This window comes from Nostoc sp. UIC 10630, assembly GCF_010747425.1.
Lineage (GTDB): Bacteria > Cyanobacteriota > Cyanobacteriia > Cyanobacteriales > Nostocaceae > Nostoc.
The window spans coordinates 1-89846 of the sequence record NZ_JAAGOG010000008.1 but is presented as its reverse complement, the minus strand read 5'-3'; the positions used below and the strand labels follow the sequence as shown (position 1 = coordinate 89846).

Annotated in this window: 64 protein-coding genes and 2 pseudogenes; 25 read left to right on the top strand and 41 right to left on the bottom strand. The window is 42.0% G+C overall.

What is annotated here, in order from left to right; all coding sequences use genetic code 11:
* Nucleotides 1–81: 81 nt before the first annotated feature.
* On the bottom strand, nt 82–1251 hold the full coding sequence (locus G1O98_RS04330; RefSeq protein ID WP_163927444.1) for an FAD-dependent oxidoreductase: 1170 nt from the start codon (nt 1249–1251) through the stop codon (nt 82–84).
* Nucleotides 1252–1254: 3 nt separating this feature from the next.
* Here G1O98_RS04330 and G1O98_RS04325 point away from each other — a divergent pair, with 3 nt between their 5' ends.
* Together G1O98_RS04325 and G1O98_RS04320 are read left to right on the top strand one after the other, a co-directional pair.
* On the top strand, nt 1255–1998 hold the full coding sequence (locus G1O98_RS04325; protein WP_163927443.1) for a pentapeptide repeat-containing protein: 744 nt from the start codon (nt 1255–1257) through the stop codon (nt 1996–1998).
* A gap of 225 nt (nt 1999–2223) precedes the next feature.
* A complete protein-coding gene (locus G1O98_RS04320; protein ID WP_163927442.1) occupies nt 2224–3699 on the top strand; it encodes a pentapeptide repeat-containing protein in 1476 nt (491 codons plus the stop codon).
* A 54-nt stretch (nt 3700–3753) separates the two neighbouring features.
* Here the strand turns inward: G1O98_RS04320 and G1O98_RS04315 are convergent, their stop codons facing one another.
* From G1O98_RS04315 to G1O98_RS04300, 4 genes and pseudogenes are all read right to left on the bottom strand, one after another.
* Nucleotides 3754–4140, bottom strand: coding sequence for a response regulator (locus G1O98_RS04315; RefSeq protein ID WP_163927449.1), 387 nt, complete (start codon nt 4138–4140; stop codon nt 3754–3756).
* Nucleotides 4141–4181: 41 nt separating this feature from the next.
* Complete coding sequence (locus tag G1O98_RS04310) at nt 4182–4436, bottom strand: hypothetical protein (RefSeq protein ID WP_163927441.1); 255 nt, start codon at nt 4434–4436, stop codon at nt 4182–4184.
* A gap of 152 nt (nt 4437–4588) precedes the next feature.
* A pseudogene (locus G1O98_RS04305) lies at nt 4589–5752 on the bottom strand (ATP-binding protein); the annotation flags it as partial.
* Between the two features lie 59 nt (nt 5753–5811).
* Nucleotides 5812–11391, bottom strand: coding sequence for an ATP-binding sensor histidine kinase (locus G1O98_RS04300; RefSeq protein WP_163927440.1), 5580 nt, complete (start codon nt 11389–11391; stop codon nt 5812–5814).
* A gap of 273 nt (nt 11392–11664) precedes the next feature.
* Here G1O98_RS04300 and G1O98_RS04295 point away from each other — a divergent pair, with 273 nt between their 5' ends.
* Nucleotides 11665–12714 (top strand): molybdopterin-dependent oxidoreductase, encoded by a 1050-nt coding sequence (locus G1O98_RS04295; RefSeq protein WP_163927439.1) that lies wholly within the window; start codon nt 11665–11667, stop codon nt 12712–12714.
* Between the two features lie 20 nt (nt 12715–12734).
* On the opposite strand, the gene G1O98_RS04290 is transcribed toward G1O98_RS04295, so the two are convergent.
* The 5 genes and pseudogenes from G1O98_RS04290 to G1O98_RS39700 all read right to left on the bottom strand — a co-directional run.
* A complete protein-coding gene (locus tag G1O98_RS04290; protein WP_228058539.1) occupies nt 12735–13484 on the bottom strand; it encodes a hypothetical protein in 750 nt (249 codons plus the stop codon).
* 1075 nt (nt 13485–14559) lie between these two features.
* Entirely contained in the window at nt 14560–17277 is a 2718-nt protein-coding gene (locus G1O98_RS04285; RefSeq protein WP_163927438.1) for a CHAT domain-containing protein, read from the bottom strand.
* A gap of 379 nt (nt 17278–17656) precedes the next feature.
* Complete coding sequence (locus G1O98_RS04280) at nt 17657–18370, bottom strand: hypothetical protein (protein ID WP_175586530.1); 714 nt, start codon at nt 18368–18370, stop codon at nt 17657–17659.
* The gene (locus G1O98_RS04275) at nt 18360–18647 is read right to left on the bottom strand and encodes a hypothetical protein (protein WP_163927437.1); all 288 of its coding nucleotides are present in this window, start codon (nt 18645–18647) and stop codon (nt 18360–18362) included. The genes G1O98_RS04280 and G1O98_RS04275 overlap by 11 nt, the downstream gene beginning before the upstream one ends.
* Nucleotides 18648–19439: 792 nt before the next feature.
* Nucleotides 19440–19661, bottom strand: a pseudogene (locus G1O98_RS39700) (hypothetical protein); the annotation flags it as partial.
* Nucleotides 19662–19759: 98 nt separating this feature from the next.
* Between G1O98_RS39700 and G1O98_RS04265 the strand changes: the two are divergent.
* Nucleotides 19760–20386, top strand: a complete 627-nt coding sequence (locus G1O98_RS04265) for a DUF1802 family protein (protein ID WP_163927436.1) — start codon at nt 19760–19762, stop codon at nt 20384–20386.
* 427 nt (nt 20387–20813) lie between these two features.
* Nucleotides 20814–21077 (top strand): hypothetical protein, encoded by a 264-nt coding sequence (locus tag G1O98_RS04260; protein WP_012409208.1) that lies wholly within the window; start codon nt 20814–20816, stop codon nt 21075–21077.
* Between the two features lie 76 nt (nt 21078–21153).
* Here G1O98_RS04260 and ggt read toward each other — a convergent pair whose 3' ends face one another.
* Nucleotides 21154–22953, bottom strand: coding sequence for a gamma-glutamyltransferase (gene ggt / locus G1O98_RS04255; protein WP_175586529.1), 1800 nt, complete (start codon nt 22951–22953; stop codon nt 21154–21156).
* Between the two features lie 867 nt (nt 22954–23820).
* On the opposite strand from ggt, the gene G1O98_RS04250 reads away from it, so the two are divergent.
* Together G1O98_RS04250 and G1O98_RS04245 are read left to right on the top strand one after the other, a co-directional pair.
* Nucleotides 23821–26781: a calcium-binding protein gene (locus tag G1O98_RS04250; protein ID WP_163927434.1), complete on the top strand. Its 2961-nt coding sequence runs from the start codon at nt 23821–23823 to the stop codon at nt 26779–26781.
* 220 nt (nt 26782–27001) lie between these two features.
* Nucleotides 27002–27631 carry a Uma2 family endonuclease gene (locus G1O98_RS04245; protein ID WP_163927433.1) on the top strand — a complete coding sequence of 210 codons (630 nt, stop codon included), beginning with the start codon at nt 27002–27004 and terminating at the stop codon, nt 27629–27631.
* A 90-nt stretch (nt 27632–27721) separates the two neighbouring features.
* On the opposite strand, the gene G1O98_RS04240 is transcribed toward G1O98_RS04245, so the two are convergent.
* The 7 genes from G1O98_RS04240 to G1O98_RS38915 form a co-directional block, all read right to left on the bottom strand.
* On the bottom strand, nt 27722–28624 hold the full coding sequence (locus G1O98_RS04240) for a glycine betaine ABC transporter substrate-binding protein (RefSeq protein WP_163927432.1): 903 nt from the start codon (nt 28622–28624) through the stop codon (nt 27722–27724).
* The gene (locus G1O98_RS04235) at nt 28624–29256 is read right to left on the bottom strand and encodes an ABC transporter permease (RefSeq protein WP_163927431.1); all 633 of its coding nucleotides are present in this window, start codon (nt 29254–29256) and stop codon (nt 28624–28626) included. Before G1O98_RS04235 ends, G1O98_RS04240 begins: the two co-directional genes overlap by 1 nt.
* Nucleotides 29253–30011: an ATP-binding cassette domain-containing protein gene (locus G1O98_RS04230; RefSeq protein ID WP_163927430.1), complete on the bottom strand. Its 759-nt coding sequence runs from the start codon at nt 30009–30011 to the stop codon at nt 29253–29255. The genes G1O98_RS04235 and G1O98_RS04230 overlap by 4 nt, the downstream gene beginning before the upstream one ends.
* 256 nt (nt 30012–30267) lie before the next feature.
* Nucleotides 30268–30663, bottom strand: a complete 396-nt coding sequence (locus tag G1O98_RS04225; protein ID WP_163927429.1) for a hypothetical protein — start codon at nt 30661–30663, stop codon at nt 30268–30270.
* 169 nt (nt 30664–30832) lie between these two features.
* The gene (locus G1O98_RS04220; protein ID WP_163927428.1) at nt 30833–31090 is read right to left on the bottom strand and encodes a hypothetical protein; all 258 of its coding nucleotides are present in this window, start codon (nt 31088–31090) and stop codon (nt 30833–30835) included.
* 136 nt (nt 31091–31226) lie between these two features.
* The gene (locus G1O98_RS38920) at nt 31227–31418 is read right to left on the bottom strand and encodes a DUF3368 domain-containing protein (RefSeq protein ID WP_175586524.1); all 192 of its coding nucleotides are present in this window, start codon (nt 31416–31418) and stop codon (nt 31227–31229) included.
* On the bottom strand, nt 31382–31570 hold the full coding sequence (locus G1O98_RS38915) for a hypothetical protein (protein WP_175586523.1): 189 nt from the start codon (nt 31568–31570) through the stop codon (nt 31382–31384). The genes G1O98_RS38920 and G1O98_RS38915 overlap by 37 nt, the downstream gene beginning before the upstream one ends.
* Before the next feature lie 329 nt (nt 31571–31899).
* On the opposite strand from G1O98_RS38915, the gene G1O98_RS04210 reads away from it, so the two are divergent.
* Nucleotides 31900–35412: a DUF4157 domain-containing protein gene (locus G1O98_RS04210; RefSeq protein ID WP_202985783.1), complete on the top strand. Its 3513-nt coding sequence runs from the start codon at nt 31900–31902 to the stop codon at nt 35410–35412.
* A gap of 306 nt (nt 35413–35718) precedes the next feature.
* Here the strand turns inward: G1O98_RS04210 and G1O98_RS04205 are convergent, their stop codons facing one another.
* The 3 genes from G1O98_RS04205 to G1O98_RS04195 all read right to left on the bottom strand — a co-directional run bounded on the left by G1O98_RS04205 (nt 35719) and on the right by G1O98_RS04195 (nt 39233).
* Nucleotides 35719–37650: an ABC-F family ATP-binding cassette domain-containing protein gene (locus tag G1O98_RS04205; RefSeq protein ID WP_163927427.1), complete on the bottom strand. Its 1932-nt coding sequence runs from the start codon at nt 37648–37650 to the stop codon at nt 35719–35721.
* Nucleotides 37651–37721: 71 nt separating this feature from the next.
* The gene (locus G1O98_RS04200; RefSeq protein WP_163927426.1) at nt 37722–38138 is read right to left on the bottom strand and encodes a DUF1824 family protein; all 417 of its coding nucleotides are present in this window, start codon (nt 38136–38138) and stop codon (nt 37722–37724) included.
* A 246-nt stretch (nt 38139–38384) separates the two neighbouring features.
* Entirely contained in the window at nt 38385–39233 is an 849-nt protein-coding gene (locus G1O98_RS04195; protein ID WP_012409195.1) for a prohibitin family protein, read from the bottom strand.
* A 338-nt stretch (nt 39234–39571) separates the two neighbouring features.
* Between G1O98_RS04195 and G1O98_RS04185 the strand changes: the two genes are divergently transcribed.
* Nucleotides 39572–41113, top strand: coding sequence for an NAD(P)/FAD-dependent oxidoreductase (locus tag G1O98_RS04185; protein WP_163927425.1), 1542 nt, complete (start codon nt 39572–39574; stop codon nt 41111–41113).
* On the opposite strand, the gene G1O98_RS04180 is transcribed toward G1O98_RS04185, so the two are convergent.
* The 4 genes from G1O98_RS04180 to G1O98_RS04165 all read right to left on the bottom strand — a co-directional run bounded on the left by G1O98_RS04180 (nt 41100) and on the right by G1O98_RS04165 (nt 45729).
* On the bottom strand, nt 41100–41774 hold the full coding sequence (locus tag G1O98_RS04180; RefSeq protein WP_163927424.1) for a hypothetical protein: 675 nt from the start codon (nt 41772–41774) through the stop codon (nt 41100–41102). The genes G1O98_RS04185 and G1O98_RS04180 overlap by 14 nt on opposite strands.
* Nucleotides 41775–42281: 507 nt before the next feature.
* Nucleotides 42282–42743, bottom strand: a complete 462-nt coding sequence (locus tag G1O98_RS04175) for a hypothetical protein (RefSeq protein ID WP_163927423.1) — start codon at nt 42741–42743, stop codon at nt 42282–42284.
* 23 nt (nt 42744–42766) lie between these two features.
* Entirely contained in the window at nt 42767–44605 is a 1839-nt protein-coding gene (locus G1O98_RS04170) for a bifunctional serine/threonine-protein kinase/formylglycine-generating enzyme family protein (protein WP_175586522.1), read from the bottom strand.
* A gap of 320 nt (nt 44606–44925) precedes the next feature.
* Nucleotides 44926–45729, bottom strand: coding sequence for an ABC transporter permease (locus tag G1O98_RS04165; RefSeq protein ID WP_163927421.1), 804 nt, complete (start codon nt 45727–45729; stop codon nt 44926–44928).
* A gap of 695 nt (nt 45730–46424) precedes the next feature.
* On the opposite strand from G1O98_RS04165, the gene G1O98_RS04160 reads away from it, so the two are divergent.
* On the top strand, nt 46425–47510 hold the full coding sequence (locus tag G1O98_RS04160) for a glycosyltransferase family 4 protein (protein WP_163927420.1): 1086 nt from the start codon (nt 46425–46427) through the stop codon (nt 47508–47510).
* Between the two features lie 153 nt (nt 47511–47663).
* Here G1O98_RS04160 and G1O98_RS04155 read toward each other — a convergent pair whose 3' ends face one another.
* Entirely contained in the window at nt 47664–49295 is a 1632-nt protein-coding gene (locus G1O98_RS04155) for a DUF655 domain-containing protein (protein ID WP_163927419.1), read from the bottom strand.
* Nucleotides 49296–49502: 207 nt separating this feature from the next.
* On the opposite strand from G1O98_RS04155, the gene G1O98_RS04150 reads away from it, so the two are divergent.
* The 4 genes from G1O98_RS04150 (at nt 49503) to G1O98_RS04135 (ending at nt 52076) form a co-directional block, all read left to right on the top strand.
* Nucleotides 49503–50672, top strand: a complete 1170-nt coding sequence (locus tag G1O98_RS04150; protein WP_163927418.1) for a cysteine desulfurase family protein — start codon at nt 49503–49505, stop codon at nt 50670–50672.
* Nucleotides 50673–50676: 4 nt separating this feature from the next.
* Complete coding sequence (locus G1O98_RS39690) at nt 50677–50868, top strand: hypothetical protein (protein ID WP_228058308.1); 192 nt, start codon at nt 50677–50679, stop codon at nt 50866–50868.
* Between the two features lie 112 nt (nt 50869–50980).
* Nucleotides 50981–51157: a hypothetical protein gene (locus G1O98_RS04140; RefSeq protein WP_163927417.1), complete on the top strand. Its 177-nt coding sequence runs from the start codon at nt 50981–50983 to the stop codon at nt 51155–51157.
* A 184-nt stretch (nt 51158–51341) separates the two neighbouring features.
* Complete coding sequence (locus G1O98_RS04135; protein ID WP_163927416.1) at nt 51342–52076, top strand: DUF1995 family protein; 735 nt, start codon at nt 51342–51344, stop codon at nt 52074–52076.
* 126 nt (nt 52077–52202) lie between these two features.
* Here G1O98_RS04135 and G1O98_RS04130 read toward each other — a convergent pair whose 3' ends face one another.
* Nucleotides 52203–55199 carry a zinc-dependent metalloprotease gene (locus G1O98_RS04130; protein ID WP_163927415.1) on the bottom strand — a complete coding sequence of 999 codons (2997 nt, stop codon included), beginning with the start codon at nt 55197–55199 and terminating at the stop codon, nt 52203–52205.
* Nucleotides 55200–55731: 532 nt separating this feature from the next.
* On the opposite strand from G1O98_RS04130, the gene G1O98_RS04125 reads away from it, so the two are divergent.
* The 4 genes from G1O98_RS04125 to G1O98_RS04110 all read left to right on the top strand — a co-directional run bounded on the left by G1O98_RS04125 (nt 55732) and on the right by G1O98_RS04110 (nt 62156).
* Nucleotides 55732–57498: a pentapeptide repeat-containing protein gene (locus G1O98_RS04125; protein ID WP_163927414.1), complete on the top strand. Its 1767-nt coding sequence runs from the start codon at nt 55732–55734 to the stop codon at nt 57496–57498.
* A 165-nt stretch (nt 57499–57663) separates the two neighbouring features.
* Nucleotides 57664–58734, top strand: a complete 1071-nt coding sequence (locus G1O98_RS04120) for an LOG family protein (RefSeq protein WP_163927413.1) — start codon at nt 57664–57666, stop codon at nt 58732–58734.
* A 566-nt stretch (nt 58735–59300) separates the two neighbouring features.
* Complete coding sequence (locus G1O98_RS04115) at nt 59301–60623, top strand: D-alanyl-D-alanine carboxypeptidase (RefSeq protein ID WP_163927412.1); 1323 nt, start codon at nt 59301–59303, stop codon at nt 60621–60623.
* A gap of 315 nt (nt 60624–60938) precedes the next feature.
* Nucleotides 60939–62156: an HhoA/HhoB/HtrA family serine endopeptidase gene (locus G1O98_RS04110; protein WP_163927411.1), complete on the top strand. Its 1218-nt coding sequence runs from the start codon at nt 60939–60941 to the stop codon at nt 62154–62156.
* 168 nt (nt 62157–62324) lie between these two features.
* Here G1O98_RS04110 and G1O98_RS04105 read toward each other — a convergent pair whose 3' ends face one another.
* From G1O98_RS04105 to G1O98_RS04080, 6 genes are all read right to left on the bottom strand, one after another.
* Complete coding sequence (locus tag G1O98_RS04105) at nt 62325–63227, bottom strand: MBL fold metallo-hydrolase (RefSeq protein ID WP_163927410.1); 903 nt, start codon at nt 63225–63227, stop codon at nt 62325–62327.
* A gap of 11 nt (nt 63228–63238) precedes the next feature.
* A complete protein-coding gene (panD, locus tag G1O98_RS04100; protein WP_012409102.1) occupies nt 63239–63622 on the bottom strand; it encodes an aspartate 1-decarboxylase in 384 nt (127 codons plus the stop codon).
* Nucleotides 63623–63758: 136 nt separating this feature from the next.
* Entirely contained in the window at nt 63759–64271 is a 513-nt protein-coding gene (locus G1O98_RS04095) for an inorganic diphosphatase (protein ID WP_114084032.1), read from the bottom strand.
* Nucleotides 64272–64625: 354 nt separating this feature from the next.
* Complete coding sequence (locus G1O98_RS04090) at nt 64626–64814, bottom strand: hypothetical protein (protein ID WP_114084033.1); 189 nt, start codon at nt 64812–64814, stop codon at nt 64626–64628.
* A gap of 922 nt (nt 64815–65736) precedes the next feature.
* Nucleotides 65737–66708: a DUF362 domain-containing protein gene (locus G1O98_RS04085; RefSeq protein ID WP_163927409.1), complete on the bottom strand. Its 972-nt coding sequence runs from the start codon at nt 66706–66708 to the stop codon at nt 65737–65739.
* Nucleotides 66709–66819: 111 nt separating this feature from the next.
* Complete coding sequence (locus tag G1O98_RS04080; RefSeq protein WP_163927408.1) at nt 66820–68241, bottom strand: aspartate ammonia-lyase; 1422 nt, start codon at nt 68239–68241, stop codon at nt 66820–66822.
* Nucleotides 68242–68385: 144 nt separating this feature from the next.
* On the opposite strand from G1O98_RS04080, the gene pgsA reads away from it, so the two are divergent.
* From pgsA to G1O98_RS04065, 3 genes are all read left to right on the top strand, one after another.
* The gene (gene pgsA / locus G1O98_RS04075; protein WP_163927407.1) at nt 68386–68913 is read left to right on the top strand and encodes a CDP-diacylglycerol--glycerol-3-phosphate 3-phosphatidyltransferase; all 528 of its coding nucleotides are present in this window, start codon (nt 68386–68388) and stop codon (nt 68911–68913) included.
* Nucleotides 68897–69133, top strand: coding sequence for a type II toxin-antitoxin system HicB family antitoxin (locus G1O98_RS04070; RefSeq protein WP_163927406.1), 237 nt, complete (start codon nt 68897–68899; stop codon nt 69131–69133). The genes pgsA and G1O98_RS04070 overlap by 17 nt, the downstream gene beginning before the upstream one ends.
* 130 nt (nt 69134–69263) lie before the next feature.
* The gene (locus G1O98_RS04065) at nt 69264–70181 is read left to right on the top strand and encodes an LD-carboxypeptidase (protein ID WP_163927405.1); all 918 of its coding nucleotides are present in this window, start codon (nt 69264–69266) and stop codon (nt 70179–70181) included.
* A gap of 45 nt (nt 70182–70226) precedes the next feature.
* Here the strand turns inward: G1O98_RS04065 and G1O98_RS04060 are convergent, their stop codons facing one another.
* The 3 genes from G1O98_RS04060 to petH form a co-directional block, all read right to left on the bottom strand.
* Complete coding sequence (locus tag G1O98_RS04060) at nt 70227–70937, bottom strand: class I SAM-dependent methyltransferase (protein ID WP_163927404.1); 711 nt, start codon at nt 70935–70937, stop codon at nt 70227–70229.
* Between the two features lie 173 nt (nt 70938–71110).
* The gene (locus G1O98_RS04055; RefSeq protein WP_163927445.1) at nt 71111–72397 is read right to left on the bottom strand and encodes a homoserine dehydrogenase; all 1287 of its coding nucleotides are present in this window, start codon (nt 72395–72397) and stop codon (nt 71111–71113) included.
* 245 nt (nt 72398–72642) lie between these two features.
* Entirely contained in the window at nt 72643–73956 is a 1314-nt protein-coding gene (gene petH / locus G1O98_RS04050) for a ferredoxin--NADP reductase (protein ID WP_163927403.1), read from the bottom strand.
* Nucleotides 73957–75173: 1217 nt separating this feature from the next.
* Between petH and G1O98_RS04045 the strand changes: the two genes are divergently transcribed.
* Together G1O98_RS04045 and metK are read left to right on the top strand one after the other, a co-directional pair.
* Complete coding sequence (locus G1O98_RS04045; protein WP_012409283.1) at nt 75174–76178, top strand: phosphoribulokinase; 1005 nt, start codon at nt 75174–75176, stop codon at nt 76176–76178.
* 348 nt (nt 76179–76526) lie between these two features.
* Nucleotides 76527–77801, top strand: coding sequence for a methionine adenosyltransferase (metK, locus tag G1O98_RS04040; RefSeq protein WP_163927402.1), 1275 nt, complete (start codon nt 76527–76529; stop codon nt 77799–77801).
* A gap of 464 nt (nt 77802–78265) precedes the next feature.
* Here the strand turns inward: metK and G1O98_RS04035 are convergent, their stop codons facing one another.
* The 4 genes from G1O98_RS04035 to G1O98_RS04020 form a co-directional block, all read right to left on the bottom strand.
* Nucleotides 78266–79672, bottom strand: a complete 1407-nt coding sequence (locus G1O98_RS04035) for a family 2B encapsulin nanocompartment shell protein (protein ID WP_163927401.1) — start codon at nt 79670–79672, stop codon at nt 78266–78268.
* Nucleotides 79673–79872: 200 nt separating this feature from the next.
* Nucleotides 79873–81279: a family 2B encapsulin nanocompartment shell protein gene (locus tag G1O98_RS04030; RefSeq protein WP_163927400.1), complete on the bottom strand. Its 1407-nt coding sequence runs from the start codon at nt 81277–81279 to the stop codon at nt 79873–79875.
* 94 nt (nt 81280–81373) lie between these two features.
* Nucleotides 81374–83605, bottom strand: a complete 2232-nt coding sequence (locus tag G1O98_RS04025) for a family 2 encapsulin nanocompartment cargo protein terpene cyclase (RefSeq protein WP_163927399.1) — start codon at nt 83603–83605, stop codon at nt 81374–81376.
* Nucleotides 83606–84717: 1112 nt separating this feature from the next.
* Entirely contained in the window at nt 84718–85599 is an 882-nt protein-coding gene (locus tag G1O98_RS04020; RefSeq protein WP_163927398.1) for a DUF4231 domain-containing protein, read from the bottom strand.
* A 590-nt stretch (nt 85600–86189) separates the two neighbouring features.
* Here G1O98_RS04020 and G1O98_RS04015 point away from each other — a divergent pair.
* Complete coding sequence (locus tag G1O98_RS04015) at nt 86190–87359, top strand: homocysteine biosynthesis protein (RefSeq protein WP_114084048.1); 1170 nt, start codon at nt 86190–86192, stop codon at nt 87357–87359.
* 100 nt (nt 87360–87459) lie between these two features.
* Here the strand turns inward: G1O98_RS04015 and G1O98_RS04010 are convergent, their stop codons facing one another.
* Complete coding sequence (locus G1O98_RS04010) at nt 87460–88491, bottom strand: hypothetical protein (protein ID WP_163927397.1); 1032 nt, start codon at nt 88489–88491, stop codon at nt 87460–87462.
* A gap of 379 nt (nt 88492–88870) precedes the next feature.
* On the opposite strand from G1O98_RS04010, the gene G1O98_RS04005 reads away from it, so the two are divergent.
* A complete protein-coding gene (locus G1O98_RS04005; RefSeq protein ID WP_163927396.1) occupies nt 88871–89764 on the top strand; it encodes a tetratricopeptide repeat protein in 894 nt (297 codons plus the stop codon).
* The last annotated feature ends 82 nt before the right edge of the window (nt 89765–89846 follow it).

The following is an 89846-nucleotide window of genomic DNA, read 5'->3' as shown; positions in this document are numbered from 1 at the left end:
GGTATTGGGTATTAGCAGTTAAAAGAATTATTTCCTAGTCGCTAGTCCCCAGTCCCCAGTCCCCAGTCCCCAGTCCCTTATTTATTCAAAACGGAAGCGTTTCATAAAGCGGCGGTCAATGCAATCTTTGTAATGCCACAAGAGTTTATGAGGTGGTAAAGTAAAGATGTCTTTTGTTGCAATTGCTCTTCCATCTCCTGTACCAATTAGACTTAAATATTGTTTCTGCGGCTTATAGGATTTGAGTGACTTACCTAATATAATTCGCTGCAAATTATTAAATAAAGGTTTACCTTGTCTAACAGCAAATACCCCAGCTTTTGGACGCGGATAATTTACCATTGTGGCGATGTCACCAGATGCAAATACCTGCGGGTGCGTTTGAGATTGTAACGTGTCTTCTACCAGAATAAAACCTTGCTCATCAGTTCCTAGTCCCGCAATTTTTAACCATTCAGGTGCTGAAGCTTGTGTTACCCAAAAAATTTTATTACACTCTACTCTCAAACCAGAATCGCACTGAATCTCAAATGTTTCTCTAGTTTCCTGGGAGTTTTTAGGTGCGATATTACACACATTTTCTCCAAGATGTAGCTTAATACCTCGCTCGGTGAGAATTTGCTGAAGTTGATGCCGTACTGATTGATGATAATTGGGCATCAGTTGTTTGTTACGCTGAAATAAATGAATTTCCAGATTTTCAATTGGTTGTTGATTTTGATGGAAAATCTGATGTAAATGAGATTGCATCGCCAACGCCAATTCTACACCGCCAGCACCTCCACCTGCGATCGCGATCCGAATTGATTCTTGAGGATTTTTACCTACAGCTGCAATTAGTTCATACCAATGTTTCAATAGCTGGGATACTGGTTTAGCTGCGATCGTATATTCTGCTGCTCCTGATACAGACACTCTGGCCGGAGTGCTGCCAATATCAATAGACAGCACATCAAAATCTACCGCCAATCCGTTAGCACAGAGAACTTTGTTGTTTTCCAAGTCTAGGGCAACTACTCTGTCAATATACAAATTTGCTTGAGCAAAGTTAGCCAATGGTTTCAAATCAATATGACATTCATCATGGGTGTAAAATCCAGCAATGTGTCCTGGTAACATTCCAGAGTAGGCTGTCTTTTGATTTGCAGTAATCAACGTCAAATGCACTCCGGGTAACGGCTTTATTCCAAACATTTTCAGGGCAATTGCATGGCTGTGACCGCCACCAATTAGCACTAAGTTTTTAACCATAGTATGTTGACAGTAATCATTAATTATTTTCACGCTGTAAAAGATATTTCATTAATCAATAACAGTCAATTAGCAAAAATATATCTGGGGATACAGGTTTTCCAAGAAAAAATTATCCAAACTCAACATAAGTCCCCAAAATATCATTTAAGAATAGCAATTGAACAACTAGAAAATAACACAACAGAAAACAGTTTAGCTGTAATTAATGATTTAGAGCAAATTGCCAAAAATCATCCACAGTACCACTGGATAATTATGAACATTCTTACTACTTTTATCCGAAAAAATACTCTTTATCTACCTCAAGAAGAAGTAACGATTAATCTGTTAGAAAAAATTCGTCTAGATATTCAAGCAGCCCTTACCGTTATCGCTAAAAGAGATATAAATAAAGACCCAGAAAATGAGCAGCTTGATTTGAGTTATATCGATATGAGAGGAGCAAACCTGAATAAGGCGAATCTACAAAAGACAAACCTTTATCAAGCTAATCTTGCTGGGGCAAACCTCACAGAAGCTAATCTTGCAGGAGCAATTCTCAGTGCGGCTAACCTCGAAGGTGCTAACTTATATTTAGCTAACCTAGAAGGGGCAATTCTTAGTGCAGCTAACCTAAAAGGAGCTAATTTAAAAGGAGCTAACCTGCATTGTGCAAGCTTATATCTAGCTGATTTACATGGGGCAATTCTCAATGATGCCATACTTGATGGAGCAAACCTTAGAGAAGCTAAATTTTCTGAGTAAAGCACCAGTCCTGCAAGGCGAAAGTTAAACTTAAAAAGTTTATAGGGTAAGATTTTCACCAATTTTCAGTAATTGTTCTATTTTCGCCCTAATCTCCTAATATATTCGATATTATTACTTAGTTAAAGAGGTCTTCTGACACCTATTATAATTTTCTGCTAAATGCTATACTATTTTTTCCAAGCATCTAAGTAATAATTCTAGGTTGTAAGGAAAATCTTTACCATGTCTTCTAAAAAGACAGACACTCTGTTGAATTGGTTGATAACTATAACAGTTATATTTGGCTGCTCATTGATTGTAATTTTCTTTGCTTTGTCCAGTATTAAAGAATTGTCAATTCAGGAAAAGATTGAGTATAGAAACCAAGCTTTAACAACTACTGCAATAGTTTTTCTGGCATCGGCGGCAATGTTTAATACCTATTACGCAGCAAAGCGGGCCCAAGCGATGCAGAAAAATGCGATCGCAGCTGAGAAAAACCTAGAAATTGGCCTTCAAAATGCCAAACTCAATCAAGATAGATTGATTTCAGAACGATTTATGGGGGCAATTGCCCAGCTTGGTCATGATAAAGTTGAAACCCGAACAGGTGCAATTTATGCCTTAGAAAGAGTTGCTCAGGATTTTCCTAAAGAACACTGGACAATCATGGAAATCCTCACTGCCTTTGTGCGAGAAAATGCACCTATCCAGCAGGTAAAGGTTGAGCAACAAAAGCCGGAATATACACCAGATGCTTATTCAGGTAGGCGTAGAGTTGGGCCGCGTCCGACACAGCAGTTAGAGCAAAACCTCCATGAAGAATTTCCAACAATCCGCACTGATATTCAAGCAGCCCTAACTGTTATCGGCAGGCGTAATTTACTCGAAGACCCAAAAGATCAGAAACTTGATTTACGTCATATCGACATCAGACGAGCAGACCTGCTAGGAGTTAACCTGCAACAAGCAGATTTACGTGGTTCTGACCTGAGTGGGTCTGACCTGCGTGGAGCAGACTTGAGTGAGGCTGACTTAAACGGCGCTAAACTCATTAGGTCTATTCTCTATGAAACCAAATTACTGAAAGCTAGCCTCTGTGGAGCTAATCTATATTGCGCTAATCTTAATCGTGCTAATCTCTCAGGGGCTAACCTGCGTTCAGCCAACCTTTCTGGAGCAAGTCTGCGTATAGCGAATCTCCAAGGAGCAAACCTCTATAAAGCCAACTTGCAACAAGCAACTTTGAAAGTCGCCAATCTATCTGGAGCAAAGCTGTTTTTAGCTAACTTGCAAGGTGCAAAACTGGGTAAAGCCAACCTAAATCTAACGGGTTTGATTGGTGCTAACCTTTCAGGGGCTAACCTGAATGGAGCCAATCTTTCAGGGGCTAACTTGAATGCAGCCAAACTCTACCAAACAGAAGTCTATTTTGCCAATCTCTCAGAAGCCAGTTTAACGGAAGCTGACCTGCATCAGGCAAACCTGATTGGAGCCAACCTGCATAGAGCAACCTTTTATCAAGCTAACCTGACTCAGGCAAACCTGATGGGAGCTAACTTCTTAGAAGCTGACCTCAGTGATGTCAAACTGGAAGGGACAATTTTAACAGGGGCTAAAAACTTAGAGTTGCATCAGATTAGAAAGGCACTTGGCGATCGCACTACTCGCCTACCTGATTATATAGAAGCACCGACAGATTGGCGGCAATCAGGTTGAGTTAACGCAGCATCAGTTAGTTATTTGGGTGCATTCTACCGTTTTCACTTCAGCTTATTTTTCCAGACTCCAACCCAGTGCTAAGGCTACTTCAGCAGCTAATTCTAGCGGATTGAATGGTTTAGCGATCGCACCAATCATTCCCATCTGATTATAACGACGGCGATCGGAAGCCTGGATTTTGGCAGTTAACAAAATTACGGGAATCTTTTTAGTTACCGGATTAGCTTGTAACTTTTCAAAGGTGGCAATCCCATCCATCTCTGGCATCATTACATCTAGTAAAATCGCATCTGGTTGGTAAGTCTCAGCTTTCATTATCCCCTCTTCACCTGAACTCGCTGTTTCAACTTTCCAGCCTGCAACTGTTTCCAAGCAAATCTTGGCAACTTCTTGAATATACTGCTCGTTATCGACCACTAGAATTTGCTTTGTTGCCATCATTACTATCCTCTTTTTGGTTGTGATTCAATACTTTTGAGTTAAGCATTTTTCACTCGGAATCGGGTTTGGCGTAAAGGATACTGGTTACAATACTTTTCAGTTAAGGGGGAAAGGGGAAAGGGAAAGGGTTTAAGTTTACCTTTACCCCAAACCCAGTAAGCTTTCCCCAGACCAAAAGAGAGATTGTTGGGTTTATCCGAAAAGTATTGATACTGGTTAAAGGTTTTTTCTTTCCCCTTTTCCCAAAATCCGATAAATATTGGGTTGTGATTAATTCGCTGAAGTAACTCCATCAATCGTTGTTCAAATTCCTAGGGACAACACGCCCTTTGGTCAAAAATTCTGCATCTTGACTTAGGCGGCTATTTATAATTTGCTCGTGACGACTATAAATTACAGGAATATTGGAAGAGTTTTGTAAATCAGTATGTGGTAAAGTCCCAAACAACGGCAGAGTGACGTAAAAAGTGCTACCTTCGCCCAATATACTTTCAGCCCAGATGCGTCCGCCGTGCTGTTGCATAATGCTTCTACAAATTGCTAAACCTAAACCAGTACCATCATGGTTACGCGAATCTGAAGAGTCAACTTGTTGAAAGCGCTCAAATATACTCTCAAGTTTGTCAGTTGGGATGCCGCGTCCGGTGTCTTTGACTGTCAAAAAAACTTCGTCACCTTCTTGTTGTGCCCCCAACCAAACCGTAGATCCGGCAGATGAAAATTTAATGGCGTTACTCAGTAGGTTAGTTAAAGTTTGAACAATGCGATCGCAATCTGCCAATACTTGACCAGATAGGGCAGAAATGGATAGTGTCACTCCGGCTTTGTCAGCCAAAGGCTGGATAACATTTACTGCTTGAGTAATCAAATCAACGATATTGCAGATTTCTGCTTCCATCTTCGCCTTACCCGACTCAATACGCTCAATGTCTAGAATGTCGTTGATTAAACGTACTAGGCGTTCGGTGCTATCAGCAGCAATTTGCAACAGACGTTTTCCCTGCTCTGAGTCTGTCGCTAGCAAACCACTGGCTAGCATTCCGAGAGAGCCGTAAATCGAAGTTAAAGGTGTGCGGAGTTCATGACTAACAACAGAGACAAACTCATCCTTCATCCGTTCGATTTGTTTGCGCTCTGTGACATCTCGTAAGATAACTGTATAAAATATTTCATCACCCATATCTATTTTAGAGATAGAAGCTTCTGCTGGAAACTCACTTCCATCCTTTCGGCGACCATAAATTTCACGCCGTTCTCCCATCCGCCGGGCAACATTGGGAGATTGCCCAAAGTCAGCTACGTGTTGACGATGTGCTTGGAAAAAGCGCTGCGGTAAGAGTAAATCAAGACCTTGGCCAATCACTTCCTGGGCAGAGTAACCAAAAATCTTCTCTGCTCCTTGATTAAACAAGGTGATATTGTGGAACCCGTTGATAGAAATAATTGCATCATCAGCAATATCTAAAATTCGAGCAAATCGGGCTTGAGAAAACCGTAATTCTTCCTGCGTTTGCTGACGTTCATCAAGTTGTGACTGCAACTTCTGATTCACACTTATTAACTCAGCCGTTCGCTCTGCTACCCTCAACTCTAATTCATTAATAGCTCGGTAAGAGGAAGATGGGAAAGATGAGGGTAAATTTACTTCCCCTGCTCCCCCTGCCCCGTTTACTTAAGCGATCGCTGCTCTACCGTATTATGTAAAGGTATAGAAAGAGAAAACTCCGCTCCTTTTCCCGGTTCGGATATTACACTTATTCGTCCGCCATGTTTTTCTACAATCGAGTGGCTAATTGATAATCCTAAACCTGTTCCTGTGCCTATAGGTTTTGTTGTGAAAAATGGGTCAAATAGGCGCTGTTTCACCTCGTCAGACATCCCAGATCCATTATCTGCAATTTGAATAGTTACTGTATCAGCATCAGTCATTTTGGTACGAATTTGGATAGTGGGAATTTTTATTTGTCTTTCTTCATTTGTGAATGCTGAATCCAAGGCATCAATAGCATTGTTCAGAATATTCATGAATACTTGATTGATCTGACTGGCGTAGCAACTAACTTCTGGCAACTGTGCATATTCCTTAATTACATCGATTCCGGGGCGGTGTGCTTTCTCTTCTAGACGGTGGTGTAAAATTAACAGGGTGCTGTCAATGCCTTCATGAAGATTGACACTTTTCATTTCAGCCTCATCCAAACGCGAGAAATTGCGGAGAGAAAGGACAATTTGACGAATGCGATCTGCCCCCACTTTCATTGATTGCAGCAATTTTTGTAAGTCTGGTTTGAGAAAGTTTAAATCTATTGCCTCTAGTTCTTCTTGAATCTCAGGAAACGGTTGAGGATAGTAGTGCTGATACCGCTCAACTAGATGCAGCAAATCTTGGCAATACTCATTGGTATAGGTAAGGTTGCCATAGATAAAGTTAATCGGGTTGTTAATTTCGTGGGCAACACCTGCTACCATTTGTCCCAATGAAGACATTTTTTCAGTTTGAATTAGTTGGCTTTGAGTGTGTTGCAGTTCCTCTAAAGTTTCCGAGAGATGCTGATTTTTATCATTCAACTCCAGAGTTCTCTGCTCTACCTTTTGCTCTAAAGTATGGTTGTAATCTTCTAATTGAGCTTTTGCTACAGCTAGATTGTTATACAACATGGCATTTTGCAGCGAGATGGCAGCTTGTGCTGTAAGCAACCGTAAAACCTCAAGACGGTTTTGGGTAAAGGCTCCAGTTGTCAAACTGTTTTCTAGGTATAGGATGCCAATTAGTTGGCCACGATTATGAATAGGCGTACATAGCAAGCTTTTAGGTTGCCATAGAATGATGTAGGGATCGTTGGCGAAGGTAGTTTCCTTGCGGGCATCATCTAACACTAGGGTTTCGGTGGTGCGCGATACATAATTCACAACTGCTTTGGGAACATCTTGACTAGCTGAAAGAGGAAGGGAGTGCAGGTTTATTCTCCCCAAGTTTTCATCGGTAGGCGTAGGGTGTGGCAGAAATTGCTGTTCTTCAAAGATCGCTTGACTAGTTTTTTGAGCCACAACAACCCAATTATCCTCTTGAAGCAGCAGAAGGACTGATTTATCAGCCCCGGCATTTTCGATTACAACCTGCATCAGGGTTGTCAACAGCTTTTCTAACTCAATTTCTCCAGCCAGTGCATGAGAGGCTTTCATCACCGTTGCTAAATCTAATGCTTCAGTCCCAGTGGAACTACTTTGGTTGAATCCGATTGTAGTGGTGAGGGTTGAAGAAGTAGTTTCATCCTGCTGAAACAGCTTAAGCAATAATTGAGAATATTGGTGTTGCAACTGGTTAACTTTGGCGATCGCTCCCCAGCTAAGGTAAGTGTAATAGGCGTTTTCTAGGTAAATTTGCGCGATCGCTTCTTTGTTCCATTCTAAATAAAATCGGGCAGCCAGTTCATTGGCGAGGGCTTCTTCCTGAATATATCTATTGGCTTTTGCCTGTGCGATCGCGCAATCGTAATGATCCACTGCTTGAGCCATCTGTCCCAACACTCGGCATTCTTCGGCTTTCACCAATTCAAATTTGTGCAAATAATTCATGGGTGCGTGGTGCGCCCATGTCTGCATTTTTTCTTGGTTTTCTGTAACCCGTTCTAGTAATGTTTTTTGGCGAGAGGCTATAGCTGTGCGATACTCTGCTAAAGCCGTCAAGGAATCATAAAAATAAAACATCGGCACAGTGGCATAGCCCGTTCCCGCAACTAGATATTCTCTAGCTTGAGCGGCTGTTTCCACTGCTTGAGAAAGGTTTTCAAACAGATAACAGAGAATCAATTTGTGGAGGAAGAAATAGTGAAGCCCTGTCAATTCATTGGCTTGAACCAGTTGATTCACAAATTCGGCTTCGTTGAGTGCTTCGCCTGTTATAATACAGGGATTCTCAGCTTTGCCAAGCAAATTCAAAACTGTTTGCCAGAAAATACGGCAATAGTTTAGAGTCGTACCTTGCTTAAAATTTTCCAAAACATGACAGTAAGCCCGGATATCTTCCTCTAACGAGTTCAATTCTCGACCGAGAAAATAGGAATATTGGCAGATATCTTTGGTATTGAAACCTACGTAGTATACATTTCCAGTTTCTAGAGCAATCTTGTAACCATCCAGCATTAACTGCAAAGATTTTTGCAGTGGAGACTTCAAATAGGTGATGAAAGCACCTACGACATAAAATACTGTGGGTTTGATGTCGCTAATATTAAATTTGTCAGTTAGTGCCAAGGCAAGATTGCCAACTCGATCGGCTGTTTCAATATCCTGAAGAATTCCGCTCAAAAGAATGCCATAACAGCCATAACAAAAGGCAGAAAATGGAGCGTTGCCATACTCAATAGATGCTTGGACTTGAGACAAAACCAGTAGTGGAAACAGATTAGGATCGGCAATGTAAACGGCTGGAGCAACGTTTGCCACAATTCGGGTGACAGCTAGCTTCTCTGCGGCTACCATCACAGGTAAGTCAACCAATTCTGCAATATCACGACCGTTAATCAGATTAGCAGTTTCTTCCAGGGCTTGCTGAATGTCTTGTGGGGTGGGTGTTTCTGGGAAAACCACGCCGAATTTACTCATTCCTTGACGTGCGATCGCGATCGCCCCCAGCACATCATTTTTAGCTGTATACGCCTGGATTTTGGTTTCGTAAATGCCGACTTGATCCAGTGGAGTTTTGGCTTGCTGGATAACTGTTTGAGTCAATTTTTCCATCTGTTCATACGCGCCACTAAGATAAGCAGCATCGGCGGCTGATTCGTGCAATGCCAGAGCTAATTCATACTGACTTTGCCAACAGTCACTTCTCAATAAACGAATCCCAGTAGTTAAATACTCAATTGCTACCTGGTAAGCTGTGGAAGATTTGGCTTTTTTTCCTGCCGATAGGTTGAGTTGTGCCAGTCGATCGCGATCGGTTTGAGATGCGATCAGTTCTATGCCAATATTCAATTGATTGACAATTTCAAAAATCAGCAATTCTTGCTCAGTTTCCGGGGTATTGCTCAACAGCAATTGACCAATCTTTAGGTGAGTTGCTGGTTTCTGATAGTCTGGAATTAGTGAATAAGCGGCTTGTTGAATGCGATCGTGGAAAAATTTGTAGGTAATAATTATTGGTGTGTTGTCATTTGTCAAATCATCCATGACAACAGACTCATCCTGAAAAAATGTATATCCTTCCCCACTGGGTAAGATCAATTCATCCTTGAGGGCTGGCCACAAATCTGCTGCGGTTTGGACTGGAGATTTTTCATAGACAACTGATAAGGTTTCTAAATCAAACTGATTGCCGATACAAGCAGCCAGTTTGAGAACATTCTGAGTCTGCTGTGGTAATTTGTGGAGTTGCACCGCCACAAACTCGACAATATCTTCTGTAAAAGACAGCGCCCGAATTTGAACTAGATTGCACTGCCAATCTCCCGTTCTGCTGGCAAAGGCGATCAACCCATCTTCATGCAGCGATTTGAGAAACTGGTTAGTGAAAAATGGATTACCTTTAGTCCTTTGATACACCAGATTGGCGATCGCAGTTGCTTGTTCTGTTGAATATTTGAGGGTATCTGCAATCAGTTGATTTAGGTCGGTTTCGGTAAGGGCAGAAAGAACAATACTACTAACTGTAATCGCCTCTTGACGCATTTCCTCAATGGTCAACATCAGGGGATGGGCTGAGGAAACCTCATTATCCCGATATGCTCCAATCACTAATAAATAAGAGTTGCTGGCTTCACTCATCAACAGATGCATCAGTTTTAAAGAAGCCGAGTCTGCCCACTGTAAATCATCAAGGAAAATAACTAGGGGATGTTCTTGGGTTGTGAATACTTGAATGAATTTCTGAAACAGCAAATTGAAGCGGCTTTGGACAGCAGTACTCGATAATTCCGGGAGTGAGGGCTGTTTTCCAATGATTCGTTCGAGTTCTGGAATCACCTCAATAATTACTTGACCACTTTCACCCAAGGTAGATAAAATTTGAGTCTTCCACTGGTCAATTTGAGCATCACTCTCTGTCAGCAGTTGTGCCATTAAGTCCCGAAACGCTTGCACCAAAGCAAAAAAGGGAATATTCCGATTAAATTGATCGAATTTGCCCTTGATAAAGTATCCGCGCTGACGGGTGATTGGTTTATGAACTTCGTTGACAATTGCTGTTTTCCCAATGCCAGAGGAACCTGCCACCAGCATCATTTCAGAGGTTCCCTGGCGCACCCGTTCAAAAGTTGCTAGCAGCATGGCCACTTCTACTTCCCGTCCATAGAGTTTTTCGGGAATCGCAAAGCGATCGCAAACGTCCCTGTACCCTAGCTGAAATGGGATAATATTTCCACTTTCTTGCAATTGCTCCAAACAAATTTGCAGATCGTGCTTTAGCCCTAATGCACTCTGATAGCGGTCTTCAGCATTCTTTGCCATCAGTTTCATGACGATATCACAGAGAATTTGGGGAATCTCTCCTCTATCATTTAAAAGTGGTGGTTGTTTTGCTATATGACAATGCACCAATTCCATCAAATCATCCGATTGAAATGGCAATTGCCCAGTTAAGAGTTCATAGAAAGTGACTCCAAGAGAATAGAAGTCAGTGCGATAATCAATCCCCCGATTCATGCGCCCGGTTTGTTCAGGGGAGAGATAGGCAAGAGTTCCTTCTAAAACAGTCGGGCTGGTTGAAAGTTGGTTAACTCTCGGCAGCAGTGAAGCAATACTAAAGTCAATGAGTTTGACCTGCTTTGTGGTAGGGTTTATCAGGATATTGGCGGGTTTGATATCCTTGTGGATGATTTCGTGATGGTAGAGATCAGCCAGAATATCGGCAAGTGCGATCGCAATCTGTAAAAACTCAGTCAAAAAATCAGGATGCAGATGTGAGGAATTTTCCTGATTTCCTGTCTCACCGAGCCCTTTCCTTCTAAAAGCAGTGTACTCCTTCAAAGAAATTCCACCAAAGTCTTCTAAAATCAAGGCGGGTCGATTTTGACAACTTTCCAGACTATAGATCCGAACAACCCCAGGAACATTTAAGATTTTCGTAATTGAGTACTGATTCCTGAATTGAGCCAACTCAATCACACTGGGATAAGAATTTTTCAGAAGTTTGATCACAACAGGGGTTTGATCGGCTTCTCGCCAACCTCGGTAAACCAGGGTGCGAGTGCTGGTGTAAATTCTTTCACCAATCCCATAACCGGGAACATCAACTCGATTTTCTACCATAAAGCTTGCGACTGGATAACCTGAGTTCAGTTTTCCCCGATTAACTCGAAGTATCACAATTCATGCTGTAATTTTCTGAAGGTAAAAAATTGAGAAACCCGGTTGATTTTGCTCAACCAGGTACAGTTAAATACTGTTCATCTAGGGGTGATACCCTGTGGGTTCGCTTTTGGCATTCTTGCAGAGTAGCCGCTTTGCGTCTACTGCGTGTATTTTTGTACAACCACTATTATAAAAAAATGTTTGAAAAATCGTTAATAGCAGGTTGCTTAAATGAATGAGTTCGATCAAACTTTAGAAGATCAGAGCATGAGCTATGTGGGAATGATTGCAAAGTTTCCACTGGGTGTTCACGACCTCAAGTCTTTTATTACTCCTGAAAACCATCTATTCGTTCTTTCTCATCTGGGAATCCCAGCCATTGACATCAAGCAATGGAAGTTGAAAATTTCGGGATTAGTAGAGCAAAGTCTTGAGTTGTCATATCAGAATTTGCTGAGTCTAGAATATCGTGAATTAACTGTTTTCCACCAATGTTCAGGCAATCCGCTTCAACCCAAGGTTCCGACAAGACTCATTAGTAATGTGACATGGGGTGGAATTTCGCTCAGAGCAATTCTTAATCAATTGCAAGTAAAACCTGAAGCTCGTTATATCTGGTTTGCCGGAACTGATCGCGGTGTTTATGAGGGAGTTTCTAGCGATTCATATATAAAAGATATTCCGATCAAAAAAGCATTGGATAATGATGTGCTGCTGGCGTACAAGCTGAACGGTGAGTTTCTGTCAGCAGAGCGGGGTTTTCCTTTGCGGCTGGTGGTTCCAGGCTACTATGGCACGAACTTTGTCAAGTGGCTCTCACATATTTATGTCACAGATCAGCGATCGCCAGGGCCCTTTACAACAACTTTCTATAACGATCGAGTTGGAGGCGATGATGCGACTTTAAAACCCGTTTGGGAAGTTGCACCGGAGTCTGTAATTGTTCATCCTTCTCAAAATGAAGTATTATACCTTCAACCTCAAACACATTGGGGTTGGGCCTGGGCATCCAAGGGTATCCAGTCGGTGGATTTTAGTACAGATGGTGGTATCACCTGGCAAGCTGCTGAAGTTGAAGCACGGTTGCAATATGCTTGGCAACGATTCACGTTTCAATGGACTCCAACAACGCCAGGACAATATAGCTTAATGAGTCGAGCCACTGATTATGATGGAGCAATTCAACCAATTCAGCAAGAGCGCAATGCTGTTTATACAGTAGCTGTCACTGTTAAAGAAACGACGATAAAAGGCTTTGACTCTTTTACCGTCGTCGAATGAATGAAAATTGAGCAGATAGTTTAGGCAGATGTTAGCGATCGCTCTGGTTCGTACACTTTAGAAAATGGTTCTTGATAAGAATGAGTCTTAATATAAACCAAAAACTCATTGATCAAGTCTGTAAAATACACAAACGCCACATCAATTAATTCAAGTGCTTGTTGACGAATTTCTTCCGACACCTCAATTTCTCTCATTATTTGCAAAGAAGAGGGAGTATGAAGAGTGTGGGTATTTTCTATATGGTTATGACGCATACCAAAGTAACGGAACTCTGTTTGAGTCATTTCTTGCAGTTGCAAGGCCGCAGACATGGTTGAACGAAAAAAAACATTCGCCGTCACCTCGGATACCTCAATGGCAACCAATCTGATGATAGGATCTGCTCCCCGAGTATACCGCTCAAAGATAGGAAACATCGAACGGGAAACCTTAGTATGATCGCTCCAAAGGAATCGCACCGCATCACTAAACCGCATAGGATAGTCAATCCCCATCTTTTCCATGTCTTCTAGTAACCATTGCCAGTGAAAATGTTCTTCGTGCGTGTGCAGATTTACCATCTCTTGAATGTAATTAGTCGTTGGCTCATCTCTAAGAACTCGTTTGCATAACTCACTGAACTCCAGTGCCAGTGGAGCAATCACAGGTGCAAATGCCAGTCTCTGGCGTGGATCAATGGACTCGTCTTTCATATACTCAAAGAACGGTAACTTGGCATATTTCTGGTTCTTCTGCTCAATCAACTCAAGAATTGATTTCATTTTCATTTTCATGTTCCTAACGATAGACAAATGGGTTTGTAACCGACTTGGTTATCCAGTCAGCCATAGCACTACTTAGGCTTTTGCCTGAGAGAGTGCTTATTGAGAAAGTCAGAAAGTTTGTTAGCTTAAGATGCTGCCACAGCGATTGTAATTGCTATCAAAACAAACAACTTACTTCATAAACTGTGGCAGAAAATGTTATGATAACTCTCCTCACATTTGTGTAAAGAGCTAACAGTAACTCAAACTAAACTATTTTTCGATGACGCAATAAAGTACATACAAATGTACTGTTACCACCTTTTGGTAAGATCGTAACTTTAAAGATTAGTCATTAAAAACCGTAAAATTACGACTTAAATAAATTATTTATTTGAATTTTATTATTCAAAACTGCTGCAATGTCAGTAGTTAATTTTAAGAGAATGTTTTTATAGCTGGACTTATTGAAGTAAAGATGAAAATTCTTACGGTAAAGTTTAAAGTATAGAACTTTACTTTAAACACCTGTAAAAAAAAGAATGTCAGTGATGCTATAATTACCAGTATAATCGTATAAAAAGTTTTATGATATAAATATATTTCTGTGGGGAATCAGGTGATTTGAAAATAATAAATGTATGCGATGGTGTATTGCAACAGATAATTATTAAAATTCCCTTATTTTTGAGCTAATGTTATAGCTACTTGCAAAAATTGTAGTATTTCCCATATCTTCATTAGCTTTTGAAAGAAGTCAGTAAATCATGTGCAATGGATGTATCAGCAGCATGTTTAATTACATCAAATGGCATTCCCAATCTTTCGGCAATATCTAGTAGAGTATACTGATACCAATTCTTTATGAAGCTGCGCCAAACTATATGAGGAACGAACCGCAAAGGACGCATACTCCTACGGAGAAGCAAGCTACGCGCAGCGTCTCGTCAGAGAAGAACACAAAGGAAGAAAGAAGAAGCAAAGGAAATTTGGCGCAGCTTCACAAAGAAATGGTATGAGCTACTGACTCAATGTATCACTGGAGCCAGCAGCCTTTAATCAGCCATTCCCATGCTCTGTATGAGCCCATGTGCCGAAATTACAACCAATTGCCAATCAACACATAGGCAGACCAAAAGCTTGGTGCTTTGTAGTTAGGGTGTTGCAACAGTTGTAGCTGGGCACGGTGGACAGCTTTGGCTTTAGTGATTTTGCCACTCTTGAGTTCTCGATAAAAGGCACTAACAAACATTGCCGTTGATTCATCATCAATCTGCCACAGTGAGGCGATGGTACTGCGTGCCCCAGCTCGGACAGCTGCTCCTGCAAGACCCAATGCTGCACGGCTGTCTCCTGTTGCTGTCTGGCAAGCACTCAAAACGAGTAGCTCTACTATAGTTTTGCCCTGACTGCGAAAAAGAGTATCAAAATCTTTGACATTGATCTGACCATCGAAATCCAAAATAAAAGTGTCTTCAAGGCGGGAACTAAACTGACCATGAGTTGCTAAATGCACTATGTTGAATGAAGCAGCATTAATTTCACCCTCTAAATTCTTTTTCTTAAAATCTCCATCTAGTAGGCTAGTTGTCGAGACTCCTGCTTTGGTAATGCCGTCAAATTCAGATTTGATCGCAAGCAACGGTGCAAACTTGGAAAAACCTGGTGGTGGCTGAGTCAGTCCTGCGGTTAGCGCTCTTAGCTGCTGTTTTACCAGTGGTTTAGGATCGAGGAGTTGCAGACCCACGCTCAGAGCAATTGCATATTTCTCTACCAAGTATTGCTTACCATCATATAGAGCTGCCATTGGTAAATTGCGTAAGGGGCCATCTAGGACAAACACTAGGGTATCTACCCCACTGTTTTGCAATTTTGACTCAATGGGTTGAAGCAGCCAGTTGTAAACTTCATGCGCCTGGGTTTGGACGGCTTTGGTAGCAGTGGGATTGACAAGACTTTTTCGCAGTTCTAGTAACAATTTCTCTACTTCTGTATGAGAAATCTGAGTAGTGTAGCTTTGCAGGGGTTGTTTAGGAATTTTGACAATTACCTGAAGTTCGTCAGGAAGAATAATTGGATAAAGAATGGCAGCCGTGGGATTATCTTTATCCACCATTTGATCGAGGGCTACTCTCTGTCCTTGTAGGCAAGCTTCTCGAAAGAAGTCGTCTAATTCTGCTAGTTGGAGTGCTTCAATGCGTTGGCGTGCTTTCTCCAATATTTTTTGATCTGGTTTTCCTTCTTGGGATTTTAGCAGTAACTCTACTGACTCTCGGTAGATGGGTTCTACGCTGTCCCGAAAGTTGAATTGTACATCCTGGTTAACTACGTCTTTATTGACTACTAAATCTCTGCGAAGGGACTGGAGAGTGTCTACAGCAGAATCATAGGCTGCGATCGCACCATTCATATCTTTTTTTGCCCGCAGTAATCTACCTAACTGCCACTCTAAGGTGTAGGTGATTTCTGGTGCATTACTGCTCTGTGCTAAAGCTAATCCTTGCCGGGTAAGCTCTTGTGCGTATGACAATTGTCCGGTTTCTTCATACAAACCGCCTAAACTCTTTAGTGAGTATGCTTCTGCCCGCTTGTCCCCTAAACTGCGAGATTGTTCAATAGCCCTAGCGAGTAATACTGCTGATTCTTTGGTGCTAAATCCTGAGTAGTAATGCTGACTAGATGCTTGCAATATACCACCCTTGACTTTTGCCAAACTTTGGGAAAAGTTAACGTGAGCGTAAATGCTAGCACGGCTGGGAGGAAGTTGAGCTAGTTCGGACTCAATCAATGGTAAGAGGGTTTGAACCTTTGCCCATTGTTGATCTTGAATCAGTAGGCTCAGGTGATTGAGTTGGGCTTGGACTTTTATTAAGGGTGAGGGAGATGCTGCAACTGTTTCTTGATAATAGGCGATCGCCAATAGGTTATTTTGTTGTTTACGGGCATTATTCCCCAGGCTGAACAGACTGGCTGCAATATCTGCGCTTGATTGCAGATTTCGAGCAATTGTCAGACTTTCTTCTAGCGCCAGACGTGACTTTTCCAAATCGCCCACTACTAAAAGAGCATCACCGAGCGATCGCAAACTCACTGTCTTTTCTATCGAATTTGGTTGAGATTTTAATGTCTGACTTACCCGATCGAGTGTTTTGACAGCGCGGGGGTAAAATCCTTGGGTTCGCCACGCTTGTGCTTGATTGATTAGCGATCGCACCACACCACTTTGATTATCTGCTCGCCTGTAAATTTCTTCTGTCTGCTGCCAAGTTGCTAAAGCTGCCTCGGCTTGTCCCATTCTCAGTTGAAGACGACCTTGAATATCCAGTGATTGGGCTAAGATTTGAAGATTTTGGTTTTCATCTTGTCCTTTGATCAAGTTTAAGCTTTCTGTAATTGCCTGCTGTGCTTGACTCCATAAACCAAGTTGCTGGTAAGCTAGCGAAAGATTACTCAGTGTCGCTGCCTGTCTGAGGCTTTCTCCTTGCTGCTTATATGCTTGGACAGTCTGTTGTAATACTTCTACTGCCTTGGCAAAGTTACCAGAATTGTATAAAAATTTTCCCTGTTCTAGTAGCGAACCTGGGTCATTAACTACAGCCAGCGATGTCAAATTGTTAATCTGTAATTGAGATGAAGAATTAATTGAGCCAGGAACTTTTGCTAGCACGGGTGAACTCAATATGCATAGCAAAGCTATTAGAAAGTACAAAGGCAAACGCAAAAATTGAGCCAGTGTTGTTTTATGCCAACGCCCTGGCTGCTTTTGTATTTTAACTTTTACAGAATTCGCGCCAAAAATCCTAGTTGTTTTAGCCATAACCATGACAGGAGGTAATTGATAACCAGGAACGCACAGGATTTACTGTAGTTTGGGCTACCACGGTAATGTTACCATTCACATCCATTACTCATGCCTGAGCTTCCACAATCTTATTTATCATGGCTTGGATAAGGTTTTACTATCTAAACTCCATTGTCACTGATTCCAGATAATTAGACATCTTGCAAAAGTAACAAATGCCAAGATGTCGGGGAAAGGTTAAAGGGTAAGGGGAAATTTCATCCCTTACCCTTTACCCTTTACCCACTTCTGCAAGAAGTCTATTAGACATCTCTATAAATTAAATATGCGTTATCGATAACCCTTGTAGAGAAGTATTACCATAGCGGGGCCCAATTCAATGCAATAAACCTAATCATTTAAGAACGGATGACTTAATTTCTTGCTCTATCTGATTACTAATAATCTCAGATCCCATGGCAGGTTTATCTAGGTTAACTCTAATAAAATTAGTTTTATCTTTTCCTGTAAATTTTTTATCATTATCTGAGTCTTTGATAATTTTTATAAAAATTGCATTTTGACTTTGAACAACAACCCAATTGATGATTTGAGTATTGTTTGGGGTAATTTGCTGGAGATTCTTACCTGATAAATCAGAAAGATAACCAACAGTAGCATCTTCGCTGTTGAGTTTTGTATCTATGTTTGTGTCTTGTTCAAGGATTTTATAAAACCAAACTCTTGTAGGCGGCTTCTCTACCGCTTTTACCTCTAATAAATCAAAGGAGGCGATAATGGCTTTTTTATTTAATAAAATATGAGCTTCACCATCTTGCTTTCGATAAAAGATGATGTTAGACAATTGGTTATTTCTTTCATAAGAACGTGAAAGGCTTAAATCAGTTTTTTTATCTTCATTCTGCTCTGGAAGAACAACGGGAATCATTATATAATCTGATTGTTCTTTAATAATTAAATCTCCATAGACAAGATTCGGATCTGGTTTCGATTTATCTGTTGCTTGTGCCTGTTCCGCTTTTGTGATAGTTGAAGACTTACAAGAAAAAGAAAGGAGCGTAATAATAATAGCTGTAGCAATTTTATTTAAAAATCTATTATATTCCATCAATTTTTTTGACACGATACATTGCCATTCTATTTTCCTCGCTGCTTGGAAATGACTTAGTTAGCTTGAGTTTATATTCTACAAAATAAGCCCATGTTAGTGGGCTTATTGATATATACAAAACAAATAAAGTAACCCAACCAAAAGGTTTAACATTTATAAGAAGGGGAAGGGGGAAAGAGGAAAGGTAAAAACCTCGCCCGCAAGTGGCGCGAAATAATCCAAATTTTATGAGGAAGGTAAAAACCTCGCCCGCAAGTGGCGCGACAATCATCATCCCTTTCCCCTTTCCCCTTTAACCTTTTCCCTTTTATTATTTATTGGGCACATTAACTGGCTTTTGTTAAAAAGACTTTAGTTTCCCAACTATCTCTTCAAGCGTCAATTCCTGCACCATCTGCCGTACCGAGAAAATCATATCACAATAAAATACCAAAAACCTGATCAGGGTTGACCAGGTTTTATCGAGTTCACAGATTTCAAATTGTTAAACTAATTAAGTAATTGGAGGTTAATAACTAGGGTGGACTAGACAACTAACAAACTCAGCATTCTTGCGTTTTTCCGCTTTGGGATTTGGCTTTGCCTTTGACATTAGGCTTTTGCCACTTTTGTAATCTTGATATGCTGAAATTTGCTTGGGTTGATGACAGGGGACACTAAGTCATTTACCCTTTTCTTTTGGTTTTATTTTGTTTGGTGTCCTACTATTTAAGTTATCACTTCAGTTTCTAAGTTGCAACTCTTAGTTTACTAAAGTTGATGTTTTGTTAGATTTTGCAATCTAGCTCCAGATATTTGATCCCTGGCTATCTTTTTAAGATATTTGAGGGGATCTTCGAGAGAACAGCATAGCTAATCAAACTGCATTGTCATCAATTGCACATAATTTGACTTTCATCCAGATAATTGCTGGAAATACGTCCAATTGCATCAATTTTTACCAATTGGGCAGGATCAACCTTAATTTGGGTGGCTAATGCGTTGTCTAGTACAACACGGCGGAAATAAACCAATCATTCCAAATCAACGAAACACTTATGCTGTATTCATTTTTAGTTTTTAGTTTTTAATTTTTAATTCCGCCTTGCGGTACTAGTGCTTGTTGGGGATAATGTGCCCTTGCAATAGCATTAATTTGAGGTTGGGCAATTAGCCACGGCAAAGCTAACTGAGCAAGGGTACAATTATAAATAAGAGCTATGGGACGTAATTTTTGTAGCGCTTATTGAGCATGTTCAAAGTTTTCGCGTTGAAACAGTTTATTTTTAGCACGATTATCTGCTGGGTTGGTAGCGATCGCTTGTTTATAACTGCTTTCTAATTCATTCCCTTGGACAGTTTCACACTTTATCGGTCTTAGCTTGAATTAAATCAGAGTTACAGTAGATGCTGATGGAATTGACTACAACTTTTCATGCTCTCAAAGAATGGGCTGTCGCCGTAAATGCCTTGGAGAGTGGCAAAACAATTATGTTGCTTCGCAAAGGGGGTATTCATGAACGAAATGGACATTTCCAAGTTGCCCACAAGCAAATTTTGCTTTACCCTACTTATGAACATCAACAAGCATTTATGCTCAAACCTGAGTATGCTAATTGTGTTTATCCAGTAACATCAGGTTGGCATCCAGAGACAGTTCGCATCGGCAGTTGGGCTGAAATTACAGATATTTTGCCAGTTAGTGACGAATTTCTTGTCAACGCCTTGCTTCCGTTCCATATTTGGAACGAGCATTTTATTAGCGATCGCCTTAAATGGAAACCACGTCAGCCCCTTTATATTCTCCTCCTGCGGACATATAAGCTAACCCAAGAGCAAGAAATTCCTTATTACCCTAAATACGGCGGTTGCAAATCATGGATTGATTTAGATCAATCAATTAACTTGCAAGAAACAACACCAGCTTTGTCTGACTTTGCATACACCCAATTAGTACAGACAATTCGCGGCATTGTCGGCGACAAAATGGCCAGAAAGATTGATATGCTCAATTACAACTCGACTTTTGGCTAAACCTCGGTTGTATTGCTGCTAAGTTTTTCAATTTACAGAGAAGCTATGGTATTTGGAAAACTCGATCAAATTGGGCTTTGATCGCAAAAAAAGCTCGCCCACCAAATATTTAGAGTTTTTCTACAGCGATCGCACGCTGCACTATCCGCTAGTCAGGAGCCAGAATTTAGAACTGAATTTTGGCTCCTGACTTCTGTTTTTTAAAAATACAGCAGATTGCAAATTCCTAACCACCCTGAAAACAGTAGTTATTGCTACACACGATCGCAAAAAACGCGCATAACATTAGAAAAATCTCACCCTAATACATAAGGTGAGGCAAATCTGTTTATCTGCATGTCCAAAAATAGCTCACAAGGGTGAGAAGTAACTTGACAAAAGTCTGATATTATGCGTTAGTTGTTAGCTAAAAGCAAAGGAGTTTGCAATGCATCGACAAATGTGCTGGTTATCTAAGTCTGGTGGCGACGGCGAGAAAATCTTGTATTTGCAGACAGAACCCAATCAGCCTTGGCGGCCCTACACGGCTTTTGGACATTTCACAGTCCCAGATTATCAAATACCAGGTGGTTCTAAAGGTTGGGCAACTTATCAAAAACTTCTCAAAGCAGGTTGGACACTAGTACCTAGCGCACGCGCCAATGAGTTTGGCAGCAGTAGCTACGTAGAGTCAACAATCCAAAATCAATAGTTATTGGTCATTAGTCATTAGTCATTTGTTATTTGTTATTCTGTGCGTCCCTGTGTCTTGCCAGTCGCTCACTCGCTCACAAACCTCTGGGGGAACCTTCACCGCGAGGATCTGCCGCGCCTTCTAGAGTTCCATCAGATGTAACCGCGATCGCGTTACCATTACCCCAAGGAGTAGTTTCCTTTATTTTATGCCCCCGACGGCGTAATTCTTGTAGAGTCAGAGCATCTAAACCCCAGGATTCTACACGCAACTCATCTGGAAGCCATTGATGATGTATGCGTGGAACAGAAACAGCCGCGCCAACATCCATGTTGTATTCCAGCACATTTAGGATGACTTGCAAAACCTGAGTGATGATAGTGCTACCACCAGGCGCACCTGCTGCCATCCGAAAATGACCATTTTCTGTGACAATTGTGGGAGTCATGCTGGATAAGGGAGTTTTGCGGGGTGCAATGCTGTTGGCATCATTACCAACTAAACCAAAGGCGTTAGGTACTCCTGGCGCAGCAGCAAAATCATCCATTTCATTGTTGAGGACAATTCCAGTTCCTGGTGTCACCACACCAGCACCAAAACTGAGGTTAATGGTGAAAGTTAGACTTACAGCGTTGCGTTCTTCATCCACAACCGTAAGATGGCTGGTTTCAGTGGATTCATACCGCGTCGCGTGCAGTTTCAGAGATTGGTGAGATAAAGGAATGGTATTTTCTCCTAAACTCCGATTATTAGCCTGACTAAAACGTTGTAGTGTCTTTCTATCTACTGGCTTGACCTTGGTCGAGGGTCTAGCCACTTGCATATTAATTTCTTGACGGCGTTGTTTGGCGTAAGCTGGACTGAGTAGTTCTTGTACAGGAACTTTGACAAAATCAGGATCGCCTAAATATTCTGAACGATCGGCGTAAGCAATTTTCATTGCCTCTACCATTAAGTGGATAGCGTCAGGATGATGCCATCCCAAAGATTTTAAATCAGTGTCACCAATAATATTTAAAATCTGCAATAGGTGAACGCCTCCCGATGATGGAGGTGGCATAGAGCAAACTTTAGCTTTGCGGAAATTGCCACAAATAGGAGTCCGCCAGATTGGTTTGTAGGCTTTCAGGTCTTCTAGAGTAATTAAACCACCATTTTTTACCATATCAGAAGCGATCGCACGAGCAATACTTCCGGTGTAAAAACTTTGGGGATTTTCGGCAACTGCTGTTAAAGTGCGTGCCAAATCATTCTGCACCAGTTTCTCCCCTGGCTTATAAAATTCACCGTTGTGAGTGAAAATTTCCCGCAGGGCTGGATTTTTGAGAAGTGCTTGCTGGCTGGATTGGTTTGTTTGCAGATAACGCCAAGTTGCGGCATCGCCAAGAATAAAGCCATCTTTAGCAAGTGCGATCGCAGGTTTCATCACCTCTTGCCAAGGAAGTTTACCATAGCGACGATGCAGTTCATAAAGTCCCGCCACCGTTCCTGGTGTCCCTACTGCCAAATAACCATTAATACTTGCATTGGGACGCACCTTTCCTTCTACGTCAAGATACATATTTCTTGTAGCTTTCAGGGGTGCGCGTTCGCGGAAATCTAACGCTTTGATGTCGCCAGTTTTCTCAGAGTGCATCAGCAAAAATCCGCCGCCACCGATTCCCGCTGAAAAAGGCTCAACTACAGAAATTGCAAAGGTTGTGGCTACAGCTGCATCCACTGCATTACCACCTTTGCGTAACATCGAAATTCCCGCTTCACTCGCTAGGGGATGGGCTGAAACTACCATTCCCTTTTTGCTCCGTAGGGGTAAAGTTAAAGCAGCCGAAGCGACTTGGCTATAAACAAAGAGTGTGAAAGAAAAGGCTGCGATGGCTACGTGGGTCGCAGGCATTGCAACTCGCTTGACTTTAGTAACAGTAAGCATTTTTATACCATTTTTCATAAAAACTTATACATATACAGTATCTGGGTGTACTTAATTTATCAGATTTTGATTACCATTATTTGCGTAGCTTGCCGCTGTAGGCATGGCTCTCCCCCTTGAAAAAGAGGCAGGCAGGGTGGTTTCATACAACCAGAGAAAAACTAAAACTGGGTTTCAAAGCCTATCGACCTTTCGGGGAAGCCTAATTTATAAAGTAAATATTAATTAGAATGTGTTACGGCGTTTAGGAATTTGAGTGTTTGAGAAAGTCTAATTTAGCAGTAATGTACTATATTTCCAGGTGTTCTACTCTCAGCGATAACGCACACTACAATTCAACATTTACTTTATAAATGGTTTCTTACAAATATAAAGAGTATGCAAAGATTTTTGGAAAAGATAGACATCTAAGTAAATATTCGATATTTAGTTATTGTTGGGTTATTTTGATGTTTTCTATTTTACAGATAGAAATTCAAGAGCGATGCCTACGGCGGCAAGCTACGCCGACAACAAATGCATAAAAATTCCCTGTTTTAGCCATCTCAAGTTTTCCCTATTTTTAAACTAGTAAGACTTATGCATTGACAAAGCAACTAAATTTTGTGCAGTGCTTAAGACTTAGATAGTCCTCAATACTGAGATAAGTAATGTGTGCAAGCGAATTAAAGGGGAAATCTTTAATGAACAATTGGCGAGTCTATCTATCTAAAGAGTGAATATTATATGCCGAAAGCTTGAACTTTTGGCAAATTATTTGTGCCATCAAAAAGCACTAACTCGATTATTGACAACTGAAGTTACTCCAAAAATCGATTCAATCAGGAAAAAGTTATGGCAATTATCATTGGAACCAGCGGTAACGACACCTTACGGGGCGCTTTTGATTATATCGATTACAACGACATCCTAACTGGTGGCGGTGGCAACGATATAATATTTTTTGACGGCGACTCAAACTACATTAATAAGATCACAGATTTCGGTGGAGTAGGTAAAGGAACAAACCCCACAGCAGCAGTCATTGCCGAAGTGGATACTCTAAATTTCCAGAGCTATAGCGCCTTTACTGCTCAAAACTTGCTCCTCACCCAGAATGGCACAAGTCTGGAAATCGGCTTTCAAGGGTTTGGTAGTTACAAATTCATTCTGGAAAACTTTGCCCTGGAAAACCTTGATAACCTCACCAAATCTGCTGGAGCCACTGTAGATTTGGGCAATATTCTGTTTTATGGGCAAACTACCATCATCGACAGCTTTGATGTCTTCGATGCCAACTCCACCCAAAGCACTGTCTTTAAAAAAAACACAGTCACCTTCCTAAACGACCTAGACAACAATGTTAGTGGCTTTGACAATTCAAATGATGTCATCAATGCTCAGGGAGGTGATGACATTCTTGAAGGCTTAAGTGGCAATGACATTTTGAGGGGTGGCGCGGGCAATAATACCCTCAACGGTGGTGTTGGTGACGATACTTTGTATGCTGACTCCCCCTCAAGCAATAATCTGTTTAATGGTGGCGATGGCAATGATTTTCTCTCCACCTCTGGCGGAGACTACTACAACGCCTACTCACCAAGCTACGACGATCGCTCTTTAGGCAACAATACCCTCAACGGTGGTGCTGGTGATGATACTTTAAATGCTAGCGGTTCATTAGGCGATAACCTCTTAGATGGGGGCGATGGCAATGATTCTCTCTCTATCTCTGGGATTGTAAGGGGTGAGCAGTACACAGGGTCTGACTCTGGCTCAGATGGCGATAACACCCTCAACGGTGGTAATGGTGATGATATCTTGAGTGCTAGTGGATCATCAGGCGATAACCTGCTTTTTGGAGGCGATGGCAATGATTTTCTAGACATCTCTGGCTTTTTGTCTATATATCAAGACTCCTACTTCAACTCGATCTCCTCAGGCAATAACCTCCTAGATGGAGGCGATGGCAATGATACTCTAACAGCCTCTGGTGCCACTGGTAATAACACCCTCAACGGTGGTAATGGCGATGATAGCCTCACAGGTGGTAATGGCAATGATAGCCTCACAGGCGGCGGTGGTAAGGATAAATTTGTTTACGACGGCTTATACGACAACGACAACAGCCTATACAGCGACACCATTAATAATGGCACTACTACGATCGCTGATTTTGATGGAGTAGGTAAAGGAACAAACCCCACAGCAGCAGTTATAGCCGAAGTGGACACTCTAATATTCCAGGACGATAGTAGCTTCACTGCCGACAATTTGCTTCTCACCCAGAATGGCACAAGTTTGGAAATCAGCTTTCAAGGGTATGGTGATACCAGATTCATCCTGGAAAACTTTGCTCTGGAAAACCTAGAAAACCTCACCAAATCTACTGGAGCCACTGTAGATTTGGGCAATATTCTGTTTTATGGGCAAACTGCCATTACCGATAGCTTTGATGTCTTCGATGCCAACTCCACCCAAAGCACTGTCTTTAGAAGAAACACAGTCACCTTCCTAAACAACCTAGACAACAATGTTAGTGGCTTTGACAATTCAAATGATGTCATCAATGGTCAAGGGGGTGATGACATTCTTGAAGGCTTAAGTGGCAATGACATTTTGAGGGGTGGCGATGGCAATAATATTCTCAACGGTGGCGATGGCAATGACACTCTCAATGGTGGCACTGGCAATAACACCCTCAATGGTGGCAATGGCAATGATTCCTTAAATTTCCACTCCCTATCTACGTTAGTCACTCAAACAGTAGACGGGGGAGCAGGTAACGACTTCTTGTCTTTCAGTTATAGCAGTGCTACCACGGGAATTACTTCGACTTTCAATCCTACTACTAACATCACAGTAATTTCTTCGACGGCGGACACAACAGTGTTTAGCTACAAGAATATCGAACAATTAAATATCACAGGTACAGACTATGATGATTATCTTGTGGGAAGCAATGGTAATGATACGCTCCGCCCAGGCAATGGTAACGATACAGTAGATGGTGGCGCTGGTGACGATTTCTTGAATATTAGTCTTTCAACAGGGGATCACCTCCTCAATGGAGGCAATGGCAATGATTCTTTACAGGCTTTTAGTTACATCTACGACGAATTCGGAAATTTTGTGAATGGTAGCATATCTGGCGATAACACCCTCAACGGTGGTGCTGGGAACGATACATTAAATGCTTACGGTTTAGCAGGCAATAATTTATTAGATGGGGGCGATGGTAATGATTATCTCTCTGTCATTTATTTCGCCTCTGGTGAGAACACCCTCAACGGTGGTGTTGGTAACGATACATTGTATGGTGGTAGCAGTTCAACAGGCAATACTCTATTAGATGGGGGCGATGGTAATGATTCCCTAATAGCCTCTGATGGCTCAGGTAATAACACCGTCAAAGGTGGCAATGGTGATGATACCCTCAGAGGTGGCTATAGCAATGCTATCCTCATTGGCGGCAAAGGTAATGATTGGCTCTATGGTGAAGGTGGCACTGATACCTTTGTTTTCGATAGTTTCAATGAAGGTCTTGATCTGATACGTGACTTCGCTACCATTAATGAACTAATTCAGGTGTCGGCTGCTGGTTTTGGTGGCGGTTTATCAGCAGGTGTACTTAAGACAAGCCAGTTTACACTTGGAGAATCTGCAACCACTAGCACCCAGCGATTTATTTATAACTCCACTACAGGTGCATTGTTCTTTGACCAGGATGGTAGTGCAGGCGCATTTACTCAGGTACAATTTGCAGGATTATCTCCTGGGTTGTCACTAACGAACAACAATTTTGTGGTTGTTTAATAGTTATTAGAGTTCCATCACTTGGCCATAGAGGACAAGAATAAGACTTACGCACTAAAGCCTAGATCCCCCTAGCCCCCCGATCAATTTGGGCGAACTTCTAAAGCCCCATTTTTAAGGGGATTGGGCAAGCTGAGTGCGTAAGTCCTAGAATTTATGAATCCTGCGATCGCCTATCATCCATGTAATACGAACGGCAATATCTACAATGTGAGCTAATATGGATACCGTAATTACACCACAAAGAATTGAGTTACCACCTGGCGCGGTATTGAAACTTTTAGGAAACTGGCAAGACTATCAAGTATTGAGTCAGCAACTAGGCGATCGCTCTTCGCCTCGCATTAAATATCGACCTGGGGAAATTTTGCTAATGGCACCGCTACCAGAACATGGAAGAGATGCAAGTTTGTTGGCAGATATTGCTAAGGTTTTGCTGGATCATTTAAACCGCATATACGAGTCATTTACGCCCATTACCATGAGCTTGCCAGAAATTAGTGGTATTGAACCAGACTATTCCTTTTACATTGAAAATTGTAGAGCAGTAGTCGGTAAAAAAAGAATTGATTGGGAGTCAGATCCACCACCAGATTTAGCAATTGAAATAGACGTTACAAGCTACACCGATATTAATGATTACTTACCGTATCGAGTGCCAGAAGTTTGGATATTAAAGAGTAATCGCCTATTAATTTATAGATTGCAGGCAGAAAGTTATGTGCTTACGGAAAGTAGCTACTTTCCTAACGTCAGAGAAATTGTGCAGCAATGTCTTCAAATGGGCAATGAGCAATCAACAAGTGAAGTCATTAGGTGGTTAAAGAACTTTTTGCATGAACAACAGTAGGGTGTGTTAAGGCTTCCGTAACGCACCATTTCAGGTTGTCAGTGCATGACACTAAAGCTTAATTACGAATTACAAATTACGAATTACGAATTATTTTAATCCCTTCAATTTGCGAAACTCCTGGACAACATCTTTAACATCACGTAATTCACCCTCAACTAAATAATTTAACTGTCGCATTTCATCTGCCGAAATCTTTCCGGCGAGTGAAGCGATCGCTGTTTTTAATTCGGGATATTTTTTTAATATTTCTTGCCGAACAATTGGCACAGTTTCGTAAGGTGGAAAATAATGTTTATCATCTTTTAAGACAACTAAACCCAACCGAGAAATCTGCCCATCAGTAGAATTCCCCGCCACCATATCTACTTGTTTTTGAATCAAAGCACGATATATTAAACCCAAGTCCATGATTTGGGGAGATTTGGCAAAACGTAAATCGTAAGTTTTAGCTAATCCAGGGAAACCATCTTCTCGTTCTAAAAACTCATAACCAAAACCGCCGCGCCACTGTGGTGTATATTGAGTAGCTTCTGAGAGAGTTTGAATATTGTAGCGTTTGGCATCATCACCCCGGACAATCATCGCAAAAGTATTTTCAAAACCCAAGCTTGGCATCACTTCCAAATTGAATTGCTGGGAATATGTTTGTTTTAACCTTTCATAAACTTCTTTAGGGTCATTAACTGCTTTTTGCTTTAAAATTCCCGTAAAAGCTGTACCTGTGTACTCAATATAAGCATCAATCTTGCCAGTAGTAATCGCGTTATGACAAACAAAAGAACCACCCAAACGGGGACGACGAGATACTTTTAAATTAGTTGTTGCTTCTATTTGCTGTGCTAAAAATTCACCTAAAATATCTTGTTCAGTAAAATCTTTGGAAGCAACAATAATATTGCCATTGCTGCTACTATTTACATTTGGTGTACAGCTAGTAATTAGTAATAACAAACTAAAAGTTAAAAAGCACGATGTTAAAAATCTTTTCATTAATTTTTAATTTTTAATTTATTTTCCAACCAGCCAATTGCAAAGTCAGCCAATAATGCAATTACCGCCGCCGGAACTGCACCAGCTAAAATTAACTGGTCGTTAACTACTGATATACCGCGAAAAATAAAGACTCCCAAGCCACCAGCCCCGATCGCAGCTGCAATGGTTGCAATGCCAATAGCAATTACCGTTGCGACTCGTACACCTGCTAAAATTACCCCCATTGCCAAGGGAATCTCAACTTGCAATAACAATTGTCTATCCGTCATTCCCATACCTCTCCCAGCCTCTCGAATCGCTGGATCTACACCAGTAATCCCTGTGTAAGTGTTACGAATTATCGGCAGCAAAGAATATACAGTCAGAGCAACAATTGCTGGTACAGCCCCAATTCCGCCAATTATAGGAACAGGAATAAGTAAACCAAAAAGAGCCAAACTAGGAATAGTTTGCAGGATATTCGCTATGCCGAGAATTGGTTGGCGGAGATATGTTTTACGTGTAATTAAAATACCTAATGGGATGCCTATAAGTATGGCAATTCCAATAGCGATGCCTACTAAAAACAAGTGTTCTAGAGTATGCTGAAGAATTTCTGGGGCATACTTAACAAGAAAGAAATTTTTCATAAATTGTCTTGGAAGGAACGCAGACATTTAAGAAAGGCTAGGCTTTCTGGGTGTTGCGATCGCATAAATTCATCTGTTGTCCCCAATACTACCAATTCTCCGCCATACATTAAACCAATTCTCGATGCCAAAACCAAGGCTTCTTGAATATCGTGGGTGACAAACACAACCGTCTTACCTAACTCTTGCTGCAAACGCCGAAACTCTTGTTGCAGTTCTAACCGCGTAATCGGATCGAGTGCGCCAAAGGGTTCATCCATCAACAATACAGGCGGATCTGCTGCTAAAGCCCTGGCTACACCGACTCTTTGTCTTTGTCCACCCGAAAGTTCGTGCGGGTAACGTCCTGCAAATTGTGCTGGTTCCAAACCCACTAATTGCAACAACTCATAAACCCGCGTTTTTATTTGTTTCGATTGCCAACCTTCCAAAGCCGGGACTAAACCCACATTGCGTTCAACTGTAAAATGGGGAAATAAACCAATTTCTTGAATGACGTAACCAATTTTTCGCCGCAGTTTAATTTCATCCCATTGAGTTGTGGAAATACCATCAAATAAAACTTCGCCTTGTGTAGGTGTGAATAGGCGATTAATTAACTTCATTGTGGTGGTTTTGCCGCTACCACTGCGCCCAAGTAATACTAGTGCTTCTCCTTGGCGGATGTTGAAGTTGAGATTTGACACCAAGGGGCGATGATTGCGGCTAAAGGTGACATCGCGGAATTCAACGGTGGTTTGGTTATTTTGCGGCATTAGTAGCTTTTGGTGGACGCTAGCCTGTTATTGACTATATGTATTATGTGCTGATTTTGCTAGCGTGCTAACGTCCAATTTGTCATGAAGCTGCATAGAATTCGATCCCCCCTAGCCCCCCTTAATAAGGGGGGAACCAGAAAAATATCTATCAAAGTCCCCCTTTTTAAGGGGGATTTAGGGGGATCAAGATATGTGCAACTTCACATTAAATGGGTATAACGTCCAATTTATCAGACAACAGATTTAAGCCCCTCTATGCAGTTTTAGCATTTTCATCTGATGCTTGCTCTGCAACATTTTTCAAGCGGCTCGACCTAATTTTGCGGATGCGATCGCTATAGCGAACACCACCCGCCATCTCATATTCGCGGCTGTCTTTGCCGTACTTGATTGCAACCACCATCAGCATCTTCTCAGAAAGCTGACTCAAGTTTTTTTCCATCTCTTCAATTTCAGTTTTAGAAGAGTCAACTACAGACAGAGCAGTATTATAAACATCAATTTTGTTGCGTAACTGGTCGATTGACTCAACTAATTTTTCTAGACTATAATCTTCATCAAATTTGATGCTTGGAACAATCGATTTCAGTCCGGCGGATCTTAACTGAGCTTTTTCTAGAATGCGGGATGTGCGTTTTTTTCGAGACATAAAATTACTCCTTTAAGATGCTCCTAGAGCTAGCTTGCCTCAATTAAACTATGTTCCGGTTCAGTAAAAGTCGCAAATATTTTTACTAAAGTTTTTGATTGATAACAGTAATTTTTCGTAACTTAATTACTAAATGTTGGTATTTATAGAGATAATTGTTTAAGCTTCATCAAAACTTTAAGGGAGACTGCTCCCATAAGTTGCGAAGCTGCTCTCGTAAGTTGCGAAGCTGCTCCCATAAGTTGCGAAGCTGCTCTCGTAAGTTGCGAAGCTGCTCCCATAAGTTGCGAAGCTGCTCCCATAAGTTGCGAAGCTGCTCCCGTAAGTTGTGTAGCTGCTCCCGTAAGTTGTGTAGCTGCTCCCGTAAGTTGTGTAGCTGCTCCCGTAAGTTGCGAAGCTGCTCCCGTAAGTTGTGAACCTGCTTCAATTTGTTGGGAGTGTGTAGGTAAAACTTTTGTAGGCGATGCCTACTGCGGTAAACAACGCATTTTATGAGAGATAGTAGCGTGTTGTGGAAGTGCGATCGCTTTTTGCCTATAAGATAAATCTACATATTTAGTACACTACTCACCAACAAGTTTAAGTGCTGACTCCAAAACTTGTGTACTGACTCTAAAACCAACCTGAATTAGTTGTTCAAAAATCGGTTTAGCGGCTTCTATCTTACCTTCCCGTTTCGCAAGCAGAATAACACCGAGAGTTCCCCGCACCGGAATCTCTAAAGCAAGTGCTGCGGTTTTGCGGCGCGTAGGCATAGCCCGCCGCAGGCATCGTCTAAAATTGCTTCATAGCCAGGATTGTTATATATCCAGGTGAGAACGTGACTTTCTCCCAAACCAAGACCCCATGCAGCAATCACTGGATCGACTTGTTCCACATCTTGAATATAGCTAGTTCCTTCATTCAAAATCCAGAGTTTTGCAGGGTCATTATTTGGTGCAATGCAGATTTCTTTAACAACACCGCTAGGAATGACAACCTCTTAGGCATAGTATTTTTGTCTTTCCAGAGTGACTAAAGAGGGATTATAGTTAAAAAAAGCAAAAAGCCATGCGATTGTAAGCCTAAATATATTAACAGAATTAAGGTACTTTATCTTACAAAAACTTATCTATCTTAAAGATGTTGAGCCTGGTATCAATGGTATCAAACTCAACGCAACCAAAGTCTTGCATATCTCCTTAAAATAACTGGCGCGGCTGTGCAAATAAAAAAGTTGTAAAAACAAGGGAAAATATGAAATTGCCAAAAACTTCCTCATCCATCTTTTCCAATTCTCCAGCACCAGAAAAAAACCTTCAATTGGCGTATAGACCGTTTGGGAGCCAAATTCAAAAAGTATCAGTTTCACCCAAATCGCAAACAAACATAAGTGATGTTGCCTTTACAGAGCAAAAAATGGAGGCAACAAGACTGGAGTTACAGGCCAAGCATAAGACGATTACACCAGAGGGGCAGGAACGGCTGACTGTATTGCAAGCCAAGATGGATGGATTATTAAATTCTCGACTGGAACACGCAACTCAATTTAGTCATAACTTTGCCAATATTCCACTAAGAAGACCAGATACACCAACACTAATTCAGGAAAAACTGACGATTGGGGAGCCTGGAGATAAGTATGAGCAGGAAGCTGACGCAACAGCACGTCAGGTGGTGCAAAAGATTCATCAGCCACAGAGTGAGAAACTTCAGCGAGAAGAATTGTCTAATGAAGAAGAATTACAAATGACAGCAGGGGGCAGTATCCAGCGAGAGGAATTGCCTGAAGAAGAAAAAAAACAATTACAAATGAAACCTTTGGGAGAAAGTCCTTCACTGCAACGGGAAGAACTGCCTGATGAAGAAGATGAACTGCAAATGAAGCCGATGGTGCAACCTGTGACAAGCGGTGGTATGGCAGCATCACCTAATTTGTCAGCAGAGATACAACGGGCTAGGGGTAGTGGACAGCCGTTGGCTGACAGCATCAGAGTACCGATGGAGCAGGCATTTGGTGCAGATTTTAGTGGAGTGCGGATTCATACTGGTTCCCAGGCTAACCAGTTGAATCAGTCGATACAGGCGAAGGCATTTACAACGGGACAGGATGTTTTCTTTCGACAGGGGACGTATGAGCCAAGGAGCCAGGGAGGGCAAGAATTGTTGGCGCATGAATTGACTCATGTGGTGCAGCAGAGTGGTGGCGCAGTACAAAGAGAAACTACTGTTCAAGGTAAATTAAGAGACACTATAAAGCCACCAGCGTATCAACAAGCGCCAGTTTACTCACCCGCTATTAGTATGGCTCAAACACAGAGTCTCCAATGCTTGCGAACTACAAATGAGTTAAAGTCTGACTTCAGTCAAAGAAAATTAATGGGGCTATTCAACAAGCCAAACAAAGATTTGCAAGAAGTGTTCACTGCTCTTGATGCTTACCATACCCATTACAGAGCCAATGGGGTAATTAGTGATGATTCAAGAAATAGAGAAGAACAAGGAGAAAGTATAAAAACTTACTTGGGTATACTTCTCAATAAGACAAATACTTATGTTGATAAACACAAGAAAGGGAAAAAGACTCACGATATCAAGGAACTGTTAACTGATTCTATAAAAGAGCAGAGAAATATTGATGAAGTTATCCACAGTCCTCAATACACGAATCAGGAGTGGAAAGATGTTCTTCCTAAATGGGAGCAACTGAAATTCCAAGACATTGAAGCGCGGAGACCGAAAAATGGAGAAGACCTTCAAAAAATTGCTGACAAATCAATTTATAAATACCTGTCAAAGATAGTCGATGAAAAGCTATACGGTCAGGAATATAAAAGTTCATCTAATCCAACACAGGCTTTTATGGAAAGAGTCTTAAAAGATTTATCTGAAAGACAGGAAAAACTAAAGACATTAAAAAACGCAGAAGAAATAGATGAAGAAGAAATAGCTGAACAAGAAGAATGGATACAAATGCTCAAGGAGAAAATAATAGATCAAAAAATTACAATCAATCCAGACACGGGAGAATTAGATACAGATGTATCAAAATATAAGGTCGAGTATCTGACAACAGAACACGAACGAGATAAATTTCATCTCACTATTACAAACGGTCAGCTATATCAGAATAAACTGAAGTTTGACACTACCAATATGTTTACTACATTTCAAGGTAGAGGATGGTCACTCTATGTGATGGATCCAAATGGAGAATTCTATGCAGGAAATTCCAAAGTTGGGTTATTTCACCATTCCAGTTTCCTTGCTGGGGGTGCTGTAGCGGGTGCGGGTGAACTAAAGACGAATTCATCTGGCTCTCTTCAGCAAATTAACAACAAAAGTGGTCATTACCAACCCGATCAAGATCAGATGTTCCAGGTATTGACTCAGCTAAAAAGTAAAGGAGTCAATCTGAATATCCCACTTTCTCTAATGAATCAGGAAGGTTTATACGAAGGTGGTGCAGCTAATTTTTACAAACAATATGAAGAGGTGGAAGCTAATTACAAAGAAAGAAGCAAGGAACAACAAATACGATCATCAATACCTCGTACTGATAAAGACCTAAATGAAATTGCGAAGGGTTCACGTTACAAAGATTTGCTGAAAGTAAAAACTCAATACATCGAGCAAGGGAATGAAGAGTTTGTCTCGTCAAAGAAATTCGTACTAGAGAATGCCCAAAAGACCATACAGAAATTCATTGAAGCTGAAAATCGGTTAAAACAACTTGAGGAATCAAAAGGTTTAGATGATCTAAACGATCGAAGCAAAGCACTCCTCGAAACAAAAATAGAGGAGCAAAAGTGGCTAATCAAATGGTTTTCAGACAAATTAGAAGACCAAGAATTCAAACTAAAAGATTCTTCAACGAAGGAACTAGATGAATCTCAGTTTGCTAATTACAAAACTCAGTACCTGACCACTCAACCAGAACGAGAGCAATTCCACCTCTCAATTAACAATAAATTCTCTCAAAATGGCAAGCCTTTCGATACTACTAAGATGCATACAGCATTCTGGGGCAGAGGTGCAGCTATCTATGTGATGAACCCTAATGGGGAATTCTATGGAGGAACGCACAAAATTGGGCAATTCCATCATTCTAGTTTCCTTGCTGGTGGTGCTGTAGCAGGTGCAGGTGAATTAAGGACTAATTCATCCGGTGAACTTAAAGAGATTAGCAACAAGTCCGGCCACTATCGCACAAGTGAAAAACACATTTTTCAAGTTTTAGACGAGCTTAAAGAACATAAGAGTGTAAATATTAAAGTGCCCCTGTTCATAGTGACCAACGAGAAACCAGATGGTGAATATCACCCAGGTGGTGCAGAAAAATTCTACACAGATAAAAAGCTGGAGAATAAACAAGCTGAAAATGATTCAGCAAAGAAAAGCAAGCAGAAAGTTGAGGCTGAAAATAATGACGACGATGACCGCACTAATAAATTTAAGGATAAAGCAGAAAAACGCAAGCATGAAATTGGGGCTGAAAATAAATCAGCAGAAGATTTTGACGGCTATTCTCGTACCAATAAGTTTGGTGATGAAACAGACGAACTCAAGCAGGAAATTGAGCCTGAAAATAAATCAATAGAAGATTTTGACGACTATTCGCGTACCAATAAGTTTGGTGATGAAACAGACGAACTCAAGCAGGAAATTGAGGCTGAAAATAAATCAGTAGAAGATTTTGACGGCTATTCTCGTACCAATAAGTTTGGTGATGAAACAGACGAACTCAAGCAAGATGATGATGAAGAATAAGTTTCAATTTTTTGAAGAATCTATATTTCATTCTGGTAGTGGCGTGGCACAGCTAAATTACTGTATTAAATGTAGTTTTGCTTGAGGAACGTAGCAAGATCCCCGCAGGGTAAAACCCAACATTAATACAGGTGTTGGATCTCATACTTTGCTGCGCGACGCTGATGTGAACGACCCAACCTACAAAATGTAATGCAACATTTTAGTCTTGCCACGCCAGTAAGGTGTGTTACGCGTAACCCCGTAACGCACCACAATAGATATTTAAATGCTGCGTTGCACTTTGTGACAACGCACCCTACTTAATTAAGACTCCATCTCTGCTAATTCTAACCAGCGTTCAGTTGCCACATCGATCGCGTGCTTGAGCTTTTCCACATGATCATACAATTTCTGCACTTCGCTGTAATTCCCCGGTGAAACATTCCCTAGTGTTTTCTCGGCTTCTTCTTTCTCAGCCTCTAACTCGGCAATTTTACCTTCCAACTGCTCAAATTCTTTCTTTTCCCAATTGGATAATCTCCGCCGCTTGGTATTCTCTACATCCTTGGGTGAAGCCGCACCATTATTTTGAACTTCGACATTTTTGGGCTTCTCCTTAGTGTTCGCAGCTTGTTGCTGTGCCTCTTCAGCCTTCTTATAGTCCAGATAAATCGAGTAATTACCTGGATATTGCCGGAGATTACCGCCTTCTTCAAAGGAAAATACTGTGTCGATGGTGCGATCGAGAAAGTAGCGATCGTGAGAAACTACAATTACACACCCGACAAAATCTTCTAAATAATCCTCTAGTACTGCCAATGTTTGAACATCTAAATCGTTTGTCGGTTCATCTAAAATCAAAACATTGGGCGCACTCATCAAAACCCGCAACAGAAATAAACGGCGTTTCTCACCACCAGAAAGTTTATTAATTGGGGCATACTGTTGATTACCAGGAAACAAAAACCGCTCTAACATTTGCGAGGCGGTAATTTGAGTCCCATCGGTAATTTTGATAAATTCACCTTCTTCTTTGATGTAGTCAATCACGCGCTGATTTTCGTTTAAAGCTGTGAGCAATTCTTCAGAATGCTGGTCAAAATAACCGATGTGAATTGTAGTCCCAATTTCTGCAACACCTGAATCTGGCTGAATCTGACCAGTGATAATATCCATTAAAGTGGATTTACCAGCACCGTTAGCGCCGATGATGCCGATGCGGTCTTCTGGACTAAATTCGTAGGTAAAATTATTAATTAGGGTGCGTCCATTGTATGCCTTAGAAACGTTATTTAATTCAATAACCTTTTTGCCAATGCGACGACCAACTGTAGAAATATCAACTTTACCCTGAACTTCTTTAAATTCTGTATCCCGCAGAGCATGAGCGCGGTCAATTCTAGCTTTTTGCTTAGTACTTCTAGCTTTTGGCCCTTTTTTGAGCCATTCTAACTCGCGTCGCAATAAGCCTTGATGTTTCCGTTGACTACTGATTGCAGATTCTTCAGCTAAAGCTTTCTTTTCGAGGTAATATGAATAGTTACCGGAATAAGTGTAAATGTCGCCTCGGTCAATTTCTACGATTCGATTGGTGACACGATCCAAAAAATAGCGATCGTGGGTGATTAGAAAAAGTGCGCCGCGATAGCGATTTAAATAACTTTGTAACCATTCTACAGAAAGAGCATCCAAATGGTTTGTCGGCTCATCCATCAGCAAAACATCGGGTTCTGCTAGCAAGGCTGATGCTAAAGCAATGCGCTTGCGATAGCCTCCAGATAAAGTACCTATCTTGGCATCAAAGTCAGAAATTCCTAATTTTGTGAGGATGATTTTAGCATTAGTTTCTAGTTCCCAAGCATCATTTGTATCCATCTTTTGCATCACCGCAGAAAGGCGAGACATCAGTTGGTTATCATCTGGATAGTGAGCTAATTTATCTGATAGTTCTTCATACTCACGCACTAAAGCTGTATGTTCGCCACTGTCAGCAAAAACTTGCTCTAAAACTGTGTGATTTTCATCTAAATCTGGCTGCTGTGGTAAGTAGATGATTTTAGAACCGGAGTTAATTATAATTTGACCGCTATCAATGGATTCTAACCCGGCAATCATTTTTAATAGGGTTGATTTTCCCGAACCATTAGTACCAATTAAGCCAACTTTATCGGTAGCATCAAGGCTAAAGCTGGCATCTTTTAAAACTTCTTTGATGCCAAAGTCTTTTTTAACCGACTGAAGTGTAATAATACTCATAAAATCTAGTAATTTTTCATTGATCGTTAGTTAGTAGGTAAAGCACATACCTTACCTACATTCGCCGAATTCTATACAAATAAATCCAAAGGTAAATGTCCATACATTTCGTTGATTCCGTCTTCGTGGTAAGACTGACAAGATACTAGTACTCCACGATGATGTCCAGCATAAGAATCAAGATAGCACAAGCCATTTTTACCATTTAATTTGATATAAACTGGCCCTTCAGGTGTGAGCAAATTGTTTGGTGGTTCATAACCCAAAGCCAAAGAGTAGGTCTTCATAGCCAGTATTCCTTCTTCTGCTGTATCGGCACAAATTCCTAAAATTTGATAATCAGCAAGTTTAGTTACCAAAATTAGGGCATCACGAATTACTGCTTTTTCTGATGGCTTGAGAATAGGTGCAATGTCTAGACAGTTAAATTTATTCAGTAATTTTTTCGCTTCTTCGACGGTGAGATTATGAGGATTGGGGGTTGACATAAACTTTGATTGATGAACTTGTTGGTTTTTCTGTTGTGTTTGAGTTGGGACTAGCCCAACTTATACTATTGTGGATTTTAGACTTCGGCTTACCTCGGCTCCGGTTCCATCGAGCGAAGTCGAGATGCTCGGCACAAGTCGCTCAATCGAACGATTTTAGATTGCAAATCATCCAAGTATTGGAGAATTTGTCTGAAAGTCAGAGCAAATTCTATAATAGAGAGCTTGTTATCTAATGCCAACTACTTACGGTTGATTTGGGACATTTCCCAGGTTGAATATGAAGGGTACACCGCTTTTTGAGTCGCCACCCATAACGAGGACTTTGGGCATTTGAGCGCCGCCACTCTTCCAAGCTTCAATTGCTTCTTTTTGTAAAACTAACTGTCCTCCTTGGGCTTTGAGTGTCTCTGCTAAAAGTCTTTGAGCTTCTGCTCTACCTTTGGCACGATTCACATCTGCTTGTGCTTCTTGTTCTGCTTCCCGTGCTACATAAACGGCTCTTTGTGCCCGTTGTTCAGCAATTTGTTTTTCTTCCACTGCTCTGGCAAATTCTGGTGAGAATGCTAAATCAACTACGCTAGTATCTAACACAATTATCCCATATTTGTCTAAGCGATCGCCTAACGCTTGATCGAAGTCTTCTTTTAATTCACTTCTTTTAGTAATTGCTTCTTCTACTGTTCTTCTAGCTGCTGCAATTTTAAATGCTTCTTGTGTCTGAGGTGCAATGATTTTTGATACTATATTTGCTAAGGTTCCTTGTTTTCTTCTAACTTCAACTACTTTGATAGGATCAAGGCGAAAGTTGATCGCAAATCTCGCAGATAAATTCTGCAAATCTTTTGTAGAACTCTCGGCTGGCACTTCAAATTTTTGAACAGTTAAATCATACACATCTATCACTGAGATAAAAGGCGGTTTCACGTGAATCCCTTCTAATAAAGCGCCATCTCTAGCTTTACCTAAGATGCTGATGACTCCTGCTTCCCCTGGGTTAATAATGATAAAGGAATTTAGTCCCAAAATCACTAGTGTTGCTAACACAATTCCTAAAACTGTGGTTTGCCAATTTCCAAATTGCTGATTTTTCAAATTCCTTTCTCCAATAAGAATTAGTCATTTGTCATTTGTCATTTGTCATTGGTCATTTGTCATTTGTCATTGGTCATTTATCATTGGGCATAATTATTCCCCTTCTCCCAATTCCCCATTCCCAATTCCCCATTCCCCATTCCCAATTTCCAATTCCCAATTCCCCATTCCCCATTCACCATTCACCATTCACCATTCACCATTCCCCATTCCCCATTCCCCATTGTCCATCCTTAGTGATGATACTAAACAATTAGAGCGGTTTCTGGATGGGGGAGCGGATGATATTATCCAAGTTTCCACAACTGTTTTAATTTATTGTTGCAAACATCAGGGATATGCAAAACACAGATATAGTTGTTATTGGTAGCGGTATTGGCGGTTTGAGTTGTGCTGCTCTTTTGGCACGGTATGGCTTTGATGTGATAGTCTGCGAAAGCCACTCCATTGCTGGAGGCGCTGCTCATGGTTTTGAGCGCAATGGTTTCAAGTTCGACTCTGGCCCGTCTCTCTATTCTGGACTATCTTACAGCCCCTCTGCTAACCCTTTGCGACAAGTGTTAGATGCAATTGGTTCTGAATTGCCATGCGTCACCTACGATACTTGGGGTTGTTGTCTACCAGAAGGTGATTTTGACACGGCGGTTGGTGCAGAGCAATTTTGTGAAGTGCTAATGAAATTTTGTGGTGGTGATGCTGTTGCTGAATGGCAAGAACTCCAGCGCGTTATGGAACCATTTGCTAAGGCTGCAACTTCCATACCACCAGCCGCATTACGCTTTGATTTTGGTGCAGCGAGAACTGTGGGCCCGTTTGTCCCATCTCTGACAAAAAATGTGGCAAATATAATCAAGCTGACGGGTCCCTTCAGCCGGATTATGGATGAGGTTGTTAAAGACTCTTTTACCCGAAACTGGCTAAATTTGCTGTGCTTTCTACTTTCTGGATTGCCCGCAGATGGTACTAGCGCCGCAGAGGTAGCATTTATGTTTGCGGACTGGTATCGCCCAGATGCAATCCTGGAATATCCCATTGGTGGTAGTAGTGCTTTAGTTGACAGCCTTGTACAAGGATTAGAGCATCACGGTGGTAAGCTGATGCTAGGCGCTCATGTAGAAGAAGTGCTGGTAGAAGGTAATCGGGCGGTGGGTGTGCGTCTGCGCGATCGCTCCGAAATCCGGGCGCGGCGAGCAGTGATTTCTAATGCCTCGGTTTGGGACACGCTAAAGTTACTACCAGAAAAGGCAATACCCAAACAGTACCGCAGCAAACGACAAGCTACACCTGAGTGTGATAGCTTTATGCACCTGCATTTAGGCATTGATGCTCAAGGATTACAGTCAAATTTGCGGTGTCATTACATCGTAGTCAATAACTGGGAATTGGGCGTAACAGCGCCTCAAAATGTAGTGGTGATCTCTATCCCTTCAGTTCTCGATCCATCTTTAGCGCCAGCAGGTAAACACGTGATTCATGTGTATACACCTGGTAATGAGCCATACTCTATCTGGCAGGGAATGGATAGAAGGAGTCAAGAATATGCCGAGCAAAAGCGATCGCGTGCAGAAGTAATGTGGCAAGCGCTACAGCGGATAATTCCAGACATTCGCTCTCGCTGCGAAGTCACACTTGTTGGTACACCTCTAACTCACGAGCGTTATCTCCGCCGTCACCAAGGTTCTTACGGCCCGGCAATTCAGGCTGGAAGCGGTATGTTTCCTGGCCCCAGCACACCCCTACCAGGATTGATGTGCTGTGGCGACTCAACATTTCCCGGTATTGGTTTACCAGCAGTCGCCGCTAGTGGGCTGATTGCTGCCAATACCCTTGCACCAGTTAATAAGCATTTAGCAATGCTTCAAGATATCAAATACATTTAATTTTTCGAGTATAAAATCTAGTTGCCAAGAGAGCCGCACCTGCTGCCAAAACTGCTAGCACACTATCAGGTTCGGGTACGGCAGCAACTTGAGCATCAATTCGTGCAGTTCCAGCAAATAAACCTGTCAAGTCAGGGTTCCCTAGTATTTTTGCAAACTCTGGAGAAACCAGCAATTTGACATCAGGGATGGTTAAATTTTGACCATCAAATACCACAGGTTCTGAAATACTCAAATCAAACAAAACTGTATTTAAAGAAAGTGTGTCTCTTAAAAAAAATCCGCTAGCATCATTAACAATACGTTCTGGAGCAAAACCAATTGAAAACTCACCAACAGTAATTTGATTATTGAAGGTAACAGTGCCAGTATGCTCGATTGTACCTGAGAGCGGAGTAAAACTGTCTTCGTCGCTAAATGTAAAGTTAGTAGCTGAGTCGATGTTGAAGCCAACTAAATAATTGCTGGGAATTGGTGCAACTGTATTATTGCTACCTGTCAAGTTTAGCCCGATACTTTTGAGAATATCCTCATGATCGCGATCAATGCTAGTAACTCCTGAGATCACTTTAAAAGTTGCAGCTTCTACCTGCATTGGTGCAATTGATATAAAAGCTGCGGTAGTACAACCAACAATCCCTGCAAACTGAGAAAAACGCATATATATCCCTGATGATCTTTGTAGTTTATTTTATCTAATTTTTTTTATCTATTAATTTAAAAACTTATATATTTCCACTAAATAGTTACTCTCAAGAGGTAAAAAAACACTTTTTTAAAGATTGGATGAGGGAAATGTCAAGTTAATATCAAAATTTCAATCATACAGTTATAAATACAAAGTAAAGTAGATGGGTACAAATAAAATTCACTGCTTAAAAAAGTATAAGACATAAGGGGCAAGGCATTAAAGATAAAATTATGTAAAAATATAGTTAAGTTTAATCATACCTAACCTCAATTATTTAGCCTTAAATCAAGCAATAATGATGTGGTCAAAGATAAATTTTTCCTCTAATTCTTGATAAGATTAGGTTAAGAGAATGTTTAAAAAGTTTTATTATTCGGTATCCAAAGTTTTAGATCCCCCTAAATCCTCCGATAAATTGGGGGACTTTGATCCGGGTTCCCCCTTTTTAAGGCATAGGGTGGATTAGAACAAGTTCATTCACAAACTTGTTCTAATCCACCAGCTTATTTTCTTCAAATTAGAATCTATTTCCTGCCAAAAGCTTGCTGATGAATGTTCTTCTCTTATTGCTACGAATATTTGAGCTATACTGCCGAAATTTTTCTGAATTAACTGCTTCTCTAGTTTAGGAATATCTAATTTGAGATATTTCAAACGATTGGGTAACTCTACTTGTTCTTTGGTCGGCAAGTTAGTAATCTGCCCAACTTGTTCTAAAATTTTGTCTAGCGATGCGACGACTTCTTCAATACTCGGTTTTTTAGTTTGTAATTGTAAATCTTTCTCCTCAAATGTTTCTTCTTGATTGCCTAACTTCACTACTACTATTTTGACGAAGAAAATATTGTAATCAATGCCACTAACTTCACCCACTTGGTTGTGATATTTTCCAATTTTATTAATAAGTACTATGTCTCCTCTCTCAATTTTCTCTTTCATAATTTCTACTCTAAATTAAATTGCTAAATAATCTCCTCTACAGAAAATACTACTCTAAAGCCACAAACTCTTAGCCCACCGTCTGACTCATTCCAGCTACGACTGGCGCTGCGACACAGTTCGGCATTGAAACTCCAAGAACCACCACGTAGCACTCGGCGATTAATATCACCGCCAACTTCCCAGGCTGTACCATCTGAAGGTGCATCACTGTAATTGTTGTGCCACGAGTCAGCGCACCATTCCCAAACTAGCCCGTGCATATCGTATAATCCAAAGGCATTGGCGACTTCAAAACTACCGACGTTGGTTGTTTCTCTACGAAATTTGCTTGCTGTTTCAATAGTGCAACTGACTAACTCAGAGGTAATGGTTTCGCCAAAGTGGAAGGATGTTGTAGTTCCAGCCCGACAAGCATATTCCCATTCAGCCTCACTGGGTAAACGATAGTCGCGTCCAGTTTTTTCTGATAGTCTGAGACAGAATTCTACAGCCTCATACCAAGATACATTTTCTACTGGTCTATCTAAACCTTTAAATTTTGATGGATTGGGATTTAAAGCTTGTTTGATTTTTGGTAAAGCTGCTACTACTCTCCACTGTGCTTGAGTTACGGGAAATTTTCCCATAAAAAATGGTTCGACGGTAACTTTATGCCGAGGACGTTCATCAGCATCTCCTTCAAACTCCGGTGAACCCATCATGTAAGTACCGCCAGGAATCGATACCATTTCTAAGGTGACAGATTTACCCAATTCTTCCGCAAAGAAGTTGGCATTACCACTCATGCGGTTTACTTCTCTACCACCTGTGTCTACTGTCACTACGTCAAATTCAAAAGTTTCTAAGGGAGGTAATGGTACTATTATTTTTTGTGGTAGCGGCGGTAATATAGGTTGAGACATCGAAACGATTTTCAGGGCAACAGGTTCAATATTCGATGTTGCAAATTTCAAATCATTGATAACTTCTACTGCTGTTTGATATCTTTCACTGGGTAGATGTTTTAGTAACTTCTCTAAAATTTTCCCTAAGTCGTCGCTAATAGTAATACTTTTTTCTTGTAATCGTTCGCGCCACAACCATTTAGCATTCATGGCATCATAAATAGGGTCATTAACCTGTCCAGAAGCATCCTGCAAAGGTAAACATCGAGTTAAAAGACGCACACAAGTTACACCTAAAGCATACAAATCACTGCCGTGACAAGCAAATCCAGCCATTTGTTCGGTTGGGGCATAACCAAGAGTATAAATTACTGTAGCCTGTCTTCCTAAACTGGTTTGTGTTACTTGTTTAGCACCGCCAAAGTCAATTAATACGGGTTTTTGATCGCTTGCACGGCGGATAATATTTTCTGGTTTGATATCCCGATGAATGACGTTATGGGTATGAATAAATTCCAGAACTGGCAATAAGTCAGCTAAAAGTTCCCAAATCTGTTTTTCACCATAGATTTGCTGCTGAACTTCTTGTAAGAGAGTTTTTCCTTGAATGAATTCTTGGACAAGATACAAACTAGCACCTTGCTCAAAATAAGCTAGTAATCTAGGAATTTGGGTATGATTCTCTCCCAATTCATACAACCGAAAAGCCTCTTCTTTAAAAAATTCTGCTGCTTTGGTGCGTTGTCCGGTTCCCTGAAATTGGGGGAAAAATTGCTTGATGACGCAAGGCGCGTTTAGTCTGTCTACATCCTCTGTAGCATAGGTTCTACTAAATCCACCTTCACCTAAGAGTCTTAATACGCGGTAACGGCTTCTTAGAAGTTTGCCAAAGCTGCTTTGTCCGCAACTCACGCAAAATCTATTGCTATCAGAGTTGAATGGATTTGAGCAATTGGGATTTTGGCAGATTTGCATAATGAGGGGGAAATAGCATTTTCTCCAAAGTTAGCCCCAATATTATCTAATTGAAAACAGTTATGTAGAGAAGCGAACACGGAAGTTTATTCATGTGCTTAAACTTCTTTCAACCCGAGAACAAGAAGATGAATAAATTTTATATATTTATTTATGTTGGGACGTTTTTAACTATTGGTAAATACAAATACATAAGTATGAATAATGTAGAAGAGTTTACATTGCAACGTCTCTTTGAATATAGCTTTTTTTTCCATCCAAAAAAGTTCACGGAGAACCAAGTTATCCATAATTTTGATTATTAATTACAAGTTTTATTTTTAGCTTTTATTTTCTCCAGAAGCGCGAATTAATTCAGCTATGAATGCAACGATCGCAGATACTGAAATCAACATGACACTCAAAGCGTTAATATCAGGCTTGACTCCTGTTCTAATCCGACTAAAAATTTCCATTGGTAGGGTGTTAGAACCGCTACCGGCAGTAAAACTAGAAATGAGAAAGTCGTCTAAGCTGAGGACAAAGGCCAAAAGACAACCAGCCAAAATACCAGGCATCAGTTGAGGTAATAATACTTGAATGAAAGCTTGGGTTGGTGTAGCGCCTAAATCTAGTGCTGCTTCTTCTAAATGGGGATCTAAATTGGTAAGTCGTGAAGCAACTACAAGTCCTACGTAAGCTAGACAAAACACGATATGCGCTGCAACTATCGTCCACAAACTTAGGGGTATGGCAAAGGCGGCTAGACAAACTAGGGTTGCCACTGCGATCGCAATATCGGGAATAATTAATGGTAAGTAAGCAACACCCCGATACAATTTCTTGCCAGGAAATTCGTAACGCGCTAACCCAACCGCCATCAAAGTTCCCAGCACGGCTGAAACCCCAACTGCACAACCAGCAACTATCATACTGTTTTGCAAAGCTGATAAGATGCGATCGTCGCTGAACAACTTGCGATACCAATCGAGAGTGAATCCTTGCCAAGTTGCGCTATAGGGCGACTGATTGAAGCTATAAAAGCTAAGTACCAGTATAGGCAGGTACATGAACACAAATATTACTAGTGAGAAAACCGCCTGCCATGAGACACGCGGTTTTTTGAGAGATGGAGAGATATTCACGTTTATATATATGATTTTTATTGATAGCAATACAAAATATCATATTTAATGTAATAAGTCAATGATTTAACTCTGTTTTCTCCCTTTGGACTACTAGGAATCTAACTCATGGAGGTAGAAAAATTAAATTCTCGTGACTTCTTATTGCCTTTAAATAAGGTTAATAGGAACAGAATTGATTGTTACCTTGAAAAACTTGGATAAAACTTCTAACAAAATTGCTGTTTTTGATTTCAAAATACCTAATTTATCAAAATCTGTCTTTTGGACGGCTACAGTTTATCTTTTAGAGTACGGAAAGCCGCCCAAAGAGTACCTACACGTTTTATTATTTAATTAATATTTGTAAATCCGATAGTTGATAACCTAAATTGGATATTTATCGCCTAGTATGACTATTTAAAGTGAGTTTTGGCAATTTTATAAAGTTATTATTAATCAAAAAATCTATATTCAAAATTACACTAAACAACTAAAAATTAAGATATAGGAATGTATTTACCTCTTTAGGAGTGGGTAATTTCCGTACTAGGATAGACAAGGAATATAGAAGAAACAGCATAAGATTTGAAGGAAATTGTTAGTAAGTTTAGTATCTGAAGTTACTTTCTGATGCCAAGTGAATCAATTACAAGCACTACGACAACAGAAATAAAAAACTTCTAATTCTAGTTTTATTTTTTAGGAGGTTTGTGATGAGAATTGCTCAAGTAGCTCCATTATGGGAAAGAGTTCCACCTCCAGCTTATGGAGGTATAGAGTTAGTAGTGGGGTTACTGACCGATGAATTAGTCCGACGCGGACACGAAGTAACTCTATTTGCATCGGGAGATTCTATCAGTCTGGCAAAGCTTGTGTCAGTCCATCCCCGTGCCCTCAGACTCGATCGCACTATCAAAGATTACAGCGTTTATGAAATGCTGAATCTCGCTTCAGTGTATGAACGCGCAGAAGAATTTGATATTATTCACTCCCATATCGGGCATGGGGCACTGGCTTACGCAAATCTCGTCACAACCCCTACGGTTCATACGTTGCACGGTATTTTTACCCCTGACAACGAAAAGATGTTTAGTTTTGGTAAAAAACAACCCTACGTCAGTATTTCCGATGCACAACGAGAACCAAGGTTAGGGTTGAACTGTATAGCAACGGTCTACAACGGTATTAATGTCAGCAGTTATAATTTTCACGCTCAACCAGAAGATCCGCCTTACTTAGCGTTTTTGGGTCGGATGTCTCCTGAAAAGGGAGCGCATTTAGCAATAGAAATTGCAAAGCAAGCCGGGTGGTGCTTGAAAATGGCAGGTAAGGTAGATGTCGTTGATGTGGAATACTTTGAGAAAGAAATCAAACCCCACGTTGACGGAGAGCAAATTCAGTACTTGGGTGAAGCTAATCATGCTCAGAAAAATGCTCTCATGGGAGGCGCATTTGCAACTCTGTTTCCCATTACTTGGCGGGAACCCTTTGGATTAGTCATGGTTGAGTCAATGGCTTCGGGTACGCCAGTGATTGCGATGAACTTGGGATCTACTCAAGAGGTAATTTCCCACGGTAAGGCGGGTTTCCTCTGCAATAATCTTCAAGAGTGCATCAGTGCTGTGGATCGGGTAATAGAGTTAGACCGCTATACTTGTCGCCAATATGTCGAAGACCTTTTCAGCGTTGAGCAAATGACTGATGGCTATGAAGCGGTTTATCAAAAAATAATAGCAGAACGATTTTCTCGGAATGGGCATTCACGCAGTTTGATTAGTTTAAGTAGCGATCGCATTTAATTTGTGTGCCTAAGAGGTTGTTTGAAAAGAAGTTGGCTGTGATTTTAGATACTCATTGATCCCCCCTAACCCCCCTTAAAAAGGGTGGATCGGAGTCAAAGTCCCCCTTTTTAAGGGGGATTTAGGGGGATCTTATTTTTTAAACAAAGACTGCTACCAAGTTAGGCGATCTTGCCATTTTTCCAATGTCTTCGCCTTAACCCCTGGAACTCTTTCTAAGTCTTGTAAAGATGTAAATTTTTGCTGTTGACGGCTAAGAATTATCCGTTGTGCTAACTTCTTACCCACACCGGGGAGAGTTTCTAATTCTGCCAAACTTGCAGTGTTAATATTTATTTGTTTAATTGCTTGTACTTCACTTGATGAAGAACTTTTTATCTGGGGACAGCGTGTTTGTTCTAATTTAACTTTTTCTTGAATTGCTGGTGGTAAGCCGGGTTTAACTTTGGTATAAAGACGAGCAAATTCTCGCACATAGTGAGCCGCAACTATGGGATTTTCAATTACTACAAGTGTCTCATCATTACCATTATTGGCAGCATCTGACCAATTATGAGAACCTGTAATTACTGTTTGGCTATCTATTACACCAAATTTGTGATGCAATAAATCGCCTTTAGGTAACACAGGTACACCTACAGTAGTAATGGGATTTTGCCAAGGATGGTTATCAACTTCATATTTACATTTATTACTGAGAGCAACTCCCATCATATCTAAGGCTTCACTGTAGGGACGATATGCAAATTGTGGTTCAATTAAAGCGCGAATTTGCACATTTTGTTGATGGCGATTTTCTAAGATATTGGCAAGTCGCTGATCGGAAAAGACAAATAAGGACATGTCAACAGATTTGGTTGCTGAATCTAAAGTTTTACCAATTAAGCCATTACTACTGTTACTCCAAGATTGAGTTGGAGAAGTTGGCGAAAATTGCACAGTAATTGTGGTTTGATTTAATGTAATTTTTTTAGGCGAACGCATCGGTTTTTGTAACCCAAATCGACTATCTGGCTTACCTTCTGGCCCATCTCCCCACATAATATTAAACTCTTCTGTAAATAAAGATGCTAATTCTGGGCTGTCAATCTGCAATAAGTTATTGGCATTGCCTAAAGTATTGGAATTTGTAAAATCACCAGATGTATCACTTAGCGTAAAATTCGCTGAAGTGATAATTACAATGCGATTATCTACAATCACAAATTTATGGTGCATCAAGCTACTACCTGCTGAACCATCTGCTCGATCGTCTATCCAGGGAATTTTAGCATTCTGCAAAATTATCAAAGCATCTCTTTGATTGATTTCTGCTGGGCTGAGTTGATTATCTTGGTTAATATCGATAAATTTTCGAAATTCGTTGTAGCGTTCCTGTTCCCTTTTCTCTAACTTACTTACTTCAGCAGATGTTAAACTACTCCAAGGTCTGCTGTAAGTATTTTCTAAAATTATCCTGACTTTTACCCCAGCTTTTTGTCTATCAACCAGTGCTTGGGCAACTTTGGGTAAACGTAATTCTTGCACCGCCACATCGATCGTAGATTTAGCGTGCATAATAGCATTGACAATTTCTTTTTCTAAATCATCCCCGAAGCGAGTTTGCTGACGGTAAGATTCTTTGTATTCTGAAGACTCAGAATGGTTAAAGTAGACTTGAACTAAAGGGTCTTGTGGTAAAGGTGCTGGACGCTCATTATAAGACTGGACTCGTTGACAACCAGCGAGGGAGAATATTAGTAAAAAGATATATGAAAAATATCTTTGTCTAGAGATAAGTTGCACTGTAATCTGTTAAAAGTGGATTGGGAGTGGACAGATTTATCATTCCCAAAATTTTGTGTTCTGAATTAAGTAAAAAAATAACTTTCTAAACAAAGGGAAAAATCCACTCCTAGATGCAGAATTACAAAGATTTTTTTCAGGATTTATCCACATTCTGAAAAGATCACCAGCCTATTACCAAAGTGTGTTCTCACCATTATCGGCTATATGCAAATTTATCTAGATTACAGCGCTACTACTCCCACTCGAAAAGAAGCGATCGCAGTTATACAAACAGTCCTGACTCATCAGTGGGGCAATCCCTCCAGCTTACATGAGTGGGGACAACGGGCTGCAACGGTTGTAGAACAAGCCAGAGTTCAAGTTGCTGGTTTAATTAACGCTGCTAGTCCTGAATCGATCGTTTTTACCTCCGGCGGTACTGAAGCAGATAATTTAGCGATTATGGGTGTGGCTCGGTTGTATGCTGTTCCTCAACATCTAATTATCTCTAGCGTCGAACATTCCGCAATTTCTGAAACAGTAAAGTTGCTAGAAATGTGGGGTTGGGAAATTACGCGCTTGTCTGTAGATGTTAAAGGTAGAGTCAATCCCCTAGATTTAAAGGCGGCGTTGCGACATAACACAGTTTTGGTTTCCATAATTTACGGTCAAAGTGAAGTAGGGACAGTGCAACCGATCGCAGCATTGGGTAAAATTGTGCGATCGCATGGAGCTTTGTTCCATACAGATGCAGTGCAAGCTGCGGGACGCTTACCTATAGATGTGCAACAACTAGACGTAGATTTACTTAGCCTTTCGAGTCATAAAATATATGGCCCGCAAGGTGTAGGGGCGCTGTATGTGCGTCCTGGTGTGGAATTGATGCCTTTACTCAATGGTGGTGGGCAAGAAATGGGACTGCGTTCTGGTACGCAAGCAGTACCGATAATTGCGGGATTTGGTGTAGCAGCAGAATTAGCAGCCGAAGAATTGGCTACAGAAACACCACGATTAATTGAGTTACGCGATCGCACCTTTGCCCAACTAGCTGAGATTCCTGGTTTAATTCCTACAGGGGATAGCTGCGATCGTTTACCTCACCATGTCAGTATGTGCTTAGAAAACGCCGACGGGAAAAAACTTAGCGGTAAAGCCTTAGTACGACAGCTAAACCTTGCTGGCATCGGCATCAGTGCTGGTGCTGCTTGTCACAGTGGTAAACTTAGTCCTAGTCCAATATTGTTAGCGATGGGCTATTCCGAAAAAGCTGCCTTGGGTGGAATTCGCATCACATTGGGATGTGATACAACTGAAGCTGATATAGATTGGACAGTGATGGTATTGAAGCAAGTTTTGCAAAGGCTAACACCAGATTTATCTTTAGTTAAGCGTTAAATTATTGGCAACCCTACTAAAATTTAACCCGTGTAAAGTCAAGGAATTCTTCATTGTCAGTGCAGATGGAAAAAATATGGATATGCTGATTGCTTCTCATGCGCTGAGTTTAGGAGTTACCCTCGTCACCAATAATGTGCGAGAGTTTTCTCGTATTTCTACGCTCCTATTAGAAAACTGGGTTGAGTATTTGTGAATAGGCGAGGTGTTCGGTATTGTTAAACGAGTTTTTCCTAAAAGGTAATATTTTGAGTCATAAAGGAGTTCAAGCACGACTTAATTTTTATGACTTTTGAGGCTTTTATTGAATGAATAAATTCATCATTGGGATTGGGATGTTCATTGGCTCTACGATTGGCAGCTACATCCCAGTCTTGTGGGGTGGAAGTTTGCTATTGTTCACCTTAATCTTCTTTAGCGTTATCGGTGGTATTGCAGGGATTTTGCTTGCGTATCGCGTATCAAAATATCTAGATTTTATCTGATCGGCGCTCTATGCCATTGTCGCTGAAAGTTTTAAACGAGTCTTTTTCCAACAGGTAAAATTTTAACTGTGTCTTCTATGCGATCGCACTCTAAATTTGGGATGTAAAACAGCTTTGTGTTTACTCCCTCAATCATAGCCAATACTGGAACAATGGAAGTAATGCTAAAGCGACATAAAAAACTATGAGTGAACTTCCTAACACCCTTGAAGATGCGATCGCCCAATCTCGTACAGCCGTCCAAGCTGCCCTTGCAGATGGTTGTACTCGCATACAGGTTGAGTTCCTGTTTCCAGAACTCAAGTTTATGCCGGTGGCGGAACAATTTCTGCCACTGTTTACAGAATACGATTCCCGTTTGAAAATTTTCTTTGCTGACGCAGGTGCTGCGGCTTTAGCCCGTCGCAATTGGACAGATGCACCATTTCAAATTTTGGATATTGGTACGGGAAGGACTGCTTCCTTGCAAACCAAAATTCAGCCAGAGGATGAAATTTTCTTATTCATCGCCCCCACTTCCGTAGAAGTACCGCAGGTGGAAAAGCTATGTCAAGAAATAGGCGATCGCCCTGTAGTCTTTTTAAATCCCCGCCTAGAAGATTCTGGAACTGTGGGTATTGGTTATGCAGCAAGGCAAACTCGCCTGCGTTTCACCAATACCATTGAATCTTGTTATTACCTGCGCCCCATAGACGAGCAAAGCGCCCTATCTCGCTGCTATCCAGGACAGTGGGAAGTTTGGCTAGAAACCGACGGCGAATATCAAAGAATTGCTGAATTACCCACAAAACCATCGGGTGATGACTTGGATCAAATCCTTTTAAAAGGACAACCGCAAACAACAACGGACACTGCACCTGCGAGAAAGCCCAATGTATTTAAGAGTTTGCAACGGTTTTTAAAGGCGTTGAGTAGTTAGGAGAAAGCAGAGGTAGCAGGAGGAAACTCGCTTATCTGCTGCCTCATTTTGAGTTTTTTATTTCTAAAACAGAAACTTGATGTATTTTGCCAAAGAGACGCGATTAATCGCGTCTCTACAACTTTTTTAATTCGCTTGCAACGGTGCATTCAAGACTTTCTCGATGCGATCGCGTGTTTCTAATAAATGCGCTTTGGTGTATTCATCCTCAGAATTAACTCCCTTGAGTTTCTCATCTAGTTGTTTGAGTTTATACCAAGCCAGAGTCCGAGCATCTTCTGGGACATATTCTTTTCGCAACACCATATTAGTCAAAATGTCCAGGTATTGGCGCTGCAAGCCTCGCCGTAAACTGGCAATCTTCATTGGTTTACCTTTTGGTTTGATTACTTCTGTCCAGATACCTGATTGCAAAGTGTCAAATAGTTCTGGTAGAGTCAGTGCATTTTCTGCCTTAGTTTTAAGTTCAATATCCTTGAGGCGAGAGAGGCGATCGCCTGAGAGTAAATCTCGCAATACAGAACCCTGCATGAGTAGCACCAAGTCATGAATAGGAAAATCCAAACGACCAACTTGGGGAGAACTACCCCAATGTCGCCAACGAGAAGGTGCTAATTTATTCAGTAGTTCTGGTGAAAAGCTCAGAGCATCTTCTGCAAACAAATATTTTTGCAAGGTTTCTAAAGCTTGTCGTTGTTCTTTAACTGGTACTGCTTCAAATGGTAATCGCTTTTGTCCAACTCCAGAGGGGATTTCGCTAGGGTGAATGCGATAAAAAGACTGTCCGCCAATATATTTAGTGGTGTAATATATTTGTTGAAAATAGTTACCCAATACTGTGCTAAAACGCTCGCTGACATCGCTGTAACTATCACCAGCTAATGGATAACGCTTATCGAGACGTTCCCACATCACCCGCGAATTATTCAACTGCCACTGTGAATAAAGCAACACATTGCCACTGTTATCCCAAGCATCAGCAGTTGGGTCAAGGTCATAGACATCTTCATCTGTAGAATAACTCAACTCTGGCTTATAAGATTGGGTAGCAATTTCCTCCAAAATTGGCTTTTCTGCTATGGGAGTTGATGTCTTAATTGGAATATAGCCGTATTTAATCGCCCATTCATCATAAGGCCCCACCATACTAGGAAAATAATCTCCCTGTTTTGTCCCTTGAGGGGCAATATTTGGGGGAATGTAGTCCATTACGGAAGTTGTCAGACCTTTATTTTTGGTAATTTCTGTATTATTCATCTCCTCTGGTGCTAGCAGAGTACTACCACGAAAGTTATGACGTAAACCAAGAGTATGTCCAACTTCGTGAGCGATGATTAAACGTAAATATTGATTGATATATTCTTTCACCTGATCTGGAGTGGCCATGGTATCTGGCAATAGTGACATCGCCAGGGAACCAAGGGCAAACTGGTTAGCAGCTTCCATCCCATAGCATAAATCGTACTCGCCTGCCATTTTAGATAAACGGTTCAACAACTCTTGTTGCCCTGGCATCTGCTTGGGTACACCATTGTTTTTGCCATCTAAACCATTGGCGCAAAGTAGACGATTTTGCATCAAAGCTGATAAGGTCGTCTGGCTTTGGGTTTGGCTGGGTTGGACAATTTTGCGATACTCATTCTTAAGCGCCCGGACAAAGCTGGCATCTACGAGAATGTCTGCATCCAAAATTTCTCCAGTCAAGGGATTAACGCGGGATGGCCCCATTGCAAAATAACCATCGACTGTGTTAATCCAGCGAACTGTGTTGTAACGAATATCTGCTGGGTCCCATGTTGCATCATCTGGCATCTGGCGGACTTCAATTGCATCCTTGAATCCTGCTTTGAGAAAGGCTTTGTTCCACATTAAGATGCCTTCTTTCATCGCATCGCGGTACTCTAAGGGCACAGCGTTATCAATCCAGAAGACAATTGGTTTTTTGGGGCGAGAAATTAATGCTTTTGGGTCTTGTTTTTCTAAATCCCAGCGATTTATGTAACGGACAAAAGAATCGCCGCGATCGTCTTTGGATAAATCTTGGTAGGCGGTGATGAAATAGCCAATGCGATCGTCAGCAAGGCGCGGTCGATAATCTTTTTCAGGTAGCTGGGAGAGACTATAGTGGACGCGCAAGGTATAGCCACGGTTATCAGCTAATGAGCCAAAACTTGGTGTTTCGCTGTCACGATCGCTGCTACCAGAGAAATTTAAAACTGACTCAATCTCTAAGTTTTGTGGAAAAGCTTTAGCAGTACCAAAATAGGACTGGTCTGTAGTTGCTGGGACTCCTAAACTTGCAGATAATCCGCCTAAATCTGTCAGTAATAAATCGCCCAAATCGATGAGAAGAGTTTTGCGTTGGGGATGAATGCTTTTTATGGAAATGCTGTAGAGTACAGAATCACTAAAAGACCGAGCTAGCGATCGCACTTGAGGATCTCCCTCACGAGTGCGAAAATTAACATTACGGATGACAAAGTTTAATTTATCATCTACCCGTTGGAAATAAAACAAAAAATCTTGTAGAGGCATACCACTGTAAATACCCCGTTCACCAATGCCCGATTCTAGGGTTGCCGTAGCGAGGTAATTTTTATTAAGTTGCTCTGGCTTAATTTCTAGATAAATTTTATTCTTTTCTTTATTGCGATAAAGAGTGAATAGCCCCCCTGACTTTTGGGTGTCTTTCACTACTTCATCAAAAACCTCTAAATCATCCTTTGCTGCTGGTGTTTTGGTAGGCTTAGGCTTTTCTGCGGGTTTTGCAACTTGTAAAAATGGTTGCTGTCCTGCTTTTTTAGAATCTTTTACTACCCAAATAAACGGTTTAGGCTGTACGTGTTTATTTTGATTAACCACCCAAACTTGCCCTGACGGTAGTCTCTGTTTCTGAGAAATATTGATATTATTTAGCGATAATGCTGAGATTTTAGTTGAAGAAGTTTCTGCCGTTAACTGATTATTGGTTGTAACTACGCCTTTTACAACCCCCACAGCCTTATGGTTCACTGAAAAATCTGGATCAATTCCATTGACAAATGGTGATTTGGCGTTAGCTGTTGTTATTCCTAAAAATAAACCATGTAACAAAATCATATAAAAAGTTAATCTGTTGTTCATCGCATCAATCCCCCAATAACGATTCGGTAGTTAATTTTTAACTTTTGCAAAGTTATGTAGCCTGCTTTTTCTGATTCTTTTAGCTGCTTTATATAAAGCAGTAAAGTTTAGACTTCAATTTTAGTTGCCATTTTTCCGCAATGTTCACGCTGTTGTACAGATGGATTTTTCCTAACAATTGCGTCTCTTACAATGAGTAAGTATTATTTTTACATCAGACTAGTAAATATCTGGGGAAAAAAGTATAACAAATCAACCAAAATCGGAAAATTACTTGATTTTTGAAAGAATTTTTCCGATCACACTTATTTACATCAACAGAAGAAGCTTGACGTGACTAAGGGTTAGCGAGAAGCCACCCTTCAAAAACGCCGTCAGTGTAGCCCATCATAGATATCGACAACGCATGATATTTTTCGTGTAGTATTTATTGATACTATTTATTTTTGGCAATGATAAGCAAAGTAACAGAGAAAAAATTTTAGTTCCAGATTATCAAAACAGTAATTTAAATGTAACAACGGACACAGAAATGTCAACATATTTATCTCAAGTTTGGCAACTGCTGAGAAATTATGTGAGGGATATAAGCTTACAAGAGATGCCAAAGACCACATCGGTGGAAACTAAAGTCGGTTTATCTCCAGGAAAAAGTATTAAAGAACTAAACAAAAGCGTTAAATTTGCTCAAGGTATAGAGGAAGATTTATGGTTTCAAAGACTGCAAGAAAGCTTAGAAAAATGGACAATATCAAAGAGCAGTTTGACTTCTAAGATAGGCGATCGCATATCGGGGCCGCTACCATCAGAGTTATGCTTAAAAGTGCGCGACCGCCAGATGCATGAAGAGATTTATGATTTACTAGGCAATGGAGCGCTGAAATCAGAAATAGTCAACCAAATAATGGAATTGGTTGTGACTAGTCAAAAGATTCACCCAGAAGTGCTTTTCTGGCAGCTAGAAGATTTTTATCGTCGCTGGTGTCAGGGAGAATTTATTGATGCCACACCAGATGATAACCTGCCTCAGAAAACAAAATTAAAGCTAGCAACTCAAAATATTGCGATCGGGCTGAGACAGGTAGACATCTATACAGGATTGAACGTACTGATTTTACTGTTAGAGTTACACCGCTACGCCCAAGAGCAAGATGAACTCAAAGAAAAAATTACCTTCTATCCATCAGCCCAACCAGATACAGACAATTTTTTCACATCCCAACTGCTGCGGATCATTAACTATAGCGATGCCCTAGACATTGGCAACTTTAGCAGTATAGTCGGGCAATTCCTCAAAGGTGGTAACTTTTGTAGTGCTTACTTGGGAGATGCCAACCTCACCGGGGCAGACTTTAGCGGTGCTGACCTCAGCCTTGCTTATCTCGGCGATGCCAACTTAACTGGCGTAAACTTCATAGGTGCTAACCTTAGCGGTGCCAACTTCGGCGATGCCAACCTCAGTGGGGCTAACCTCACTGGTGCTAACCTCACTGGTGCTGACCTCAGCAGCACTAACCTTAGTGGTGCTAACCTTAGCTGTGCAAACCTTAGCCGCGCCGACCTGAATCGTGCCGACCTTAGCATTACCAACCTCAGCCGCGCCGACCTCAGCCGCGCCGACCTCAGCCGCGCCGACCTCAGCAGCACCAACCTCAACCGCGCCGACCTCAGCAACGCCATCCTTTTTGGTGCGAATTTAAGTGAAGCCAACCTCAGCAACGTCAACCTTAACCATGCTGATCTCTGCCGCGCTGACCTCAGTGGTGCTGATTTGAGTCATGCCATCCTCAACGGTACTAACCTCAGCGACACAATTCTTTTCAGCACCAACCTTAGTGATGCCATCCTCATGGCTGCTGACCTTAGCTATGCCAAACTTAATGGAGCCAAACTAAACAATGCCAGACTTAACGGTGCAATGTTCTTAGGCGCAGACCTTAGCGGTGTAGACCTGAGTCGGGTAAGCCTCAACGAAGCTGACCTCAGTGGGGTAATTCTCAGCGAAGCTGACCTCAGTGGTGCCGATCTCACCGACGCGATCCTTTTTGGTACAGACTTCAGCTATGCCAACCTTAACAGTGCTAACCTCAGTGGCAGTAACCTGAGTGGTGCGATTCTCAATGGCGCGAATCTCAGCCACAGTAACCTAAGTTACGCCATTCTCAATGGTGCAGACCTCAGCGATGCCAATATGGAAAAAATGACTTGGGGTAAAAAACAGCAATGGGAAGGTGTGCGGGGATTAAAGACAGCAGTTAATGTCCCGGAGGCATTGAAAGAAGAACTGGGGTTGAACTGAGGGGACGTGGTGACATCTTTATTTATGTCCTTCGCGTCCTCAGAATCTCTGTCGTTTTTAAATTATTCAGATGCTACGGGATATTGATATTCAGGGGGCTATATCCCGCTTGCTAGAGTGTAAGTCATTCACGTAGAATATAATGCCATTGTTGCGGCAGTTCTCATGACTTCATCTGCGTCGTTTGACACATTAGAGTCTTTACAGGCGGATATCGCTGAATTGATCGCTCGTTTACCGACATTAAAAAATCGGCAGCTTATTCAGCAAGCACTTGCTACTATCGTTCGTCTAGCTGATACCGAAATTGAGCGTCTCGATTGGAAAATATTGTCGGCTGCGTTAGCAGATATGGAGCGAGGTTTCCAGCTTTTTTATGATTACCGACACGTTCGCAAAGTCACCATCTTCGGTTCTGCTCGTCTAGCGCCAGATACGCCAGAGTACCAAATGGCCCTTGAGTTTGCTCGCGCTGTTTCTCAATTAGGATTTATGGTGATGACCGGCGGTGGCGGTGGAATCATGCAGGCGGGTCACGAAGGTGCTGGGCGAGAAAATTCCTTTGGATTAAATATTCAATTACCCTTTGAACAAGAAGCAAACCCTTTTATAGAGGGCGATCCCAAGCTAATTATTTTCAAATATTTCTTTACTCGCAAGCTTTTTCTCCTCAAAGAAAGTGATGCTGTAGCCTTATTTCCGGGAGGCTTTGGCACTCAAGATGAAGCTTTTGAATGTATGACATTAAGCCAGAATGGTAAGTTTGGCCCAGTACCTCTAGTTTTAATTGACCATCCTGGTGGTGATTACTGGCGGTCTTGGAGCGAATATATTGATAAGCAATTAGTCCAAAATGGTCTTGTCAGTCCTGAAGACCCCAGCCTTTACACGGTGACAGACAACCTGGATGTGGCTTGTGACGCTATTACTCGTTTTTACCAGGTTTATCACTCCTGTAGATATGTAGGCGAGCAATTAGTCATGCGTCTGAAGACAGATATATCAGACTATCTTGTAGAGCAACTCAATGCTGATTTCAGTGACATTATTGTTAAAGGACGGATTGAAAAAAGTCAGGCATTACCTCAAGAAGCACAAGATGAAACGGTTGAACTACCACGCCTCATTTTGTACTTCAATCAACGCGACTTGGGGCGTTTGTATCAGATGATTGCCACAATTAACCAAATGGGTAATGTTTCATCAGAAGATGCAGCACACCCAGAAAGAAAGTAGAGTTTAGGGGTGGATTTTTCCACCCGTATCCCAATATTTTTGACAGCCTTCACAGGCTTATTGCCAGTTTAATATCTTTTGGATCGCTAAAGATTTGACTCTATGAAAGCGACATAATAACGCAGGCGATCGCAACAAACTTCTTACCACTCCAATGTCCTTTTTTCAGTTTATCTCAGGCTAGATAGACGAAAAAAATGTTGGATGATTTTGATGTCTTCATAATTTAACTTAGCTGATATGTCTGCTTTAGGATGACTTTGAAAGAGGTATTGAAGAGGAATTTACAATGTATCTAAATTATTGTCAATTTTTTAATAAAAAATGATGAAATATGAAGAGTCAATTCGCTTTGCCTCCTTTATACTGGCTTTCAAGAGACGTGGCTCTTATCTTAGAGTCAGTCTTTTTTTGTAAAAAGTATGACGAAAATCATGTGATTCACCTTACTTTCAGATGTTTAATGCACCAGTTATTGTGACTCAATGCTGATCTGCATAAAAAAGCGTGTATATTAGCACAGGAAATAATATAGAACATCCTAAACACATATAGAGGAATAAAATATGCTGGAATTATTGGGTTCAGGTTTGGTGTCACTCTGGCTGGAAATGGCCGGGGTACAAATCAAGCCTCTAGATGCTTTAGATGCTTTAACTTGGCAAAGTAGCCCTGGCTTAGTTCTTGCCCCCGATCCCAATCCAACTGGGGCAACTACGGTGCAAGAATATCTGAAAAAGCTCATCACATCAAAAGTGGTGGCACAAAATCTGGCTGAGAGTCAGGGCATTTGGATGCAGTCGGGGCCAATGCTGATGGCAAATCACCAAGGTACGACACCTCTCCCTGCTGCCTCTTTAACCAAAATTGCCACTTCACTAGTTGCTTTGAAAACTTGGGGCCCAGATTACCAATTTGATACTTTGGTGAGTATCACCGGGCCAGTGGTAAATGGAGTTGTGCAGGGCGATTTGGTGATTACAGGCGGTGGCGATCCTTTGTTTGTTTGGGAAGAAGCGATCGCTCTTGGTAATACTCTTAATAAAATGGGTATCAAGCAGATAAAGGGAAATTTAATCATTAATGGCAGTTTTGCCATGAATTTCCAACGGCAGCCGATGCTGGCGGGTATGATGCTCAAGCAAACGCTAAATCGTGCAACTTGGGGCCGCCCTGCTATTTACACACACTCAATTATGGCTAAGGGAACGCCCAAGCCTCAAGTAGTCATTTCGGGTACGGTGAAAGTTGAGGCACAACCAAACCCCCAACAAACTTTGTTACTGCGTCATCGTTCCTTACCCTTGAAGCAACTAATCAAGGAAATGAATGTTTACAGTAACAACGAGATGGCAGAGATGCTAGCAGATTCAGTGGGAGGAGCAGCTGTAGTCCAATCCACTGCTGCTAACCTTGCTAGGGTGCCACAAGTGGAAATTCAGTTAATTAATGGTTCTGGACTAGGCCCCGAAAATCGCATTTCCCCCAGGGCTGCCTGTGCGATGTTTATGGCTATTCAAAGTGAGGCATCTGCCCATCAGCTAAATCTGGCTGACTTGTTCCCGATGTCTGGGTTTGATCACCGAGGAACGCTACACTCTCGACACATTCCTCTGTCTACTGTAATCAAAACTGGCACTCTTAGAGATGTGAGCGCTTTAGCTGGAGTCATGCCCACACGCGATCGCGGTTTGGTTTGGTTTGCTATTATCAACCGTGGGACAAATGTTTGGGGTTTGCGGACTGGACAAGACCAACTACTGCAAAGTGTTGTTAAACAATTACAACTACCTCTCACCGTTCCTGTTAACCTCACTCCCCACTCAGCCATCAACTCTTTACCCCAGCTAGGTGCAATCAGTCGAAATGAAATTTTATTCAAAAGTTAGTTCATCATCCGATCGGGTTTTGAACCAAAAGTGAACATGGGTGTCCTACATCTCCTTTTTATCGGTGTCACTACTTTGAAACTTCTAGTTTTATTAGCAATCCAAAAGTTTTATTGATGGGTAAAAACCGAACTTGTAAAGGGTGAATGTCCATAATAGCTTTTGGGTTAAATTTTCCATTAACTTGATTATAGGTAACTCGTAAAATGCCCTAACCACAGGATTGCTAAGGCAGGCGAAACCTGAAGTAAAAATAACTGTAAATAGATTTGTCACGACTAAGCAACAATTAAGCTTATAAATTAGGTTGTGATTATGCGATTTCCCAAATTACCCAGATCCATACGTCAACTCAGTAGTTATGTTTTAGCGATCGCGCTCGGAGTTGTGCTAACGGTTAGCACATTGCAGGTGTTGCCCTCCCAAGCCGAACCCGCACCTCCAATAACAGATGGAGATACTTCACAACTGATTGCCCAACGACAATCACCAGCCACGGGTGCGATCGGTACTAGTAGCTTTGTCACCGCAGCAGTGAATCGTGTCGGTTCAGCAGTTGTTCGCATTGATACTGAGCGAACAATTACTCGTCGCGTTGATCCATTTATGGAAGACCCATTTTTCCGTCGGTTTTTTGGTGATGGTTTCTCTCAACAAATGCCGCCTTCTGAGCAGTTACGCGGTTTAGGCTCAGGTTTCATTATTGACAAGAGCGGCTTAGTTATGACTAACGCTCATGTGGTCGATAAGGCTGATAAGGTAACAGTCCGACTCAAAGATGGCCGCACCTTTGAAGGAAAAGTTCAAGGCATTGATGAAGTTACAGATTTGGCAGTAGTCAAGATTAACGCTGGTAACGATTTACCAGTCGCACCCTTGGGTTCTTCCACTAATGTCCAAGTCGGAGATTGGGCGATCGCAGTTGGTAATCCTTTAGGATTTGATAACACCGTTACTTTGGGAATTGTCAGTACTCTCAAACGTTCCAGCGCCCAAGTTGGCATTAGCGACAAACGCTTAGACTTCATTCAAACTGATGCCGCCATTAATCCAGGTAACTCTGGCGGGCCACTATTAAATGGCCAAGGTGAAGTGATTGGCATTAACACAGCGATTCGTCCCGACGCGATGGGTATTGGTTTTGCCATTCCTATTGATAAAGCGAAAGCGATCGCAGCGCAACTGCAACGTGATGGCAAAGTTGCTCACCCCTATTTAGGCGTGCAAATGCTAACTTTAACACCCGCTCTTGCCAAGCAAAATAACACCGATCCCAACTCTCCTATTCAAATACCAGAAATTAATGGTGTTTTTGTAATGCGAGTAGTCCCAAATTCTCCAGCTGCATCTGCCGGTATCCGACGCGGGGATGTAATTCTGCAAGTTGATGGTAAAGCTATTACCAGCGCTGAACAATTGCAGAACGTTGTGGAAGACAGTCGTCTTGGTCAAGTATTACAGGTGAAAGTGCAACGTGGTAATCAGACACAGCAGCTTTCAATCCGTACAGCCGAGTTGCAAAATGCTTCGTAGGAGTTAAAAGGGCGGTTAGAAACCGCGTCCACACAAACAAAACCCACCTCCGTGGGTTTCAAACCCTTAACTTTTTCTTAGTCCGCGGAGGCGGACTTTGCGTGTTTAGCAGCGAATTCCATTCGCTTAAAGCTGGGGTAAATTTCCATTTTGCCAATAGAGCCTAAATCACTTCCCAACAGCTAAAACTAGACCTTCATGGGCTAATACTGCTTCAGGAAAGGCAGATTTAATATCGACTTGAACCCGATCAAGAAAATCATCATGGTCATCTGGGTGATGATGAGAAATAGCTAGCCGTTGCACACCAGCATTCAGAGCTGCATTCACCGCAGCTTGCCAGAGTAAATCAGCAGAGTCATGGTTGTGAGACGTAGGGGGAGTGTATGTGGCATTGGCAATCAGCAAATCAACGCCTTTAATAAACTCTAAAATCCGCTCTTGCTCCACTTGCTCGGCATTCTGGTGCAAATCCGTGACGTAGGCAACACTATAATCTTGCCAACTAACTCGGTAGCCAACTGAGCGCTGAGTTTGATTGATTAATGCGGTTGTAATGATGACATCATCTAGCTTTACATCACTGTCTGGAATGAGATTATAAAACTGCAATTCCGACTGCATTACCTGTAAAGGATAAGGAAAGTGGGGCTGGAGCATCTGATCGTACAAACATTGTTTGATTGAGGCTCCATTTGAAGCAGCTGTGCCGTAAATATGAAAGCAATTTTCTCCAATAAATGCAGGAGCAAAAAAGGGAAACCCTTGAATCCGATTTGATTGACAGTTGGTAAAAAATAAATGGGCTTGTATTGGCTGTTGTAGTTCTTGCCAAGTTTTACCTAGTATGCGTAAGCCAGTACCGCCATCAAAAATCAGGCGTTGTCCACCTACATATATTTCTACACAAGCAGTATTACCACCATAGCGGTTGGTGCTGGTGTCTGGGGTAGGAATCAAACCCCGTACACCCCAAAATTGCACAATAAACTCACCTGCTGGGCTACTTGGCAGGGTAGCAGACTTTTCAGGTATGTAGCTCTGGGAATCCGACAACTCAAAATTTGACATTTTCCTTCAAATTAGACCTTAACGAGCAGGTCATCGTAGCGCCGAACTTCCAACAGCCTGTTTTTTTCGTCCACAATGACTACCGTAGGAGAGTAATTTTTTAACTCTTCTGGAGTGAACTGCCCGTAAGTCATTATAATCAAGCGATCGCCAATAATGCCTAGACGTGCCGCACCCCCATTTAGCTCAATTACTCCTGAATGGGCTGGAGCCGGGATCGCATAAGTAATAAAACGCTGACCGTTGGCACTATTAACTACTTGAACTTGCTCATAAGGTAAGATCCCAGCTTTTTCCAAAAGGATTTCATCGATGCTGATACTACCCACGTAGTTGATATTCGCCCCCGTAAGGGTGCAATTATGAATTTTTGCCAAAAGGAGAGTACGCTGCATTTTGGTTTAGGATTTGGTGGCAGTTTCGTAACAAATGAAATTTATGAGTAGAGACGCGATTAATCGCGTCTGTAAAGGAGTTAGGATTGAGGAATAAAAATTTATAACTCTTAACTCCTAACTCCTAACTCTTCTATTATCCTCTATAAGCTTTGACGGATTTTTCTACTAAAGCTGCAACCTTGTCCACATCTTGCCAACCGAGAATTTCAGTCACCTTTTTTTCCAAATTTTTATAACTACGGAAAAATTCGGCAATTTCATCTAAGCGGTGTGGCGCTACGTCTTTCAGGGATTTTACCTGAGTGTAACGAGGATCTTTGTCGGGAACACAAAGGATTTTTTCATCGCGATCGCCACCGTCAATCATCTCCAAGAAGCCAATTGGTCGTGCAGCAATAATACAGCCGGGAAAGGTTGGCTCGTCAATTATGACCATACCATCTAGGGGATCGCCATCTTCAGCTAAAGTATTGGGTACAAAGCCGTAGTCATAAGGATATTTTACCGAGGAATAAAGTACTCGGTCTAGAGCAAAAGCTTCTAGTTCCTTGTCGTATTCGTATTTATTTTTACTTCCGCCAGTAATTTCAATCAGAACGTTGATTAAACCGGGTTTCGGTTGGGCAGGAATACGAGATAAATCCACAAAAAAGTCCTCTGATAACAGTGAATCATGGGGGCACTCAGTCAGCTTCGCTCCCCGTGTAGAATTTTAGGGCAATATGGATCTCTGATGGGGAATTGGGAATTGGGAATTGGGAAGAGAATTGTTCAATAATTCTTCGTCTCCCTTGTCCTCCTCATCTCACCACTCCTATGAAAAATGGAAAAAGCGTTGCGAAGTTACTTCGCAACGCTTTTTCCAAGAGTGTATTATTTTCTCCCGCCCTTGATTGCTGTTGGAGGGATTTCTGCCCCTACTCTGTCAAGACACCCGAAACCTGGAGTCACACTATACAAATTCAGGTTATTCCTGATGAAATGCTACTGGAAAACTTTATCAATCTTTACTTCCTTGTAGGTTTTGGATCAGGGGTTGCTGGTTATTTTGAACATTAGTTGAAGAATAGTGGGCGATGACAAATACGGGTAGGGTAAGAGTCAATAGAGCGATCGCAGTTCCCACAATGTCTGCCAAACGTTGGGAATATGTGTCGGTAGAATTGGCAGACTGGCTATTTGAATTCATACAAAGTTGAAGTTATTCGTAACACTGTGTAGGTCTACTCTCTGATTGAGAGTCTTAATGCTATGTTAGCTATTTTTAAACTGTAAAATGTGTAGCATCTTACAATCTAAACCAGTTATACAACTGTCATAATAGCCTTTTTATACATGGAGTTCTTAATACAAAGTTACAACTAAACAAATTATGTTTTATTTTGTAATTAATATTTTCAGATGTTTCCCTGTATGGTGTAATGGTTTGCATACGCAAACCCAACTTTGAGAGCATCATAAATTACATTTTTTCGCTGCTTAAAGATTAATTAGCAAAACATATTTGTCTGATACTTCATGATTATAACATCCTAAAATGCCTTTGATAAGGTCATTTTACTGGAATTGTTAATTTGTGATACAGGACACCAAACCGCAAAAGCACTGAATATCTATCAATGGTTTCGATTGTTATCCGGTAGTTATACACACAACTATTTGACACCAAAGAAGAAATGGTAGGAATGTTTTTTATAACCAATCATAATTACCGAAGAAATACAGATACATTAACTGTGTTAGGCTGCATAGATTCAGTGATAACACTAAACAAATATTTCAGAATTTAAATTTTCAAATCTGTGTAATATCACTGCATTTTTGTCAATCTATATATAGGTAGAGTAAATAATATTTTAGAAGCAGGCGTATCAGCTAAAAAAACCGCCACTAAATATAATAGGGCGGTCTGGTTAAGCAATCGGAGGGTAATTACAGATTACTCTGCTAATAATTGAAATTGCTGTAACGAAGTTTGCACTAAATTGGGCATGGAGAAGAGGCAGAGAGCAGGGGGAAGGGGTGCAGAGGGAAATGAAGAAGCAGGGGAGCAGGGGGAAAAGGGGAAACTTTCTCCCCTGCTCCCTTGCTTCTTCCTCAGTTACCAGTTCTTAGTTCCTTCCATAAACACTAATTGGTTCTTTGATAAATCGGGTGTAAAGATGCTTAAAGGTAGACTTAATTACACGAGGCATACCAAAATCAATGGGCATCAACTTGTCTGGTAGCCGCCAATCTTCTATTTTTAATAAGTCAGGATTTAAATGTGGAAATTCTATGTCAGTAAGTTCTGGACAAACTCCTAGCCTTTGAGAAGCTGCAACTGTAGGTACTTGTTCAGGAGGAACATTGAGGATTTCTACCATTGCCCGATCTAAAGCAAATATATCTGATGCGGCTGCTAAAATTCCTAGTTGGCGAGGTTCACCATTACTAGGGCCATTTCCTTCATGACCAATGATGCCATCTAATATGGTTAAGTTAGGGTTAATAGCCCTAGCAGTTTCTATTAACATTTCACCAAATCTATTCGCATCTTTTCCGGCTTCCATGTGCCACCAAGCTTTCATTTTACCTGGGACGCAACCAAACAAGTTTTTTACGCCCAGTGTCAATGTCAACTGGGCATGGGATTTAACTTTAGGTAGATTAATTACTACATCTGCTTCCATTGCTTCTTTAGACAGTCGCAGATGGTTAAAGTTATCACTAATTGTTTGGTAACGCTGACCTTGAAAATCGATGATGGGAAGATTGAGTTCTTCTAAAATAGGCAGATAGCCGTTTGCTATTGCTACGCCCTTGGCACTACCAAAAGCAGGACTATCACCCAAAAAGGGTTTACCGCCAACTTCAATTACCATTTGGGCAACTTCGTAAACTAGTTCGGCACGGGTGATACACTCTTTACCAGGACGCGACCCTGTAAGTAGATTGGGTTTGAGTAAAACGCGATCGCCTTTTTTAACAAATGCTGCTATTCCTCCAAAAGGTTCTAGGAGAATTACTAAGGATTCTCGTAAAGCCTCTCGTTCATAAGATGTAGCCCGAATGAGACTAACAGATGGTTTTTGAGTCTGCATAGATTAGGGAATGGGGAATGGACAATGGGGAAGAAGCAAGGGAGCAGGGGGAGAAGAACTATTAATTATTGTCCAATGCCCAATGCCCAATGCCCAATTCCCCATAATCTATTATTCTGTTTTGAGCGGTAAGATACCACTCATTTGTTCTAGATTTAACACTGTGGCTAAGTCTGTTTCACTCATTAATCCCCGTTCTAGAACAATTTGCCGCAGGGATTTACCAGTTTCTAAAGATTCTTTGGCGACAGCAGCAGCGTTTAAGTAACCGATGTGGGTATTTAGTGCGGTTACTAAAGCTAAACTGCCTTCGGCATAAGCTAAACAACGTTCTTGATTTGCAGTAATTCCCTCGATGCAGCGTTCGGTGAGTGCAGCGATGGTATTACCCAGAATTTCGATGCTGTGAATTAGGTTATAAGCAATCAGTGGCATCATCACATTTAATTCTAATTGTCCAGCTTGTGCGGCTAATGCGATCGCACTGTCGTAGCCCATCACTTGAAAACACACCATTGATGTCATCTCTGCCATGACTGGGTTATATTTCCCTGGCATAATCGATGAACCGGGTTGCACTGGGGGAAGTTGAATTTCTTTCAAACCAGTTTTTGGCCCCGAATCCATCAGCCGCAAATCGTGAGATATTTTGACTAAATCCTGCGCTAAGTTGCGTAAAGCACCAGAAACATTTACAAATGGGGCCATACTCTGCATGGCTGCCATAAGATGGGGTGCAGGTTCTAAAGGAGTGTCAATCAATTCTGAGAGAACCTCTACCACACGGGCGCGATAAAGAGGATGAGTATTTAACCCTGTTCCGGCTGCACTACCTCCCAAACCCAGCACCATCAAATCACCAGAGGCGGTGTAAATCCGGTTTTGATGTTCTGCAAGAATTTGCGCCCATGCGCGAAAATTTTCACCCAAACGCACGGGTACAGCGTCTTGTAAGTGGGTTCTGCCAGATTTGACGATATCTTGAAATTCTACAGCTTTGTTTTCTAAAGATGCGATCGCACTATCTATTGCTGGGTGTAATGTCTTGGATAATGCCAATAATCCACCAATCCGAATTGCGGTCGGAATCACATCATTGGTAGACTGTCCATAGTTAACGTGATCGTTAGGACTAACACGTTTATAATTGCCCTTTTCTTCACCCAGAATTTCTAAGGCGCGATTTGCCAAAACTTCGTTGATATTCATGTGGTGAGATGTTCCAGCACCCGCCTGATAAACATCCACGACAAATTGATCTCGGAACTTCCCAGCTAGGATTTCATCAGTTGCTTGCACAATCGCCTGACTAATATCTTGAGGAATGCAATTCAGTTCTCCATTGACAATTGCCGTAGCTTTTTTAATGATTAATCCAGCATCTACGTAGGTAGCTAAAGGCTTGATGCCGCTAATGGGGAAGTTTTCGATTGCTCGTAGCGTTTGAATGCCGTAATAAAAGCTACTAGCAATTTGGCGATCGCCCATCGAATCGCGTTCGATGCGAAATTGAGAGTCTGTGTGTTCAGTCATAGTATTGTTTTAAGAGAGCTACAGAAAACAGATTTTCCCACGCAGGCACACTCAGATACACTAATCTGCATAGATTTTGCATATTTGTTTGGCTGCTTGTTGCTTTACAGTTGTTAATTTTGAAGTTTGATTTTTGAATTCCCTATGACCATACCCAACTGGATTACCTTCTCTCGCCTATTGGGGATACCATTTCTGCTTTATGGTTTATATAATCCCACACCTGAAGCTCAGTGGATATGTTTGGCGATTTTTCTCGTTGCTGCATTGACTGATTGGTTAGATGGCTATTTGGCACGGAAACTCAACCAAATTAGTGAATTGGGTAAGTTTCTCGATCCTTTAGTAGATAAACTTCTAGTACTTGCGCCGCTGCTGGTTTTTATTGAATTAGGAAAAGTGCCTGCTTGGGGAGTGTTTTTGATTTTAGCGCGAGAATTAGCGATCGCTGGTTGGCGGGTGAATCAAACGACGATTACGGGGGCGAATATTTGGGGTAAACTCAAAACTGTTAGTCAAATAGTTGCGATCGCACTTTTGATTGCGCCTCTGGGTGAAGTGTGGCGAACTCCCTCTTTGCTTGCCTTTTGGATTTCTGTCGCCCTGACTTTAATCTCTGGAGGTATTTATCTTCTACCGCAAAAAGCTAGGACTAATGAAACGGCAATATAGTATTGTAATTCAGTGGTCTAATGAAGATAAAAAGTACATTGTCAGCTTACCTGAGTTTGGCCCATACACACATACTCATGGAAATACCTACGCGGATGCTCTCAATAATGGTGAGGAAGTGCTGGAACTTTTGATTGAAGATTACCAAGCACAAGGAAAACCATTACCAGAGCCTTTGACTGCTAATGTTTCCTTTCAGTTTGTGCAATCCTCACCGTAATTATAGGAACACTCGGTAATTTCAAAAATAATTCAATAAAATTTGATCGGAGTTCTAAGATATAGTCTTTATTCTTAACCTCTTGTACAGACGCGATTCATCGCGTCTCTGCTCACCCCTAACTTTTTTCATGCCATCTAAAACCTTACCACCGCCCCTGAAACCTGGAGACTTACTACGAGTAATTGCCCCTAGTGGTGCTTTGCGAGAATTTGAGGCATTTGAACGGGGTTTAGAAATTTGGCGATCGCGTGGTTATCGCATAGAAATCAGTCCTCAGATAGATGACAAATGGGGTTATCTGGCAGGAAGAGACGAAAGCCGCCGTCAGCAATTAGCAGCAGCATGGCAAGATCCTGATTGTCGCGGTATTCTCTGTTCTAGAGGTGGTTTTGGCAGCACCCGTATTTTAGAAGATTGGAGTTGGCAACAAAATTCAGCCCTTCCCAAGTGGCTTATAGGCTTTTCTGATATCACAGCTTTATTGTGGAGCCTTTATATAGCAGGAATTTCCGGCGTTCATGCTCCTGTGCTGACGACTTTGGCAGATGAGCCAGATTGGTCAGTTGAGCGATTATTTGATTCGGTAGAAGGTCGTCCTCTCTCACCTCTCAAAGGTTGCGGATGGGGTGGCGGCGTGGTGACTGGTACTTTGCTAGCAGGTAATCTCACCGTTGCTACTAACCTTTTAGCTACACCAATCCTGCCACATCTGGATGGTGTAATACTGGCGTTAGAAGATGTCACAGAAGCACCTTATCGCATCGATAGAATGCTGACACAATGGCGTTTGAGCGGTGCTTTGTCTCAAGTCTGCGGTATTGCTTTAGGCGGTTTTACTCGCTGTGAAGCGCCGCCAACTGTGTCTAGCTTTAGTGTAGAAGAAGTATTGCGCGATCGCTTGGGTGATTTAGGTATTCCGATTGTCTCTGACTTACCTTTTGGTCACGATAGTCCCAATGCAGCTTTACCAGTGGGTGTAGAGGTAACTTTAGATGCGGATGCGGGAATACTAGCGATGCCTACGGCGACAAACTACGCGCCATAGTTTACCGCAAATATTCCATCACCTAGATTAGTCTCAAAGATTAATTTACTTCTCTATTACAACTAAATAATCCCGATCCAAATAAAAGTTTTTTCCATTTGGACTGGACTCTTTAATTACTGTCATTTGCGCCTTTTCTATTAACCACTTAATTGCTTCTGGTGAAGTGGGTTGATACAATATCTCATCATTATCGTATGCAGCAAACCTTGCCCAACCATTTGGTGTAGTTATATTAGTGGTATGAATAAAAGCCTTTCCACCTGACTTGAGAGTTGCATAAATACCGTTTAAGTATTTCCAAATTGTTTGTAAATCTAAATGTACAAATACATCGAATGAATATACAAAATCAAATTTTTCGCTAAACTCAGGTTCAAATTGAGGATTTTTTATTAAACGAAACTCTATTTGAGGATATTCCATAAGCGCTGCTTCAGCATTATCTAGCATTTCTTGTGCTATGTCGAAACAGTATAATTTTTTGACGTTTTTAACTACTTTTGCGGCAATCCTACCACCACCAACACCTATTTCTGCAACTGTACTGTCTTGAGAAATAAACGGTGTAATATACTCACTCACAATATTGACTGCATCTTCTACTGTCGCCCATTCATCACCTAAATAATTGACGTAATTATCTCTTTCATCATCTGTAATTTTTTGATTACCTAGAATAACTTGAGATTTATCCCATGTTTTGGCATAATTGTTCCAGAATTCTTTATTAATTTCAACGTTGGATGGCTGCATTGGTAAATCCTGTTAGTTGTAGCGGTAATATCTAAAGTCATAGGGCTAACCTCACGCATGAGTGAGGTTTGTTCTTGATTTTAGCAAGCACAGACGTAAAAAAAGAGCTAAAAAAATTACGTATTTTAGCTTATGGAAACCCCTGAAAGCGATCGCTCGCTAAAATATTAATCTCAAAGTACACGCAGTAAGCTGGGAATGCTTTCAATCGCTGACAAATCCCGGATTTCTGCCAAAGCTTGCCTAAAATTGCCTTCCCGCACATCATGGGTAACAACCACAATTTCTGCTAGTTCCCCTTGAAAGCCAGTTTGGACAATTGACTCTAAGCTAACGCCATAGTTACCAAAGCAAGTCCCCAATTTCCCGATAACTCCCGGTTGGTCATTGGTAAGGAAACGGGCATAAAACCGAGTTCTCAATTCTACCATCGGCGCAATTTCGCAGTATTCCTGATGCCGACAAGTTAATAATGGATTTGCAACTGCTGTATTGGTTTTGAGGACAGCAACTAAATTTAAGATATCTGATGTAACAGCACTGGCGGTTGCACCAGCACCAGCACCGGGGCCGAAAAACATCACTTGCCCGATGGGTTCTCCTTCGACAAGAATGGCATTGTAAACGCCGTTGATGCTAGCCAAAGGGTGAGCTTGGGGCACTAAAGTCGGATGAACTCTGACGGAAAGTGGTGATGAGGGAGTATCACGTTTAGCGATCGCTAACAATTTAATCACAAATCCCAATTTTTCAGCGTAGGCAATATCTGTTTTGCTCACTTGCCGAATGCCTTCGGTATAAACATCTTGTAGGTTGATGCGTCCACCAAAGCTTAATGATGCGAGGATGGCAATTTTATCTGCTGCGTCTAAGCCATCAACATCGGCTGTAGGGTCAGCTTCAGCATAACCCAAACGTTGGGCATCAGCTAAGACATCGCTGAAGTTGCTGCCTTCTGTTTGCATCCGCGTCAGGATGTAGTTAGTTGTACCGTTTACAATGCCTGTGACAGTGTGAATGCGGTTAACACTCAAAGACTGCTTTAGGGGTTGAATCACCGGAATCCCACCACCTACAGCAGCTTCTAGCATGACGTATACGCCAGCTTGATTGGCAGTTGTGAAAATTTCCGCCCCAAAGCGGGCGATCGCTGCTTTGTTGGCGGTGACTACGTGCTTACCATTACTCAAAGCTTTGAGAATTAGCGATCGCGCCGGCTCCAGTCCGCCCATCACCTCGACAACTATATCTACCGCCGGATCGTTGACAATGGATTCTAAATCTGTAGTTAAGACTTCTGTAGATAATTCTACTGCCCGAGGTTTATCGAGCGATCGTACTCCCACCCGATAGATTTCTATCTCTTGTAACAACGGGTGCCGTCCAGCCTTATCTTGCAACAACTGCACTGTCCCCGTTCCCACAGTGCCTAATCCGAGTATTCCTAGTTTCACACCCACAATTTTTGCACCCAATTTATTCTTTAAGTGCTGAGTGCTGAGTGCTGAGTGCTGAGTAGTTATTAGTATTTAGTACTTGACCACACAGAACTGAGAACTCTTTCCTCAGCTATTTACAATATTCATAACAAAACAATTGTAGGTAGAGCGTTTGCCCTACCTACTGATTATCCTGCTTCCTTTGTCATTTGTCCTTCGTCCTTTGTCTAAAACTAATGACTAATGACCAATGACTAATGACTAAATTAGTAAGTTTCTACGTGCCAGCGACCGGCTTTCTTTAGTTGCTTCTGGTAATCACTCCAGGTTACGCCTTCCTTAGCAGCAGCAGCAGTTAAGGCTGCATCAATACCTTCTTCCATACCCCGCAAACCGCAGATGTAGGTGTGAGTTTTTTCATTTTTAATCAACTGCCACAATTCATCAGCATGTTCTGCTACGCGGTCTTGAATATACATTCTACCGCCTTGGGGATTTTTCTGTTCGCGGCTAATGGCAGCAGTTAGGCGGAAGTTATCAGGATATTTTTGTTGAATTTCTTCCAGTTCTTCCTTATATAAAAGGTTTGGAGTTGTTGGTACGCCAAATATCAGCCAAGAGAATCCTTTAAATTGGTATTCTGGGTTAGCGGCTCTTTCCGCATCTTTAAACTGCCGCCACAGATAAGCCCGCATAGGAGCAATACCTGTTCCAGTCGCCATCATAATGACATTAGCTTCAGGATCTTGGGGTAACAACATTTCCTTACCCACAGGCCCTGTAATTTTTACCTCTGCCCCTGGTTCCAAGAAACACAGGTGTGTAGAGCAAACACCGTAGACTGTTTCGCCAGTTTCTGGGTGCTTATACTCCAACTGGCGGACGCACAGTGATACTGTCTTATCATCTACATCATCGCCATGACGAGTTGAGGCGATGGAATACAGTCTCAGTTTCTCTGGTTTACCGTTTTTGTCTAATCCTGGTGGAATAATCCCAATACTTTGACCTTCTATATACTTCAAATCCCCACCAGATAGGTCAAATTTAAGGTGTTGAACAATACCAATACCACCTTCTTTAACTAGTGGTTCATTAGATATTACCTTGCCAATAAACGGAGCATTGGGACGGTAAGTGTTAACAGGAACGTCACCGTGGTCTTTTTTGGCTTTCGCTTGAGTCATGGTGTTGCCTTTCTTGTCCTTGTTCTGTTCTTCAGCACTATGAGTATTTACAGGTGTGGCTTTACCATTCCCTTCACTGTTAGCAGTTTCCCCAGATTTAGCTAATTCGCTGACAACGCTTGTAGCATTCCCAAATGAGGCTTTACCATTAACTGGCTCTAGAGCATTTATATGCTGGATGCTAACAATTGTGCCGCCTAGACGAGTGATACGTCGCATTTCTTGATTCATGCGGTTGTAAGGCACTCTGATGAACACACTGCCACTTTTCCGAATTGGGTAGTTAGTTTGATCAGTTTCTTCGCTCTGACGCAAACCCACTACTTCATAAACGAAGACGCGGCTACCTAATTCTGTGTTGGCAGCACCCTCAACAGCACCTTGATTGTACATTCTTTCTACCACTCCGATAATTTACTTAACCGTTTTTCAAAAAAAACTATTCCTATCCCATGCCAGCTTTAGTTTACCGGATTTTCGTTTCACAAAACTGGCTCTCAAGGAAAAACGGCATCATTAAATTAATGCCTTGCTAAGTACACTCACCAAAGACATGCAGGCATAGCAAAAAACACACCTGTTCACCTTCTAAGGTAAATGATAAGTCTTGTGGAGAATGTTAATAATGAGTCAATTTAATCTTTTTTTTGTTAACTACCACCCACATCAGCGAGATAGTTTTTTACTTGACTACCCAACGAGCAACTCACAATAGCAGATATTGATAGGAGAACTAGTTTGATTGGTGGAAGCTACCACTCAGTTGACCTCCAAAATTTGCCGTTGTGTTTACTTACTTCGAGGACTTAAATCGGGGAATACCAATCCCGGAAAGTTTTCTTTCCGTTGGTTTTCATTCACCAAATCTACTGCTCTCTCGAAATGTTGTTAGCTATATTTTATGACCTGTCTAGAGATAATTACATGAATATTACAACTTCAGCTACAAACATAGCAATCGAGAGAACCGTGATTTAAGTAACTATAATAAGTTTCACTTGATGTGAAAAATCTGTCAACCTCTATTCAGTACTTTGCCATAACCCAAACGCTTGTATTTGACCATATACATAAATTTACAGCCAATAATTTGACTAATGCGAGTTGTTGGCTCATTCGTTGGGTAGATTTTTGCTTTGAATATCTTAAGTATTGTCGAGTAGGAATTACAATTTAAGAACACAAAGGAAATTCGCGGCAATGCGACAATAATAAATTATACCTTATCATCTTAATTATATAGAGTCACAAGTAGCAGTCTAATAAAGTTGCAAAGCTGATGGGCAGTACTGATCCCCATTTTTAAATTAACAACTAAATGATCTAAAAATGATTCATGAACCACGCTAATTCTTCTTGACAGTAATCTTGTATGGGATACCCCCTTCTGTTAAAATCAAATATACCACTAGGATTAAATACTTACCGGCACCAACATTCAGGCTAGTCCGACGAGTAGCAACTTAATTACTTTGTTGCCTACCCGCTTGGTGTCTTATAGATGTGCTAGGTAGCAAGAACGCAGGATAAACCAAAGAGGTAAACTCCTGGCTTCAGAATCTGCTGTGTGAAAAAATATTGACACAATTTTAGTATTTTAGAGGGGATTTATGACAAGTAAGCCGGAACGCGTGGTACTGATTGGAGTAGCCGGAGACTCTGGGTGCGGGAAATCTACGTTTTTGCGTCGTTTGATAGATTTGTTTGGTGAAGATTTGATGACAGTCATCTGCTTAGATGATTATCACTCCTTGGATCGCAAACAGCGTAAAGAAACTGGGATAACGGCACTAGACCCCAGAGCAAACAATTTTGACCTAATGTATGAGCAAATTAAAACGCTCAAAAGTGGTCAAGCAATTGATAAGCCGATTTACAACCACGAAACTGGCTTAATCGACCCGCCAGAGCGGGTAGAGCCGAATCACATTATAGTTGTTGAAGGACTGCATCCTTTATATGATGAGCGGGTGCGATCGCTAATCGACTTCAGTGTTTATTTTGATATTAGCGATGAAGTCAAAATCGCCTGGAAAATCCAGCGAGATATGGCTGAACGCGGTCATCGCTACGAAGATGTCTTAGCGCAAATCAATTCCCGCAAACCTGACTTTGAAAAGTTTATCGAACCACAAAGAGAATTTGCTGATGTAGTTCTCCAAGTATTACCCACCAACTTGATCAAAAACGACACAGAGCGCCGAGTCCTACGAGTACGTATGCTCCAACGGGAAGGTAAGGAAGGCTTTGATCCAACCTACCTATTTGATGAAGGCTCAACAATTAATTGGACTCCCTGTGGACGCAAGCTGACCTGTTCTTATCCTGGTATGCAACTATACTACGGTTCAGATGTTTACTACGGTCGCTATGTCTCAGTACTAGAGGTAGATGGTCAATTTGACAACTTGGAAGAAGTAATTTATATCGAAACCCATCTCAGCAATACATCCACCAAATATCAGGGTGAATTGACTCATTTGTTACTCCAGCACCGTGAGTATCCAGGTTCCAATAATGGTACTGGTTTCTTCCAAGTACTTACAGGTTTAAAAATGCGTGCTGCCTATGAGCGTTTGACAGCTACGGAAGCAAAGCTAGCGGTTCAGGTTTAAAAACAGCAGTACTTGTGTCAAAGTTTGTGGGGGCGCTTCTGGGTGCCCCTTTTTTTGTGTTATTAAATACATTTAGTCTACGAAATAATTACCATAAATTTATTTTTTTTACAGATACTTACCTTATAGTGAGTGGTTTTTATCAATATCAACAAGATACTAACTACTGAAGTATAAATATTGTTATGATTTCATAAATTAATGTGAGTTCGACGGCTCCTAGGAAACTAAATTGTTTCTCTCAAGGCATAACGAATGCCGTTCGTTGGAAGCACACGTTAAATTTAGGTAGTTGAACTGAATACCACATTTAGTCAGCAAAAAAACTCAAGTCAGGAGGAATTTGCTTTGTCTCGTCGATATCTATTTACCTCCGAGTCAGTAACCGAAGGTCATCCAGATAAAATCTGCGATCAGATTTCTGATACCATTCTGGATGCCCTACTGACACAAGACCCTAGCAGCCGTGTCGCTGCTGAAGTAGTAGTTAACACTGGTTTGGTGCTAATCACTGGTGAAATAACCACCAAAGCAAATGTGAATTTCGTCAATCTCGCCCGTAAAAAAATTGCCGAAATTGGCTATACCAATGCTGATAATGGCTTTTCTGCTAACAGCACCAGCGTTCTGCTGGCTTTAGACGAACAATCACCTGATATTGCCCAAGGTGTTAACACCGCTCAAGAAACGCGCCAGCAAGATAGTGATGAGCTATTCGACAAAATTGGTGCAGGCGATCAAGGTATAATGTTCGGTTTTGCCAGTAACGAAACACCAGAACTGATGCCCTTACCCATCAGTCTCGCCCACCGCATTGCTCGCCGATTGGCAGCAGTTCGTAAAACAGGCGAATTGTCATACCTGCGTCCTGACGGTAAAACCCAAGTAACTGTGGTCTACGAAGATGGGCGGCCAGTAGGTATTGATACTATTCTAATTTCCACTCAGCATACAGCCACTATTGGGGAAATTACGGATGAAGCGGCTGTACAAGCCAAAATTAAACAAGACCTCTGGTCGGCGGTAGTCGAACCTGTTTTTGGCGATATTGACATTAAGCCTAACGATCAGACGCGTTTTTTAGTTAACCCCACTGGCAAATTTGTCGTTGGTGGCCCTCAAGGAGACTCTGGTCTAACAGGACGGAAAATAATCGTTGACACCTACGGTGGTTATTCACGACATGGTGGCGGCGCTTTTTCTGGCAAAGACCCCACGAAGGTAGACCGTTCTGCGGCTTATGCAGCTCGCTATGTGGCGAAAAACATTGTCGCTGCTGGGTTAGCAGAAAAAGTTGAAATCCAGCTATCTTATGCAATTGGTGTAGCGCGACCAACAAGCATTTTGGTAGATACCTTTGGCACTGGCAAAGTGGATGAAGAAACCTTACTGGAATTAATCAACAAACACTTTGAACTGCGTCCAGCAGGGATTATCCATACCTTCAACTTACGTAACTTACCAAGTGAACGAGGCGGACGTTTTTATCAGGACGTCGCGGCTTACGGTCATTTTGGGCGGGCTGATTTAGACTTGCCTTGGGAACAGACCGATAAAGCCGAATTGTTGAAGCAAGCAGCAAACGAGTCACTTTCGGCAGTAGTTGCTCAAGCACTAACTTAGACTTATACGCGACTGCAAAAACTTAGTTTATATATCTGAGGGTATAGGCAACTTCAAAAATTGCCTATACCCTTATTTCTCTTTCAATTGTCGCACGAAAGGCGGGAGTATCCCCAATACTTGTCGGGTTTTGGGGAAAAGGGGAAGGGGAAAGGGGAAAGAAAAAACCTTTAACCTTTACCCAAAACCCAATTCCGAGTTAAAAATGCTTAATCGAGCAGTATTGGGAGTATCCCAACCGTTTTATTGTGTTGCTTCAGACAAAAATGAGAGAATGAACAAAAGAACCACAAAGAACGCAAAGGTAAGAGGTTTGTAAAGAGCTTTTGTGTCAGTCAAGTGGTTTTTGGAAAAATTGGATGCTCTCCGAAAGCTGAAATTAATCATGTTAAGGTTTTAAGCCAGCACCTTGGATGCTAACTGGTTTTTGGTCATCTCCTTAGTGTCTAGATGCCCGACTCCCCTCAGCGACCGATTTCGACATCTTCAAGGATGCCGAGTGCGTCAGGGACAAGGACAGCTGCGGAGTAGTAGTTTGTAACGAGGTAGGAGATAATGGCCTTTTCGCTGATGCCCATGAATCGGACAGACAAACTGGGTTGGTATTCATCCGGGATACCAGTTTGATGTAAGCCAATCACACCCTGATCTTTCTCACCAGTGCGGAGTATGAGGATAGAACTGGTCTGGTTCTTGGTAATCGGAATCTTGTTACAGGGAAAAATCGGTACATTGCGCCACGTGATTATTTTGCTCCCATCCATATCGATGGTGTCTGGATAGATGCCTCGACGGTTGCACTGGCGACCGAAGGCTGCAATAGTGCGGGGATGAGCCAGGAAGAACCTCGACTTCCGCCGACGGGTGACTAATTCATCAAGGTCATCGGGAGTGGGGGGGCCAGTGCGGGTGTAGATGCGCTGTTTGAGGTCGGCGTTGTGCAACAATCCAAATTCGCGGTTGTTGATCAACTCGTATTCTTGACGTTCCCGCAATGCCTCAATCGTCAGCCGCAATTGTTCTTCCGTCTGGTTGTATGGTTGATTGTACAGATCCGCAACGCGAGTATTCACTCGCAACATAGTCTGAGCAATGCTTAACTGATATTCGCGGGGTGAGAGTTCGTAGTCAACAAATGTTCCTGGTAACGTCGTCTCTGTACTATGACTGGTTGACAACGCGATCGCAGCTTCTCCATACTTGTTTTGTGGAAGTTCTGCACGAATCCGAAACTGCTCAAGTTGAGCCTGTAAGGCCTGCGACTGGTTGAGCAGTTCCCGAAATGCCTGTTGTGGTAGTGCTAATACGGTGCATCGGGTCACAGCTTTGACTGTGAACTTCCAATTGCTTTCTGAATCCACCAAAACGCGATCGCCAAAATAATCACCGTCAGCTAGCATATCCAATAGAGGCTGCTCGTCATATTTGCCAATACCAATCTTGTTCGCCTTGCCATGTGCAATCAAGAAAAGCTGATTGGCTGGCTGACCTGACTGGACTATGATCTCACCAGGTGCGAACTCCTGCTGAACAAACCGACTTGCTAACGCCCTCAGCACCTCGATGTCTTCAAACCCTCGCAGCAAGGGCAACTCACCAAGTTCCTGGGGAATCACCTGCACCTCAGCTCCGGTGTTGGAGAAACTCAACCGCCCATCACCCACGGTATAGGTCAACCGACGGTTCAGCCGATAAGTCCCACCCTTCGTTTGCACCCACGGCAACATCTTCAACAACCACCTTGAGGTGATTTCCTGCGTCTGTGGTGCAGATTTGGTGGTCGTGGACAAATTACGCGCAGCATCTTTACTCAAACTCAGTTGAGGTTGTCCACTCTCAACATTTAAATTTGATTCAATAAAATCCGTCATCACCCCATCCTCTAGTTACTAATAAAAGTGCATGAAGAGTGCTGAGTTCCATTAGCGGATAGCTAAGGTTTAGCCCGTGCTGAGTTAAAAAACCGCCCACTTTCTTGCGGGGTATCAACAGTCAGCCGTAATTTTTACTCACTCAGCACTCAACACTTAACACTCAGCACTCAGCACTCAATATTCAGCACTCCTGATATTTAGCGCCCGATTTCAACATCTTCGAGGATGCCAAGTGCGTCAGGAGTGAGGACGGCTGCGGAGTAATAAGCAGTCACGAGGTAGGAGATGATCGCCTTTTCGCTGATGCCCATGAATCGAACAGATAAACTGGGTTGGTATTCATCGGGGATACCCGTTTGATGTAAGCCGATCACCCCTTGTTTTTCTACACCAGTGCGGAGCAAAAGGATAGAACTGGTGCGGTTATTGGTAATGGGGATCTTATTGGAAGGAAAAATGGGTACGCCGCGCCAAGATGTAACCTGAACGCCGTTGACATCTACGCTTTGTGGATAGAGACCAAGGCGGTTGGCCTCACGACCGAAGGCAGCGATCGTACGGGGGTGAGCTAGGAAGAATCCCGGCTCCTTCCATACCGTCGCTAACAGTTCGTCCAAGTCATCAGGGGTAGGTGCGCCGCTACTGCTGTAGATACGCTGTTTGAGGTCGGCGTTGTGCAGCAACCCGAATTCGCGGTTGTTGAGCAACTCGTGTTCTTGACGTTCCCGCAATGCCTCGATAGTCAGCCGCAGTTGTTCTTCTGTCTGGTTGTATGGTTCATTGTACAGATCGGCTACCCGCGTACTTACTCGCAATACCGTTTGAGCAATGCTCAACTCATATTCTCTGGGTTTGAGTTCGTAATCAGCGAAGGTTCCCGGCAACTCAGCCTCTTGGGGATGATTAGCCGCCAGCTCAATAGCGGCTTCACCCTGGGGAGTCTGTGGCTGGCTCAGGCGAACGCGGAACTGTTCAACATGAGTTCGCAACGCCTCGGACTGAGCGATCGCTCTCTCAAACACCTCTTGGGGTAGCGACAGCACGATGGTTCTAGTAATCGCCTTGAGGGTGTACTGCCAAGTATCCTCGGACTGCACCACAGTTTCATCGCCGAAATGGTCGCCGTCAGCTAGCACATCGAACACGACCTGCTCGTCATACTTGCCAATACCAATCTTGTTCACCTTGCCACGAGCAATCAGAATCACGCGATCGGCAGGCTGGCCAAGTTCGACGATTACATCATCTGGGGCGTACTCCTGCTGAACAAACTGGTTTGCTAACCCGGTCAATACGTCAAGGTTGTTAAACCCTCGCAGCAAGGGCAACTCAGTAAGTTCTAGGGGAATCACCTGCACCGTTGCTCCAGTATTGGTGAAAGTCACCCGTCCATCACCCACGGAATAACTCAACCGACGGTTGACTCGATATGCACCACCTTTTGTCTGCACCCACGGCAATAACTTCAATAACCACCGCGATGTAATTTCCTGGGTTTGCGGTGCAGATTTGGCCGTTGTTGCCAAATTACGCGCCGCTGCTGTACTCAAGGTTAAATGGGGCTGCTGATCTTCTACCAAATTGGGGTCGTTAGAATACGTCACAACTTAATCCTCCACTTTATTAGTTACTAAAAAAACCGATCTCACGCGATCGCATACTGACCTTGAACCAATTCACGGACAAAAAAACCTGACCTTAAACCCTCACCGATCCAATACGCCTAGCAGAAGTCCCCAGCCCTCTGGGCCCACTAAGTAGCCGCCCTGCTAACGAATTACGCAATTCAAATTCCTTATAGCGGTCTACCGTTATATGCCACTTCAGGACACCGCACATCCACTGCTCTAGTTTCTTGACGTATCCGAGCAGTTTCTCGCGGGTACTTGCATCCAGGTTGAAATCATCGAAAAGAACTGGCAGTTCGGTGGCGACGATGAGTTGAAACTGGAGCGCCCTAGAGGTCATCAGGTTGTTGACAACTTCAACGGCCTGCGGCAAATCGCAGTTGAGGAAATTCTGAACGACCAGCACACAGTTATGGATTTCGCCCTCGAATTCGATTTCTTTCTGATAGGAAAAGATATCGTTGGTTAAACAGGCGTAGTCGGCGGCGGAATTATCTAGCGATCGCATCGTTCGGGTGCGGTAAATCTCCTGCGGGATCTCGTTGCCCTGAGCTAGTCGGGACAGACTCATGGTCAGATCCGAGCCAAAAGTCTTACGGCGCATCTCAACATAATCTATCGGGTCGGGAATTCGATTTTGAATCTGGTTGGCGAGTTCCCACACCCAGCTGTCAGTCATATCCTGGATTGCGCGGCGGAACTGAGTCCGCGCGTTGGCAGACATCGGGCCGGCTGTGCGAGACCAAATATCTGCCAAGCCCGCTTCCACAGGATTGGTCGGAACCTCGCTGGGGGTGGAGTCATCTAGAGGCATGAACGCCGACAGTCGGGCGTTGAATACTTTTGCACCAGCCATGTTGCGGTTATTCCCGTAGAGCGCCGGGAAGTAATCATCGGCATAGGTTCCCCAAACAAGCCAGCACGCTGTCAGATTCAGCTCGTGACCAGACCCATTCGGATGGATCAACGCACCGCAGAGGGCTACGTCGGCAACATCAAACTTGTGGTCATCCCAGATGACAGCATCAGGAATCCCAGGTAGTGATTCCAGCATCCCCATCTCGCGCGCCCATTCCTTGGAATGCTTCCGCGCAGCATTCAGATGGGGATTCAAGCTTGTAGTGAAGGGCATATAAAACTTCGGCAGTGTCACTGCTCCCACAGCCTGGTATGGAACGTGAGTGAACCTCTTGAACCTTCCTAAACCCAAGGCCGCATATAACGATCCAATCCGCGCCGCCGATGTGCCTAGCCCTGTGGGGCCTCCCAGAAGTGTGGATGTCGAAGAATTGTCTCCTCCCTTGTTCATGTAACGGCTTGATCGCATGTGCCACTCGTGACCGCCCGATTGCCAGTCCTGGAGTCCTTTGATGTAAAGGAGAACGTTCACACGAGCCACTGGATCTAGTCCGTACTCCTCAAAAAGAGGGGGCAACTCGGTGACGGCAGTGTTATCAAACTGGTATAACCGCGAGGTCAGCAGTTCGTTGGTGAGGTTAGCTGCCTCTTGGGTACTCACATTCAAGAAGCGCTCCAAGACCAACACGCAGTTGGCATTTTCGCCTTCATCCTCCACTTCTCTCTGGTAGGAGAACAGGTCATTGCGTAGATGTACTCCATCGGCAAATGTGTCTTTGAGTACACGCATTGGCCGAGTCGAGGCAATGTCAGCCGGAATCTCTATAAACACGGCGTGTTCGACGAGATCCGCTGACCACGGAGCGCCACCAACTTTGCGGCGCATCTCAATGTATTCGATGGGGTTGGCGACCCGATCCTGGTTAATATTGGCAAGTTCCCACAGAGACTCTTCAAGGAGGTTCTTGGTACTCTCGAAGAACCGAAGTCGCCAGTCCACAGATTTAGTAAAGGCAGTGCGAGACCACAGGTCGGCCAAGCCGCACTCCACGGGGTTGGTAGGTACTGGGGGAGTTTCGGTGGGGTAAATTGGCATGAACATTGGTAGTCTGCCGAGATACTCCTTTGCCCCATGCATGTCTTGGGTGCGCTTATAGATTTCCAGGAAATGATCGTCGAAAAAGAACACCCAAACATACCAGTCGGTTACTAGGTCAAGCTCCGCTCCCGGCGCATCTGGATGGGTATAGGAGCAAAGCAAGGCGTAGTCGTGAGCATCAAATGTGCGCTCGTCCCAGATAGGGGAACTTTCGGCTTCCTCTTCTGAGCCAAGTATCCCCATCTGGTAAGCCCAGGCTTTGGAATGCGATCGCGCCGCTTCCAGGTTTGGATTCAGCCGCGCGGGCCAAGGCATGTAAAATTCTGGCAGTTCAAAGGGTTGCATGATCTGCGCGTAACCTCCTCTGGAGTCTTCTTGCTGTCTTCATTTCGTGGCTGAGATTGGCAATTGATGAGCATCTTCACCAATCGCGCTATGTCCTCACGTGTAGTTTTCTGGTGGTAGCTCGTAATTAAGGGAATAATTTGAAGAAGAAATCAGAATTCAGGAGCAAAGCTAAAGATACTCCGCCTTTGGTCAGAATCAATCATTAAGCAATTCAAACCCGCAACTGATAGCGCAGTTTCTCGTAGGGAATTCAGAGAATGAATTCTGACTCCTGAATTCTGTTTCGATAAAATGCTCTTCAGTCCAGATAAAAAGCTATGTGAGTTTTAGCTCAAGTTTTCTATACCCAAAGATAGGAGATTTGAAAAATCTGTTTGAGTTATTACTCATTTCAGATGATGGCAAATGAATGTTTCTTAATTTATGGTGTTCTCATAATCTTTCATGGTTATAGAAAAAAAGCAATACGTAGGCTCAAGCATTTAAACAGATAGTTAAATTCAAAATTGAACAATTAGAAGACAGTTAAGACAGTTAAGCGGATAGTTAAATTAATTAGAAGACAGTTAAGACAGTTAAGCGGATAATTAAACTATTTAAGACAGTTATTAAACAATAATTACTGATTGTAAATCTTTGCAACTAAAGCAATATGGCTCAGTTCATCCACAAACAAATTAGAGGCTGTAAACCCAAACCTATATAAGTCAGCCCAATGATGATATATATGAAAAAACTGTGGTTTCGCTAGATGCTTTGGACGTGATGTCTTTCTATTAAATTTTGTTTTTGTTTCAGTACACAGAAACAAAAAAACTTTAAAAATCACAACTGCGATCGCTGCTAGAATCAAAAAAACATTCTAACTAGCTTTTAACCACAAACCCAGCTAGCAGATTAGATTTATTACAGAATTCAGAAAAATGGGAAAGGGTTAATAGAAAGCCCTTTTCCTCTCTTACAAAAGCTACACTTGTGTGAAATAACAATAAGATTCCGCACTTTTTTTATAAATTGGGAATCTTAATCTTTCCAGTTAGTCTGAACAAATCCTATTTGAATCAATACTTGACTAATTTGCGATCGCAGTTAACTAATTAAGTATCTTTCTACTTCGTTACCTCTGCTCCCGCTTTGTTTGACTCATTAGATGAATAAGTAGATTCTGTCTTCTCTGATTGCGTTTCACTCGTTTGTTGCAATTGGTTGAGATGAATGTTGTTCACTTGAACAATAAAGTATTCTAATGCTTGACTTGCCTTTTGTTGCTGTTGGCTTTCGTCAGACACATCATAACAACGATAAGGTGGAGTTACACCCAATATAAATTTCTCTTGTTCAGCTTCTAACAATTCAACTGCTGTGTTAGCAGCAAGAGAATTCTTCTGAAAAGGAAAAGAGGTAACGATACTGGCAACTATAGAAGCAATAGCTGGGCAGAGTACAGGCAGCCATTTGAGCCAAGCTTGTCCTGCTTCTAATTTGTCTACCAGAACTAAAATTGGTGTGACTCCTGATAAAATAACTGTCGCAATTTGCAAACTATAGTAAAGGTTCCTTGATACACCTCTAATTTTTTTATAATCGTCAATCAAGTCTTGGCTGTATTGTAAAGCCTTTCCTCTTGTTAGAGTCAGGGTTTCTTTATCCCAAGAATTAGGGTTAGTTAATAGATAACTATACAGTTCAGCTTTTTTGGTGAGTTCTGACTGATAAGCTGCCTTCTTATAGTTCTGAAATACTTGTCTATTGATAAGTAACAAAAAAAATAAGAAAGTTAGAGCTACTGCTCCAGAAATGACAACTGTTTTATCTTCTGAAAGAAAAACAATAAAGAGTGCAGAAGAAACAAAAGCTGCAAGTAATAAATATTCAATTACCTTCAAGTTAAATAACTTTTTCTCATCTGATTTAGAGGATAAATTTTCAATCCTATCGGAAACTTTCTTTTGGTTTATTTGATTAAGATTAGGTAGTTCAGAAGTAGTCATTGCCTTTTACTCAATTCGTTATCGGGTGAAATGTCGCAACAAAATGAATAGCAATAAATAGAATTAATTGTGCTGAGGGTGTAGAAGTCAGGACAATTTCGCAAATATATAGAGTCCTAACTTTTGCTTAGATATCCCTTATATAATTGCTCTTAAGTAGCTTCTCCCTTAGCAAAACCTTCTAGCATCTACTATTAGCTCCCATTTTGTGATTGACTAGTTGGCTGAGATGCTTTACAAAAGCCAGAAATGTTTCTTTCTGTTCACGTAAAATTATCTAGACCCAGCAAGTCTAATTAATCCTAACCATACATACATTTGATTGATAACACAAGGCTTTTTTTGATGGTAATTTTACTTAGCCAACAAAACACTTTTAATACATTTAGCGTACTTATTCCAAAAAATATATGATTTGGACTTTGCAATAGTCGAATTGTTTTTTGGGGAATTTTAAGCCTATCGGGGGTGTTAAGCTGTCGTATCGAGATTGGCAGACAACTATTTCGACAGGAAATTATACAAGATTCTCTGATTTATCAAGATATCCTTCAGAGAGGAAGATAGCAGGAAGCGCTAGCACTGATAAGATGCGAACAATTGCAGAAATTAACGAGAAAATCATCCGCCAACGTGCAGTAGTGTTGACAACTGAAGAGTTAAAAGCACGAGTTGTAGAAATTGGTGTTACTAAAGCGGCTAAAGAAGTTGATGTAATTACCACTGGTACGTTTGAGCCGATGGAATCAAGCGGTGCAATTATCAATCTCGGACACACTGACCCTCCGATCAAAATTCGTCGTTGCTGGTTAGATGGTGTACCAGCATACTCTGGTTTTGGGGCAGTAGATTTATATTTGGGTGCGAGTTGTGCCGTGGAGACGACAGACGGAGAAGAAGTCCGAGAACGTGGCGGCGGTCATGTAATCGAAGATTTGATCGCTGGTAAAGCTATACATGTAAAAGCGCAAGGACAAGTAACAGATTGTTACCCCAGAGCAAGTTTTGAAACTACAGTTACCCGTGAGACGATTAATCAGTTTTATTTATTCAATCCGCGCAATCTTTATCAAAATTTTATTGTTGGTGTAAATGGTGGTGATCGCCCCCTCTTCACCTATCTGGGCCCTTTACAACCCCGTTTGGGGAATGCCGTTTACTCTAATCCCGGTGCTATTTCACCCTTACTCAACGATCCAGATTTGCAACTCGTTGGTATAGGGACTCGAATTTTTTTAGGCGGCGGTATTGGCTATGTTGCCTGGGAAGGCACTCAGCACTTCCCCTTACAAAAACGTTTAGCTAATCGTACACCAATTGGGCCTTCTGCGACTTTAGCTTTAATTGGTGATGCCAAACAAATGGATGCTCATTGGGTGCGGGGTTGTTACTTTAAAAGTTATGGCCCCTCATTGATGTTAGGTGTTGGTGTTCCACTCCCTGTATTAAATGAACAAGTAGTTGAACACTGCGCTGTACAGGATAAAGACTTAGTAGCCCCAATAGTAGATTTTTCCATTCCCCGGCGCGTTCGTCCCACCTTTGGTTTGGTGAGTTATGCCCAACTCAAATCTGGGAGGATCACTATTGAGGGCAAAGCTGTACGCTCTGCCCCCTTAGCGAGTTTGTTTTTTTCTAGGCAAGTCGCCCTAGAGTTGAAAAAGTGGATCGAAGCAGGGACATTTACCCTCACAGAACCAGTTTCTCCAATTCCGATGGAGCGATCTTTTCTACCCCAAGACCGTCGAACGGATTTTTGATCTTGGGGAGCAGGGAATAGGGTGAGCCGGGGAGGCAGAATAATTAATGACTTCTGATTACTGAGCCATGCCCCATGCCCCATGCCCAATTCCCCATTCCCTACTCTTGAGTCGGTTTCGGTCGCTTGATGGGTTTAGGAGCAGGCGTTTTTGGTATAGGTTTTGACACCACAGAGGTGTCGCCGCCTGCGCCTGTTTTCTTGATGGGACGCGGAGTTTCGCCACTGCGTCTGGGGGGGAATGGTTTTCTACCACCAGCACCAGCACCACCGCTACCGCCAGCACGAGGGCCACCTCTGAATGGTGGTTTGCGTTTTTTGGGCAAGTCAGCGATCGCTTCAGCTTTTTCTACTATCAAAACATCAGCTTCTCGCTTGGCTTGGAAATCCCAGAACTTTCCTACCGCTTTGGTGGTCAGGACACCTCTCAATTTCAACTTGAAATACTTGGGTTTGTCAGTTGGTTTGCGTGCAGCCTGCCTAATTTTGACTACCAAACTCTTAGCGTCAAAAGATTGGTAGACTACCTCACCACGAACAGAAAAACCACCATCAGCTACTTCTGATGAGGGGATCGTGGGAATTGTGCTTAATTCAGAATTTTCGGATAAGCCATCATCAAGTGTCTGTGACTCTTGCAACTCTAAATCTGACTCGTCCTCATCTGTTGAGCTTTTAGCCAGATTTTCTGGCTCCCAAACTCCGACGATTTGGATGTGCAAGGTGTCATTTTCTTGTCTTGTACGTGGATATACTACCCACAAATGTTCTTTTTCTAAGTCTAGATGATTCTTGACTAAGCTCATAATCCGGCCTAGGAGGACGGCATTGAGTTCTACACCATCTGTGGTTAGCAGTGTACCTTGAGTAAATTGTTCGCTGCTAGCATGATAGCGACCCCGGACTAATCCAATCGCTCGGTACTGCATCGGTTCGCTGGGAGGCGGAATCGGTTGCTGTCGATTGACTAAGTTCCCATTTGAGTCAGTCTCGCTGGGGTTGACAGGCGAATTTTCAAATTTAGAGGGCTTGGGTACTATGTGAACATTAGAGGCAGCCTCTATTTTATTTGGGCCCTGGTTAGAGGCAGAAGAATTGGAGGATTCAGGCAACGGCATCAGGTCGGAATTCATAAAAACTCCTTGCGGCGGAGACACATCCCATTGTGGGATTTTATAAAGGTAGCTGGAAAGAGCATTTGTGCGACTGATGAAAGTATATTTGCTTTTCACAAAGTCACACTAGGGTACTCTATAACAATACTAAAGGCGCTAAATTGAGTGTATAAACACTAAATGTGTAATTTAGCGCCTTTACACTAGTTTCGGAAGCATATCATAGCTACAATTCTGACGGCTCCTCCTAAAGTCATCACTTACTTTAGCAGTGTAAATAGTTAATTGTTATAAAATTCACAGGCAATTGGCGGTATTCCGCAAAGTTTTGGAAATTTTTAACTTTACGATTTGTGTAAATGATAATGTCATTAAAATTTAGGAGAAAGACAAAACTGTGTCTCAACCGCGCAATCGTTGGATAGTTCAAATCGTCTTGGCGCTGGCAATTCTTGCTTTTGTGGGTGTTTCGGTGATTCCCATAATTGGAGCATTTAATAATACGCCACCCTCAAACCAGAATACTGCTAGCACCAGAGGCACTTTGACCTCTGCTGACCAAAAATCAAAATTGGAAGATGAAGTACGGGGTTATGAACTGGTTTTGCAAAGGGAACCAGAAAATCAGACTGCGCTTAAGGGCTTATTGCAAGCGCGTCTACAACTACTGAGTCAAAAAGAAAAAAGTGAGGTTAAACCAGCAGATATCCAAGTCGTCATTGAACCCCTGGAAAAGCTAGCCAAGCTGAATCCCGAACAGTCAGAATATTCAGTGCTACTAGCTCAAGCTAAACAGCAAATAGGCGATCGCGAAGGAGCCGCTCAAGCTTATCGCGCAATTTTGTCTACCAAACCTGGCGATTTGAAGGCTTTGCAAGGAATGGTGGCTTTGTTAATCAGTCAGCAACGCCCAGAAGCAGCTATTGGTTTGCTGCAAGAAACCCTCTCGAAAGCAGCCCAAGCAAATACAATTCAGCCTGGAAGTGTAGATACAGTAGCCGTGCAGGTGTTGTTAGGTTCTGTTCATGCTTCCCAGAAACGCTACGCTCAAGCTAGCTCTGTATATGACCAGGCAATTAAGAAAGATCCTAAAGATTTTCGCCCCGTTGTGGCAAAAGCGATGCTCTTGAAACAACAGGGCAAAGATGCAGATGCAAAACCTTTATTTGATAGTGCCGCAGCTTTAGCACCTGCTCAATACAAAGACGAAATTAAAAAGGCAGGAATGACTTCCCCCATTCCTAATTCAGCCGTATCTCCCGCGCCTTCATTGAAAAGTACGCCTAAGTAATGGGCATTGGGCATGGGGCATTGGAAAGAGGCGAAAGAGGGGAAAGAGCTAATTTTATTATTCTCCCCCTGCCTCCTCTGGC

Coding starts and splice junctions, on each gene's coding strand:
- G1O98_RS04115 (WP_163927412.1), top strand. CDS start 59,301: ATGCTGGAATTATTGGGTTCAGGTTTGGTGTCACTCTGGCTGGAAATG.
- G1O98_RS04300 (WP_163927440.1), bottom strand. CDS start 11,391: ATGGTAGAAAATCGAGTTGATGTTCCCGGTTATGGGATTGGTGAAAGA.
- G1O98_RS04285 (WP_163927438.1), bottom strand. CDS start 17,277: ATGGCTAAAACAACTAGGATTTTTGGCGCGAATTCTGTAAAAGTTAAA.
- G1O98_RS04205 (WP_163927427.1), bottom strand. CDS start 37,650: ATGAGTATTATTACACTTCAGTCGGTTAAAAAAGACTTTGGCATCAAA.
- G1O98_RS04315 (WP_163927449.1), bottom strand. CDS start 4,140: ATGGCAACAAAGCAAATTCTAGTGGTCGATAACGAGCAGTATATTCAA.
- G1O98_RS04135 (WP_163927416.1), top strand. CDS start 51,342: ATGAGTGAACTTCCTAACACCCTTGAAGATGCGATCGCCCAATCTCGT.
- G1O98_RS04175 (WP_163927423.1), bottom strand. CDS start 42,743: ATGAAAGAGAAAATTGAGAGAGGAGACATAGTACTTATTAATAAAATT.
- G1O98_RS04035 (WP_163927401.1), bottom strand. CDS start 79,672: ATGACGGATTTTATTGAATCAAATTTAAATGTTGAGAGTGGACAACCT.
- G1O98_RS04295 (WP_163927439.1), top strand. CDS start 11,665: ATGAATGAGTTCGATCAAACTTTAGAAGATCAGAGCATGAGCTATGTG.
- G1O98_RS04060 (WP_163927404.1), bottom strand. CDS start 70,937: ATGCAGCCATCCAACGTTGAAATTAATAAAGAATTCTGGAACAATTAT.
- G1O98_RS04010 (WP_163927397.1), bottom strand. CDS start 88,491: ATGAATTCCGACCTGATGCCGTTGCCTGAATCCTCCAATTCTTCTGCC.
- G1O98_RS04090 (WP_114084033.1), bottom strand. CDS start 64,814: ATGAATTCAAATAGCCAGTCTGCCAATTCTACCGACACATATTCCCAA.
- G1O98_RS04280 (WP_175586530.1), bottom strand. CDS start 18,370: ATGGAATATAATAGATTTTTAAATAAAATTGCTACAGCTATTATTATT.
- G1O98_RS04110 (WP_163927411.1), top strand. CDS start 60,939: ATGCGATTTCCCAAATTACCCAGATCCATACGTCAACTCAGTAGTTAT.
- G1O98_RS04260 (WP_012409208.1), top strand. CDS start 20,814: ATGCATCGACAAATGTGCTGGTTATCTAAGTCTGGTGGCGACGGCGAG.
- G1O98_RS04225 (WP_163927429.1), bottom strand. CDS start 30,663: ATGTCTCGAAAAAAACGCACATCCCGCATTCTAGAAAAAGCTCAGTTA.
- G1O98_RS04250 (WP_163927434.1), top strand. CDS start 23,821: ATGGCAATTATCATTGGAACCAGCGGTAACGACACCTTACGGGGCGCT.
- G1O98_RS04080 (WP_163927408.1), bottom strand. CDS start 68,241: ATGACTGAACACACAGACTCTCAATTTCGCATCGAACGCGATTCGATG.
- G1O98_RS04085 (WP_163927409.1), bottom strand. CDS start 66,708: ATGCAGACTCAAAAACCATCTGTTAGTCTCATTCGGGCTACATCTTAT.
- G1O98_RS04130 (WP_163927415.1), bottom strand. CDS start 55,199: ATGAACAACAGATTAACTTTTTATATGATTTTGTTACATGGTTTATTT.
- G1O98_RS04245 (WP_163927433.1), top strand. CDS start 27,002: ATGGATACCGTAATTACACCACAAAGAATTGAGTTACCACCTGGCGCG.
- G1O98_RS04065 (WP_163927405.1), top strand. CDS start 69,264: ATGCCATCTAAAACCTTACCACCGCCCCTGAAACCTGGAGACTTACTA.
- G1O98_RS04235 (WP_163927431.1), bottom strand. CDS start 29,256: ATGAAAAATTTCTTTCTTGTTAAGTATGCCCCAGAAATTCTTCAGCAT.
- G1O98_RS04170 (WP_175586522.1), bottom strand. CDS start 44,605: ATGCAAATCTGCCAAAATCCCAATTGCTCAAATCCATTCAACTCTGAT.
- G1O98_RS04180 (WP_163927424.1), bottom strand. CDS start 41,774: ATGCGTTTTTCTCAGTTTGCAGGGATTGTTGGTTGTACTACCGCAGCT.
- G1O98_RS04020 (WP_163927398.1), bottom strand. CDS start 85,599: ATGACTACTTCTGAACTACCTAATCTTAATCAAATAAACCAAAAGAAA.
- G1O98_RS04320 (WP_163927442.1), top strand. CDS start 2,224: ATGTCTTCTAAAAAGACAGACACTCTGTTGAATTGGTTGATAACTATA.
- G1O98_RS04070 (WP_163927406.1), top strand. CDS start 68,897: ATGAAACGGCAATATAGTATTGTAATTCAGTGGTCTAATGAAGATAAA.
- G1O98_RS04200 (WP_163927426.1), bottom strand. CDS start 38,138: ATGTCAACCCCCAATCCTCATAATCTCACCGTCGAAGAAGCGAAAAAA.
- pgsA (WP_163927407.1), top strand. CDS start 68,386: ATGACCATACCCAACTGGATTACCTTCTCTCGCCTATTGGGGATACCA.
- G1O98_RS04290 (WP_228058539.1), bottom strand. CDS start 13,484: ATGAAAATGAAATCAATTCTTGAGTTGATTGAGCAGAAGAACCAGAAA.
- G1O98_RS04230 (WP_163927430.1), bottom strand. CDS start 30,011: ATGCCGCAAAATAACCAAACCACCGTTGAATTCCGCGATGTCACCTTT.
- G1O98_RS04045 (WP_012409283.1), top strand. CDS start 75,174: ATGACAAGTAAGCCGGAACGCGTGGTACTGATTGGAGTAGCCGGAGAC.
- G1O98_RS04105 (WP_163927410.1), bottom strand. CDS start 63,227: ATGTCAAATTTTGAGTTGTCGGATTCCCAGAGCTACATACCTGAAAAG.
- G1O98_RS04140 (WP_163927417.1), top strand. CDS start 50,981: ATGAATAAATTCATCATTGGGATTGGGATGTTCATTGGCTCTACGATT.
- G1O98_RS04325 (WP_163927443.1), top strand. CDS start 1,255: ATGTTGACAGTAATCATTAATTATTTTCACGCTGTAAAAGATATTTCA.
- G1O98_RS04275 (WP_163927437.1), bottom strand. CDS start 18,647: ATGATGATTGTCGCGCCACTTGCGGGCGAGGTTTTTACCTTCCTCATA.
- G1O98_RS04240 (WP_163927432.1), bottom strand. CDS start 28,624: ATGAAAAGATTTTTAACATCGTGCTTTTTAACTTTTAGTTTGTTATTA.
- G1O98_RS04265 (WP_163927436.1), top strand. CDS start 19,760: ATGCTGATGGAATTGACTACAACTTTTCATGCTCTCAAAGAATGGGCT.
- G1O98_RS04210 (WP_202985783.1), top strand. CDS start 31,900: ATGAAATTGCCAAAAACTTCCTCATCCATCTTTTCCAATTCTCCAGCA.
- G1O98_RS04160 (WP_163927420.1), top strand. CDS start 46,425: ATGAGAATTGCTCAAGTAGCTCCATTATGGGAAAGAGTTCCACCTCCA.
- G1O98_RS04310 (WP_163927441.1), bottom strand. CDS start 4,436: ATGGAGTTACTTCAGCGAATTAATCACAACCCAATATTTATCGGATTT.
- ggt (WP_175586529.1), bottom strand. CDS start 22,953: ATGCCTGCGACCCACGTAGCCATCGCAGCCTTTTCTTTCACACTCTTT.
- G1O98_RS04125 (WP_163927414.1), top strand. CDS start 55,732: ATGTCAACATATTTATCTCAAGTTTGGCAACTGCTGAGAAATTATGTG.
- G1O98_RS04185 (WP_163927425.1), top strand. CDS start 39,572: ATGCAAAACACAGATATAGTTGTTATTGGTAGCGGTATTGGCGGTTTG.
- G1O98_RS04150 (WP_163927418.1), top strand. CDS start 49,503: ATGCAAATTTATCTAGATTACAGCGCTACTACTCCCACTCGAAAAGAA.
- G1O98_RS04015 (WP_114084048.1), top strand. CDS start 86,190: ATGCGAACAATTGCAGAAATTAACGAGAAAATCATCCGCCAACGTGCA.
- G1O98_RS04330 (WP_163927444.1), bottom strand. CDS start 1,251: ATGGTTAAAAACTTAGTGCTAATTGGTGGCGGTCACAGCCATGCAATT.
- panD (WP_012409102.1), bottom strand. CDS start 63,622: ATGCAGCGTACTCTCCTTTTGGCAAAAATTCATAATTGCACCCTTACG.
- G1O98_RS04025 (WP_163927399.1), bottom strand. CDS start 83,605: ATGCAACCCTTTGAACTGCCAGAATTTTACATGCCTTGGCCCGCGCGG.
- petH (WP_163927403.1), bottom strand. CDS start 73,956: ATGTACAATCAAGGTGCTGTTGAGGGTGCTGCCAACACAGAATTAGGT.
- G1O98_RS38920 (WP_175586524.1), bottom strand. CDS start 31,418: ATGCCTACGCGCCGCAAAACCGCAGCACTTGCTTTAGAGATTCCGGTG.
- G1O98_RS04120 (WP_163927413.1), top strand. CDS start 57,664: ATGACTTCATCTGCGTCGTTTGACACATTAGAGTCTTTACAGGCGGAT.